This is a genomic window from Commensalibacter intestini A911 (genome assembly GCF_000231445.1).
Lineage (GTDB): Bacteria > Pseudomonadota > Alphaproteobacteria > Acetobacterales > Acetobacteraceae > Commensalibacter > Commensalibacter intestini.
Window position 1 is genome coordinate 230,687 of sequence record NZ_AGFR01000003.1, and the last position, 115,343, is coordinate 346,029.

General features: G+C 38.0%; 98 protein-coding genes and 1 pseudogene (1 of these 99 cut by a window edge). 44 read left to right on the forward strand and 55 right to left on the reverse strand.

Annotated elements, in window-relative coordinates:
* Positions 1-131 precede the first annotated feature (131 nt).
* Positions 132-1,028 (forward strand): DUF2076 domain-containing protein, encoded by an 897-nt coding sequence (locus CIN_RS01415; protein WP_008853268.1) that lies wholly within the window; start codon positions 132-134, stop codon positions 1,026-1,028.
* Between the two features lie 14 nt (positions 1,029-1,042).
* Here CIN_RS01415 and CIN_RS01420 read toward each other — a convergent pair whose 3' ends face one another.
* The 6 genes from CIN_RS01420 to aroB all read right to left on the reverse strand — a co-directional run bounded on the left by CIN_RS01420 (position 1,043) and on the right by aroB (position 9,354).
* Positions 1,043-1,927, reverse strand: a complete 885-nt coding sequence (locus tag CIN_RS01420; protein WP_008853269.1) for an endonuclease/exonuclease/phosphatase family protein — start codon at positions 1,925-1,927, stop codon at positions 1,043-1,045.
* 14 nt (positions 1,928-1,941) lie between these two features.
* Positions 1,942-2,634 (reverse strand): carbonic anhydrase, encoded by a 693-nt coding sequence (locus CIN_RS01425; protein WP_008853270.1) that lies wholly within the window; start codon positions 2,632-2,634, stop codon positions 1,942-1,944.
* A gap of 157 nt (positions 2,635-2,791) precedes the next feature.
* Positions 2,792-5,437 carry an alanine--tRNA ligase gene (gene alaS, locus CIN_RS01430; protein WP_008853271.1) on the reverse strand — a complete coding sequence of 882 codons (2,646 nt, stop codon included), beginning with the start codon at positions 5,435-5,437 and terminating at the stop codon, positions 2,792-2,794.
* A gap of 250 nt (positions 5,438-5,687) precedes the next feature.
* On the reverse strand, positions 5,688-6,140 hold the full coding sequence (locus tag CIN_RS01435) for a GtrA family protein (RefSeq protein WP_050798303.1): 453 nt from the start codon (positions 6,138-6,140) through the stop codon (positions 5,688-5,690).
* Positions 6,141-6,267: 127 nt separating this feature from the next.
* Complete coding sequence (locus CIN_RS01440) at positions 6,268-7,407, reverse strand: OmpA family protein (protein ID WP_008853272.1); 1,140 nt, start codon at positions 7,405-7,407, stop codon at positions 6,268-6,270.
* 297 nt (positions 7,408-7,704) lie between these two features.
* Positions 7,705-9,354: a 3-dehydroquinate synthase gene (gene aroB / locus CIN_RS01445; RefSeq protein WP_008853273.1), complete on the reverse strand. Its 1,650-nt coding sequence runs from the start codon at positions 9,352-9,354 to the stop codon at positions 7,705-7,707.
* A gap of 186 nt (positions 9,355-9,540) precedes the next feature.
* Here aroB and CIN_RS01450 point away from each other — a divergent pair, with 186 nt between their 5' ends.
* The 3 genes from CIN_RS01450 (at position 9,541) to CIN_RS01460 (ending at position 12,056) form a co-directional block, all read left to right on the forward strand.
* Positions 9,541-10,074, forward strand: a complete 534-nt coding sequence (locus CIN_RS01450) for a hypothetical protein (protein ID WP_008853274.1) — start codon at positions 9,541-9,543, stop codon at positions 10,072-10,074.
* A gap of 24 nt (positions 10,075-10,098) precedes the next feature.
* Positions 10,099-11,004, forward strand: a complete 906-nt coding sequence (locus CIN_RS01455) for a site-specific tyrosine recombinase XerD (protein WP_008853275.1) — start codon at positions 10,099-10,101, stop codon at positions 11,002-11,004.
* Positions 11,005-11,099: 95 nt separating this feature from the next.
* The gene (locus tag CIN_RS01460; RefSeq protein WP_008853276.1) at positions 11,100-12,056 is read left to right on the forward strand and encodes an acetyl-CoA carboxylase carboxyltransferase subunit alpha; all 957 of its coding nucleotides are present in this window, start codon (positions 11,100-11,102) and stop codon (positions 12,054-12,056) included.
* 8 nt (positions 12,057-12,064) lie between these two features.
* On the opposite strand, the gene CIN_RS01465 is transcribed toward CIN_RS01460, so the two are convergent.
* Entirely contained in the window at positions 12,065-12,817 is a 753-nt protein-coding gene (locus CIN_RS01465) for a competence/damage-inducible protein A (RefSeq protein ID WP_008853277.1), read from the reverse strand.
* An 85-nt stretch (positions 12,818-12,902) separates the two neighbouring features.
* Here CIN_RS01465 and CIN_RS01470 point away from each other — a divergent pair, with 85 nt between their 5' ends.
* Positions 12,903-13,814, forward strand: coding sequence for an SMP-30/gluconolactonase/LRE family protein (locus tag CIN_RS01470; RefSeq protein WP_040363670.1), 912 nt, complete (start codon positions 12,903-12,905; stop codon positions 13,812-13,814).
* On the opposite strand, the gene CIN_RS01475 is transcribed toward CIN_RS01470, so the two are convergent.
* The 10 genes from CIN_RS01475 to CIN_RS01520 all read right to left on the reverse strand — a co-directional run bounded on the left by CIN_RS01475 (position 13,806) and on the right by CIN_RS01520 (position 24,734).
* Positions 13,806-14,807, reverse strand: a complete 1,002-nt coding sequence (locus CIN_RS01475) for a bifunctional GNAT family N-acetyltransferase/(deoxy)nucleoside triphosphate pyrophosphohydrolase (protein ID WP_008853279.1) — start codon at positions 14,805-14,807, stop codon at positions 13,806-13,808. The two genes, CIN_RS01470 and CIN_RS01475, sit on opposite strands and share 9 nt — an antisense overlap.
* A 24-nt stretch (positions 14,808-14,831) precedes the next feature.
* Positions 14,832-15,572: a TlyA family RNA methyltransferase gene (locus CIN_RS01480; protein ID WP_008853280.1), complete on the reverse strand. Its 741-nt coding sequence runs from the start codon at positions 15,570-15,572 to the stop codon at positions 14,832-14,834.
* Positions 15,573-15,609: 37 nt separating this feature from the next.
* The gene (locus CIN_RS01485; protein ID WP_008853281.1) at positions 15,610-16,521 is read right to left on the reverse strand and encodes a polyprenyl synthetase family protein; all 912 of its coding nucleotides are present in this window, start codon (positions 16,519-16,521) and stop codon (positions 15,610-15,612) included.
* 20 nt (positions 16,522-16,541) lie between these two features.
* The gene (locus CIN_RS01490; protein WP_008853282.1) at positions 16,542-16,772 is read right to left on the reverse strand and encodes an exodeoxyribonuclease VII small subunit; all 231 of its coding nucleotides are present in this window, start codon (positions 16,770-16,772) and stop codon (positions 16,542-16,544) included.
* A gap of 109 nt (positions 16,773-16,881) precedes the next feature.
* Positions 16,882-17,106, reverse strand: a complete 225-nt coding sequence (locus CIN_RS01495) for a sulfurtransferase TusA family protein (RefSeq protein ID WP_008853283.1) — start codon at positions 17,104-17,106, stop codon at positions 16,882-16,884.
* An 85-nt stretch (positions 17,107-17,191) separates the two neighbouring features.
* Positions 17,192-18,622: an amino acid permease gene (locus CIN_RS01500; protein ID WP_008853284.1), complete on the reverse strand. Its 1,431-nt coding sequence runs from the start codon at positions 18,620-18,622 to the stop codon at positions 17,192-17,194.
* Between the two features lie 468 nt (positions 18,623-19,090).
* A complete protein-coding gene (locus CIN_RS01505; RefSeq protein ID WP_211475699.1) occupies positions 19,091-19,261 on the reverse strand; it encodes a hypothetical protein in 171 nt (56 codons plus the stop codon).
* Positions 19,262-19,390: 129 nt separating this feature from the next.
* The gene (gene aspS / locus CIN_RS01510; RefSeq protein ID WP_008853287.1) at positions 19,391-21,211 is read right to left on the reverse strand and encodes an aspartate--tRNA ligase; all 1,821 of its coding nucleotides are present in this window, start codon (positions 21,209-21,211) and stop codon (positions 19,391-19,393) included.
* A gap of 239 nt (positions 21,212-21,450) precedes the next feature.
* Positions 21,451-21,906, reverse strand: a complete 456-nt coding sequence (locus CIN_RS01515) for an RrF2 family transcriptional regulator (RefSeq protein WP_040363671.1) — start codon at positions 21,904-21,906, stop codon at positions 21,451-21,453.
* A gap of 110 nt (positions 21,907-22,016) precedes the next feature.
* A complete protein-coding gene (locus tag CIN_RS01520) occupies positions 22,017-24,734 on the reverse strand; it encodes an Rne/Rng family ribonuclease (RefSeq protein WP_008853289.1) in 2,718 nt (905 codons plus the stop codon).
* A gap of 648 nt (positions 24,735-25,382) precedes the next feature.
* Here CIN_RS01520 and CIN_RS01525 point away from each other — a divergent pair.
* Positions 25,383-26,243: an N-acetylmuramoyl-L-alanine amidase family protein gene (locus CIN_RS01525; RefSeq protein ID WP_008853290.1), complete on the forward strand. Its 861-nt coding sequence runs from the start codon at positions 25,383-25,385 to the stop codon at positions 26,241-26,243.
* A gap of 232 nt (positions 26,244-26,475) precedes the next feature.
* On the opposite strand, the gene CIN_RS01530 is transcribed toward CIN_RS01525, so the two are convergent.
* The gene (locus tag CIN_RS01530; RefSeq protein WP_008853291.1) at positions 26,476-26,751 is read right to left on the reverse strand and encodes a hypothetical protein; all 276 of its coding nucleotides are present in this window, start codon (positions 26,749-26,751) and stop codon (positions 26,476-26,478) included.
* Between the two features lie 572 nt (positions 26,752-27,323).
* Between CIN_RS01530 and CIN_RS01535 the strand changes: the two genes are divergently transcribed.
* From CIN_RS01535 to CIN_RS01560, 6 genes are all read left to right on the forward strand, one after another.
* Positions 27,324-28,367: a rod shape-determining protein gene (locus CIN_RS01535; RefSeq protein ID WP_040363672.1), complete on the forward strand. Its 1,044-nt coding sequence runs from the start codon at positions 27,324-27,326 to the stop codon at positions 28,365-28,367.
* 109 nt (positions 28,368-28,476) lie between these two features.
* On the forward strand, positions 28,477-29,388 hold the full coding sequence (mreC, locus tag CIN_RS01540; RefSeq protein ID WP_008853293.1) for a rod shape-determining protein MreC: 912 nt from the start codon (positions 28,477-28,479) through the stop codon (positions 29,386-29,388).
* A complete protein-coding gene (gene mreD, locus CIN_RS01545; RefSeq protein ID WP_139016913.1) occupies positions 29,388-29,966 on the forward strand; it encodes a rod shape-determining protein MreD in 579 nt (192 codons plus the stop codon). Before mreC ends, mreD begins: the two co-directional genes overlap by 1 nt.
* 14 nt (positions 29,967-29,980) lie before the next feature.
* On the forward strand, positions 29,981-31,951 hold the full coding sequence (gene mrdA, locus CIN_RS01550) for a penicillin-binding protein 2 (RefSeq protein ID WP_008853295.1): 1,971 nt from the start codon (positions 29,981-29,983) through the stop codon (positions 31,949-31,951).
* A gap of 41 nt (positions 31,952-31,992) precedes the next feature.
* A complete protein-coding gene (rodA, locus tag CIN_RS01555; RefSeq protein ID WP_008853296.1) occupies positions 31,993-33,147 on the forward strand; it encodes a rod shape-determining protein RodA in 1,155 nt (384 codons plus the stop codon).
* A gap of 5 nt (positions 33,148-33,152) precedes the next feature.
* Positions 33,153-33,545 (forward strand): DUF3293 domain-containing protein, encoded by a 393-nt coding sequence (locus tag CIN_RS01560; RefSeq protein ID WP_008853297.1) that lies wholly within the window; start codon positions 33,153-33,155, stop codon positions 33,543-33,545.
* 3 nt (positions 33,546-33,548) lie between these two features.
* Here the strand turns inward: CIN_RS01560 and CIN_RS01565 are convergent, their stop codons facing one another.
* The 4 genes from CIN_RS01565 to hrpB form a co-directional block, all read right to left on the reverse strand.
* Positions 33,549-34,589 (reverse strand): transporter, encoded by a 1,041-nt coding sequence (locus tag CIN_RS01565; protein ID WP_008853298.1) that lies wholly within the window; start codon positions 34,587-34,589, stop codon positions 33,549-33,551.
* 169 nt (positions 34,590-34,758) lie between these two features.
* Positions 34,759-35,871 carry a transporter gene (locus CIN_RS01570; RefSeq protein WP_008853299.1) on the reverse strand — a complete coding sequence of 371 codons (1,113 nt, stop codon included), beginning with the start codon at positions 35,869-35,871 and terminating at the stop codon, positions 34,759-34,761.
* Positions 35,872-36,172: 301 nt separating this feature from the next.
* A complete protein-coding gene (locus CIN_RS01575; protein WP_008853300.1) occupies positions 36,173-37,303 on the reverse strand; it encodes a S1C family serine protease in 1,131 nt (376 codons plus the stop codon).
* A 95-nt stretch (positions 37,304-37,398) separates the two neighbouring features.
* Positions 37,399-39,882, reverse strand: a complete 2,484-nt coding sequence (hrpB, locus tag CIN_RS01580; RefSeq protein ID WP_040363673.1) for an ATP-dependent helicase HrpB — start codon at positions 39,880-39,882, stop codon at positions 37,399-37,401.
* Positions 39,883-39,985: 103 nt separating this feature from the next.
* Here hrpB and CIN_RS01585 point away from each other — a divergent pair, with 103 nt between their 5' ends.
* The 4 genes from CIN_RS01585 to CIN_RS01600 all read left to right on the forward strand — a co-directional run bounded on the left by CIN_RS01585 (position 39,986) and on the right by CIN_RS01600 (position 44,920).
* Entirely contained in the window at positions 39,986-42,055 is a 2,070-nt protein-coding gene (locus tag CIN_RS01585; RefSeq protein WP_008853302.1) for a protein-disulfide reductase DsbD family protein, read from the forward strand.
* 108 nt (positions 42,056-42,163) lie between these two features.
* Positions 42,164-42,907, forward strand: coding sequence for a (Fe-S)-binding protein (locus CIN_RS01590; protein WP_040363674.1), 744 nt, complete (start codon positions 42,164-42,166; stop codon positions 42,905-42,907).
* A complete protein-coding gene (locus tag CIN_RS01595) occupies positions 42,904-44,346 on the forward strand; it encodes a lactate utilization protein B (RefSeq protein ID WP_008853304.1) in 1,443 nt (480 codons plus the stop codon). The genes CIN_RS01590 and CIN_RS01595 overlap by 4 nt, the downstream gene beginning before the upstream one ends.
* Positions 44,339-44,920, forward strand: coding sequence for a LutC/YkgG family protein (locus tag CIN_RS01600; RefSeq protein WP_008853305.1), 582 nt, complete (start codon positions 44,339-44,341; stop codon positions 44,918-44,920). Before CIN_RS01595 ends, CIN_RS01600 begins: the two co-directional genes overlap by 8 nt.
* 79 nt (positions 44,921-44,999) lie before the next feature.
* Here the strand turns inward: CIN_RS01600 and CIN_RS01605 are convergent, their stop codons facing one another.
* From CIN_RS01605 to CIN_RS01620, 4 genes are all read right to left on the reverse strand, one after another.
* Positions 45,000-45,866, reverse strand: coding sequence for a hypothetical protein (locus CIN_RS01605; protein ID WP_008853306.1), 867 nt, complete (start codon positions 45,864-45,866; stop codon positions 45,000-45,002).
* Positions 45,867-45,972: 106 nt separating this feature from the next.
* Positions 45,973-46,896, reverse strand: coding sequence for an Hsp33 family molecular chaperone HslO (gene hslO, locus CIN_RS01610; RefSeq protein WP_008853307.1), 924 nt, complete (start codon positions 46,894-46,896; stop codon positions 45,973-45,975).
* A gap of 233 nt (positions 46,897-47,129) precedes the next feature.
* Entirely contained in the window at positions 47,130-48,131 is a 1,002-nt protein-coding gene (gene argF, locus CIN_RS01615) for an ornithine carbamoyltransferase (RefSeq protein ID WP_008853308.1), read from the reverse strand.
* Complete coding sequence (locus tag CIN_RS01620) at positions 48,131-49,318, reverse strand: aspartate aminotransferase family protein (protein WP_040363675.1); 1,188 nt, start codon at positions 49,316-49,318, stop codon at positions 48,131-48,133. The genes argF and CIN_RS01620 overlap by 1 nt, the downstream gene beginning before the upstream one ends.
* Positions 49,319-49,480: 162 nt before the next feature.
* On the opposite strand from CIN_RS01620, the gene CIN_RS01625 reads away from it, so the two are divergent.
* From CIN_RS01625 to CIN_RS01640, 4 genes are all read left to right on the forward strand, one after another.
* Complete coding sequence (locus CIN_RS01625; protein WP_008853310.1) at positions 49,481-50,050, forward strand: regulatory protein RecX; 570 nt, start codon at positions 49,481-49,483, stop codon at positions 50,048-50,050.
* A gap of 21 nt (positions 50,051-50,071) precedes the next feature.
* Positions 50,072-50,527, forward strand: coding sequence for a CHAP domain-containing protein (locus CIN_RS01630; RefSeq protein WP_040363677.1), 456 nt, complete (start codon positions 50,072-50,074; stop codon positions 50,525-50,527).
* Between the two features lie 440 nt (positions 50,528-50,967).
* Entirely contained in the window at positions 50,968-51,792 is an 825-nt protein-coding gene (locus tag CIN_RS01635) for a glycosyltransferase (protein ID WP_008853312.1), read from the forward strand.
* A gap of 20 nt (positions 51,793-51,812) precedes the next feature.
* A complete protein-coding gene (locus CIN_RS01640; RefSeq protein WP_008853313.1) occupies positions 51,813-53,252 on the forward strand; it encodes a lipopolysaccharide biosynthesis protein in 1,440 nt (479 codons plus the stop codon).
* A 12-nt stretch (positions 53,253-53,264) separates the two neighbouring features.
* On the opposite strand, the gene CIN_RS12130 is transcribed toward CIN_RS01640, so the two are convergent.
* Positions 53,265-53,396, reverse strand: a complete 132-nt coding sequence (locus tag CIN_RS12130; protein WP_008853314.1) for a hypothetical protein — start codon at positions 53,394-53,396, stop codon at positions 53,265-53,267.
* Positions 53,397-53,695: 299 nt separating this feature from the next.
* On the opposite strand from CIN_RS12130, the gene CIN_RS01645 reads away from it, so the two are divergent.
* The 8 genes from CIN_RS01645 to fumC all read left to right on the forward strand — a co-directional run bounded on the left by CIN_RS01645 (position 53,696) and on the right by fumC (position 64,207).
* Entirely contained in the window at positions 53,696-53,962 is a 267-nt protein-coding gene (locus tag CIN_RS01645) for a twin-arginine translocase TatA/TatE family subunit (RefSeq protein ID WP_008853315.1), read from the forward strand.
* Positions 53,963-54,017: 55 nt separating this feature from the next.
* The gene (locus CIN_RS01650; protein ID WP_008853316.1) at positions 54,018-54,950 is read left to right on the forward strand and encodes a bifunctional riboflavin kinase/FAD synthetase; all 933 of its coding nucleotides are present in this window, start codon (positions 54,018-54,020) and stop codon (positions 54,948-54,950) included.
* Positions 54,951-55,088: 138 nt separating this feature from the next.
* A complete protein-coding gene (ileS, locus tag CIN_RS01655) occupies positions 55,089-57,974 on the forward strand; it encodes an isoleucine--tRNA ligase (protein ID WP_040363678.1) in 2,886 nt (961 codons plus the stop codon).
* A 32-nt stretch (positions 57,975-58,006) separates the two neighbouring features.
* On the forward strand, positions 58,007-58,498 hold the full coding sequence (lspA, locus tag CIN_RS01660; RefSeq protein WP_086632438.1) for a signal peptidase II: 492 nt from the start codon (positions 58,007-58,009) through the stop codon (positions 58,496-58,498).
* Positions 58,499-58,558: 60 nt separating this feature from the next.
* Positions 58,559-59,077: a DUF3035 domain-containing protein gene (locus CIN_RS01665; protein ID WP_008853320.1), complete on the forward strand. Its 519-nt coding sequence runs from the start codon at positions 58,559-58,561 to the stop codon at positions 59,075-59,077.
* Positions 59,078-59,104: 27 nt separating this feature from the next.
* The gene (mutL, locus tag CIN_RS01670; RefSeq protein ID WP_008853321.1) at positions 59,105-60,982 is read left to right on the forward strand and encodes a DNA mismatch repair endonuclease MutL; all 1,878 of its coding nucleotides are present in this window, start codon (positions 59,105-59,107) and stop codon (positions 60,980-60,982) included.
* 119 nt (positions 60,983-61,101) lie between these two features.
* Positions 61,102-62,643, forward strand: a complete 1,542-nt coding sequence (locus CIN_RS01675) for a complex I subunit 4 family protein (RefSeq protein WP_050798304.1) — start codon at positions 61,102-61,104, stop codon at positions 62,641-62,643.
* A gap of 112 nt (positions 62,644-62,755) precedes the next feature.
* Positions 62,756-64,207, forward strand: coding sequence for a class II fumarate hydratase (gene fumC, locus CIN_RS01680; RefSeq protein ID WP_008853323.1), 1,452 nt, complete (start codon positions 62,756-62,758; stop codon positions 64,205-64,207).
* A gap of 75 nt (positions 64,208-64,282) precedes the next feature.
* Here fumC and CIN_RS01685 read toward each other — a convergent pair whose 3' ends face one another.
* From CIN_RS01685 to CIN_RS01695, 3 genes are all read right to left on the reverse strand, one after another.
* Positions 64,283-64,582 carry a DUF3861 family protein gene (locus CIN_RS01685; RefSeq protein WP_008853324.1) on the reverse strand — a complete coding sequence of 100 codons (300 nt, stop codon included), beginning with the start codon at positions 64,580-64,582 and terminating at the stop codon, positions 64,283-64,285.
* 51 nt (positions 64,583-64,633) lie between these two features.
* Entirely contained in the window at positions 64,634-66,640 is a 2,007-nt protein-coding gene (gene parE, locus CIN_RS01690) for a DNA topoisomerase IV subunit B (RefSeq protein WP_008853325.1), read from the reverse strand.
* Between the two features lie 64 nt (positions 66,641-66,704).
* Complete coding sequence (locus tag CIN_RS01695) at positions 66,705-67,247, reverse strand: hypothetical protein (protein WP_008853326.1); 543 nt, start codon at positions 67,245-67,247, stop codon at positions 66,705-66,707.
* A 400-nt stretch (positions 67,248-67,647) separates the two neighbouring features.
* Here CIN_RS01695 and CIN_RS01700 point away from each other — a divergent pair, with 400 nt between their 5' ends.
* Entirely contained in the window at positions 67,648-68,214 is a 567-nt protein-coding gene (locus CIN_RS01700; RefSeq protein ID WP_008853327.1) for a hypothetical protein, read from the forward strand.
* A gap of 63 nt (positions 68,215-68,277) precedes the next feature.
* On the opposite strand, the gene CIN_RS01705 is transcribed toward CIN_RS01700, so the two are convergent.
* On the reverse strand, positions 68,278-68,727 hold the full coding sequence (locus CIN_RS01705) for an RrF2 family transcriptional regulator (RefSeq protein WP_008853328.1): 450 nt from the start codon (positions 68,725-68,727) through the stop codon (positions 68,278-68,280).
* 182 nt (positions 68,728-68,909) lie between these two features.
* On the opposite strand from CIN_RS01705, the gene cysK reads away from it, so the two are divergent.
* Positions 68,910-69,893, forward strand: a complete 984-nt coding sequence (cysK, locus tag CIN_RS01710; protein ID WP_008853329.1) for a cysteine synthase A — start codon at positions 68,910-68,912, stop codon at positions 69,891-69,893.
* 81 nt (positions 69,894-69,974) lie between these two features.
* On the opposite strand, the gene CIN_RS01715 is transcribed toward cysK, so the two are convergent.
* From CIN_RS01715 to CIN_RS01755, 9 genes are all read right to left on the reverse strand, one after another.
* Positions 69,975-71,126, reverse strand: a complete 1,152-nt coding sequence (locus CIN_RS01715; RefSeq protein WP_040363680.1) for an OmpA family protein — start codon at positions 71,124-71,126, stop codon at positions 69,975-69,977.
* A 192-nt stretch (positions 71,127-71,318) separates the two neighbouring features.
* Positions 71,319-72,863, reverse strand: a complete 1,545-nt coding sequence (locus CIN_RS01720) for a S41 family peptidase (protein ID WP_170314017.1) — start codon at positions 72,861-72,863, stop codon at positions 71,319-71,321.
* A 255-nt stretch (positions 72,864-73,118) separates the two neighbouring features.
* Positions 73,119-75,773: a type I DNA topoisomerase gene (topA, locus tag CIN_RS01725; protein ID WP_040363681.1), complete on the reverse strand. Its 2,655-nt coding sequence runs from the start codon at positions 75,771-75,773 to the stop codon at positions 73,119-73,121.
* A gap of 171 nt (positions 75,774-75,944) precedes the next feature.
* Positions 75,945-77,099: a DNA-processing protein DprA gene (gene dprA / locus CIN_RS01730; RefSeq protein WP_008853333.1), complete on the reverse strand. Its 1,155-nt coding sequence runs from the start codon at positions 77,097-77,099 to the stop codon at positions 75,945-75,947.
* Entirely contained in the window at positions 77,092-77,760 is a 669-nt protein-coding gene (gene plsY / locus CIN_RS01735; protein WP_050798305.1) for a glycerol-3-phosphate 1-O-acyltransferase PlsY, read from the reverse strand. The genes dprA and plsY overlap by 8 nt, the downstream gene beginning before the upstream one ends.
* Positions 77,757-79,049, reverse strand: coding sequence for a dihydroorotase (locus CIN_RS01740; RefSeq protein WP_008853335.1), 1,293 nt, complete (start codon positions 79,047-79,049; stop codon positions 77,757-77,759). Before CIN_RS01740 ends, plsY begins: the two co-directional genes overlap by 4 nt.
* Positions 79,046-79,981 carry an aspartate carbamoyltransferase catalytic subunit gene (locus CIN_RS01745; protein ID WP_040363682.1) on the reverse strand — a complete coding sequence of 312 codons (936 nt, stop codon included), beginning with the start codon at positions 79,979-79,981 and terminating at the stop codon, positions 79,046-79,048. Before CIN_RS01745 ends, CIN_RS01740 begins: the two co-directional genes overlap by 4 nt.
* Complete coding sequence (gltX, locus tag CIN_RS01750; RefSeq protein WP_008853337.1) at positions 79,974-81,377, reverse strand: glutamate--tRNA ligase; 1,404 nt, start codon at positions 81,375-81,377, stop codon at positions 79,974-79,976. The genes CIN_RS01745 and gltX (CIN_RS01750) overlap by 8 nt, the downstream gene beginning before the upstream one ends.
* Before the next feature lie 137 nt (positions 81,378-81,514).
* Complete coding sequence (locus CIN_RS01755; protein ID WP_008853338.1) at positions 81,515-82,114, reverse strand: hypothetical protein; 600 nt, start codon at positions 82,112-82,114, stop codon at positions 81,515-81,517.
* A 387-nt stretch (positions 82,115-82,501) separates the two neighbouring features.
* Between CIN_RS01755 and CIN_RS01765 the strand changes: the two genes are divergently transcribed.
* Positions 82,502-84,619, forward strand: coding sequence for a ComEC/Rec2 family competence protein (locus tag CIN_RS01765; RefSeq protein ID WP_008853339.1), 2,118 nt, complete (start codon positions 82,502-82,504; stop codon positions 84,617-84,619).
* 1 nt (position 84,620) lies between these two features.
* Here CIN_RS01765 and nth read toward each other — a convergent pair whose 3' ends face one another.
* The 8 genes and pseudogenes from nth to hisB form a co-directional block, all read right to left on the reverse strand.
* Positions 84,621-85,301 (reverse strand): endonuclease III, encoded by a 681-nt coding sequence (gene nth / locus CIN_RS01770; protein WP_008853340.1) that lies wholly within the window; start codon positions 85,299-85,301, stop codon positions 84,621-84,623.
* A gap of 15 nt (positions 85,302-85,316) precedes the next feature.
* Entirely contained in the window at positions 85,317-85,685 is a 369-nt protein-coding gene (locus CIN_RS01775; RefSeq protein ID WP_008853341.1) for a histidine triad nucleotide-binding protein, read from the reverse strand.
* 19 nt (positions 85,686-85,704) lie between these two features.
* The gene (locus CIN_RS01780) at positions 85,705-86,049 is read right to left on the reverse strand and encodes a phosphoribosyl-ATP diphosphatase (RefSeq protein WP_008853342.1); all 345 of its coding nucleotides are present in this window, start codon (positions 86,047-86,049) and stop codon (positions 85,705-85,707) included.
* A gap of 24 nt (positions 86,050-86,073) precedes the next feature.
* Entirely contained in the window at positions 86,074-86,835 is a 762-nt protein-coding gene (hisF, locus tag CIN_RS01785) for an imidazole glycerol phosphate synthase subunit HisF (protein ID WP_008853343.1), read from the reverse strand.
* Positions 86,829-88,173 (reverse strand): annotated as a pseudogene (gene hisA / locus CIN_RS12200) (1-(5-phosphoribosyl)-5-[(5-phosphoribosylamino)methylideneamino]imidazole-4-carboxamide isomerase). The gene hisF and the pseudogene hisA overlap by 7 nt, the downstream one beginning before the upstream one ends.
* Before the next feature lie 21 nt (positions 88,174-88,194).
* Positions 88,195-88,860 carry an imidazole glycerol phosphate synthase subunit HisH gene (gene hisH, locus CIN_RS01800; RefSeq protein ID WP_008853346.1) on the reverse strand — a complete coding sequence of 222 codons (666 nt, stop codon included), beginning with the start codon at positions 88,858-88,860 and terminating at the stop codon, positions 88,195-88,197.
* A 5-nt stretch (positions 88,861-88,865) separates the two neighbouring features.
* The gene (locus tag CIN_RS01805) at positions 88,866-89,222 is read right to left on the reverse strand and encodes a hypothetical protein (protein ID WP_040363684.1); all 357 of its coding nucleotides are present in this window, start codon (positions 89,220-89,222) and stop codon (positions 88,866-88,868) included.
* A complete protein-coding gene (gene hisB / locus CIN_RS01810; protein ID WP_040363846.1) occupies positions 89,219-89,815 on the reverse strand; it encodes an imidazoleglycerol-phosphate dehydratase HisB in 597 nt (198 codons plus the stop codon). Before hisB ends, CIN_RS01805 begins: the two co-directional genes overlap by 4 nt.
* A gap of 217 nt (positions 89,816-90,032) precedes the next feature.
* On the opposite strand from hisB, the gene CIN_RS01815 reads away from it, so the two are divergent.
* The 3 genes from CIN_RS01815 to CIN_RS11295 all read left to right on the forward strand — a co-directional run bounded on the left by CIN_RS01815 (position 90,033) and on the right by CIN_RS11295 (position 92,855).
* Positions 90,033-90,626, forward strand: a complete 594-nt coding sequence (locus CIN_RS01815; protein ID WP_008853349.1) for a nitroreductase family protein — start codon at positions 90,033-90,035, stop codon at positions 90,624-90,626.
* Between the two features lie 42 nt (positions 90,627-90,668).
* Positions 90,669-91,886, forward strand: a complete 1,218-nt coding sequence (ubiM, locus tag CIN_RS01820; RefSeq protein WP_008853350.1) for a 5-demethoxyubiquinol-8 5-hydroxylase UbiM — start codon at positions 90,669-90,671, stop codon at positions 91,884-91,886.
* Positions 91,887-92,057: 171 nt separating this feature from the next.
* Positions 92,058-92,855, forward strand: coding sequence for a hypothetical protein (locus CIN_RS11295; protein ID WP_050798306.1), 798 nt, complete (start codon positions 92,058-92,060; stop codon positions 92,853-92,855).
* Between the two features lie 22 nt (positions 92,856-92,877).
* On the opposite strand, the gene CIN_RS01830 is transcribed toward CIN_RS11295, so the two are convergent.
* Complete coding sequence (locus CIN_RS01830) at positions 92,878-95,205, reverse strand: helicase-related protein (RefSeq protein WP_008853352.1); 2,328 nt, start codon at positions 95,203-95,205, stop codon at positions 92,878-92,880.
* A gap of 327 nt (positions 95,206-95,532) precedes the next feature.
* Here CIN_RS01830 and CIN_RS01835 point away from each other — a divergent pair, with 327 nt between their 5' ends.
* Together CIN_RS01835 and gorA are read left to right on the forward strand one after the other, a co-directional pair.
* Entirely contained in the window at positions 95,533-96,363 is an 831-nt protein-coding gene (locus CIN_RS01835) for a ferredoxin--NADP reductase (protein WP_008853353.1), read from the forward strand.
* A gap of 3 nt (positions 96,364-96,366) precedes the next feature.
* Positions 96,367-97,764, forward strand: coding sequence for a glutathione-disulfide reductase (gorA, locus tag CIN_RS01840; protein WP_008853354.1), 1,398 nt, complete (start codon positions 96,367-96,369; stop codon positions 97,762-97,764).
* Between the two features lie 8 nt (positions 97,765-97,772).
* Here gorA and CIN_RS01845 read toward each other — a convergent pair whose 3' ends face one another.
* The 4 genes from CIN_RS01845 to CIN_RS01860 all read right to left on the reverse strand — a co-directional run bounded on the left by CIN_RS01845 (position 97,773) and on the right by CIN_RS01860 (position 101,043).
* Entirely contained in the window at positions 97,773-98,186 is a 414-nt protein-coding gene (locus CIN_RS01845; protein WP_008853355.1) for a hypothetical protein, read from the reverse strand.
* A gap of 244 nt (positions 98,187-98,430) precedes the next feature.
* Complete coding sequence (locus CIN_RS01850; RefSeq protein WP_040363848.1) at positions 98,431-99,084, reverse strand: methionine ABC transporter permease; 654 nt, start codon at positions 99,082-99,084, stop codon at positions 98,431-98,433.
* A 40-nt stretch (positions 99,085-99,124) separates the two neighbouring features.
* Positions 99,125-100,186: a methionine ABC transporter ATP-binding protein gene (locus CIN_RS01855; protein WP_008853357.1), complete on the reverse strand. Its 1,062-nt coding sequence runs from the start codon at positions 100,184-100,186 to the stop codon at positions 99,125-99,127.
* Between the two features lie 35 nt (positions 100,187-100,221).
* Entirely contained in the window at positions 100,222-101,043 is an 822-nt protein-coding gene (locus CIN_RS01860) for a MetQ/NlpA family ABC transporter substrate-binding protein (protein ID WP_050798307.1), read from the reverse strand.
* 304 nt (positions 101,044-101,347) lie between these two features.
* On the opposite strand from CIN_RS01860, the gene CIN_RS01865 reads away from it, so the two are divergent.
* The 4 genes from CIN_RS01865 (at position 101,348) to gltX (CIN_RS01880) (ending at position 105,780) form a co-directional block, all read left to right on the forward strand.
* Positions 101,348-102,748: a class II 3-deoxy-7-phosphoheptulonate synthase gene (locus CIN_RS01865; protein WP_008853359.1), complete on the forward strand. Its 1,401-nt coding sequence runs from the start codon at positions 101,348-101,350 to the stop codon at positions 102,746-102,748.
* Positions 102,749-102,861: 113 nt separating this feature from the next.
* A complete protein-coding gene (locus CIN_RS01870) occupies positions 102,862-103,977 on the forward strand; it encodes a beta/alpha barrel domain-containing protein (protein WP_139016935.1) in 1,116 nt (371 codons plus the stop codon).
* A 35-nt stretch (positions 103,978-104,012) separates the two neighbouring features.
* Positions 104,013-104,405: a hypothetical protein gene (locus CIN_RS01875; RefSeq protein ID WP_008853361.1), complete on the forward strand. Its 393-nt coding sequence runs from the start codon at positions 104,013-104,015 to the stop codon at positions 104,403-104,405.
* A gap of 40 nt (positions 104,406-104,445) precedes the next feature.
* Positions 104,446-105,780: a glutamate--tRNA ligase gene (gene gltX / locus CIN_RS01880; RefSeq protein ID WP_008853362.1), complete on the forward strand. Its 1,335-nt coding sequence runs from the start codon at positions 104,446-104,448 to the stop codon at positions 105,778-105,780.
* Positions 105,781-105,862: 82 nt separating this feature from the next.
* Here gltX (CIN_RS01880) and CIN_RS01885 read toward each other — a convergent pair whose 3' ends face one another.
* Positions 105,863-106,609: a carbonic anhydrase gene (locus CIN_RS01885; protein ID WP_008853363.1), complete on the reverse strand. Its 747-nt coding sequence runs from the start codon at positions 106,607-106,609 to the stop codon at positions 105,863-105,865.
* A 241-nt stretch (positions 106,610-106,850) separates the two neighbouring features.
* Here CIN_RS01885 and trhP point away from each other — a divergent pair, with 241 nt between their 5' ends.
* Together trhP and CIN_RS01895 are read left to right on the forward strand one after the other, a co-directional pair.
* Positions 106,851-108,218 (forward strand): prephenate-dependent tRNA uridine(34) hydroxylase TrhP, encoded by a 1,368-nt coding sequence (gene trhP / locus CIN_RS01890; RefSeq protein WP_008853364.1) that lies wholly within the window; start codon positions 106,851-106,853, stop codon positions 108,216-108,218.
* Between the two features lie 122 nt (positions 108,219-108,340).
* The gene (locus tag CIN_RS01895; protein WP_245527805.1) at positions 108,341-109,111 is read left to right on the forward strand and encodes a DUF4145 domain-containing protein; all 771 of its coding nucleotides are present in this window, start codon (positions 108,341-108,343) and stop codon (positions 109,109-109,111) included.
* A gap of 340 nt (positions 109,112-109,451) precedes the next feature.
* Here the strand turns inward: CIN_RS01895 and recG are convergent, their stop codons facing one another.
* The gene (gene recG, locus CIN_RS01900; protein ID WP_008853366.1) at positions 109,452-111,566 is read right to left on the reverse strand and encodes an ATP-dependent DNA helicase RecG; all 2,115 of its coding nucleotides are present in this window, start codon (positions 111,564-111,566) and stop codon (positions 109,452-109,454) included.
* A 60-nt stretch (positions 111,567-111,626) separates the two neighbouring features.
* On the opposite strand from recG, the gene CIN_RS01905 reads away from it, so the two are divergent.
* Positions 111,627-111,920, forward strand: coding sequence for an FAD assembly factor SdhE (locus tag CIN_RS01905; protein ID WP_008853367.1), 294 nt, complete (start codon positions 111,627-111,629; stop codon positions 111,918-111,920).
* A 10-nt stretch (positions 111,921-111,930) separates the two neighbouring features.
* On the forward strand, positions 111,931-115,343 hold the 5' portion of the coding sequence (mfd, locus tag CIN_RS01910; protein WP_008853368.1) for a transcription-repair coupling factor. Its footprint extends 61 nt past the window's final position; 3,413 of the gene's 3,474 nt are visible here — the first part of the coding sequence; its start codon is at positions 111,931-111,933; its stop codon lies off the right edge, out of view.

Sequence of the window (115,343 nt, forward strand, 5' to 3'; positions counted from 1 at the left end):
TCACTTTATTATGATTATTTATTGGTTTTATTGTTTATAATTTTGTAAAATGAAGAAAAGACTTGTTAATTTATAGATGGAAATTACATAATAATGACTGAATTCCATCTTATTATAGAGGTTATGAAGAAATGAATAACGAAGAACGAGAGCTTATTAATAGATTTTTTGATCGGGTCGGAGGACAATCTTCTGCGCCATCAGGTTCCGTTCCTGCGGCTAATCCGTTACCGCCTTTGGATCAAGAAGCGGACCGATTGATTAAGGATAATTTTCAAAAATATCCAGAATCAAGTTATCGTGTTACTCAAATGGCCGTTGTTCAAGAGGCAGCATTAGTGGAAGCACAGAATCGTATCCGCCAATTAGAGTGGCAGTTACAACAAGCTTCACATCAAATGCAACAATTGCAACAGCAAGCCCAACAACAACCTCAACAAAATAGTGGTGGTTTTTTGGGGGGATTATTTGGTGGAAATCGCCAACCAAATCAAGGAATGCAGCAAAACCAAGCTCCACCTCCAGGATGGGGAGCACCAGGGAATCAACAACAATTTCAACAAGGACGCCCTTATCCTGGGCAGCAAGGTCCTTATGGTGCGCCACCTCCACAAAATTATCCGCCAGGATATCAACAAGGAATGTTTAATCGTGGTGGAAGTGGCTTCTTAGGTAGTGCCTTAACAACAGCTGCTGGGGTTGCTGGCGGGATGTTTGCTTATAATGCGCTAAGTGGATTGTTTGGTGGCGGTCATGGTGCAGGCGCTGCTGGTGGCGCAGCCGTAGATCCTACAGCAGGTGCCGCGGATCCGTTTGCAGGATCAGACCCATTTGCAGGAACAGGGACTGGCGTTGATCCAGGGTTTGATGCAGGTGCTGGCACAGGCTCAGATGCTGGTTGGGGCGCTGCGGACAATACAGGGTATCAAGATAACTCCGGGTGGGGAGATAGTAGTAGCCAAGATGACAGTGGCTGGGGCGATAGTGGCGGTGATGATGGTGGTAGCTGGGGAGATGATAGTTTCTAATACATTTTCATCAGTTATTTATCAGGAATTGATAGTCTAATTGAAACAGGACAATGATCAGATAGTTTATTTTGCTGATCATTGTCCTGTTCTTTATATTTCATGACTCGTAAAGAGTTGGGAATTAACCATTGTGTGGTTATGGGATCCAATAGAAACCCATCAATAAAATAATTGCCATTCCAGCATGGATTTGCTTTGTAAGCAGTAGGGATTGTTAAAGAGGTTTTTGTAGATAATTCTTTGAAAAAAAACTCATTTGGAGAAACAACACGATTAAAATCTCCCAAAATAATAAAAGCTTGTTTTTCCTCTAGACGTTTTTTGATCCATTCCTGTAAAATTGGCTGTTGTTTTTTTAATAAAAGACAAGATTTCTTGAGTTGTTGACGATCCAACGGATAATCTTGACATCCTGATTTGAGATGAACAACTAATATTCTGATGCTATCATGTTGAGTGTATACAGTCACATCCAACCCACTGCGTAAAGGGCGTGAAAACGCTGCATGATTGAGTTCGGTTAAATCAGGGTTTTGTTGGATGTGATCAAAAATATTCTTGCGAATAGCCAGTGCGGGATGTTGAGCAACAGGATCGTTTGAAATAAAGAATAGATATTGGTTTTTCGGAAAGATTGAATTTAAAGTTCCAATAGAGCCAACTTCTTGTAAAGCAACAATATCAGCATCTAGTTTACTGTTATACTGAAGTAACTCTTGAAAATCAGATGGTTGTCTCAAGAGAACATCATGCGGAATGGGGGTGACTTCAATGTCTTTTTGTGAAACTAGCCACTCGACATTCCAAGTGGCTAGTTTAAGGTTTTTTGCGTGTGCAGAGTCGATAATCAACAAGAATAATGTATAAAAAAGACCAAAAAGAATTTTATTATACATTATCTTTTAAGAGATTACTCTTGAGTTTTACGTTCATCGACTTGACCTTGTAAAAGGTCAATGGCTTGGCTGACGGTCATATCGTGACGAGTTTCTTCGTTTAGAACATAAACTTGCCCATTAGGGATATCATAATACCAACCTTGTAAAGCAAGCTCGTTACGTGCTAATGCAGCAGCAATAGAAGGATGCGTGCGTAAATGATTTAATTGTAATAATACATTATGCTCTGTTAATGCTTGAATACTTTCAGGACCAACATCTGTCGCAGCTAAAGCATCAGTAACAGCGTGAGCAGTTGCTGCGAATTTTAACCAGCTTTTGACTGCTGGCATGCTATCTGTTTTTTCTGGGTGGATTAAAGCATCCATCGCTCCACAATCAGAGTGCCCGCAAACAATAATGGTTGAGACCTTTAGTGCACATACAGCATATTCGATTGCAGAGGTTACCCCTCCCATTGCGTTCCCATAAGCAGGGATAATATTTCCAATGTTACGGAGAACAAATAGATTTCCAGGAGATTGATCCGTAATCAGTTCAGGATCAACACGACTATCTGCACAAGTAATAAACAATGTTTTAGGGGATTGCCCCTTTGCCAGCTGACCAAATAGTTCTTTATGTTCTGGGAATTTTTCTGTTTTAAAACGTTTAACACCGTGTAAAAGATCTAATAAAATTTGTTTAGGATTGATATCTGGCATATTTTTTCTTTCTTTTATAAAACCAAGAAGCTGTTATTCAGCAAGAAGATTACGATTATTGTAGGGACTAAAGAAGATATTGCAATTCTATTCTGTGTGAATTTTTTGTGACAATAAAAAAATAGCAGGTCGATAAACCTGCTATGTAGAGAAGTTATTATGCTTTTTCTTTGATTTGTTCTAGGATTGCATCAAATGCTTTTTGGTAGTTTCCAACCTCGGGCCCGCCTGCTTGTGCCATATCAGGTCTGCCACCACCACCTTTGCCATCAACTGCGGCACTAGCGATTTTAACAAGATCAACGGCACTCAGTGTTTTGGAAAGCTCATTGCTGACAGCCACAACAAAAGAGGCTTTTTCTCCAAAGGAAGAAAAGACAACGGCAACGCCATTTTCCATTTTCTTGACAAGACCTTCAGCAAGAGATTTTAACTCTTTAGGGGCAACATCGCCAAGGTTACGCATGATATATTCAATATTGCCAACTTTTTCGGCGTTACTTTGTTCGTCTCCACCGACAGCAATTTGATGCTGAAGTTTAGAAACTTGTTGTTTCAAAGATTTACGTTCATCTAGTAATTGTTGTAAGCGTTCTACAAGTTGAACTTGTGAAGTGTTTAGTAAAGAGGCAGCCTCATGCAAACATGCTTCATTTTCTTTGAAGTAAGCTTCAGAAGCAGCGCCCGCAACAGCTTCAATACGACGAATACCAGCTGCAACACCTGTTTCAGAAATAATATGGAATAAACCGATTTCAGCTGTGTGGGACACATGAGTGCCTCCACAGAGTTCAGTTGACCATGCTTTATTTGTTTCTTTGTTACTACCCATGGCAACAACACGAACTTCATCGCCATATTTCTCACCAAATAAAGCCATAGCACCTATTTTAACTGCTTCGTCAGGGGTCATAATACGTGTGACGACGGCTTCATTTTTACGAATTTCTGCATTTACAGCAGCTTCAACAGCTTTTAATTCTTCTGGTGTTAAGGGTTTTGAATGACTAAAGTCAAAGCGTAAACGATCAATCGTATTTAAACTTCCTTTTTGAGTAACATGATCACCCAATTGATTACGAAGCGCTTGATGTAAAAGATGAGTCGCAGAGTGATGGGCTTGAATGGCTTGACGCTCTGAGTGTGCAAGATCAGCTGAGACTGATTCTCCAACTTTAAGAGAACCTTTAGTAATTTTACCATAGTGAACAATCAAATCACCAAGCTTCTTTTGTGTATTGGTAATATGAACTGTTCCATGTTTGCTCGTAATATAGCCTGTGTCACCAGCTTGACCACCACTTTCACCGTAAAACGGTGTTTGGTTTAGAAGGATTGCAACGTCATCACCTTCTTTAGCTTCTTGCACTGATTGATTATTGACAATAATTGCTTGAATTTCAGCGTCAGCACTTTCGTTTTTATATCCAAGGAACTCTGTGGCGCCTAGTTTGTCTTTGAATTCAAACCAAACAGTTTCAGTCGCATTATCCCCAGAACCAACCCATGCCGCTCTTGCTCTGCTACGTTGTTCATTCATGGCGCTATCAAAGCCTTCCTGATCAACAGTAAAGCCTTTTTCTCGCAAAGCATCAGCGGTTAAATCAAGAGGGAAACCATAAGTATCATAAAGTTTAAAAGCAACGTCTCCAGGAAGTTTTCCTTTGCTAGGAAGTTTATCTGTTTCATCAGCAAGCAATGAAAGCCCTCTATCTAGCATCGTTTTAAAGCGTTCTTCTTCACCTTTTAATGTTTCAGAAATTAAAGCTTCAGCTTGGATAAGTTCAGGATAAGCCTTACCCATTTCAGTAATTAAAGCTGGTAATATTTTATAGAATGTTGGTTCTTGTGTGCCAATCATATGTAGATGACGCATTGCACGACGCATAATACGACGTAATACATATCCACGACCATCTTTAGAAGGTAAAACACCATCAGCAATTAAAAACGCTGCAGAACGTAAATGATCAGAAACAACACGATGACTGACTTTGTGAGCACCAAAAGGATCAGTGTTTGTCACGTCAGCAGAAGCACGGATTAATGCTTGGAAAGTATCAATATCAAAATTATCTCTTTTCCCTTGCATAATCGCGGCAAAACGTTCCAGTCCCATTCCTGTATCAATAGAAGGACGAGGAAGAGGATTACGTGTTCCTGGAGGATCTTCAAAATATTGCATGAAGACCAAGTTCCAGATTTCTACAAAACGATCACCATCCTCGTCAGGAGAACCTGGAGGGCCACCAAAAACATCTTCACCATGATCATAAAAGATTTCAGAACAAGGACCACAAGGGCCCGTATCGCCCATACGCCAGAAATTATCAGATGTATTAATGCGAATAATACGATCATCAGAGAAGCCAGCAATTTTTTTCCATAAATTTGCAGCTTCTTCATCTTCTGCATAAACGGTGGCTAAGAGTTTATCTTTGGATAAACCAAATTCTTTTGTAATCAAATTCCATGCGAATTCAATGGCACCTTCTTTGAAATAATCACCAAATGAGAAATTGCCCATCATTTCAAAGAATGTGTGATGTCGTGCAGTATATCCGACATTATCTAAATCATTATGTTTACCACCAGCTCTGACGACTTTTTGAGCTGTTGTTGCGCGTGAGTAAGTACGATGCTCTTGCCCAGTAAATACGTTTTTAAATTGAACCATTCCTGCATTTGTAAAAAGCAATGTTGGATCATTTTGTGGAACAAGTGAAGAAGAGGGAACATGTTGATGATTGTTTTTTTGAAAATAATCAAGAAATGTAGAGCGTATTTCGTTTGTACTGCGCATGGTAAAATAAGTAATCCTAATCAGAATATAAACTTTATCTATTTAAAACATTTTTTGATAAAAAAATAGAGTAATAAAGCTTTACGAACTATTTCACTACTTTCCGAATATTTTGCAAGTAAAGTAAGTGAAATTTTTATAATAAAATTTAGAGTTTATCGTGGTTGTTATTGACTAGATTTTGTTTGGAGAGACAATTTAATAACAGTTGAACTAATATATTGTAGAATCGAATTTTTATAAATACTTATCAATCTTTTTTTGAAAAGCGATTGGTGTAAACTAATTTGCGTGACAAATTAAAATTAGCAAACATTCCTGCAATTGCACCAGCAAGTAAGGCAATAACTGGATATGTTCTACAATCAATACTGATAAAGAATAGAAAGAAAACAGTTCCTCTATTTAAAAGAAAACCCAAGCTATTGGTAATAAGAAATTTCAACCATTGATATAGAATGCGTTGTTGTTCACCCAGTCCATGAAATGTCCATAGGCGATTAATAAACCAATTTGATGTGGCTGCTACGAAGTATGCAATTAAGGTTGCAACATTCAGTCCAATTATATTTCTCAATAAATAAACAACACATGTATCCATCAATAAGCCTGTAAAACCAACTAGTCCAAATTTAATGAATTGTATTAGTTTTGCATGATATTTTTGAGGAATAATATGATAGAAAGGGGGCAGAAGGGACATATAAACGGATACTTTTGTTGTTAAAAAGGTTTTAACAAATTATGAAGATTTGTATGTATCTTATTTTATAAAAAAAAGGAGATATCAAAAGATACCTCCTTTTTAGAATTACTATTTAAGTAATTTATTACTTAAGAATAATTTCTACGCGACGGTTTTGTGGTTCACGTACATTTGGTCCTGTTGGAACCAATGGGTGAGATTCACCGAAGCCTTGTGTGAAGATTGCACTAGCAGGAACACCATCACGGATCAACTCAGCTTTAACGCTTTTTGCACGGCGTTGTGATAGACCCATGTTGTATTTCGCACCAGCTGCGCCACCACGAGCAGATGAAGTATCTGTATAACCATTAACTTCGATACGTGTTGTTTGAACACGTGTAGATGCTTGAGCTGCTTCACGAACGATTTCACGAGCGCGAGGTGTCAATGCATATTTATCAAAGTCGAAGAATACTAAGTATGTACGAGCAGCTTCAACTGGTGGAACTACTACAGGTGCTACAACTGGAGCAGCTGCTGGAGCTGTGTTGAATGCATAACGTAGACCTAGGATAAATTGGTGGTTGAAACGATGATCAACTTTACCATTACCTTTGTAAACACCACTGCTAACCCAAGATGTTGATTTATATGTAGATTGGTCTAGCTGACCCATCATACGATATTCTGTTGTAACAGCAAGACCAGGAACACCTGGGATGTCGTATGCAGCACCAACGATACCTTGGTATGCAAAACCACCATTTGTTCCGCCAAGACGGTTTACATTACCATTTCTATAATTGGTTTGTAATGGACCCATATCTTGCCATAGGTAACCAGCACCAACACCAACGAATGGAGTAATAGGAACATCGATTCCGAATTGACGTAGGTCAATATCGTAAAGAACGTTTACTAACCCGCCGTAACCTTGGTCATGGCCTTTTGTTTTGTAAGCAGGAGCTGTTGTACCTTTACGGCCATTGATGTTAGAGTAGTTGTAAACACCTTCGACTTCAACACGAAGACCGTTACCAAAGCCCCAACCAGCAGAACCGAAAGTTGTGAAACCTGTACCATGACGGTATTGAGATTTGCTTCCAGCTGCATTATCAACACCACTTGCGCGTGTTGTAGGTGAGAATGAAGCGTGTTGATTTTGAACTAAGTTATAACCACCACCCAAGCTAACATAAGGGCCAGTAATTGTGCTAGCCATCGCTGCAGCTGGTGTTGCCACTGCAAAAGTAGTTGCAAGTAATGCTGTACGAAGACGCATCTTGACTTATCCTTTTAATTACGTTTTGAGCGATAGAACGCCGGTTAAAGCGGAAGCTCGTAAATAATGAAACTCTATAACTAGATATTAATCTAATCTATTTTACTGTAAAACCAAGAGGGTTTTGTGTTTTACATGCGGTTATATAACACATGTAATAAAAATAACACAATATACCTTTGGTTTTTTTAACCGTTAAAGATTAAACACGATAATAATTGTATTTTTATGGAATGACAATCTGTGAAATGTCATTAGTGAAATAGAAATTTAATTCTGTGTTTTATATACAACAAATTAAGCTTCGACGCATCCATCTGCTATTAATAATTTAAATAAATCATCCTCTGTAATATCTTGAGAAGTAAAGGTTTTTCCTATTCCATTGACTAAGATAAATAGAATTTTGCCGTTTTTTACTTTTTTATCATGTTGAAGATGTTTTAATAAATTATGAGCAGATAATGATGTAGGAAGATCTTTGATTGACGTTGGTAAACTTACGCTTTTGAAATGTTGAATAACACGATTGGTATCTTCTTGAGGACATATTCCCATTTGTGTGCAAAGTTTGAAGATAAGACAACAACCTAAAGCAACAGCTTCACCATGGAGGATGCGTCCGTCGTAGTTGAGTTCGGCTTCCAAGGTATGTCCAAGGCTATGCCCGAGATTTAATAGGTTTCTGCCTTTTGCATTTTGTTCATACTCGTCATTTTTGATGATTCGTGCTTTGAAAGAGCATGCGCGTTCTATGGCTTCGTCTAAATATTGATGGTTTTTTTCTAAGATTTTTTGCCCATTTTTTTCGCACCACTCAAAGAGTTTTGGATCATCGATTAATCCAGCTTTGACAATTTCAGCATATCCAGCTCTTAATTCTCTTTGGGGAAGGGTATTTAGTGTATGAGTATCAGCAATAACAATTTGAGGTTGATAAAATGCACCTAGTAAATTTTTACCAGAAGGGGTGTTGATTCCCGTTTTCCCGCCTACAGAAGAATCGACTTGAGATAAAAGGGTAGTTGGAATTTGAATAAAAGGAACGCCTCGAAGGGCTGTTGATGCAGCAAAGCCGCTGAGATCACCTGTAACACCTCCACCTAAAGCAATAATAGGTGTTTTCCTTTCTATATTTTTTTCAAGAAGCTGATTGGTAACTTGTTCAAAATATTTAAATGATTTTGTATTCTCACCAGGTGGAATTAAAATAGTTTCATGCTCTATTTGTGCCAGGTCTAGGCTATCTGTTAGTGTCTTTAAATGAAGAGTTGCGACATTTTCATCAGAAATAATGAAGACTTTTTTCTGTGACAAGATTGGAGAAATCAAAGCACCAGCTTGTTGTAGGAGTTGTGGTCCAATGAAGACGTTATATTGAGTATTAGAAAGTTGAATGGGTAATTTACGCATTTGTTCTGCATGCTCCAAACTTAAAAGCGTCTGTGATAAAGTCGTTTCGACTTTATTGTCATAACAAGGAATAATAAGATCTGCTTCGGCATAGATAGGATAGCGTGTCATCATTAGGTTGGATAAGATTTCACGTTTATCTCCAGAATTTAATAGAGGACGATGGGTATGATGAGAGATTCGTTCTAATAGTGTTTCGACACTGCAATGAAGCCATATGGTTGTTGTGCGTTCTTTTAGTAATGCTCTTGTTTTTGCATGCATGAAGGCACCACCACCTGTTGCCAAGACAATAGGAGCTTGTTTAATCAAACGACGAATAACTTCATGTTCAACACGTCTAAATTCAGCTTCTCCATATTGTTCAAAAATGTCAGCAATTGTGCAGCCTGCTGTTTTTTCTACTTCATGGTCCGAATCAACAAAGGGAATAGAAAGAGAATGCGCTAATTTTCTACCAATTGTTGTTTTTCCGGCCCCCATTAAACCAATTAAAGTAATAGGCTGGTGTTTTATTTTTTCTTTGTTTAACATTAAATATACCGAAGATAGCGTAAGATGTTTTGAATATAGTGGTTTAAAAGAAATATTGAAATTATAAAATTTAGGTTTGTTTTCAAATACAATCTATCGTAAAGGCGACAATGATATGTTATGAAAACAGGTCATTGTAACGGCTAAATTACATAAATCATAGATTTAAAAAAAAATTAAGGAAAGATGATGCGTCGTCCTATTGTTATTATTATTGGCTTTATTGTTTTGGTATTTGCTATTGTTGTGATGCTTTTTGGGTTAAAAGGTCCTGAAATGCCAATTCAGGAAGTTCATAAAGTGCTTTCATTATCTAAATTTCAACAACAGGCAACAATGCCGCCTATTCCAGCGATTCCATCTGCTTCTGCACCGGGTAACACGATGCAACCAGCAGTGAATGCACAGCAACCTATCCCCGTCATGCCTCAACCAAGTGCAGTACCAGCAAACACAACGAATACTGTTGGACAGCCTGTAGGAAATACAATTCCTCAAGGAGCACCAGCAACGCCTCAAGCAGCGACAGTGCCTAATAATGTTGGTAACACAGTGCAGCCGCAGCAACAATCGACAGTTCCTTTGATTATTCCACAACAAAACCCAGCGCAAGGTAATGTAACTGGACAACCAGCAGCTAATCCGCAACAACAAGCTATTCCTGCAATGCCTCAAGCAGCGACAGTGCCAGGGAATGCAACGGGAAATCCTGCTCAATAATTATAGATCATAGTGGTTTAGCTAATGATGGATGGTGCGTATTTAGAGTCTTTTGTAGAAATGCTAGCTGCAGAGCGTGGCGCCAGCAAAAATACGTTACAGGCCTATCAAGCGGATTTAGAAGACTTCTCCTCTTATTTGTTAAACGCGAATCAGAAGGGAAATTTAGAATCCGCTTCTAAAGAAAATATTCAACAATATTTTGAATGGATGGGAAGAGAAGGCAAAGCAGCTAGAACAGCAGCGAGGCGTCTATCTTGTTTACGTCAATTCTATCTTTTCTTAGTTAAAGAAGGGATAAGAGGGGATGATCCAACTTATTTGTTGCAGAATCCATATCTTCCTCAAACATTGCCGAAATATTTGACCGAATTAGAGGTCGGCCTTTTACTGGTTGCTTGTGATTTACTAGAAGATTATCGTCGAGGGTTAGTGGCAAAAGCCGCATTAGAGATTCTTTATAGTTCTGGTTTGCGCATTTCAGAGTTGTTAAAGCTTAGAAAAGATCAAATTCAAATAGATACAAAGATTCTAAGAATTTATGGCAAAGGGGGAAAGGAGCGGTTAATTCCGATTTCCGAATCCGCTGTTGAGGCTGCCATTGATTTGAAGAAGCATGATTACCATTTACAAAGCATCTTTTTATTTCCTGGTCGTGATCCATCTAAAAATCTTACACGTCAAGGTTTTGATAAAATTTTGTACCAAGTGGCACTAATGGCTAATTTAGATCCTGAACGAATTTCTCCTCATGTATTACGTCATTCTTTTGCTAGTCATTTATTGGCACATGGGGCAGATTTACGTTCTTTACAAATGATGTTGGGTCATGCTGATATTTCCACAACGCAAATTTATACGCATGTTCAGACAGAGCATTTGCAAAAAACAGTGCAGAACCATCATCCTTTGGCTAATAAAGAAAAGTAAAAGTGCGATGAGAAAGCCTCAGCTGAGATAAAATGATAGCTTTTCCATTAAAGAAGCTATAGAATTTTATTTATTTGTGATATTTGCGAATTATTATGCGTCAATTTTTAGATTTTGAAAAATCAGTTGCTGAACTTGAAACAAAGATTTTTGAGTTACAGCACGTTGAAGACTCTTCTGAAGATGTGAACATCTCAGAAGAATTGAACCAGCTTGTTGAAAAAGTGGAAAAGCAACTGCTTGCCTTGTATGCTAAGCTTACTCCTTGGCAAAAAGTTCAAGTTGCTCGCCATGCACAACGCCCTCATGCATTAGATTATATTAATACATTTATTGAGGATTTTACACCTCTTGCAGGGGACAGATTATTTGCAGAAGATCACGCTGTTGTTGGTGGAATTGGACGCTTTAATGGTCAAACTGTTGTAGTTATGGGGATTGAACGTGGATCTGATTTAGATACACGTCTGGAACATAATTTTGGAATGGCTAGACCAGAAGGCTATCGTAAAGCACAACGCTTGATGAATTTAGCCAGTCAATTTAATGTGCCTGTTATTACTTTGGTTGATACTCCAGGTGCTTGGCCTGGTATTGATGCAGAAGAAAGAGGACAAGCAGAGGCAATTGCAAAATCTATCCAGACTTGTTTGCGTACGACGGTGCCAATTGTTTCTGTCATTATTGGTGAAGGTGGCTCTGGTGGGGCAATTGCTTTGGCAACAGCAGATAAGATCCTGATGTTGGAACATTCAATTTACTCTGTGATTTCACCAGAAGCTTGCTCTTCTATTTTATGGCGTGATGCTTCTCAGGCTGCACAAGCAGCGGGGGCTTTATGTTTAACAGCTCAAGATCTCTTAAAACTTAAATTAGTTGATCAAGTGGTTGCAGAACCTTTGGGAGGCGCTCAACGTGATCCTCAAGCTGCAATTGCAACGGTTAAAGTCGCTATTCAAGAAGCTCTGGATCAACTAAAAGATATTCCTCAACAAGTGTTACAAGCACAAAGAAGAGAGAAATTCTTGGCGATGGGTCGCCAAGACGCTTAGTAATAGGTTTAATGGGGTTCACCTTCAGTAGGTTGATACCCCATACGAACAAAGAGGTTATAAATCTCTTGTGAGGCAAGTTCGACAGCTTGTTGGTCTTGACCTTTTACAACTAAAGCAATTCCTTTATATTTTTCACTTTGATAAAATGGATAGGATCCCACGTCTGTTTGTGGGAATTTGTTTTGAATTGCGTTGAGATCAGCAGCGATTTTCCCCTCAGATGCATCATACGAATACCAAGTTTTTGAAATAATCGGAGCACCATGACGAAGGCTTGGAATAATGGCATCTAGCATAGATTGCATAATTTTTGGAACGCCAGCCATAACATACACATTGCCAATCACATATCCTGGTGCAACGGAAATTGTATTCTTAATAGGCGTAGCACCTAATGGAATATGTGCCATACGTTGACGAGCTTCGTTGAAGTTCTCTTTTCCTATATATTCTTCTAATAATTGAAACGATTCTTGATGAATTTGGTTGGGAACTCCAAATGCTTCTGCAATACAGTCTGATGTAATATCATCATGTGTTGGGCCGATGCCTCCTGTTGTAAAGACATAATCAACAGCAGCTCTGATTTCATTGACGGTATTAATGATTACTTTAGGGTCATCAGGGATAACTCTCGCTTCTTTTAATTTAATTCCTGCGATTGCCAATTGCTTAGCAATATAGTTAATATTAATATCTTGAGTGCGGCCTGATAAAATTTCATTACCAATAATGATGATTGCGGCGGTTGGATTCATTAGAATAGTTCCTATGATAGATCAATATAAAATCGTTATGATAAATTAAAATGACTGATGCCTTAGTATAAGCGAAGGATTTAGAATGATACATACAAAATTTTTCGATCCTGTTTGCGTATGGAATGCCAAAACGCTATTGGGTGAAGGTGTTGTTTGGGTAGAGCACGAGCAAAGTGTCTATTTTGTAAATATTTTTGAAAATAAAATTTATAGATATCATCCAGAAACTCAGGCAAAAACGACGTGGGATACACCTAAACAGCCGACATTTATTTTTCCAACAACAGGAGATGTTTTATTATGTGGTATGGAAGACGGACTTTATTGGTTTGATCCTGTTCAAGGGAAATTTACTCAATGGTTTATCATGCACGAGGCTCATATCGATAATCGATTAAATGATGGGTATATTGATTCTTTGGGAAGACTCTGGTTTGGAACTATGGATCGAAAAGAGCAAAGTCCGAATGGAGGACTCTATTTATTAGAGTGCGAAGAGGACGGAAAAATAGCAGCAATTCTTCAAGATAAGGATTATGTTGTCACAAATGGGCCTTTAATTATAGAGGATCATCATATTTTATATCATAATCATTCTAATGATCAGAAAATTTATCAATTTGATTGGCAGGATTCTGGCCATATTTCTCATAAGAAACTGTTTACTCAAATAGATAAAGGCTATCCTGATGGAATGGCTGCTGATATCGAGGATAACTTATGGGTTTGTTTATTTGCAGGGCATCAAATTAATCATTATGCAAATAATGCGGTGCTCCTTCGTTCTATTCCATTACCCTGCCCCAATATTACGAAGATTGCTTTTGGTGGAGAAGATTACCAAACAGCTTTTGTGACCACAGCAAGTAAAGGGATGACAGACGAAGAAAAACAACAATCCCCTTTGGCTGGAGGGCTGTTTTCTTTTCGTGTTTCTATTCCAGGAAAGCCTCAGAATTTATTCAAGATCCCAGAAACAGTCATTTTAAAATAATAGATCCTTTAACAAAGGAATAAAGGGCTTATCTGCTTCCATGACTAAGTAATTATCTAACTCATCAGCAGATACCCATGCAAGTTGCTGGTTTTCTTTTGGCTCTGGTAAGTTTTTCCATTTATGGCAAACATATAGAGGCATTAACAAATGAAAATCAGCATATTCATGTGAGGCAAACGTAAAGGGAGCCAAGCAGCTTTGAGAAACATCTACATTAATTTCTTCTTTGAGTTCTCTGGCTAAGGCTGCTTCTGGAGTTTCTCCTGGCTCTATTTTTCCTCCAGGAAACTCCCACATACCAGCCATCGATTTTCCTTCTGGTCGGCGAGCTAATAATAAACGTCCGTCGATATCAATTAATGCTGCAGCAACGACTAATAAAATCTTTTTGGGTGTAGATGCATTTGGAGGAGGGACTAAAGAAGTTTTCTTTCCAGGGCAAATATCTTCTCGTTGTAGTAAAAAGTAAGAAACAGGTTGTTCAGCAGCACGAGCAAGAAATTTTTCTTTTCCTTGTCCAAAAGATTGATAGCCACATTTTTTAAGCACAGCAATTGAAGCAAGATTATCATCAGCTGCAGTGGCATGAATATAGTTAATGTTCAGGTTCGCCAAAGCCCAAGTACTAAGACGTTGCAATGCTTTGCTGGCAATTTGTTGCCCCCAATATTTATGTGCAATCCAATAGCCGATTTTTCCTAATTGGTCTTTGCTATCAACACGTAATCCAATACACCCAACGATTTGTTGTGTCGTGTTATCGAGAATAGAGAAATGATAAGATTGTCCTGTTTCTGTTTCGTTTGAAACGGAATCGATCCATTTCTCCAAAAGAGGTTTTGGATATGGAAAAGGAACTTCGCTCAGCATTCTGACGACATTCCAATCATTAATCAAGGAATGGATAGAGTGGATATCCTCTGCTTGAATAATGCGTAATGTATAATGATCGACTGTTAACGGAGGAACAGAAACATTATTGATCGTCATTTTGCAAAGCCTTATTTATAAATATTATCGTTTTTTAGCAGCAATGAGAAATTCAACATTGCCTTCCGGGCCAGTAATAGGACTGGTTTCAATGCCTAAAATATCCCAATCTTCTAAAGTTTCCCACCATGATCTGATTTCTTGGCAAACATTCTCGTGAATTACAGGGTCGCGGACAACACCTTTGGAACCAACATGCTCTCTTCCTGCTTCAAATTGTGGTTTGATGAGTGCCACAGCCCATCCACCTGACTGACATAAGGCAAGAGCTGCAGGTAAGACTGTTTTTAAGCTAATAAAGCTGGCATCACACACAACAACTTGGACGGGATCAGGAATGATTTCTTTAGTTAAATAGCGTGCATTACATTTTTCATGCACAATAACTCTTTCATCACTACGTATTTTCCAAGCGAGTTGTCCATGGCCGACATCAACGGCATAGACTTTGTTGGCACCATTAGTGAGTAAAACATCTGTAAAGCCACCTGTTGAGGCACCTACATCGATACAATTGAGTCCTTGAGGAGAAAGGTTAAATGAAGATAAAGCATGATCCAGCTTTATCCCGCCTCTAGATACCCAAGGATGAGGTTGCTGTTTGACGCTCAGTTCAGTATCTTCACGAACCATGTCTCCAGCTTTATTGACTCGTTGTTCTTTGTTGAAGACGAGGCCTGCCATAATTAAGGCTTGAGCTTTGGTGCGACTTTCTACTAGTCCTCTATCAACTAAGAGGACATCAACACGTTTTTTAGCAGCCATCGGATCAAAGCTCTTTATAAGTTAGGATGAAAAAATTTTAGTTTTTACGGTAAACAACATATTCTGCTAATGCACGAAGATTATCTGCTGCGTCTCCGAAAGGTGCTAAATGACGAATAGCTTTGGCAACTAGACGATCGGCTTCTTTGCGAGCATCATCAATCCCTAACAATGAAACAAAGGTTGATTTCCCAGCAGCATTATCTTTTCCTGCGGTTTTGCCGAGTTCTTCTGCACTTGCTGTTGCATCCAAAACATCATCAGCAATTTGGAAGGCTGTTCCTAAATCTCGACCATAACTAATAATGTGATTATGTAATTCAGGGGCTGCACCACCTAAAATTGCACCAGCTTCAGCAGAGTAACAAATTAGACGTCCAGTTTTCATAGCATGTAAGTTTAGAACTTCCGGTAAGGTAAGATGACGATTTTCACCTTCCATATCAATCACTTGTCCGCCGACCATGCCTGTTGATCCGCTTGCTTCTGCGAGTGCTTTGACAAGTTTAATACGAACCGTTGCACTTTCATGTGCTTCTTCCATCGCCAATAATTCGAAAGCTTTGGTTTGAAGAGCATCACCAGCTAAAATAGCAATAGCTTCACCATATTTAATATGAGTAGAAGGTTTGCCACGACGTAAATCATCATCATCCATTGCAGGCAAATCATCATGGATTAAAGAATATGCATGAAGCATTTCCACAGAAGCACCAACATATAATGATTTTGTCATTGGAATATCAAACAAAGAAGCAACTTCTGTAACAAGATACCCTCTGAGGCGTTTTCCCCCACCAAGCACAGCATAACGCATAGCTTCGATTAAATTTGCTTCGCCGCCTTTCATGCGAGGAAGTTGCTTATCCAATGTGGTTTCTAATTCTTTTGCACGTGATGTTAATGAATCACGAAGAGATTGAGCATTATATGTTGTAGAAGAAGTCATATCAGGAGGGACCTTCAAAATTATTCAATAGTTTCAGTATCAAGGCTGTTATCATCTTTTTTTACAATGATTTGAACACGAGCCTCTGCTTCATTAAGTTTTTTTTCACAATAACGGCGTAATTGCGCACCACGTTCATAAGAAACAATGGCTTCTTCTAGCTTTTGCTGGCCAGTTTCTAAATTATGAACAATTTTTTCCAGTTCATTTAAGGCATCCTCGAATGAAAGAGAGGATAAATCGTCGGTCATATTATTTTCCAATAGATATTTTGATTTTAAAACAATATTACTTTTAAATCAGAAAATGATGATACTGTTTATAAGGGGACTTTGCGTTAATGTATAGAAAATATTATGCTTATTTTCGTTTTATTAAGAAAGATAAAGAGGTCCCTTGGTCTGAAAATGCAATTAATGCATGACCTGTTTGACGACAAAAATCTTGAAAATCTTTGATGGCGCTACGATCAGTTGCAAGAACACGTAAACATTTGCCTTCTTGTAATGTTCTTAATGCACGATTAGCTTTTAAAACGGGTAAGGGGCAAAGCAATCCTTTGGCATCTAAAACCGTTTCGATCATGAAAATATTCCTAAAAAAGACCTTGTTTCCAAGGTCTTATTAATACACTATTTTTATTTTTTGTATATGGATAGATTATTGTTCTTTACAGGTTGGTTCTGCGTGTTGTGCGTGTGTTGTTATTTAACCACATTATCCAGCGACAAAAACCAATAATCGCGAGGATAACGCATGTAATAATAATTTGAGTACGAGATGTGCTGCTAAATAACATGGCAATAACAACGGCGACTAAAGATAAAACCGTAATCCAAGATAAGTAAGGGAATAACCACATTTGGAAAATAGGGGTTTGATTCTCTTTTTTCATTCTTCGACGAACGTTAATCTGAGAAAGTCCAATGGCGATATACACAAATAAAATAATAGAACCAGCACAGCTTAATAAATAAGAGAATGTATTGCTTGGGGAAATATAAGAAGCGATAGAGATTGCGATCCCAATGATAGAAGCAGTAATAATTGCACGTTTTGGAACGCCATTGCTGGTGGTGTGGATTAACCATCTTGGAGCATCATCATATTCTGCGAGTTCGAATAATGTCCGAGATGTTGCATAAATAGATGAGTTTAAACAGGATAAAATCGCAATGAGGATCGTAAATTCCATAATGTCAGATGCGTATGGAATTTGGATGGTTTGTAACGCCATAAGGAACGGGGAAATACCCGGGACGACTTTATCCCAAGGAACAATCGATAAAATAATACCGATGGATAAGACATAGAACGCAACAATTCTGAAAACAATGGTTCTCGTGGCATAAGCAACATTCTCAGCAGGTTTATCAGATTCAGCAGCAGCAATAGTAGCGACTTCTGAACCGGTTACGGTAAATAAGACCGTGGGAATAATGGTAAAGACTGCAATAATTCCATTGGGGAAAAAACCACCATGAGACCAGATGTTGCTTACACTACCTGCTTTAAAGCCAAAGAAGTGTGAGATTGCTGCGCCACCAATGACAATAAAAGCTGCAATAGCAACAATTTTAATTAAAGCAAACCAGAACTCGAACTCACCATATCCGCGCACAGAAAAAAGATTGGTGAGCATCATTGCGATAACCAAAAGAGGACCTAAGATCATGGTTGCTGCAAAGCTATATTCTGGGGGAATGCGCATATAATGTTGCAACATCTCGCCACCAGCAATAGATTCAGCGGCAATGGCAGAAATCCAAAAGAGCCAATATCCCCATCCTAAAACAAAAGTAACACTATGTCCCATTCCACGACGAATATGATTTAAAAAAGAGCCAACTTCTGGTTTTTCAATAACAAGTTCACCCAACATTCTCATTACAAAGAAAATTACCAATCCTGTGATGACATACGATAATAAAACCGCAGGGCCTGTGGCATGAATAGAGGCTGATGCACCAACGAATAAGCCAGCCCCAATGATCCCTCCCATAGAAATCATCACAACGTGACGACGTTCAAGGGTATGTGCTAACTCTCCGTCTTTTAGAGGGGTGGATATGATTTTTTCTTTAGGAGTTTTTGTTCGCAATGCTTCATCCTTTGAGCTGTTGAATAATGAGGTATGCTTTTGTTAAGCAAAATATTGAAAAGTGCTGTGTTTTTATCCTCTCTTCATAAAATAAAGAACACTATATGTACATACCTTAAATTAGGATCGACATATGTAGCGTACTAATTTTTTTCTGTTGAAAATAATATGGTTACTGATTTTACTTATTTTTGCAAATAGATAATTTGTTATCAAATAGAAATTTATGATAATTTTTTTTTAAATAAATAAAAGAATATTATAAAATACACGTTTTATATTGTGAAAAAGGGATGGTGTGTTATTTTTTGATATATAAATCAATGGTTGAGATCTTTGATTTTTAAATTATTTATATAATGTTACGCAAGATATTGTTTGTTTACTTTGATATTGTAACAATAAAAGCTGTATATCCAGCTGCTTCATCCTCTTTAATATTCTCAATGGCTAACTGGTTATTATCTATTAATTTTCCTTGATAAAAAAGTGCTTTTTTCGATCCCATGACATCCAGCTGTCGGGTCTGAAACCTGGATTGAACCAGTGACCAGCATCAACACCAACACCAAGAATCCACAAGTTCTGTTTAATGGCTTCTTGACAGACTTCAATCGCTGCGTTGGGAGTTAATATCATACAGCAATTTCCTCTTAAACGAAAAAAATCTTCGCCTTTTTCATATAGGATATCATGCTTAAACAGTCTTGTTTTCATGGTTCAAAGGATAGGTTGCTTGGATAAATCACAAGCAACCTCAGAATATTCCTATTTCTTATCTTCTTCAGAAGAAGATTCTGTTTTTTTAACAGCAACTTTTGGCAAGTTTAACGCCAAAGATAGTTCTTTTAAGCGTTCAGGTGTCGTCGGTGCAGGGGCACACATCATTAAATCTTCGCCTTGTTGATTTAATGGGAACAAGATGACTTCACGAATATTTGGTTCATCCGTTAATAGCATCACAATACGATCAACTCCAGGAGCCGCACCACCATGAGGAGGAGCCCCATAACGGAATGCATTCAACATGCCGCCAAAGCGTTTTTCAACTTCTTCTTCTGGATAGCCAGCGATTTCAAATGCACGGATCATGATGTCTGGACGGTGGTTACGGATCGCACCAGAAGAAAGCTCAATGCCATTACAAACAATATCATATTGATATGCATTAATTTCCAAAGGATCTTGGCTGTTTAATGCTTCTAAGCCACCTTGAGGCATAGAGAATGGGTTATGAGAGAAATCAACCAATCCTGTTTCTTCGTTGAGTTCATACATTGGGAAATCAACAATCCAACAGAAACGGAATGCATTTTCTTCGATTAAGTTAAGTTCTGTCGCAATTTTTGTGCGGACAGTTCCAGAGAACTTAACCATTTCCAGGCCTTTGCCAGCAACAAAGAAAACAGCATCGCCATTTTGTAAGTTACAAGCTTTTTTAATCGCTTCACAACGGGTTTCATCAAGGTTTTTAGCAATTGGACCTTTGGCTGCGCCAGTTTCATCAAAAGTGATGTATCCAAGACCACCCATTTTTTCTTCTCTAGCCCAACCATTAAGTTTGTCAAAGAAAGAACGAGGTTTACCACCAGCACCAGGTGCTGGAATAGCACGGACTTCACCGCCTTCAGCAGTAATCTTTGCAAACAATCCAAAGTCAGAACCATTAAAGGCGCTCGTCACATCTGTAATTTTTAATGGATTACGTAAATCGGGCTTATCACTACCATATTCTTTCATAGCAGTTTTATAAGGGATGCGTTCAAAAGGTGCTGGGCTGATTTTATGGTTTGGTGCAAATTCTTTGAAAATGCCTTCCATAACTGGTTCCAAGGTTTCAAAAACATCTTCTTGAGTAACAAAAGACATTTCGAAATCTAATTGATAGAATTCACCAGGAGAACGATCCGCACGGGCAGCTTCATCACGGAAACAAGGTGCAATTTGGAAATAACGATCAAACCCAGCCACCATTGCTAATTGTTTAAATTGTTGTGGTGCTTGAGGGAGTGCATAGAATTTGCCAGGATGTAAACGTGCAGGAACCAAGAAATCTCTTGCACCTTCAGGAGAAGAGGCGGTCAGGATTGGTGTTTGGAATTCAGTAAAGCCTTGCTCAATCATACGGTTACGTAGGCTTGAAATAACATTAGATCTTAAAATGATGTTGCGGTGAATACGTTCACGGCGCAAATCAATGTAACGATAGGTTAAACGAAGATCTTCTGGATAGTTTTCTGTTCCGTTGACTTGGAAAGGAAGTACAGCAGCTGAAGATAAAATTTCGATATTTTCAGCTTGGATTTCAATTTCACCCGTAGGAAGTTTTGGATTGATGGTATCGCCTTCGCGTGAAACGACTTTACCTGTAACGCATAGAACGCTTTCAACGCGGACTTTCTCAATGGTTTCTAGCAATGCAGAGTCTGCTGGAATAACAATTTGAGTTATTCCAAAATGGTCACGAAGATCGATGAATAATAATCCGCCATGGTCTCTTTTACTATGTACCCAGCCAGAAAGTTTTACAGTTGATCCAACGTCACTTGCTCTCAGAGCAGTACAATTATGGGTACGATAGCGATGCATTTACTTAATCCTATGTCTTGTTATTTAAAATTAATTCTATGGTTTTATGATATGAAACAAATGATTACAACAAAAATGCTACAGCATTTTGTCTAAAACACTCATTATAAATGAGATTACCCGTTCTTTCAAATTCATTCATCATGATTTGTTGAGTAGCAAACATAAAAGCATATAGCCAATGACATAGGTTTATGTTGTTATTTATATGATTGATTTTTGTTTTGATTAAATAAAAATTAAGAGGAGGTAAGTTCACAATTAGGCGATTGAGGTCGTGTAACTTTTAATAAATGCTCAAGTTTATCAAAGTCTTGTAAGACGCAATCTAACGTATATTTATCCAAAACACAAAAAAAGGCCTCGAAGGCATCATGGATAATAACTTTGATTGCACAGTCTTTCCCAATAATACATTTTCCACATTTGATAGGTTCTTCTTGCCCTTCTGTATGCCTAATGATGCTTCCTAAGGTAATCTGAGAAGGGGATCTATTTAGTTGTAATCCGCCACGTCTTCCGCGAATAGTCGTAATAAAGTCAGCTTTGCCAAGCTGATGTACAACTTTCATTAAATGGTTTTGTGAAATATCATAGCAAGTTGCTATTTCATTAATGGAGCTAAGACGATCTTGGTGAATGCAAAGATAAACCAAAACTCTTAATGCGTAATCGGTATATAAAGAAATTTGCATTGCATGCCCTTATGCTGGGAAACGTAATAGGTTAAGTTATATAGTTAAAATAAGGCTTAGTTTTCATAATGCAACTAAGCCTTATAAGTTATTTATATATCCCCTACGAATTAGCGTTTCCACCATCCAGCGCGAGGGGCTGGAGTAGGGGCAGTATCATCAATAACAATCGGTTGAACTGCTGGTGCTTGCTTTTCTTTTTTTGCAGGCTTTTCAGCATCAGTTTTTACAGCTTTTGGTGTTTTATTTGCTGTTTTCCGAGTTGTGGTTTTTGGTTTCTTTTCATCCATATCTTTAGAAGTGGTTTTTTTAGTCCCCGCTGTTTTTCTTGTGCGTGTTACTTTTTTAGCTGGTTTTTCTTCCACTTCAACAGAAACAGATTGTTGAGGAGCTTCAGACACTTGTAACTCAACTATATCTTTTGATGCTTCTGTATTTTCTTTTGTAGAAGAAGCCGTTTTTCGACCTCTTGTTGTACGAGCTGCTTTTGTTGTTGTGCGAGGTTTTCTTGTAGTCTTTGGAGCTTTTTCCTCTATGGCTACATTTTGTTCAGAAGTAGTGGATTCAACAACAGTTGTAAGTGCTTTAGACGCAGGAATTGTTATTGGTTCCAAATGATCCTCTTTTTTATCACTAATATCAATAGCAACAAAAGCTGGAGATTGTGTATGAGCTTTATTTGTTTTTGTAGTATTTACAGGTACAAACGGTTCTGATTCTGAAATCGGAATAATATCAATGGTAACTGCTTTATTTGTATTTTCAGCAATCTCTTGGGTATTCTCTTCAGAAGACTGTTGATATTTATTGCGTTTCCAACGAGGTTGGCGAGGATAACGATTAGAACGTTTTGTGCGTTGATCATCTTTTTTTGATGCAAAATATTCATCCTGATTCACAACAGGATGGAAACTAATGTCTGGTTGATCATCTTGGTGTGTAATTGCAAGCACAGGTGATGTAGCAGAAGATAATTCTGCCGTTGTTTCTATAGGCTCTATAATCTCAGATTGTTCATCTTTATGATGACGATAATTGTTATTCCGAGGACGTCTGTTATTATTGCGCCTTCTATTATTACGTTGATAAGGTTCTTTATCTTCGTTAGCATCTGTATTCTCAGATTGAATAGGAATTTCTCTGATAAAAGGACTTTCTTGTAATGAAAGGTCGGCTTTATCTTGATCGTTCTCTTGTTCCCGTTCTTGCTCAAGATTTTCATTTACTTCATGTAAGAAGGAAATTTCTGTGCTTGGTAAAGTAGTATCAATTGCAAGAATAATTTGAATTTTATATTTTGCTTCAATATCTAATAACCAGCTACGTTTTTGGTTTAAAATATAAAAAGCAATATCACTTGAACTGGTATTAACAGTTAAAATACCGGGTTTTGATTTGCGTGCTTCTTCGTCAATTTGACGTAAAATATGTAAGCAAGCGCTTGGAATGCTTCTGATAATTCCTGTTCCATTACAATGTGTACAAGGAATGAAAGAGAATTCAGAAATAGAAGGGCGTAAACGCTGCCGTGTCATTTCTAACAAGCCAAAAGAGGAAATTGAACCAATTTGAATACGTGCGCGGTCTTTGTGTAATGCATTTTTAAGACGTTTCTCGACCATGTAGTTGTGTTTTCTGTTTTCCATGTCGATGAAGTCGATAACGATAAGACCTGCTAAGTCACGCAGGCGTAATTGCCTAACAACTTCGTCAGCAGCTTCTTGGTTAGTACGAAGAGCTGTATCTTCTAAGTCTCTTTCTTTGATAGAGCGTCCAGAGTTTACATCGATAGCCACTAATGCTTCGGTTTGGTTAATTACCAAATATCCACCAGATTTTAATTGAACGGTTGGTGACAACATTTGATCAATAAGCTTTTCAACTTTGTAGTGCGAAAAGAGTGTTTGTTTTTGATCTCTCCAAAGATGAAGTTTACGCATGTTTTGAGGCATCAAAGCTCGCATATAATCTCTGGCGATATTCCACCCATCTTCACCATCAATTAAGATCTCACCAATATCTGGTGTATAGGTATCTCGAATTGCACGTTTTAGTAAGCTTGAATCTTCGTAAATTAAAGAGGGAGCAACGGCTTTCATCGTTCGTTCACGGATTTCATCCCATAGATGCAAAAGATACTCGCCGTCTTTTAATGCATCCGGTTTCGGACATTGTGCGCCAGCTGTACGAATAATCATCCCCATATGAGAAGGAATATTTAGTTCACTGATAATATCTTTTAAACGGCGACGTTCTGAAATAGACGTAATCTTACGTGAAATCCCACCACCTCTGAGTGAGTTGGGCATTAATACACAATAACGGCCTGCTAAAGACAAATAGGTGGTAAGGGCTGCGCCTTTATTTCCTCGTTCTTCTTTAACGACTTGAACTAATAGAATTTGCCTTCTATGGATGACTTCCTGAATTTTATAGTTTTTTAGAATATTTTCAACAGGTTGACTGATCTCGTCATCATCATTAAGTGTTGTTGTATTGTGATCATCGATTTCGTCATCATCATTAAGATTGTCGTCTACAAGATTTTTGTTTAATTCAAGTAGTTTATTACGGTCAGCAATAGGAATTTGGTAATAATCAGGGTGGATTTCGCTGAAAGCAAGAAAACCATGTCTGTTTCCACCATATTCCACGAAGGCGGCCTGTAAACTTGGTTCAATACGGATAACTTTGGCAAGATATATATTGCCTTTAAGTTGTTTTTTTGTTGAGTTTTCAACATCATAGTTTTCTATGGTATTGCCATCTAAGATAACGATACGTGTTTCTTCTTTATAGCTGGCATCGATCAGCATTTTTTTATTCATAATTTTATTGCTCCGATGATCGCCTTAAGCAATCAATGATAGCTTCTAAGTTATTCGCGCTGGGAGCATGCATTTTATATTATTCTTTACGACGCAACCATGAAATAGATTAGAAACTGGTAAAAATTGGTAATCTTGTTTAACAGATAAAAAAAATAATTACATTATTAAAATTATACTGAAGTTTTAATCTTTCTAAATTACATTCGCATGTAGTTATGCTTTTATTTATAATATAGCAAGAGTAAAAAGGAATTGTAGATATTTTAAATGAAGCCTCGTCTCAGTCTTAAAAAACAAACATAATTTAAAGATATTTTTAAAGTATTTAATCATTATTTAAAAAATAAAAATATGTAGTTAAGTAAATTAATGAATTAATCATACTAATGAAGTAGATTATTCTTCTATGAAGTATTATCTCAGACTTATGGCTTTCGGAAAAGTTTTTTTTTATCATTTTTAGGAGATTATGACATTTTTAAAGAAAAAGATTTTTGAATTTTATATAAAATTCATGCAATATATGGATGTCGAGTCATAAGTTGGTTTTATTAGGGTAAAAGTGTCGGTGAAATGAGCGATAACAAAACAAAATTGTGCCATCAAGTTATCAATGTAGAAATTTCAAAATTCTCTAGAAGAATAATGTTATCTGCATCTGTGTCTACAGTTTTGTTCATGCCTTCGATTGCATTTGCTGTTGAAAGAATTAATAAAAAACAAACAACAGTGAAAAGTAGTAAAGGAAAATATAAACCTGTTCATCAAGGAAAAGCCCCTGCAATTATTGGTAAAGCTAAACCTGCATTACCTGTTGTGATATTAGACCCAGGGCATGGAGGGAAAGATCCTGGTGCAGTTGGATATTCTGGGACGTATGAAAAACATGTTGCTTATGCAACAGCGGTTGAACTTTCTAAGCAATTAATGCGTACAGGGAAGTATCGTGTAAAGTTAACGCGTAATTCGGATAAATTTATTCCATTGGATGGTAGAGTTGATTTTGCACAAGTAAATAAAGCAGACTTATTTGTTTCTATGCATGCAGATGCGTTAAATAATCATTCGATTAGAGGTGCGAGTGTTTACACATTATCTAATCATGCTTCTGATGCGCAGTCTGCGGCCTTAGCATCTGTTGAAAATAGTGCGGATAAATACGGAGGGCCAAATGTACATGTTGCCTCTCCAGCAGTGCAGAAAATATTGGCAAGTTTAGTGAAATTGGAGACAAAGAGAGAGTCTGTGGCGATGGCTCAAAATATTGTACGCTCTTTTCAGCCCAGAGTAGGGTTGTTATCAAATCCTAGACGCTATGCAGCTTTTGTTGTGTTGAAGTCCGTGAGTATTCCATCAATATTAGTAGAGATGGGTTTTATGTCAAATCGTAATGATGAAGCTGCTCTAAGAACGGCCTCTTATCGTTCTTTAGTGGCATCTTCAATGCGTCAAGCGATTGATCGACATTTTGCTGTAGGCGGAAGTGTGACACATTTGACAGGATGAAATAAAATTTGATTTTAAATTGAAGAGATGATAAATTTCGATCATGCAATTTATGATATTTAGTCTTTTTCTTTTAGAATAAATATTTATGTTTTGTTGGATCTTTTAACTTATATCTCCACATAACTTATTGATAAGTCATGTGGAGTTTTTTTTATACATATTTTTAATATAAACGATATATCAGGTTATATTGCATAATAAGTTGTATTAATTTTAATTAAAGTAGAATTTAGTAGCCTTGGTTATAATTACCTTGTTTAGGTTTGTTTGGCGTTGTTGCGGCACCAACACCAGCGCCTAAAGCGCCACCAGCAAGAGCGCCAATCGCAGCACCAGTACCACCACCAGCAAGAACGCCAATCGCAGCCCCTGTGCCGCCACCAATCAGTGCACCTGTACCTGCACGGCCACCCATGCTATATCCATTATCACATGCAGTTAAAAAAGATGTTGATAGGACAACAAGAGCTAAGCCAGCATAAGTAGATCTTAATATCTTTTGCATTTGTATTCTTTCTTAAAGTTTGGTGTTTAAAGGACAACCTATTTTATAAAACTAATATAACAAAATGGTTTATTTTTGGCAGTCTATTTCTTGATTAATTTATTGATTAGATAAAGTGTGAGACTTTAATCTATGTTAAAAAACAATATAAAATTATTTAAAATCATATATATGTTAAAAAAATAATGAAGAATAAAATAGTAATATTATTATTTCTAATTAAGCTAGCATATTTAGTAACGATTCGTACGTTTAAAATTTAATTAATAAAATTTTGATATAGTCAAAAATATTTTTAAAATTTTATATATAAAAGAAATTATACCTTTTTTGTATTGTTTTTTTGCAACAGTGTTGATGTTGTGTTATGTTTGTTCTCCAAATATAAAAAAAATAAAAAATTTCTTTAGTTTTTATGAGATAAGGCTTGCCCCAAGCGCTGCAAATGGGTAATTCCAAAAGAGAGCTTTGTAATTTAAGGGCTGTGTGTTTCTATTTCAGAAATGATTGTTATAGAAATTAATTAAAGTTTGATTAAAAGCATATTAAAGTTTTGCTGTCGGGAGTGGTGGATGTTTTCTCGTCTGTTCGGTTTTATGTCTGCAGACATGGCAATTGATCTTGGGACTGCCAATACATTGGTGTATGTCAAAGGTCGAGGAATAGTTTTAAATGAGCCATCAGTGGTTGCAATTGCTGAGGTTCGTGGAAAAAAGCAAGTGTTGGCGGTTGGTGAAGAAGCCAAAAATATGGTGGGACGTACTCCTGGCAATATTACGGCTATTCGCCCCATGCGTGATGGGGTGATTGCTGACTTTGAAGTTGCAGAGGAAATGATTAAGCATTTTATTCATAAAGTGCATAATCGTCGTATGTTTGCCAGCCCACAAATCGTCATCTGTGTTCCTTCAGGGGCTACAGCAGTGGAACGTCGTGCTATTCAAGAAAGCGCAGAAGGTGCGGGTGCACGTAGAGTTCAATTGATTGAAGAACCAATGGCAGCAGCAATTGGTGCAGGATTGCCCGTAACGGAACCTTCAGGCAGTATGATTGTTGATATTGGTGGTGGAACAACCGAGGTTGCGGTAATTTCATTGGGTGGTATTGTGTACTCTCGTTCAGTTCGCGTTGGTGGTGATAGAATGGACGAAGCAATTATTGCTTATATTCGTCGTCATCATAATCTGCTTATTGGTGAAAGTTCTGCTGAAAAAATCAAAATGGAACTTGGTGCTGCGATTGCGTCACCTTCTGCTGATGGTGGTCCTTGGCGTGAAGTTAAAGGGCGTGATTTGATGAATGGGGTGCCCAGAGAAGTGCTTGTATCTCAAGAGCAAATCGCTGATAGCTTGGCAGAGCCGATTGCACAAATTGTTGAAGGTGTTTCTATTGCATTGGAAAACACACCTCCAGAATTAGCAGCGGATATTGTTGATAAGGGGATTATGTTAACAGGCGGTGGTAGTTTGTTAGCACGTCTTGATGATGTTTTACGTCAAGCAACAGGATTGCCAGTGATTGTTGCTGAAAATCCTTTGGACTGTGTAGCCCTTGGTACAGGGCGAGCATTAGAAGAGATGAAGCGTCTTAGAAATATTTTAACATCAATGTACTAGAGTTATGATGTTCATTTAAAATATTTGTATTTGTTGAATAGTGTGTGTTGGTTAAACACACACTATTAATGTATGAGCTATAAACAATTGTCATTTTTTGTTACCGATCATGATTCCTTTATCTATTCATATTAAACAAGGATTAGCAAAATTGGTGTTACCATTTTTGTTTGTTGTCGCTTGTTTAATCATGTTGCTTGGCCAAGCGCAGCCAAAGTTTATTGAAACATTACGTCTTAAAGTGACAGATTTTTTAGCTCCAGGCTATGCGCTGATAGAAGAACCCTTTAATATCGTTTATGGTTTTGTCAATACGATTAAAGATATTCAAAATATTTCTGCTGAAAATAAAGCATTAAAAGAACAAAACTTACAGCTTCGCCGTTGGTATCACGTTGCGATGGGGCTTGTTGATGAGAATACCTTATTAAAAAATCAACTTCACTGGATACCAGACAGAGCTTTATCTTTTGTTACTGCACGTGTTGTCGCAGATGTGAGTGGTGTATATCATAAAGCGATTTTAGTTGTTTTGGGAGAGGATCATTCTGTTAAACCAGGTCAAGTTGCTTTAGATGGGTTTGGTTTAGTCGGTAGAGTGACTGAGGTTGGAGAACGTTCTGCAAGAATACTTTTAATTAATGATGATTCTAGTCGTATTCCAGTAAGATTATCTAATTCTAAAGCTCAGGCTATTATGGCAGGAGATAATAGCTTATATCCAAGATTAATTTTTTATCCAGAGGATAAGCATCCTATTGAGGGTGAAAAAGTAGTAACGGATGGGCAAGGGGATGTTTTGCCAGCAGGGATTCCAATTGGTTATGTTCATTATTTAAAACCAGGACAGCCAGTAGTTGTGCCATATTTGCCTTTAGATCACCTTAGAATTGTCAGAATCTTTAATTATGGAAAAAATGAAGTGATTGCCCCCGGTGCTCCAGGTAGAGTCATTCCTTCAACTAAAAAAAATAGACAAGGACCCGTGGCAAGCCCAACATTGCTGGGGCGTGATGAGTAATGATAAAAAAAGATAATACGAATCATTTTAATGATCGTAAAACGCCAGGAATAAGGCCAGCTTTTAGCAAATTTCAACATATAGATATGGTTGTGCGCTCTTTGGTGCCCATGGCTTTTACGATTTTTGTGGTATTATTTTTATCAACGCCTTTTGATATTCCAGGTAGAAACGAGTTATTGCCAGCGATTGTTGTCGCCTCTGTTTATTTCTGGTCCATTTATAGACCTAAATCTATGCCTGCGGTGGGTGTATTTTTTCTAGGTTTTTTAACTGATTTATTAAATTTTTCGACGCCAGGCGTAGTAATTTTTATCTTACTGATTACTTATGGAATAGGTGTTACGCAACGCTTTCGATTGGCTAAGTATAACTTTATATTAGTTTGGTTAATTTTTGCTGTGATCGCTGTGGGAGTATTTATGTTGCAATGGATTTTAAGCTCTGTATTCAGTTTGAAAATAATGCCTTATACTTCATTTTTATTTGAAATTATTTTTGCAGTTGGGATTTATCCTTTATTATCCATTGTTTTTGCTTGGGCGCATCGAACCATTGCTAATCCTGGAAAAGTGTAAGTTTTGCAGTTGAAATGAAAAAAAAGAAAAGATCCTTTTCTGCGAATAAGCAAGTACAGCAAGATGCTAGTTCTTCACGGCGTGTTTTTTCACGTCGAGCATTATTGTTGATTGCGACGCAAACGGGAATTTTATCTTTATTAGCCAGCCGTCTGTATAAATTGCAGATTACAGAAGGTGATAAATATATCAAAATGGCTAAAAACAATTTGATAAGTAAACGATTGCTGGCTCCTCCAAGAGGAAGTATTCATGATCGTTATGGTGATGTTGTTGCTAATAACAAGATTAATTGGCGAGCTTTATTAATTCCAGAAGAAACAAGTGATTTATCTGATGTGATTGAGCGTTTTAGTCAATTAATTGCATTAGATGAGCATGATTATGCACGTATTCAATGGTCTGTTGATCATCAAAGACGTTTTATTCCAATTATGTTAAAGGATTTTTTGTCTTGGGATGAAATGGCAATGATTGAGGTAAACTCCCCTACATTGCCAGGTGTGATTATTGATACAGGGACAAAGCGTGTTTATCCAACAGGCCCTTTATTGGCGCATGTCGTGGGATATGTTGCACCACCAAATGAAAAAGATGTGGCTGCAAATCCGATCCTTGCTTTGCCAGGAATAAGAGTTGGACGTGCTGGGATAGAAAAAACCCAAGATGATGTTTTACGAGGAACGGCGGGTGATGTTGAAGTAGAAGTTGATTCTGTTGGGCGTATTATTACGACCTTAGGACGCAAGGAAAGTGTCCAAGGGCAAGATATTCAGTTAACGATAGATTCTCAACTACAAGATGAGATTAGAAGTTTAATTGGTGAAGAATCTGCCAGTGCGGTTGTATTAAACTGTCAAAATGGTGAAGTCATGGCGATGGTGAGTAATCCATCGTTTGACCCATCTTTATTTGATAGTGGGGTTAGTCACGCGCAGTGGAAAGCATGGATGAATGATGAGCGCAATCCTTTGATGGATAAAGCAGTTGCTGGACTATACCCACCAGGTTCCACATTTAAACCTGCTGTTGCTTTGGCTGCACTAGAGGTAAAAACGATTACACCAAATGATCGCATTAATTGTCCAGGATATTATGATTATGGTGGGACGCGTTTTCATTGTTGGAATAAATATGGACATGGTTCGTTAAATCTTCATGAGGCGATAAAGTTTTCTTGTGATGTGTACTTTTACGAGGTTGCACGTCGTACAGGTATGGATGCAATTCATAAAACTTGTCAAAAACTTGGGTTAGGAGTTGCTCTGCCGATTGAGTTGACTCATGTGAAAGCAGGGCTAATTCCAACACCTGAATGGCGACAGAAGCATGGGCATCATTGGAATATCGGGGATACGATTGTTAGTGGAATTGGACAAGGCTTTGTGCATGTTTCTCCGTTACAGCTTGCGACATATACAGCGCGGATGGCGACTGGAAAAATCGTTGATCCTCATTTGGTAAGGGCAAGAGATAGTCAAATTACTCCTCAAGCTAATCCTAATTTTTGGCAGCCTATTGATATTAATCCTGATTTTTTAAAAATGGTTCGCTCTGGGATGTATGCGGTTGTGAATGAACCTAGAGGCTCTGGGGCTAAAGCTAAGATCAATTATAATGGAATGCTATTGGCTGGAAAAACAGGGACAGCACAAGTTAAAAGGGTTTCAAGAGCTCTGCGTGAAAGTGGTCATTTTAACTCTGCGAATTTACCGTGGAAATATCGTCCTCATGCGTTATTTATTTGTTTTGCACCTTATGACAATCCACAATATGCCATTTCAGTGATTGTAGAGCATGGGAATGCCGCGGCATCAGTAGCTGCACCGTTGGCTAGAGATATTATGCTTAAGACGTTACGCAGAGATCCTGCGAATAAAGAAAAGCGGGTTGGCGAACAAGGCAAATCTGATAATCAAGATCAATCTGATAAATCAGAGCCCCAAGAGCCTAAAGAGCCTCAGAGTTCTCCAGATACGCAGTAAGTGAGTATGCCTTATATATTCTTAACTAAAGAGTAAAATAAATGGTTTTTGAGAAACGTTTGCTAAGAGCAGAGCCTAATTTAAAAATCTTAGGAAAATTATGGCGTATTAATTGGTTATATGTTGCCTTAATTTGCTTACTCGCAGGCGTTGGATATCTTGCTTTATATTCAGCGGCTGGTGGTGCTGATTACCCTTATGCTCGTCCACAAATGATGCGGTTTGCAATGGGATTTGTAATTATGATCTCAGTCGCAGTAACGCCATTAAGATTTCTTGCAAAGCTTGCGTGGCCTTTATATGGTCTTGGTATTGCTCTATTACTGGCAGTTTTACATATGGGACATGTAGGGAAAGGTGCAGAACGTTGGATTATTATTGGAGGAATTGCCTTACAACCTTCGGAGCTTATGAAAATAGGCTTAGTTCTATTACTGGCAACGTGGTTTCATAAAATTAGTTGGAAGCAAATGGGAAATCCTTTGAGATTACTTATTCCAGCTTTTTTGGTTTTACTGCCTGTTGTTTTAGTACTGAAAGAGCCAAATTTAGGTACTGCAGTGATTATTGCTTGTATTGGGGCTTCGATTTTTTTCGCAGCAGGAATGAGAATATGGCTAATCGCTTTATTGGTGTCTCCATTACCGTTTGCATTTGAATTTATTTATAGTCATTTACATGATTATCAAAAGGCGAGAATTACTACGTTTTTACATCCAGAAAGTGATCCTTTAGGGGCTGGTTATAACATTATTCAGTCTAAAATTGCCTTAGGTTCTGGTGGAATGTGGGGGCAGGGTTTCTTACATGGAACTCAAGGCCAGCTAAATTTTCTTCCTGAAAAACAAACAGATTTTATTTTTACAATGTTATCGGAAGAATGGGGCTTTGTTGGTGGAGCGTGTATTATTGGTTTATTATTCCTTTTGATTTTAGGTGGAATGATTTTTGCTATTCGTTCTAAAAATCAGTTCGGTCGCTTATTAGCTTTAGGGCTAACGATGAATTTTTTCTTTTATTGTGCGGTTAATTTGTCAATGGTAATGGGGGCTATTCCTGTGGGGGGGGTACCTTTACCGATGGTTTCTTATGGTGGTTCTGCAATGCTAACCGTGATGTTTGGATTTGGATTGTTGTTGTCGGTGCAAGTTCATAAAGATTCTACTTTTGGAATGGAAAAAGCCAAAGAGGAGTAGATAATATGACTGGTATTTTGTCTCCAACGGCAAAAATAAATGCTGCTTATAAAGAAAGTGTGTATCAGGCAGGGAGTGTTTCTACAAAAATTAATCAATATCCTAAAGGGATTTCTGAGAAGTTACATCAAACAACTTTTGTATTATTAAGTGCTTATAATCCAGGAGGGCGTTTGAGGCCGTTAGGCTGGAATATAAAGATGATGGAGCGCCTTGAGCAATGTTTGTCTAAGTATGAATATGTCTATGGTCAAGGATCATTAAAAGAGGTTTCAGAACCTCTTTTAATGGTGAATATTGATCCAAGAAAAGCAATTTATTTAGCAAGAAAATTTCGTCAAAATGCTATTGTGTTGATACGGCATCAAAGAAAGTCTAAACTTGTGTTTTTAGCGTAATTTTTAGAATAACAGCATCACTGCAAATTGAGGTTGAACAAAATCATTGCTATTGTGACCATTAACGGTTAGTGCCGTTCCAACGATAATACCAATTTTTGGACTCCAGTTATATTCAACAGCAGGAGCAAGTTGAATATCATGAGAAGCTCCTGTAACACGTCGGTTGTAAACAGCGTTTTTATCCGTGCCTTTCATGCGCGTGCCTTTTGCCCAATCGTACACAAAATCAAAAGATAAAAGCCATTCTTTGGTAAAACCATATTCTAAAGAAAAACCTGTATTTCCAAACAATCCAGGCCTTGCATTCCCTTTATATCCTAAGCTTGTGCCATAATTACTGATATTTTTAATATTAACAGAATTTAAAGGTTGTCTACCAACGCCCCAAACGCGCACACGTAAAGCATGGTTAAAAACATTATAAGCGGCTTGAGATTGTAATCCAAAACGTAGTGCATAGGTTCCATTGCCAGCACCATCAAGAGCGCGACCTAGATTAGAGTAATTTCCAGTTGGAAAAGTCATTCCTAAGATGGTGGTGAGGCTGGGTCTATAAGATGCATTGTCTTGATCAATCCATCGGTATTGTAACTCCACAGGAAGATCAGCAAAATGTAGACTGCTAGAGGTCGTATGCCCATTCCAAGCATAGCGAATTTGAGGAGTGCTTTGAACGGAAAAATGGTCAGTAACCGCATATTTTATTAAGGTAAAATTAATAAAGTTATCTGTTCTATGTTTATTATTTTTTACATTTCCATCTGATTGATAAGCGCCACGACTGATGGTCATTTGTGCATAAGGTTCAATCGCGAGTAAACCTGCCAGACTCATTGCTCCTGATGGAGAGAGTAATGATCCTGTATAGCGTTGGTCATCTAAAACATTAGTTTTTTGTTGAGATGGAGCAATAACATCAGATGTTTGTTGAGATGAAGTCGCGGTTTGTGCATTTGCATAAGTGACTGTTGAATATAACAGTAATGTTAAGAAGCTAGCCGATAAAAATTGACAGGATTTTTGAAAAAGGTAGTTTTTCATCTCTGATTCCTTATCCAGAAAGTTTAGGGGGAGCTTAACGAGGTAATGGATAGATAAAAAATACGGTATGAAAAAGAACGTATATTATGTTTTGATAATTTAATTTTTATAGATCTTATCGTTCAGAAGGCCGTTTAATAGAAGCTCTCTGAACGATAATGATTAAATATTAGAATACCATGTTGATAGCAAATTGAGGTTGAACAAAGTCATTGGTATTATGACCGTCCACAGTGACAGCAGCCCCAACGATCACCCCAAAGAGAGGGCTCCAGTTATATTCAATAGCAGGTGCGATTTGAATATCATGGTATGCACCAGTTACATATCTTTCGAATTGACCGCCACCATATGCACCTCTCATACGAGTGCCTTTTCCCCAGTCATATTGGTAGTCAAAAGCAAGAACCCATTCATCGGTAATTCCATATTCAAGAGAGAATCCCCAGTTTCCGAATAATCCAGATTTTGCATTTCCTCTATAGTCACCATCTGTGCCATAGCTGCTAATCCCTTTAATGTTTGCAGATGTTAAAGGTTTTCTAGCAACACCCCATAAACGAACACGTAAAGCATGATTATCAATGTCATAAGCTGCTTGAGATTGTAATCCAAAGCGTAAAGCATAGGAACCAGTACCAGCAGAATCTAGAGCTCTGCCTAGGTTTGTATAATCACCTGTAGGGAAGTTCATCCCTAAATAGGTTGTTAAGCTAGGGATATATTTTTTGTTATTTTGGTCGATCCAGCGATATTGTAATTCAACAGGCAAATCAGAAAAATGAACAGTACTAGAGGTGGTTCGACCATTCCAATAATAGTAAACTTGCGGCGTTATTTGAACGCTTAGATTGTTGGTAATACCGTATTTAAACAATATAAAGGTGTTTGCAGAATCGGTTCTGTGTTTATTGTTTTTAACACTACCATTTGCTTGGTAAGCACCACGGCTAATGGTTGATTGAAAGTAAGGCTCAATCATTAACGCGCCAGCTTCTGTTACGGCTCCAGAAGGGGAGAGTAATGATCCTGTATAACGTTGGATATCTAGAATACTAACTGCTGTATCTGCTGGTGGTGCCGTTGTAGATGAGGTGCTTTGTGTTACGTTAGCACTGCTGTTATCTGTTGCAGAGTTTGTTGCAGGTGGGATCGGTTGTGTTGCTTTTGAATAGCTATTTGGGGCTAATGCGCATAAAAAACCCATTGATAAAAAAGAAATTGTAAATTTTTGAGTGTAACTGGATAGCTTAAATGAAGGATCTTTAAATAAAAAACGCATCAGCCTGTCTCCAAAAATGGGGAAAAAATAAAGGTTGAAACGATAGAAAATCGTTAATGTAGTATACTACTCAGTAATGAAAATTATAAAAAAATACTATATGGAAAAAACACTTTAGATTCATTTACTTTTATAGATGTGCATAGACGACACAATATATACTTTATGATTTGTGCAAATATAGCACATTTTCTATGTATTTTTAATGTGTAAATAATAATAATCATTAATAATAAACTAAAATTTTACGTTAAATAAATTTAAGATAATTTTGTATGGAAAATGATCTGATTAATTCATATTAATTATCTGCATCTTTTGGGCGATGCCCAACCGTAGCTATGATTTTAAGTTCATGTTTATTACGTTTAACCTGTAATTCGACAGTTGATCCAGGATGAGCTATTGCAATTGTTTTCATAAAAGTACGAATTGTGTCCACATGTTGGGAGTTGATCATTTCAATTCGATCTCCGACTTTTATTTTAGCGTTATAAGCTGGACCTTTTTTATCAATATCAATAATACGAACGCCGTTACTTCGATCATCATTGCCTAAGGTCACTCCAAGCCATCCACGGTCGATAAAGCCTGTTTTACAAAGTTGAGTAACAATAGGTGCAACAATTTCTGATGGTATTCCAAATCCGATTCCTACAGAACTTCCTGTTGGGGAAACAATGGCTGTATTAAGAGCGACGACTTGTCCAGCAAGATTAAAAGAAGGGCCACCAGAATTCCCAGGGTTCATTGGTGCATCGAGTTGTAAGAAATCATCAAAAGGGCCAGAGCCAATGTCTCTGCCTCGAGCGGAAACGATCCCAGCAGTCACAGAAGATCCCAAGCCAAATGGATTACCTGTTGCTAAAATCCAATCTCCAACTTCAACTCTTTTGCTGTCTCCCCATTTCACATAGGGTAAAGGATGTTTGGCATTAATCTTAATAACAGCGATATCTGTTAGAGAATCGCTACCAATAACTGTCGCGGGAAACTGTGTTCCGTCTTGTAAAGAGACGGTAATGTCATCAGAATCTCCGATAACATGTGTATTGGTTACAATAATTCCACTAGGGTCAACAATAAATCCAGAGCCAGCTTCGGTAATTTTTTGTTGTTGCTGATGTTGTCTTTGACGGAATTCTTTTTCTAGAGGTGTTCCTTTGACTGAAGGAGGAATAATAATTTTCTTATTACGTTTAACAGGTACATTCTGTGAAACAGCAATATTCACCACTGCAGGAACAACTTTTTTTACTAAAGGAGAAAAAGTTAACGGGCCATATTCAACTAACAAAGGTGAAGTCTTTGCGAGTTCGTCAGAAGGAACAATCTTTTCAGGAGCAGGAGCAGGAGCAGGAGCAGGAGCAGCATCCTGTTTTACAATATTTTCCGAATTGGACTTTTTTTCTTGTGAGGCTGCAGACTGCATATGTAAGGAAATTAGAATGGTTGATACGCCTACAAAAAGGGCTGCTTTATACACCATATGAGAATGAGGAAATGAAGGAATTTTAAACATTTTCATTAGGATTTACGCTCTGTAGTAGAAGAAAGAATTCCAGGGTTTTCTGGCCAATGGTGTTTTGGATAACGTCCTTTCATATCTTTCCTCATATCTTTCCATCCTTCGCTCCAGAAGCGTTGTAGATCACTTGTAATCGCCTGAGGACGATTGGCAGGCGATAACAAACAACATTGCAGTGTAATTTTTTCTTTTGCAATGCTTGGAGTATTATTTATACCATAAAAAAACTTTGCTGGTGCAGAGATTACAGGTACAGATTGCGTGTAATCAATATAAATTTTATGATTATTTAATAATATTGATTTCGGTAAAAGCTTATTAAGTGTCTGACAAGTTTGATATCCCAAATATGCTTCTAGCATTTCTGTTACATTTAGTTGTTTGACTTCTTCCAAGTTGGTGAGCCCATTCATCCAAGGCAAGAGCCATTCGTCACAGGTTTTAATCAAAGATTCTTTTGATAAGTCTGGTAATGGATCAAACGCAAAGTCCGATTGTGCGAGATGATATCTGGCTTGTAATTGTTTAGTTTGTTCATTCCAATCGAGTGTTTGGGATAAATTATTGCAAACGTAATTCAGCAATACAGGAACTGCTTCTGTGCTAGAGGCAGGAACATTACGATCTTGTAGAGTTAATCTGCCAAATTTTAGGCGTTCACGAAGAACAACTTTGCCACTGATGGGATCTAATGTTGTTTCTTGCTCTATTTCTGATCTTTGTTCGATAAAATTGGATAATGCCTGTAATTTAACAGGGAAAGCCAAGCAAATATTTGTTCGTTTATGTACATGCACGCTGGCAACTGCAAGGAGGCTTTCTTTGGCAAAAGAATCTTGAGGGGATAAGTGTGCTGCTCCACCTCCAGCCAGTCGAAAAGATCCAATTTCACTACGTCTTTGGGCAATCCGATCTGGAAACGCTGCGCAAATAAGTAATGAGGGATTAAGTGCTGGCGGTTGAGTAGCAGAAATACGTAATCGGTTGCGATAATCTTGGCTAATTTTACGAATTCGATGCCACAATCCTTGATCATTCTTTGATGTTGGTTGCAGTCGCATCCATCCTAAACGAGACTGAATATCAACAGAGGCTGGCTCTTCGTGACGCAAAGGATCACGTTCTTCTAATAACGCTGCAATATCCGCAGCAAGTGCTTTTTCCTCGTTTGATTGTGCACTTAACATCATGCTGGCCAATCGAGGATGAGAACCAAATTGTGCTACTTTTTGACCAAAAGGAGTAATATGCCCTTGATAGTCTAAGCACCCTAAGAGAATTAAGAGTTCTTTAGCAGCCTCGATGATGCCAAGGGAGGGCTTGTCAGGAAATGGAATATCAGAAATTTTTGTACCCATAATGTCTGACCATGTTTGACAAATTAATAAAAAACCACTCAGTTCAGCTTCTAAGATTTCTGGACGATCATGCATTGGCAAGCTTCGTTCTGTGGCTTGTGTCCATAATTTATAGACGACACCTTCGCTTTCGCGTCCTGCTCGTCCCGCCCGTTGTGTTGCTGCCGCTCTTGAAATACGCTGGGTCTGTAGTCGTGTTAGTCCTGTATCTGCATTTAATTGTGGCATTCTGCGATAACCACCATCAATGACGATACGAACTCCAGGAACAGTAAGAGAAGTTTCGGCAATAGAGGTTGCTAATACAATACGTCTAGGCGTTTGTGTGGTAACGGGTCGTAAGGCTTTATCTTGCTCTGTTGCGGGGAGGTCGCCATAAAGAGGGAGGATCTCTGCATTAGGTAAAGAGAGTAACCCAATCGTTCTCTGGATTTCTGCTGCGCCAGGTAAAAAGGCAAGAATATTCCCTTTTTCTTCTTTGTAAGCCTCTGTAATTTGTGCAGCCATTACAGATGGAAGATCTCTAATATGTGTTAAATCTCTTTTACGGTGATGGGTAGTAACAGGATAATAATTTGTTTTACTTTCGATAGTATCGCATTGCAGAATATCTTGTAAATTTTTCAGAGACGGTGTTGCAGACATTGCAATAAGACGTAAGTCGGGACGTAAATTTTGTTGTAAGTTACGACATAGACCTAAACATAAATCAGCATCTAAAGAACGTTCATGAATTTCATCAAAAATAATGCCAGCAATATCGTCTAAGAACGGATTATTCAGTAATTGTCTTAAAAATAATCCTTGGGTAACGACTTCTATTTCAGTATTCGAGCTGATGGCTTTATCCATACGGGTTCGATAACCGATCTTTTGTCCAATTTCTTCGTTAAGTAAATGTGCCATTTGTCGTGCTGCTGCACGCGTCGCAATACGGCGAGGCTCTAACATAATCAATTTCTTTTCCTGTTTCCAAGGAGCATCCAGTAAAGCCAAAGGAACAAGGCTTGTTTTCCCAGTTCCTGGAGGTGCAACCAAGATTACATTTGGTTGGTGATTTAAATATTCATACAGTTCAGGAAGTGTGGGTTGGATAGGTAGAGAAATATTTGGTATACTATACATAAGAATTCATGCAGATAAAGGGAATGAATAGAAAGTCTATAGCTGATTGATCTTTATCTTCTTATATAAAAGACAAAATATTATTTATCAAAGGATAGTTTCATTGCGCGCTTGGTTGTTGTTTTTTCTTGGGGTTATTGGATTGATAACGCTGAGCCCTTATTCTGTTCTTGCCAAAGAAACAGATGCAGTAATCAGTAAACATGATCAAACGACTATTTTGTCTGAGAGTGATACTTATGATGGGGGCAAAGAGCTCACGTTGGGTCTTAGGATAAAGTTAGATCCGAAATGGCATACCTATTGGATTAATCCAGGAGATGCGGGCGAACCAGCGTCTGTGTCTGTGAAAGTGAACGGAGATAGTAAAGCTCAAGAAGGAAAGATCGAATGGCCGTCTCCAGAGAGATTAACTGAAAATGGGTTGATGTCTTATATCTATAAAGGGGATGTGGTTTTACCGTTCAAAGTTACTATGCCTGAAGGTAATCATGATAAAGATTTAACTTTAAAAGTAAAAGCTAGATGGTTAGTTTGTGCGGATGTTTGTATTCCAGAAGAAGGGGAGTTTGCTTTAGAACTTCCAAAAGGTCAGGCTACATCTTCTAAAGAAGCCCCTTTAATCCAACAAGCTTTATCACAAAAACCTCAAAAAAGTCTGTGGGATACGCATATGACGCCTAAAGGAATATTATGGGCAAAGAATGATGCAATTGATCCGACAAAAATTGCAGATGCATGGTTTATGCCAGAAAAAAGTGGGGTTATTGATCAGGTTGCTCCCCAAACCCTTTCTGTAAAACATGGATTATTGACATTAACACTTCCTTTGGCAGACAAAAAAGACTTAGAGAAACCGATTAGCGGTATTTTAGTGTTACAAGATGCTCAAAAGCATATTCAGCATCTCTATGTCCAACCTTCGATTGCACCATTATCAACGCCAGCCCAAACAGGATTATTACTTTTGATAGGCAGTGCTTTTTTAGGAGGGATCTTATTAAATTTAATGCCTTGTGTATTTCCTGTCATTGCAATGAAACTCTTGTCTCTTAGCCGTATAGGGCAAGAACATATTCATGTGCGGTATAAAAGCAGTATCGCTTATACAGTAGGAATTTTATGTTGCTTTATTTTAATGGCACTTGCCTTTGTAGGATTGCGTTGGATGGGATCTCAATTAGGATGGGGTTTCCAATTCCAATCGGTGGGATTTGTAGTGCTGTTATGTTGGTTATTATTTGTCATTGCTTTGAATTTCTTAGGTGTGTTTAACGTTCAATTTTCTTTAAGTAGCACAGCCTCTACACGTTCATCTTCTGGTTATTCTTCGGACTTTTTTACAGGATTATTAGCGGTTTTAGTGGCAACACCTTGCACAGCACCATTTATGGGGATTGCAATTGCAGGAGCGTTAAATGCACCACTATGGATGAGTATCTTGATCTTCGTTGGAATGGGATTAGGGTTGGCACTTCCTTATGTCTTGTTTGCCTGTGTGCCTTCTTTTGCAAGAATTTTGCCACGTCCAGGATTATGGATGGATATTTTAAAACAGTTTTTGGCATTTCCATTATTGTTAAGCTGTTTATGGTTAGCTTGGGTTGTTTATCAACATCAACAATCTATGAGTTTTCTGGTATTGTTGACTGGGTTTATAGGACTAGGGTTCATTGCTTGGGCTGTAGGGCTTATCCAGCAGCTTTATATGCAAGGAACTTATCGTTTCTTCCGCGTTATAATGAGTGGGTTTATCTTAGCAACGATTATTTTGCTAGGGAGTAGTTTTTATCTATTTGTTCATGACCAATCTTCTCAGGCTATTGCACAAGTAAAGGAAGATGCTGTTCCTTTTTCTGCACAAAAATTGGAACAATTACGAAAAGAACATAAACCTGTTTTTGTGAATATGACGGCATCTTGGTGCTTGACCTGCATGGTGAATGACAAGGTCGCTTTGTCTTCTGCAAAAGTGCAAAAAGCATTTAAAGAGCATCATATTACCTATATGGTTGGGGATTGGACACAATATGATCAATCGATTGGTAATTTTTTAAAAGCTCATGGACGAGAAGGAGTGCCTTTATATATTTATTATGCTGCTGATGGAAAAGAGAAAGTTTTACCTCAAATTTTGACGCCACAAATTGTTATCGATTATTTATCTAAATAACAGACAATGTGACTGGTGTTTTTTAAGAAAAAGGTATTACATGTAGGGAGCTTAACTATAAAAAACATGAAACAAAATATATAAAATATATCGCAAGAGGACTAGGAAATGGAAGTCGGATTGTTTATCCCGTGCTATATGGATGCGTTAGAACCAGAAGTAGGAATAGCAACGTTAAAGTTATTAGAGCGTTTAGATGTAAACGTAACCTATCCATTTGATCAGACATGTTGTGGGCAGCCGATGACGAATACAGGCTGTCACAAAGAGGCAGCCGATACAGAAAGGCTTTTTGTAAAGAATTTTTCTAAATTTGATTATATCGTGATGCCTTCAGGTAGTTGTACAAACCAAGTCCGCCATCATTTTGATGCGATCGATCAAACGGATGAAGTTCAACATGTGCGTAAGAATACCTATGATCTTGTTGAATTTCTTCATGATATTTTAAAAGTTGAAGCGTTTCCGTGGGCACGTTTCCCACATAAAGTAGCCATCCATTATAACTGTAATGCTTTGCGTGGATTACGACATGCCAGTATGTCCGAGCGTAGAGAGGCGTTCTTTTCCAAACCAAAATCTTTATTAGAAAAAGTCTCTGGAATAGAGTTTGTAGAGCTCGAGCGTCCAGATGAATGTTGCGGTTTTGGTGGAACTTTTTCTGTTTTTGAAGAAGGTGTTTCAGCGAAGATGGGACAAGATAAAGTGATGGATCAACAAAGAAGCGGTGCGGAATATATTATCTCTGCGGATAGCTCTTGTTTAATGCATCAAAAAGGGTGTGCTTCTCGCATGGGGGTAAACTTACATTATGCGCATATTGCACAAATCTTGAATGGAGATCTATCATGAGTGATCTTCAAAACGAGCCACAACCCAGAGGTGCCAAAGTCAAAGGGCGTCATCCTGTTGATCAGTTAGAGGCTGCTAATCGTTTTATTGCCGCTGAAGCACATCAGAAAATGCATGATCAACGTCTATGGGATTTGCGTAAGAAACGAGATGCACAAATGCATTTAATCCCAGAGTGGGAAGAATTGCGTGAACTTGCTTCGGAAATTAAAGAACATACGCTGGATCATTTAGCCGATTATTTAGAAGAATTTGAACGTAATGCCACAGCAAATGGTGTGCATGTTCATTGGGCGCAAGATGCTGAAGAAAGTAATCAGATTATTAATGATATTCTTAAACAGCATCAAGCCAAGACGTTGGTGAAAAGTAAATCGATGTTGAGCGAAGAATGTCATCTTCGTCAATCCTTGGAGAAGTCTGGGGTTACCGTTATTGAAACGGACTTAGGGGAACGTATTCAACAATTAGATAATGAAGATCCTAGTCATGTTGTTGTACCTGCCGTTCATAAAACCAGAACAGATGTATCCAAAGTTTTTGTAAAGACCTTGCATGCGGAGCAAGGAAATAATGATGTTCATTATCTTGCGGAAACGCAAAGAGAAACTACACGTCCTTATATTTTAAATGCTGATGCAGGCATGACGGGGGGCAATTATTTAGTCGCAGAAACAGGTGCTGTTGTTGTTTGTACGAATGAAGGGAATGCAGATCTTTCTGCGAATACACCGCCATTACATATTGTGACGGTGGGGATAGAGAAAATCATTCCTAAGATGGAGCATCTGGCCGTTTTTATCCGTCTTTTGTCTCGCAGTGCGTTGGGGTCTCCAATTACACAATATACTTCTTATTTTCGTGGGCCTCGTAAAGGCGGGGAAATGCACGTGGTATTGGTGGATAATAGTCGCTCTACACGTCTTGCAAGTGAGAAATTTAGAGCAGGTTTGAAATGTATTCGTTGTGGTGCTTGTATGAATACATGTCCTGTTTTTCGTCGAAGCGGTGGATTAAGCTATGGGAGTACTTATGCTGGGCCAATTGGGCTAATTCTAAGTCCTGGATATAATGCCCATAAATATCGTAATTTGCCTTTTGCTTCTTCTTTGAATGGCAGCTGCACGAATGTATGTCCTGTGAAAATTAATTTGCATGAGCAAATTTTTGCGTGGCGTGAGACGCTGGCAGATGAAAAAGAGTTATCTTTATCAAAACGGATATTAATGACTTCATTAGGGAAATTATTTGCACATCCCAAAGCTTATCGAACAGCAGTGCAGACTGGAGATAAGGTTTTATCTTATTTGCCTCATTTTATTGTTTATAATCAATTCAATGCATGGGGGCGTCAGCGTGATTTACCAAAGACTCCCAAAGAAACATTTCATAGTTGGTATGCAAAAAATTATATAAACAAAGGAAAAGGCGATGAGTAGTCGTGATCTCGTATTAAATAAAATTCGTCAATCCTGTAAAAAAGAGTGTTCCGCACTACCAACAGTTCCTTTTTTTCATCAAGATTCAAAAGATTTAATCGAGGAATTTAAAAAATCTTTGCTATTAATGGGCGGACAAATTTTAGAAAGAGGACAAGATGATCCTTATGAATTTGTAAAGTTAAAACTGGCAGAAAGCAAAATTACTTGCTCTGTTGTTCCAGAGATTAAAGGGAATAGAGAACTTAACGCTGAAACGGTTCCGAATAGTCTGCATGATGTGGATTATGGAGTGTTACGTGCGAGTTTTGGTGTGGCTGAAACAGGATCGATTTGCCTAAGCGAGCGTGATTTTTTGGTGAATACACTAGGATATTTACCTCAACATTTAATTGTTTTGCTTGACCCGAAGCAGATTGTTGAGAATTTGCATGATGCTTATGCTCGTTCTGAATGGAAACAAGTTCATTATGCAGCATTGCATAGTGGCCCTTCAGCGACAGCAGATATTGAAGGCGTGCTTATTCGTGGGGCGCAAGGCGTGCGTTCTTTATCAATTTTATTAATTGAATAAAAATTGTTCTAGCGTTGTGGTATTAAAAAAGTGCGTGGATATATAAACCATGCACTTTTTTATTGTAAGCGTAAAAATATTAATATCCGCTAGGAGTTGCGCCTTCAGGAAGCGTTCCGAAGCTACCAACAGGATATTTGCTACTGCTTGTATTAGACGATGCAGCAGCAGGCTTTATACCTTCTCTTGCTTTTACACTGTCAGGCTTCCCACCAGGGAAAACAGCGCTTAAATCGTCATCATCAGAAGAAGAGTTTGATGTTTTTATCGCAGTACTGGTTGTTGTGTTTGTGGTAGATGCAGCAGGTGTTGTACCAGGAGCTCCAAGGTTTTGAGTTTGCACACCTCCAGAAATTGGCGTGCCAGTAGCATCTACAATCCAGTTGTTTAGATGTTTACGAATTTGGAATTCTAACTCGACATTCATATCTTGCATCAGCTTTTGTGTTGCATCATATAAATTGGCTTTGCTGCTTGCATCTCCTTTAGAGGAATCAATATTATAGGTATGATTGACACTAGCGGTAACAGAGGCAACTTTCTTATTACTACTATCAAAAATATCAAGCGTAGCATCCATTTGACCATAAATGCCGTTATGACCTTGCTCTTGCAAAGATGCACGATTGATAGTGAATGTTGCATTGCCAGAAGAGCCACGAGCTTGGAAGCGTGTATTTGCCATATTTGACAAAGCGGTTGCTGGTAAAACGGGGCTTAAATTCGTAACATCACGAGGATATTTTTGATCTCCAGCCAAATTTTGAACGGTAATATGATTAACGTTAAAGAAAATAGGGGTTAGATAATCATAAGTTAAAGGTGCAAATGTTTTTGGTCCATCGCTTGAACAAGCGGTTAATCCAATCATTGGGGTAATAAGTAATAATGCAGAAGCACATAGCTTTAACTTTAGTGAAAATGTATTTTGTTGTCTTAATGACATTTGATATCCCTTTGTTCAGAATAAAAGACAATAACGCATCATGTATAATTGGATGAAATTATAAAGATAATTTTGTTGAAATACAGGTTTTATTTTTATCCGTGAATTAAATTTCATCTTGCTTGAAAATAAAGTCATAGCGACAGAACTCGCAAGTCATTTTGATATTTCCATTTTCATTCATAGTATCCAGATCATCTTGGTTAAATGTTTTTAAGATATTTTCTAAACGAGAACGAGAACAACGACAGCCATAAGAAACAGGTTTCGGTGTGCCAATGGTAATAGAAGTGCTGTTAAATAAACGATACAGTAACTCATTACTTTCGAGAGCAGGATCTAATATTTCTTTGGCAGTAATTGTCTCTGCTAGAATGGTTAAAGTGTTCCATTCTTCTTCTTCGTTGATGATTTCTTCTTCATTTTTCAGAATAATCGAAGGATCACTAGCGATTTTTTCTAAGATTAACCCTGCGGCTTGCCATCCATCTGGCGTATGTTCACAATATAAACGGATCCAACTGGAGAGTTGCTCACTACTTTCAAAATAATGACTGGCCATTTCAGAGAGGTTGTTGCCTGTAATTTCTACCATTCCTTGGTAAGTATCTTTGTCATTCTGTTGATCAACGGTTAATGCAAATAATCCTTTTCCGAAGAGTTCTGCTGCACTTGATTCTTTTGGGAGTTGTGCAACTTTTTCTTTATCAAAGCGAGCATAAAAACGGAGCTCACCATTATGAGTGCAATCAACAACGAGTAAAGAAACAGCACCTTCACCTTTGACTTGTAAAGAAAAAGAACCTTCAAATTTTAACGCGGCTGCTAATCCTGAAACCAAAGCTAGAGCTTCGCCACCTAGTTTAGAAACTGCATAAGGATATTGATGGCGTTCGAGTAATGTATTCGCAAGCTTATCAAGGTGAATTAAACGTCCTCTGGCAGAAGGGAAGAAAAAAGGTGTGATTCCTGTTGGAATAGTCAACTCAGGAACATCTGGGCGATCGGAAGTATGTGTATGTTCAGTCATTATCTTGTTTCTTTTTTTGATAAGGTTATCAAAGGTAGGTATATCGTTATTTTTACTTTTTAAACAGTCTTATTATTTAAATAACTCGATGATTTTATAAGAGAAGAAATCGAATAAAACGGTATTTTAATAAGGTGATATGGATCTGTTTGGTAAAGGATTAGTAACAAAAATGGATCTGCAAAGATTACAGATCCATTTTATGAATAGAGATATAAGATTGTCAAAAAATCTTATTGATCAGAACCATATTGACGCCAATCATCACCCATCATGGACCAAATTAAAATGGCTTTATGTGCATGAAGACGGTTTTCAGCTTCATCAAAAACAACAGATTGGCTGCTTTCAAACACTTCTTCTGTGACTTCTTCACCAATATGTGCAGGTAAACAATGTAAGAAAATGGCATCAGAGGCTGCAAGATTCATTAAGTCACGATTGACTTGGTAAGGCCCCAAAGCTTGTAAACGCGCTTGTTTTTCATCATCACTATCAGACATGCTGACCCATGTATCTGTTACAACGGCATCGGCATTTCTAACGGCTTCTTTGGGATCAGTGGTCACATTAATAATGCCACCATGTGCTTTTGCCCAGTCTAATACTTCTTGAGAAGGAGAGAAGGATGCTGGTGTTGCAAGATTTAACGTGAATTCAAATTGTGTTGCAGCTTCGATTAAAGAACTCGCAACGTTATTCCCATCTCCAAGCCATGCAAGGGTACGACCTTTGATAGGGCCTTTATGCTCTTCAAACGTCATAATGTCAGCAATGATTTGTGAAGGATGAGAAGTAGGCGTAAGTCCATTAATTACAGGAACAGAGCTTAGTTCAGCAAGACCTAAAAGATCATCGGTACAACCTGTTCTAAGGACCATCGCATCAACGAAACGAGATAATACGCGTGCTGTATCAGCAATGGTTTCACCACGCCCAATTTGCATACTATCTGTTGATAATACAACAGAATGGCCACCTAATTGATGGATGCCAACCTCAAAAGAAACACGTGTTCTGGTTGAAGGTTTAGAGAAAATCAGTGCAATATTCTTGCCTTTTAAAGGTGCAGCAGGATGCAAAGGATATTTTCTATTCTCTTGCATTGCTTTCATTTGTTTACCTAAAGCAATCATATCATTCAAATCTTGCTTAGATAAATCACGGATATCAAGAAAATGTTTGCACTTTTTATCGTGAAGGTTGTTTTGAAGAGGTTTTGATAAAGTGCTCATTAGTTTTGTTCCATCACTTTTTGGAGTTGTTTTGCAGCTTCAGCCAAACGGTTGGCACCATCTTTACATTCTTCTTCACTGATGATGAGCGGAGGAATGATACGAACAACATTATTGCCTGCTGCAACCGTTAATAAATTTTGATGTAAAGCTGCATTTTGGATCTCAGTAGGAGGTAATTTTCCTTTAAGACCCAGCATTAATCCTTTGCCTTTAACAGCTTCAAAAATAGCAGGATATTGAGTAACCAATGATTGTAATTCGTTTTGTAAATAGTTACCCGTTTTGATGACATGATCTAAAAAACCAGGTGCTAATAAAATATCTAACACAGCATTTGCAGCAGCACATGCCAATGGATTTCCACCAAAAGTAGATCCATGAGTGCCTGGTGTTAAATGTTTGGCGATTGATTCTTTTGCTAAGAATGCACCCATTGGTACACCACCAGCAATCCCTTTTGCCAAGGACATAATATCAGGTTCAATATCTGTCCATTGATAGGCAAACATTTTACCTGTACGTCCCATACCACACTGTACTTCATCAAAGCCTAGAAATAAGCCTTTTTCATCACAGATTTTTCTGAGTTCACGTAGGAATTCGACTGGTACGGTATTAACACCACTCTCCCCTTGAATCGGTTCAATTAAGAAACCAGCTGTATGCTCATCAACTGCTTTGTGTAAGGCTTCTAAATCATTAAGGGGAATATGTTTAATTCCAGGAAGTCTAGGTTCAAAGCCTTCCAGATATTTTGGGTTGCCTGTAGCGGTTAGTGTTGCCAAAGTACGACCATGAAAAGCATGCTCAAAACAAATAATATCTGTACGTTCTGGATGACCATTTTTAAACTGAGCACGACGAATACCTTTGATGAGTCCTTCGTTTGCTTCAGCACCAGAGTTGCAGAAAAATACACTATCAGCAAAACTGATTTCTACCAGTCTTTCTGCCAGTTTTTCTGCTTGTGGAATGCGATATAAATTGGAAACATGCAATACTAATTTTGCTTGTTCTGCAATGGCGTTGGCTAGGTGAGGGTGATTATGCCCAATAGAGGAGGTCGCAATGCCTGCACCAAAATCTAAAAATCGTCGTTTATCTTCCGTAAAAAGCCAAGAACCTTGACCTTGCGCAAAAGCAAGATCTGCACGATTATAGGTAGGCATAAGAACGGGAATCATAATAACTCTTCTTTATATATTTTGTTGAAAGAAAAGAATCATAATCTGTTATTGTCTTGGTAAAGTCAATTTTTTCTTGATGGTTTTATTTATTTATTATGATGTGTTAAAAATATATAATTCTTAGTGCTTTTTTTAGATGATTGGTAGAGTAATAGTCCTGTGAAATTTCCAGACCTTCAAGAGTATGCGATGATGTATTTAGCTCGTTATAACAATACTGAGCAGGGATTGGTACGCGTTTTAAAAGCAAAGCTCCGTCGTTGGGCAATCAAAGCTGAACAAGAATGTGTAGAGCCATCAGAGGTCAATGAGGGGATGCAAAAGGGGCAGCAACAAATTCCAGAAATCATTGCCAAAGTAAAGCGATTGGGAATTATTAATGATCAATCTTTTGCAGAATATAAAGTGACTTCATTGATACGTTCTGGGCGTTCTCAAAAGGTGATACAGAATAAGCTTTTGCAAAAAGGGGTTGATTCAAATGTGATTCAATCTGTATTAGATCAGTATCAAGATAAAGATGTAGAACTATTGGCAGCATTGGTTTATGCGAGAAAGCGGCGTATAGGTCCTTTTCGTCGTACTGATCGTGAAGAGAATGCAGAGTTAAAGCAAAAAGAGCAGCTTTCTTTTGCGAGAGGTGGGTTCTCGTTTGGAATGAGTAGTAAAATTCTATCGATGTGTCAGTCCGAAGCCGAAGAAACAATAGAAATGTTGAGATCTTTATAAAATATAACAGGTTATTATATAATGACGATATTGAGATCATGTATATTGCTGATGGTGTTCTTGCCTTTGCTAGCAGCTTGTGGTGGGCGTAGTTATAATGGATCATTGCAATGTGCTCCTTATGCCAGAAAGCTCACAGGTGTTCAGTTGAAGGGGCAGGCATATACATGGTGGTATCAATCGCAAGGCAAGTATCCACATACGAATCAGCCTCAAAAAGGTGCGATTTTGGTTTTTCGTAAGACTTCGAAACTTCCTTATGGACACGTATCTGTTGTTAAAAAGGTTAAAGATTCACGGACTATTATTGTAGATCATGCGAATTGGGATGCTCAAAGAATTAATCATCACGCGTCTATTGTTGATGTGTCTACGCGTAATGATTGGTCTTTAGTGCGTGTATGGTGGCCACCTACTAATAAATTGGGATCGAGACGATATCCAACTTATGGGTTTATTATTCCAGGAAAAAGCTAGATCTTTTAATTACTCGAAATATTTATAGAGAGCATTAGTTTTTAGAAACATTTAAGTGTTTTTTGTTGTTTGTGGGTGAGTGTATTGACGTCCTATTAATTTTGTTTTGATATAATTATGGCTTATGTGAATGTCGATCCATATATATGCTATTATAATACTTAATTAATTTGCTTTTACATTGGGCTTTGATCTTTTTTAATTGGTGTTATTTGATAAATAATTATGCATAAGTAATGGTCAAGAAATGACCCAAACATAGTAAAATTAAGTAAAATTATCTGTAGAAGGAGTAATTTTCTAGATCAAACCTGACCGTTAGAAGCGAGAAGCTACGTTTTGTAAATAGTAAAATAATGATTATCATTTCAACCGCAATTATGATAATTCTCTTAGTTTCCAATTGAATAGATTTGTAAAAAATATAAGAGAAATTATCTATGATTTCAGTAAATTTAACAACCACTTCGTCAAGATTAGGACTTTGTAGTGCAACAATATGGTCGTTAATACATCAAACTAAAAAACCAGATAAAATTTTCTTATGGATTTCACAAGAGGGTTACTTATCAGATGAAGGTATAAAAACTATACCTAGTTGGATTGATGAGCTAAATAGCATATTAAATATAATAGAAGTTAAATTTGTAGAAAATACTGGGCCATATAGAAAAATAATAAATGCCATAAGGCTTTCAAACCAATCTGATATACTTGTTTATGTTGATGATGATGTTATTTATGGCGATAAGTGGCTAGAAACATTGCTACATGCTTTTTATGAAAATAAATCTAAATTAGCGATCGCATCAAGAATTAGAGCGGTTAAAAGAAACATTTTTGGAACTGTGCAATCATATAGTCGATATAGAGTTTGTAAAAAACCTATTCAATTTAATTGTGATTATATCATAACAGGTGTTGGGGGGTGTGTTTTAACGAAAAATATGATTAGTGAAGCATTAATAAATAATGATGATTATATTTTACTCGCACCAAAAACAGATGATTTATGGATAAGCAAAATATTAGAGTTGTCTGGTACGGTCGTAGAGGCATGTCCTAAAGCGTTGACTTATGTTGATGAAATAGATCATAAAAACAATGCCCTTAATTTATCGAATATGCACCAAATGAAAGGGTCAAACGCAGTTTTGAAATTAATAAATAAGATAGTGCAAAGAGTTTTAGCTTACTTTGGTTTGCAGAGAACAAATAATGATATATCAATTAAAAAAATATCATCTTATTTTAAAAATAAATAGCTTTTGATCATTGGAGTTAGATGAGTTTATTTCATAATATAAAGTGGCTTTCATTCTCTCAAGTTGTTAAAGTGGCTTGTCAGTTATTGGGGTTGGTTATTTTTGCAAGATTTCTAACACCAAAAGACATTGGTGTGATGTCACTCACGATGATTGTTGTAAGTTTTGTAAATATCTTAAGAGATATGGGATCTTCAGCCGCAATCATTCAAAAAGAAGAAATCGATGATAAATTAATAAGCTCAGTTTTTATATTAAATACAATGATGGGTTTTACTTTAGCAATAATCTTCTATTGCTTGTCTTATTATATTTCTCATTTTTATAAACTTGAAGCATTAGAGTATACAATAAAATTAATAACCATCACTTTTGTATTAAATAGCATAACATCCGTTCATTTAGCTATTTTGGAACGGAAATCACAATTTAAAACCGTTGCTCTTACAGAAATAATCTCCTCAATATGTGCACTAACAATAGGCGTGTATTTTGCAGTTAATGGTTATGGTGTATATAGCCTTGTTTTTCAAACATTGGCTTTTTCATTCCTGACTTCTATTTCTTTCTGTTTTTTTTCGGGTTGGAAGATAACTTTAACATTTGATCTGGATAAGATTAAATCTATTTTTAAATTTAGTTCGAATTTAGTTTTATTCAATTTCGTAAATTATTTTTCAAGAAATAGTGACGAGATGATTATAGGTAGGTTTTTCACAGCAGCAATATTGGGTGAATATTCTCTAGCATATAGAGTGATGCTGTTTCCTGTTCAAAATATGAGGTCAGTATTAACGAGATCTTTGTATCCAATTTTAAGTCGATTGCAAACATCATCTAATGAAGCTGTTGAAGTTTACCTTAAATCTATTAAAGTTATTGCAATGATCGTTCCACCAATTATGTTAGGCTTATCAGCGGTAAGTAATGAGTTTGTAATTTTAATTTTTGGTTCTCAATGGTTACTTTTATCAAAGTTATTAGTTTGGTTATCGATTGTAGGTGCTTTACAAGCAATTGTTAGTACAACTGGTGCTGTTTTTATGTCTAGAGGAAAAACAGATTTATTATTGTATATTTCAATTTTCAATTCAGTTCTTCAAGTTGGTTCATTTATTGTTGGAGGATTCTATAATATTGAAGTGCTCGTTAAATTATATCTGCTGGCAAATATAATGATGTTCTTTCCAAATATGATGCTGGCTATGAGATTATTGGGAGGACGTTTCATTGATTTGATGTTGTGTATATATAAACCTATACTATGTGCCGTTTTAATGTTTGGTCTTGTTAAATTTACAGGGATTTATCTTAAAAGTTTGAATATATCGTTGTTGGCAGTTTTTATTATTAAAATTTTACTAATTATTGTTATATATATATCGTTATTGCTGCTAACGAATCCTAAATTATATCATGTAGTAAAAAGAAAATTATTAATATTATCTATTTTAAAATGAGGTAGTAAGGGCTTATTGTTGCTCTTTATTAAAAGCAATTAACGACACTTTTACAGTAATATTCCATGCGGAGAACTGTTCTTTATGGTTTGTTTCTTTGCTTATACCATAATGATTGTTTAATAGTGTAACGGTTTTACTCATTTATCTGTGGCAGAAGTCTCATTAGTTTGAGTGTAATTCATATGTTTAAATGTTATGGGTAGTGATTTTTGATTATGTATTATTTCATAACAAAGCCAGATAAATTTATGTTTATAGTAATTTTATTTTATATTTTTCTGTATAATCATACTCCTTTAATTTTGCATAGCATATAAAATATAGTATTACCCAACAAATCAGATTATGGTATGTTTCTGTTTTGTTTTACATAAGTTTTAATTTTTGATGTTAAAATGATGAGAATACCATTTTAACCCGAATATAAAGATGAGGATACGATGGGTAGTTTAAGCATTTGGCATTGGCTGATTGTATTGATTGTTGTGATGTTATTATTTGGCGGTAAAAAAGTATCCACATTAATGGGTGATGTCGCCAAAGGCATTAAAGACTTTAAAAAGAATATGGCAGAAGAAGATACATCATCTAAAGGGTCTTCAACGCAAGTTAGTAAAACATTATCAGCTGCAGATCAAAAAGATGAATCTGTGTCTTTTAATGAGAGTGAAAAAACGACAGTAACTTCTGATATTGATAAAAAATAGTTTCTTTAAAAGAAAAACTTTTTGAGAGACCATGATAAGGGATGTATAGTCGTTTATGACGATGATTTTTGAGAATGACCAGCCAGTTTCCAAAGAGGCAAGAGGAAGCGTTGCGGTGTTAGGAAACTTTGACGGCGTACATCGTGGGCACGTTTATTTGTTGCAACAATTGCGTGCACAATGTCCCAACCTTCCTTTGTCAGTGATTACATTTGAACCTCATCCTCGCCAGTTGTTTTTTAAAGAAGATGCGCCTTTTCGTTTGACGAATGCAAAGGAGCGTAATGCAGCGTTAACAGAGCAAGGCGTAGATTTTATTTTTCAGATTAATTTTACGCCCGAATTCTCATCTTTAAGTGCGCATGATTTTGTCCATCAAATTTTGCATGAACATCTTGGTGTTGCTCATATTGCTTGTGGTGAGTGCTTTGCTTTTGGTAAAGGGCGTAGTGGAAATATCGATTATTTATCTTCTGAGACCCAATCTTTGGGAATAGGTTTGACGGTTGTTAAACCTTTGCAAGATGAAAATGGGAATATTTCTTCTACACGTATCCGACACTTATTAAAAGAAGGACAGCCAGTTCAAGCTGCGGAGTTATTAGGACGTGTTTGGAGTATCCAAGCAATTGTTCAACATGGTGATAAGCGTGGCAGAACTATTGGTTTTCCAACTGCGAATTTATCTTTGGGGGAACATGTAGAGCCTAAATGTGGGGTTTATGCGGTTAAAATAGCGTTGCCTGATGGTCAAATTCGTATAGGCGTTGCAAATGTTGGCTATCGTCCAACCTTTACTCAGGAAAGTGAATGTCGTTTAGAAGTTCATTTATTCGATTTCGATCAAGATATTTACGGACAAGAGTTAAAAGTATGGTTGCATGCTTTTATTCGTGCTGAAAAACGTTTTTCTGGCCTTGAGGAGCTTAAGGAACAGATTGTTAAAGATGCGTTGGATGCAAAAGAATTTTTTAATACTCTAAAATAATTTGATGATTTGCTGATTATGAATTGAAAATAATTAGTAAAATAGGGTATTTGTGTATTTAAGTGGGTTATTGATCTTTGTGTTACATAAAAGATTAATAGGTATTTTTTTTATTATTGTTACAGTTAGAATGACGTTATGACTGAATTCAAATCGACTGACCTGTATCGCGATACAGTATTTTTGCCTTCTACTTCCTTTCCTATGCGTGGTGGCTTACCTAAAAAAGAGCCTGAAATTTTGGCTCATTGGAAGAAGATAGGGTTGGATGCAGCCATACAGAAAAAATCTGATGAGCGTTTAGCCGCAGGACATAAGGTATTCACCCTTCATGATGGCCCTCCATATGCAAATGGTCATTTACATATTGGCCATGCGTTAAATAAAATCATCAAAGACGTTATTAATCGTGCTCATCGAATGAGTGGCGAAGTTGTGCGTTATATTCCTGGTTGGGATTGTCATGGTTTGCCGATTGAATGGCGTATCGAAGAAGAATATCGTAAAGCAGGAAAGAATAAAGATGACGTTCCAGTGCTGCAATTTCGTGCTGAATGTCGTAATTATGCACAAGAATGGTTATCTACTCAATCTGCAGAATTTCAAAGATTAGGTGTTCAAGCAGAGTGGGATCATCGCTATGCAACGATGGATTTCTCTTCTGAAGCAACGATTGTTGAAGAAATTGGTCGTTTCTTATTGAACGGTAGTTTGTATCGTGGCTTGCGTCCTGTGATGTGGAGCCCTGTTGAAAAAACAGCACTAGCAGAAGCAGAAATTGAATATCACGATCATACTTCTGTAACAATTTTTGTCGCATTTCCAATTGTCAAAGACTCAACCACGGATCATTTTTTAACAGGTGTTTCCGCGGTTATTTGGACAACGACGCCTTGGACAATTCCTGCAAATAGAGCCATTGCATATAATACAGAGATTACCTATCAAGTTTTGATGGCAAACGAAGTAAGCGAAAAATCACAAGTGACTGTTGGTGCTAAATTTTTAGTAGCTCAAGAGCTTGCAGATTCTTTTTGTCGTCAAGTTGGTATTACTGATCATAAGACATTGCATATTCTTCCTGGTAAAGAGCTTGCTGGAACTGTTGCAGCACATCCTTTGCGTGGTAAAGGGTTTGATTATGATGTGCCTTTCTTGGCTGGTGATTTTGTTACAACAGAAGCTGGAACAGGTTTAGTTCATTGTGCGCCTGCTCATGGTGAAGATGACTTTTATCTTTGTCGTGATAATAATATTGGTGTGGATGAATTGGTTGAAGATGATGGTCGTTATGCTGAACATGTTCCATTATTTGCGGGTATTCATGTGTTTAAAGCTGCAGATCCTGTCTGTGAAGCTTTAACAACAGCCAAAGAGGAAGCTCAACAAGAAAGTAATGCGTTTACTGGATTGGTTGCTCGTTCTTCATTGGTGCACTCTTACCCACATTCATGGCGCTCTCGTGCTCCGGTTATTTATCGTGCAACACCACAATGGTTTATTGCGATGGATGATAATCGAAAAATTCGTGAAAATGCATTATCTGCACTGGAAGATGTGACATTTGTTCCAGCACAAATTCGTAATCGTTTGACCAGTATGGTGGCTTCACGTCCTGATTGGTGTATCAGTCGTCAACGTGCTTGGGGCGTGCCGATTGCTGTCTTTGTTAATAAGCAAACACGCGAAGTATTACGTGATGCAGAGGTCATGCAACGGATTGTTGAAGCATTCAAAGCTGAAGGTGCCGATGCATGGTATACTTCACCAGCATCTCGCTTTCTTGGTGATGGTTATAATGCAGATGATTTCGAACAAATTTTTGATATTGTCGATGTTTGGTTTGAAAGTGGTTCAACCCATGCGTTTGTGCTTGGAAAAGACAAGTTAAATTTCCCAGCTGATTTATATCTTGAAGGTTCAGATCAGCATCGTGGTTGGTTCCAATCTTCTTTGTTAGAATGTATCGGAACAAGAGGGATTGCACCTTTCAAAGCGATTGTGACAAACGGTTTCGTGATGGATGAACAAGGCCGTAAGATGTCTAAATCTTTAGGAAATGTTGTTGCTCCTCAAGATGTGAATGATTCAATGGGCGCTGATATTTTACGCCTATGGGTAATGAATTCAGATACCAATGATGATTTACGTATTGGTAAAGAAATCTTAAAACAACAAGGTGATCTATATCGTCGCTTACGTAATACATTACGTTGGTTATTGGGTGGTTTAGATGGTTTTTCTGATGCTGAAAAAGTGCCTTATGCAGAATTACCAGAGCTGGAAAAATGGGTATTACATCGTTTAACTGAATTAAATAAAGTCATTCAACAAGCTGTTAAATCTCATGAATGGGTTGGGATTTATCCAACATTACACCATTTCTGTACTGTTGATTTATCTGCGTTCTATTTTGATATTCGTAAAGATACGCTTTATTGTGATGGTAAAGATAGCTTGCGTCGTAGAGCTGCGCGCACCGTATTAGATATCTTGCATCGTTGTTTATGTGCATGGTTAGCACCAGCTTTATGCTTTACGGCAGAAGAAGCGTGGACAGCCCGTTTTGGCGAAGAACAAAGTATTCATTTAGAAGATTTCCCAATATTACCAGCTGAGTGGCATGATGAAGCATTGGCTGAACGTTGGGTGCAAGTGAGAGCTATTCGTCGTATTATCACGACAGAAATTGAAAACGCGAGAAGAGAAGGATTGATCAAATCTTCTTTACAAGCAGCTGTTGAGCTCAATTTCTCTGAAAAAGAAGAAGCATTATTCGGGCAGTATGATTGGGCAGATCTTGTGATTGTCTCTCAAGTTGATATTAATGTGGTGCCTGGTTCGGCTTCTCTTTATACGGATGAAGAAGAGCAACTCGGTGAGCCACATGCTCCTCCAGCGATTGAAGTTGCTTCAGGTCAAAAATGTGCACGTTGTTGGAAGGTATTGGATGAAGTTGGTGAAAACACCAAACATCCAGAGCTTTGCTTACGTTGTGTTGATGTTGTTGACCAAGCGTCTTAAGGGATAGAGTTCCATTTATGAATGAATTCACGATGAAGCCCAAAAGATCGATAGGCTGGATATTTGGCGTAATCATGATGATCTGTGTTTTTTGCATCGATCAGTTGAGTAAATATTGGATTTTGAATATTGTCCATTTGCCTGAGAAAGGCTCTATCGAAGTTTTGCCATTTTTCAACTTAACCATGGTATGGAATAAGGCAATTACTTTTGGGATGCTGGGTCAATTAGGGGCTTTGGGGCCAATTATTTTTACAATAATGGCTTCTTTGATTGCGCTTGGGCTATTTATTTGGATGTTACGTTCGTATAAATGGTGGGTAACATTAAGTTTAGGGGCAATTGTTGGCGGTGCTATTGGAAATATTGTTGATCGTGTACGTTTTGGGGCTGTTGTGGATTTTATACATCTTCATGTTGCGGGCTGGTCGTGGTATGTATTCAATATTGCCGATAGTGCGATTGTTTGTGGAGTAGCTATATTGTTGGCTGATGCCTTTTTCCAATGGGGCAAAAAGTCTTAATATGGCTGGTTTGTTGATCTGTTTGTTTGATTTTAAAATGAGTAAGGAGTGAGGGCGGATATGGTGCGTAAGTTGAATCTTAATGCTTTGTTGCCTATGGGTTGCCTTATGGGGGCTTTGGTTGTCCTCTCTGCATGTTCTGGGGAAGATGTTTCTCGTGCTTTTGGGATAAAACGCGATATGCCTGATGAATATACGGTGACGACTCGTTCTCCGTTATCAATGCCACCATCAGATAGCTTGTTATTACCTGATAGCAATGCTGGTCGTCCTGCTGGACAGTCTATTCGTCAACAAACGTTGGAAATTTTATCTCCTGATGTTGCGTTGGAAAGAAATCAAGATGTTCCAAGTGCTGGACAATCAGAGTTGGTTACCCAAGCAACGCAATCGGCAAATGAAAATCGTCAGCATGAGTTAGTGACAGACCAAGGCTTTGTAGATCAAATTATGTTTTGGAAAAGCGGTAAACCTGTTGATTTAGCCGTTGATGGTGCTGCTGAAAATAAACGTTTACATAATAATCTAAGCTTAGGGGTAAGCCCAGATCAAGGGGCAACACCAGCAACAACAAAATAAGTGTTGTGTTATTGAAGGTGATTGATCATGAGAGAAGAGAAACATAAAGAGAATTTTTCTTCTCTAAATCAAAATAAAATCCGTCAATTATCAGAACATACGATAAACCTCATCGCTGCAGGTGAGGTTATTGAACGTCCCGCAGCAGTTGTTAAAGAGCTCGTTGAAAATGCGCTAGATTCTGGTGCAGATCGTATTGTTATTCATTTGATTAATGGTGGTATTGACCGTATTCAAGTGATTGATAATGGATGTGGTATGTCTCCCGAAGATTTATCCCTTGCGGTAGAGCGCCATTGCACTTCTAAAATTATTGAAGAAGATCTAGTCCACATTAAAACACTTGGCTTTCGTGGTGAAGCTCTTCCTTCTATTGGTGCTGCTGCAAGATTAAAAATTATTTCACGCATACAAAATGCATCTCAGGCATGGCAAATTAGTGTCGAAGGTGGAAAAACAAAAGGTGTTTCGCCAGCTGCTGGACAACAAGGAACACAGGTCATTGTTGAGGACCTGTTCTTTGCCACACCAGCACGGCGTAAGTTTTTAAAAACACCCAGAGTAGAATTCTCTCGTTGTGAAGCAATGTTGCAACGTTTAGCTGTTGCGCGGCCTGAAGTGTCTATTTGTTTGATGCGAGATGATAAAACTATTTTTGATTTGCCTATTCAAACGCGAAAAGAAAGAGTTTTATCAATTTTAACTGATATTCGCGAGGAAGAGCTGATTCCTATTGATTTTCAACGGGAAGATTTGCATTTAGTAGGCTTTATTGGTGCTTCTTCTGTCAATCGTTCTACAACAAACGGGCAAATTATGGTGGTTAACGACCGTCCTGTTGTTGATCCTGTCATGCAAACAGCTATTCGCGTGGGATATAGAGATGTTTTGGAAAAAGGCCGACATCCTGTTGTTGCTTTGTTTTTAGAGGTGCCAATGGATCAGTTGGATGTGAATGTACATCCAGCAAAAACTGAGTTAAGGTTTTCTGACGAAGCTGGCGTGCGTGCTATTTTGATTGGCAGTATTCAAAAGAGTTTGGCAATGGGCGCGGGGGAGATCGGTGTTCATCCAGAATCTTTACAAGTTATTCCCAGACAATACCAACCTAAAGCAGCGAGTATACAATATCCACCTTCGGTAGGTCGGTTAGCATCTTTTCAAAATGAGCCTGCTATAACTAGATCCTCCTCAAACCAACAAGTAGAGTCATTGTTAAGTGGTGGTGCTTTATCGGTTCGAGATGTGGATAGTGCACTGGTTACTTTCTCTAATAAAGATGTGGAGCAAGAGTCACATATAACCTCTTTCCCATTAGGCACTGCAATTGGACAAATTTTCAAAACCTATATTTTGGCAGTGACTGCACAAGATGAAATGGTGATGGTTGATCAACATGCAGCTCATGAGCGTTTGACTCATGAAGCGTTAAAAAAACAATATTTAGAACAAGGAATTCGTTCCCAGCCTTTATTACTCCCTGAGGTTATCGATTTATCAGATTCTCAATTGCAATGTTTGTTGGATTTTAAAGATAGTTTAGAAGGTCTTGGGATTGAAATTGAATCTTTTGGTGGAAAATCGATTTTAGTAAGAGCATTGCCTCAGCTTTTAGGAACTATTTCAGCAAAATCTTTGTTAATTGATTTGGTAGAGGAGTTGGAAGCGGATGAGCAGGCCAATCCAAATGAAACAGAGTCCTTACATCTTCGATTAGATGCTATTTTATCAAGAATGGCTTGCCATCATAGTGTTCGAGCAGGGCGTTCATTAAATATGGATGAAATGAATGCGTTGTTAAGGCAAATGGAGGAAACACCAAGGGCTGGAACGTGCTCTCATGGTCGTCCAACTTGGTTGAAATGGTCAAAAAAAGACATTGAAAAGCTGTTTCATCGTTCTTAAGTGAAGGTAGAAATCAGGACGAATTTAACAAAAATTAAAATCATTTCTGGGCAATTTCTATAGAAAGATGTATAAACTTCCTATTATCGTATTTGAATCAATTAATTAATGAGAATACCGTGCACACAGTATTACTTACGCTCGTAACGTATTTGCCCTTACTTGGGGCGTTAATCATCTTCCTTATGCGTGGCTCTTCTGAAGAAGTGTCACGTACTGCTAGGTGGATTGCCTTATGGATAAGTGTTGTCGTTTTTGGCTTATCCATTGTAATGTGGAGCGAATTTGATCCCACACTACCTGGCTATCAATTTTCTTATCAAAGCTCTTGGTTGGCAGGTTATGGCGTGTCTTATCACGTCGGGGTTGATGGAATTAGCTTATTCTTTATCATTTTATCCACTCTGTTAACGCTAGTTGCTATTTTAGCAGCATGGCAAATGATCATTGATCGTATTCGTGATTACATGGTCGCGATTTTATTGCTAGAAACAACATTAGTTGGGTTATTCTCTTCATTAGATATGGTGGTTTTCTACTGTTTTTATGAAGCAACCTTAATTCCAAGCAGCATGTTGATCGGCATTTGGGGGGGACCAAAACGTATTTTTGCGTCTATGAAATTCTTCCTCTTCACATTTACTGGATCTCTTTTCATGATGATCGGTATTTTGTGGATGTGGGTACACACAGGAACAACTGATATTCCTGTGCTAATGCATCAATCATTTTCTGGAACTGTTCAAAGTTGGTTATTGCTTGGTTTTGTTTTGGCATTTGGTGTTAAATTGCCTCTTTTCCCATTCCATGCATGGTTGCCAGATGCGTATTCAGAAGGTCCAGCTTCTACAACCTTATTAGTTTCTGGTGTGATGTCAAAAGCCGGTGCTTATGGGTTGTTACGTTTTTGTGTGCTTATGTTGCCAGAAGCTAGTCATCGTTATTCTGTATTAATTATGATACTGGGTGTATGTGCAGTTATTTATGGTGCGATTGTTGCCTTAGCACAAACAGACGTTAAACGTATGGTTGCTTATTCATCATTCTCACATATGGGCATCATTGCGATTGGCTTATTCTCTTTGACCGCAGAAGGCATTAATGGTGCATTGATGCAAGTGATCTCTCATGGCATTACCATTGCAGCTTTATTCTTATGTATTGCTGCGGTTACTTATCGTGCAGAGACACGCTCTATCAATGAATTTGGTGGTGTTGCCAGTCAAATGCCCAAATTAGCATTGCTTGGAATGATTTTCATTATGGCAAATGTTGGTTTACCAGGAACAGGATCGTTTGTTGGTGAATTATTGGTAATGGTTGGGGCTTTACAGGTTTCTTTTTGGATAGCCTTATTCGGTGGATCCACGATGATTTTGGGTGCCATTTATACATTAGTTTTATATCGCAGAGTCATATTTGGTGCCGTTGTAAAACCTGCGGTTAGTCATATGCGTGATTTAAGTGCTAGAGAATTAACGATTTTAGTTCCTTTGGCATTGATTACATTATGGATGGGAATTTATCCAAATAGCTTCTTATCTGTTTTTGATCCAGCAGTTGTTTCTTTCACAACCTCAGGAAAAGTTGCAGCATTAACTTCTAATGTTCATACGGTTGCTGCAAATGGAACGGATATTCATCAGGTTGTTGTTCGCTAAAATGTGAAGAGATTTACTCTTTTTAACTAGTGAAAAACCCATTGCAGGCCTTGGCTTTGCAGTGGGTTTTTTTTATGATGGATTGTAATTTTAAATCAAAGGGATTTTCTCAATGGCTCAGGATAAAGCATCTTATAAATATGTAGAAATTGGTATTCAGGCAACGGGAATACGAAAAGAGAGCGATTCTATGGGCGCTGTGGAAGTACCAGCAGATCGTTATTGGGGCGCACAAACACAACGTTCGTTACACCATTTTAATATTGGTGGTGATGTGATGCCACGTGAAGTGTATCATGCATATGGTGTTGTGAAGGGGGCTGCTGCAGAGGTTAATGCTGCTGCAGGTCGTATGGATAATACAATTGCAGAAGCGATTGTACAAGCCTCTAAAGAGGCTGCTAATGGAGAGTTAGATGAGCATTTTCCATTATGTGTATGGCAAACGGGATCTGGCACGCAAACTAATATGAATGCGAATGAAGTAATTGCTAATCGTGCTATTCAATTATTGGGCGGAGAAATTGGTTCAAAGAAGCCTGTACATCCAAACGATCATGTGAATATGGGGCAATCTTCAAACGATAGCTTTCCAACCGCAATGCATGTTGCAATTGCTTTAGAATTAGAGAAAAGTTTTTTCCCTGAATTAACAAAATTAGTGAAAGCCATCGAAGCCAAAGCTGAAGAGTGGTTTGAAGTTGTTAAAATTGGACGTACACATTTACAAGATGCTGTTCCATTAACAGTTGGACAAGAATGGTCTGGTTGGGCATATCAATTAAAAGATGCGGTTCATCGAGTTAAAGAAGCTGAACGTGGTGTATTTGAATTAGCAGCAGGGGGAACTGCTGTTGGTACTGGGCTCAATGCACCGAAAGGTTTTTCTAAGGCTATTGCAGAAAAGATCTCTGAAATTACAAGGCAGCCTTTTATAACTGCACCGAATAAATTCGCGGCCCTTGGTGGTTTAGACGGTATGGTCGCTGTGATGGCTGCTTTACGTGGTGTGGCAACCGTATTAATGAAAATTGCCAATGATACTCGTTGGTTGGCTTCAGGTCCTCGTTGTGGATTAGGTGAGTTACATTTGCCAGAAAATGAGCCTGGTTCTTCGATCATGCCTGGTAAAGTAAATCCTACTCAATGTGAAGCGATGATTATGGTTTGTATTCAGGTAATGGGGCTTGATGCTGCGGTTGCAATTGCTGGGTCTCAGGGGAATTTACAACTGAATGTTACGCGTCCTTTAGTTATTATGAATGCTTTACATGCAACGCATTTACTAACCGATGCAGCAAAAGCATTCCGTGAGTTCTCTGTTGAAGGAACAACTTTGAATGAAAAGCGTATTCAACATTATATTGATAATTCATTGATGTTAGTAACCGCACTAGCACCTGTAGTGGGATATGATGGCGCTGCAAAAATTGCACATTTAGGAGATGTTGAAGGCTTAAGCCTTAAAGAGGCAGCATTAAAAACGGGCTTATTAGACGAAAAGCAATTCGATGAGCATATTAAACCACGTTTGATGGCAGGGGATGGTGTTGAAGGCGCTTAAATAGAGTTTTTTGATATGATTATAAAAATAGCAAACCGATAAAAAGGTTTGCTATTTTTCTGGGATAAATATTGTTTATTCTTTGTTTTGTTTTAATTTTTTCATAAATTCCATAATCGCTGGCTTTAGCTCGCTAAATAAAGGATTTTCTTTATCTTTTAAAATAATTGCAGTCATTAATTTTAAGCCAAGAACAAATTGAGTCATATCTTGTTCTGATTGAAAGTGGTTTTTACTTCTGACTTTGTCAAATATTTCAAATAAATCATCGTGATAATTGAATTGTAAGTCTAGATGGCGATGGGCATCTTGTTCGTTTTTAAGGACAAGTTCTTTAAGTTGGACTTGATAAAGATTTGTTTTCTTTTCAGACATTAATATTTCCTATAATAATGAGAATTATTCTCTATATTATAGGAAAATTATTTAAATATCCAACATCTCTACAGAACCAGCATGTTCTTGGATAAATTGAAAACGCATTTCAGATTTTTTCCCCATTAAATTAGAGACACGTTCTTCAGTGAATTCGATGTCTTCTTGAGGAATAGTTACCTTTAGTAATGTTCGGTGTTTAGGATCCATTGTTGTTTCTTTAAGATCTTTGGGAGGCATTTCCCCGAGACCTTTAAAGCGTGAAACTTCAACTTTACCTCTGTTTTGGCTTAACTTATTTTGCTTTTTCTCTTTATCTTTGTCGTCCATTGCATAGATGCTTTTTTCGCCTTGGGTTAGACGATAAAGAGGAGGTTGAGCAAGATAAATTTTCCCTTGATGGACGAGCTCTGGTAATTCTTGATAAAAGAATGTCATGAGTAGGGACGCAATATGTGCACCATCAACATCCGCATCTGTCATTATAATGACACGACCATAGCGGAGTTTTTGTATATCAAAGTGAGATCCGATTCCACATCCAAGTGCTTCGATAAGGTCTTTTAGCTCTTGGTTATTATTCAATTTTTGATTAGAAGCACTGGCAACATTAAGGATTTTCCCACGTAAAGGAAGGATCGCTTGAGTTTCGCGGTTACGTGCTTGTTTTGCAGAACCACCAGCAGAATCACCTTCAACAATAAAGATTTCAGTAATTGCAGCGTTTTCTTTGGTACAGTCGGTTAATTTTCCTGGAAGGCGTAAACGCTTTGTTGCACTTTTTCTTGGGGTATCTTTATTTTCTTTACGACGTAGGCGATCTTCAGCTTTTTCTAAAATAGATAAAAATAAGGTATCCGCTTGACTTGGATCAGCTGCCAGCCAATGATCTAAACGGTCTCGTAAAGCAGTTTCAACGAGTTTAACAGTTTCTTTAGAGCTCAGTTTTTCTTTCGTTTGGCCTTGGAATTCTGGATCACGAATAAATACAGATAATTTAGCGGCAAGAGAGCCTAAAACATCGTCAGCAGTAATAATAGAGGCGCGTTTATTAGCACGTTGATCGCCCCAAGCCCTGATTCCCTTAAGCAAAGCATTTCTAAAACCTTGCTCATGTGTTCCGCCGAGTGGCGTAGGGATGGTGTTACAAAAAGAACTTAGAGAAGAGTCACCTTTAGTCAACCAAGCAATAGACCATTCAATACGGCCTGTATCTTGCCCATCTGTATCCGTTGGAAGAGCGACGTCTCCTGACCAAATAGGACATACGAGATTATTTGGATCAATTTCTTCTTTAAGGCTATCTTCTAAACCATTTGGGAAGTGCAGTGTTGTTTGTGTTGGAATATCATTATTTTTGATAAGAGATTCGTCACATGACCAACGAATAGTAACCCCTTTAAATAAAAAGGCTTTTGCACGACAAAGTTTAAAAAGCTGTTTTGGTGAGAAATGAATGTCACCAAAAATCTCTGTATCAGGAATAAAGCTGATTTGTGTACCACGGCGGTTTTGTATGGGCCCAACTTGTATTAAAGGTGTGACAGGGTTTCCCCGCTCATATGTTTGCTTCCAAAGAATTTTATCTCTGGCGATTTCTACTTCCATCCAAGAAGAAAGAGCATTCACTACTGAGGAACCAACGCCGTGCAACCCACCTGCAGTATTATAAACTTTGTTAGAGAATTTTCCGCCTGCATGCAAAGTTGTTAAAATAACTTCTAATGCGGATTTATCTTTAAATTTGGGATGTGGATCGACTGGAATACCACGACCATTATCTCGAATAGTCAGTTTATTTCCAATATCTAAGCTTACTTGAATAAGGTTAGCAAAACCACCAACTGCTTCATCCATGGAGTTGTCAAGGATTTCAGAAGCCATATGATGATAGGCGCCTTCATCTGTACCCCCAATATACATGCCTGGTCGTCTTCGAACTGGTTCTAGTCCTTCTAAGACTTCAATATCATTAGCATTATAACTGTTTGAATCTGACGAGGCAGAGGGGGGCAGTTGTGTATTTTTAGAGTCATTAGAAGAAAATAAATCGCTCATATTGTGACTGTTCCTGTAAACGGTACAATTTTACTCATTACTTTCTTCATCTTTCTCAATTTTATTATTTTTTAGTCGTTTTTTTTGTATGTCTTACTGTGCGTTTTTTTGTTGCTCTTGCTTTAGATGAAGCAGGAGCATCGCAGACTTCGATTGAGGTTGGTTGCATAATGTCTTTAGCATCTGCGTATTGAGATAAATCTTTAGCTGATTGTAAAGGTTTAACTTCATCAAACATGCTCATTCTTTGTAAGCAGAAAATAGTTCCTGCTTTTAAGCCTTGAGAAGACTGAACATTTGCTAATTGCGTGATATAATCATCTTGTGCTTTTTGGGCGCTACGTCCATAGGTTGTGCGGAAATGCTGTTTTAATTTTACTTCTTGTTCATTAACAATAGGACCGAATTGTTTAATAAAACCATTATATTGATCTTGTGCTTGACAAGAAAGGGCTGTAACCATCAGCTCACTTTTTAAGCCTTCGACATTAAAAGCATCACGAGCAGCAGAATTACGACAAGCTGCATTTGCAGCACTGACTTGACCCAAGGTAAGACCCCCAAGGATTAACCCAGAAAGAGCGAGACGTTTCATTGAAAAAGACATTCAATTCTCCAAATTAGGAAAAGGAAAATGATTATAAACACACCAAATGAATATAAAATAACCGATTCGATATTTTTTTTCAGCTATTTTTATTTCTTAGCAATTTAAACCTGCATGAGTTCATATTGATTTGTCTTTTGCATATAAACGGGTATTTTATATAATGCAATAGTTTATTGTTATTCTTATTAACTTATTGTGAACGATAAAAAATTATTGTTTTATCTTTTATAAATGATAAAGAATGTTTTTATTCTTTAGAAATTATGTGGATATATTCTATTCTAAGAGTTTGATAGACTATGAATTATCTCAGTATAATTTTGTTATTAGTAAATGGTTTGATCAATAATCATAAAACGAAAAATGGTTTTTCGTTGAATGCAATGGGGGCTAGTACGTGCGTCTTCAATTATCTTTAGTTTTGGTTGGTTTAGGGTTTGCCTTGACCGCATGTCAACAACAGCAAGGGCTTTCTCCCGATAGTGAGGCAGCTAATCCGTTTAAATATACGAAGCGTTCAGCTGTGTGTAAAGTAACACCAATTACCACCGAAAAAGATGGTAGCTGGAAAGCAACAATGTCTGTTCGTAGTGATGATGGGCAATGCGAATTTGTTGTTCGCGATCCTGATACCAAAGATTCTTTTGTATCTTTTGGTATGACTGAAAATCCTGAACATGGTAAGGCGTTTTTGTATAATTATAACCATCATACTTATGTGCGTTACATACCGACCATGGCATACGCTGGTGCAGATAAGTTCACTGTAAATCTTATTCATAAAGATGGTACTAAGAAAACACCATTATTAGTAGATGTTACTGTTGATAATACAGGCGTTCAGGTTCCTAAACCTGCTGTAACAGCTCCAGTTACTCACTCTACGAGTAAAACTAAAAAAACAACGACAACACGTAAAAAAGCAGTTCGTCGTAAGGCAACTAAGAAAACAACATCTAATTAATGTAGTTTAGTCAAATATGAAGTATATTTTACTTCATATTTGATATGTTATATTTTTGACGTGTTATATTGTAAAATAGATAGGGGTGGGGCGAGGACGTTTCATCCCTTTTTCTTCGGCTGTTTTGATAAGATCTTGTAATGTAATTTTAGCAGCATCTTTGAGTATTTTTTGATCTGTTTTTTCCCAAAAAGGTTTGACAACCTGTAAGTATAATGGGGACAGAATTTCGGTATATTTTTCTTTTTCTTGCACAGAAATCGCTTGAATGATACTTGCAATCGTAATTAAACGTTTAGGTTTTGCGAGATGATATCCTCCATGAGGACCTCTTGTGCTTTCTAAAATGGATGCTTTTGATAGAAGTTGCAATAAGGGTTCGATACTTCTTTTGGGTAAATTTGTACGAGTAGAAATATCAGCAGCACTGACGGTATTATTACGGCTTGCATAAAAAGCAATATCCGTTACGATTAAAATAGCAATAATGGCGCGATCTTGTCTTAAAAGCATAAGATTCTTTCAATATCAAACTATCGATATAAATAATAAAAAAATACTTGTTATTCTAAATAGCATATATAATCTATAATAAGATAAAAAATAGGGTTATTCTATAGAAAATAATTTATTCACAACAAATTATAGTGATATAATTTTTACGGATAAAGTAAGATAGAGGAGATTGTTGAAAAGTGACTGATATTAAAGGTAAAAATTTTGGATTTGAAAAACCAAGAGGTAGAATATATAATTCATTAATAGAAACTGTAGGGGGAACACCGCTTGTTCGTCCTTCCAACTTTCTCAAAAAAGAGCAAGTTGCAGCAGATATTTTATTAAAACTAGAATGTTTTAATCCACTTGCATCTGTTAAAGATCGCTTGGCAACGGCTATGGTGTTACAGGCTGAGGCAGATGGTTTAATTAGCCCTCATAAAAGTATATTGGTAGAGCCAACATCAGGAAATACAGGTATTGGATTGGCTTTTGTTGCTGCGGCAAGAGGTTATCGCTTAATTGTTACAATGCCTGAGAAAGCATCTATTGAACGTAGAAAAATGATGCGTTTTTTAGATGCACAGCTTGAGCTTACTCCTGGTCATTTAGGAATGGCTGGTGCGATTGCTCGTGCAGAAGAAATCGTAGAAACAACCCCTAATGCTTGGATGCCAAAACAATTTGAAAATCCAGTGAATGCCGTGGTTCATGAATACACAACAGCTCAAGAAATATGGCAAGATACGGCAGGTAAAGTTGATATCGTTGTTGCTGGTATAGGTACTGGAGGAACGATTACTGGTATTGCCAAAGGGTTACAAAAACATAATCCAAATATTGAGATTTATGGTGTAGAACCTGCGGAAAGCGCTATTTTAAATGGTGAAGAGCCTGGGCCTCATGGGATACAAGGAATTGGAGCAGGGTTTAAACCAAAAGTTTTAGAAATGGATTTGTTAAAGCAAGTACTTATGGTTTCAGAGAATGATGCTTTAGCTACTTCACGGAAGCTTGCTGGTTTAGATGGTATTCCTGTTGGGATTTCATCTGGTGCAGCATTATATGCAAGTTTGCAATTAGCTGCTCGTCCTGAAAATAAGGGTAAAATGATTGTTGCAATTGCACCGTCTTTTGCAGAACGTTATTTATCAACACCGTTATTTAATGGTCTAGGATAGTAACTTTAAGTATTAGATAAATAAAAAGCGGGATTATTTCCCGCTTTTTATTATTAGGCAAATTACTAAGTATATTAATGATTAATGTAAAATAATTTCTACGCGACGATTCTGTGGTTCACGAACATTAGGACCCGTAGGAACTAAAGGATGCTCTGATCCATACCCATGGATATCGATACTACTTGCAGGAACGCCGTTTTTAATTAATTCAGCTTTGATAGAACGTGCTCTTTTAAGAGATAAGGCAACATTATAGCGTTTTCCTTGTTCATTTGGAGCTGCAGAACTATCTGTATACCCATCGGCTTCAATACGAGTGCTACGAACACTATTATACGCTTGTGCAGCTTCTTTAACGATAGATGTTGCACGACTATCAAGTGCATAACTATCCCACGCAAAAAATACTAAATAAGTACGAGCTTTTGTTGATTGAGGAACAATCGGGGCTTCTTGAATTGGTGCTGTCGGTGGTGGTGCAGGATTAAATTCATATCTTAACCCTAATAGAATGGAGTGGTTAAAATATGTTGTTGTATCTCTGTTCCCACGTGCTTGGCTATAAGCATGAGTTGTGTTATAACCACCTTGTGTTCCCCATACATCAGCTGTGTGGCTTTGTGGCCCTAGCATTGTCCAGAAACGATATTCTGTTGTAAAGGATAATCCAACAACCCATGGGGTAGGGAAGGATAAACCACCAATAGCTTGATAGGAGAAATTGCCAAAAGTTCCGCCAAGATGTTCGGTCAAACGGTTATCTGAGGTGCGTAGTTTAACACCGTTCATGGAAGACCAGCCGTAACCGATACCTGCTCCAAAATAAGGGAAAATATAAGGGCTACCAACATCCATATCAAAAAGAGCATTTGCCATAAACCCATAGGTTTGTTGACGGCCTTCACCATGGGCTTTATAAGAGCCTAAATTTTGCTGTTTTAGTTGATTATTACGATAGTTTCCTTCGATTTCAACACGGAAACCGTTTCCTAAACCATAACCAAGGCTGGTGACTGCTGTTGCGCCAGGGCTGTATTTATCACGTCCACCTGGCATAAATTTATTTAAGCGAACAACTTGATCTTGGTTGAAGCTAACACCACCAGCTCCACCAACATACACTCCTTGAACAGGTTGTGCTTGAGCTGTTGAAGCCAAGAATGATGTTACACAAAAAGATGCTGAAAGGCTGAATAGGGATGTCATTAATAGACGAAAGCGTAAATTCATCTTAACCTTTAAACTCCTGTAAGTGTAACGGTCGTTGCGTTATAACCAATATGTTCAATGGAAATAGCGTGTTTTGATAGAAGAAAGAAGTAAAAAATCGTTTTTTTAATAAAAAGTTTTATTGTTGTCATACAAACATCACATATTTAGTTATTTTATCAAATAAGATATATTAAATTCGAAAGGGAAACATTACTCATTTGGGATTAAATCGAGTGCTTGTTTATAAAGCGCGGGTTTTAAAATAAGCATGTTAGCGACAGTTAGATCAGCGTCTGTTCCTAGAGCTGCAGGACAAGCGCTTCGAATAGTTTGAATTGTTTTTGCGTCAAGAGGGGGGCGTGCTTTGCGAGAGGCTACGACGTTTTCTTTATAAAAAGAAGGAGGATTCTTTAAAGCATTAATTTGCTTGGTTACGAACTGTTCTCCACGGCTTGTGCATATTTGAGGCATTACTCCAAGCCCTTGGAGAGGCCACCCTAAAGGTGCTAAAACACGACTCCATGTAACGAATAATTCACCGTTATCGGGTAATTGAGCAATGGTTTGAACTAATCCTTTACCGAGCGTTGTGCTTCCAATAACAACAGCACGTTTATGGTCTGACAAGGCTGCTGTTAAGATTTCTGCTGCACTTGCAGTATGACCATCGACTAAAATAACAATAGGAATCCCTTTGGTAAGGTCACCACCTTGCACGGCCCAAATATGATTTGCATCATCGTAACGACCTTGGGTCGTTGCTGCAATGCCATTGTCTAATAGTAAAGCAGCACTGGTGATGGCTTGTTGTAAAACACCACCACGATTTCCTCTTAAATCAATAATAAGACCTTTGATTTTCATATCTTGTGTTGCTTGATCAAGATATTGACTGATTTCTTCGGCAGTATCTGTAGAGAACGCTGTGACTTTAAGCATCACAATATTATCGCTGGTAAATGCAAAAACAGTTGCAGGTGGGACAGCTTCTCTTTTTATACGAATTACTTTTGTTCTTTTCCTAGTAGAAGAACCAACGGTTAAAGTAAGAGGAGACCCTTCTTTACCTCGCAGCCATTTTGAAACAGTATCTATAGATTGTTTAGCAGTTCTCTTACCATCAACGGCATATAAACGTTGACCTGTGGCAATACCGGTCTCCCATGAAGGGCCATTGGGATTAATTGATGAGATAATAAAGAAATTGCCTTGTTTAATAACAGAGATACCAGCACTTGCCTCTCCACCATCACGGGTATCACGATCTGTTGTTGCAGAGCTTGGTGCTACGTAACGAGAATAAGGGTCTAGATGATCGAAAAGCTCATCGAAAAATGCTTGAACAATTCCTTGAGCACCTACGGATTGAATTGTTGTAGAGTTCTTCCAAGCATTAGACCAAATAGTTACAACACTTTGTGACCATAGTTTAATATTGTCAGGTGTCGTTGGAAGAGGTGTACTATAAATGATGTTCTGTACTTTGTATAAGTTAAGTAATCCTTTTTCCTCTTTGACGGACAACGAAGGATCAATAGCATTTAAGCCATTTAGTCCCCATAAGCATAGTTGTTTAATAGAATGTTCGTCCAAAGTCCTTGGTTGTAAAAATGTTAATGCAGTAGCAATAACATTTACATAACTGCTTTGGTCAAAGTCTTTTTCAGGAGGAGGCTGTATTGTATTTGATTGAGATTCTTGAGCAAGGGCAACAGAAAAGCTCATCGTAAGGAGGAATACGATGATGACCAACATTTTTAAGAACCATTTGTAAAAAATAGCCATAGAAATTATCGATTGAATGGCTGTTTCAACGTATAGGTGTGTGGTTTGCCTTAACAAGACAGGAATTGTCTTTCTCCAATTACAATAACAGGAATAATCAAAAACTTAGAAACTATTAGGACAGAATTTTTATGAAATTAATAGGGGCTAAAAGCAATAAATATCAAGAATATGATAAAAATACACAGATTGTTACATAAAATATACATAACAATCTGGTAAGTTTTAGTCTTCTTTTTCTTTTTTGGCTTTTGTTTTTTTAGGCGCAGCCGTTTTCTTGACCGTAGTTTTCGTCGCAGCTTTTTTGGTAGCAGTAGTCTTGGTAGCGGCAGTTGTTGTCGTTTTTTTCTTTTTTGCTTTTTCTTTAGCAGTTTTACCTTTTTCTTCCAAAATCGATAATGCTGTTTCTAAAGTTAAACTTTCACCGTTATCACCCTTTGGTAATGGCGCAACAGTTTTCTTATGTTGCAAATAAAATCCAAAACGTCCTTTGCGCAATAAAACAGGTTCTTTATCTTTTGGATGAGGACCCAAATTGTGAATAGAAGCCATTTTTTTCTCAACAACTTCTAATGCTCGGGGCAGGTCTACGGTTAAGACATTATCGGTTTTATCTAAGGAAGCAAAAATGTTTCCGACTTTGATATAAGGTCCAAAAGGACCTAAACCAGCTTGAATAGCCTCTCCTGTGGTGGGGTATTCTCCCAATGTACGAGGCAAAGATAATAGCCCAACTGCGTCTTGTAGTGTAATTGCATTTCCATCCATTCCTTTTGGAATGGTTGCGCGTTTAGGTTTTTTCTTTTTATTCTCAGGGTCAGCTTCTCCACATTGAATGTAAAGCCCATAAGGTCCTCGTTTAAGGACAATAGCTTCATCGGTTTCTGGATGATTTCCTAAAGTGCGAGAGCCTTCTTTTAATGTGTCATCTTCTTCTGGGTTAGCACCATCAACCCCTAAGCGACGCGTATATTGGCATTCAGGATAGTTTGTACAACCCACAAAAGCGCCGTAGCGTCCTAATTTAAGATGAAGTTTTCCAGTATCACAAGACGGGCATTTTCTAGGATCACTACCATCTGTTGATTCTGCAAAGAAGTGATTGCCAAGATCGTGGTCTAAAGCATCAATAACATCAGAGATTTTGAGATCTTTAGTTTGTTCGATTGCCTTTGAAAAATCATCCCAGAAGTCACGTAAAACTGTTTTCCAATTGGTCTTGCTATCAGAGATATCATCTAGTTTTTCTTCAAGATTTGCAGTAAAATCAACATCTACGTAACGTTTAAAGAAAGAAGTTAAAAAAGCGGTAACCAATCGTCCTCGGTCTTGAGGGATAAAATAACGATTTTCAAGGGTTACATATTCTCTATCACGCAATACGCCTAAAATAGACGCATAGGTAGAAGGACGACCAATACCGAGTTCTTCCATTTTTTTAACAAGAGAGGCTTCACTGTAACGTGGAGGAGGTTGAGTGAAATGTTGTTCAGGTAGAATTGCTTTGGTCTGTGTTTCTTCACCTTCTTTCATAGAAGGTAACATTGTCGAGATGTCTTGTTTAGATGGATCTTTTTCTTGATCGTCAACAATATCTTTGTAAAGTTTTAAGAAACCATCAAAAGCAATCATGGAGCCTGTTGCTCTGAATAGATGCTCTTTACTAGGGTTAGCAAGTGTGACAGCTACTTGATCGAGTTCTGCAGATTGCATTTGGCTGGCGACAGCACGTTTCCAGATGAGTTCATAAAGCTTTTTTTGGTCTGGTGTTAAATAAGCAGCGACTTGATCTGGAGTATAGCTAATATTGGTTGGTCGAATGGCTTCGTGAGCTTCTTGGGCATTTTTAGCTTTACTGGTGTAATGACGAGGCTTGGAAGGTAAGTAATTATCTCCAAATTTGTCACCGATATGTTGACGAATAGCAGTAATGGCTTCATTCGCCATTTGCACACCATCTGTTCTCATATAGGTAATTAACCCGACGGTTTCTCCGCCCACATCGACACCTTCATACAGTTGTTGAGCTGTGCGCATCGTATTTTGTGCGCTCATATGAAGTTTGCGAGAGGCATCTTGTTGCAAAGTAGATGTCGTAAAAGGAGGGGCTGGATTTCGTTTTGTTTTTTTACGTTCAACAGCTTGGACTGCAAAATGTTCTTTTTGAAGAAGGTTAACAGCTTGTTGGGCTAGCTCTTCATTATTAAGATCAAACTGCTCTAGTTTTTTGCCTTGGAACTGTGTCAGTTTCGCCGTAAAAGCAGCATTTTCAGACGTTAAAAAAGTGCCACTAATTGTCCAATATTCTTTGGATTTGAAGACTTCAATTTCTGCTTCACGTTCACAAATGAGGCGTAAAGCCACAGATTGCACCCGTCCCGCGCTGCGAGAGCCTGGTAATTTGCGCCATAAAATAGGGGACAGTGTAAAGCCGACTAAGTAGTCTAACGCACGACGCGCAAGGTAAGCTTCGATAAGTGGTTGATCTAATTCCCGAGGATTTTGCATCGCATGTTGGACTGCTTGTTTGGTAATCTCGTTAAAAGTTACCCGTTCAACATTGATGTTTTTGAGAAGTTTTTTATCCTCTAACATTGCCCGAACATGCCATGAGATGGCTTCACCTTCGCGGTCAGGGTCAGTGGCGAGATAAAGATTTTTAGCCCCTTTAAGGGCTTGCGAAATGGCTTTGATTTGTTTGGTACCACGTTCGTCAGAGGACCAGTCCATTGCAAAATCTTCATCAGGACGCACGCTACCATCCTTTGGTGGCAGGTCGCGCACATGACCAAAAGAGGCAAGAACAGTATATTGATTGCCAAGATATTTGTTAATCGTTTTAGCCTTGGCAGGTGATTCTACTATAATGACGTCTGTCATTGTTTCTCCAGACGAGAATTAGATGTAAAATAAAAAGTCAGAAATATAAAAATGAAGATACTATCGCTTCTTGAGTAAGAAGCAAATGTTATTTTTATTCCATGTTAATAATGTTTGATAATTTATTTGTAAAGATAAAGAAAAGAAATTTTTTTAAATCAATATCTTATCTTAAGGGGTTAGGATATAGCCATTATGTTGAAAAATTATTTGATTACTAATTTCAAGTAGCGTAAGGGCACCAAGCGTTTCTGTTGCGGAATAAGAAAGGTGACGAATAATTAAATCAATAGGTGTTGGCGTTGTTGATAATAACGCTAGAATTTCGGACTCTATCATTGTTGGATTGGTTTGTGTCTCTGCCTCTGTTTGAGTATTCGTAGTCTTTACTGCATAGTCTAATTCTGCGAATAAATCTGGCTTAAAAGCAGTTTTTTTCTTGGCTGTTAACACAGAGAGCTCTGGTAAAATATCTAATGCATTTTCTGTGAGGGTTGCTCCCATCCGCAATAAATTATTACTGCCTTTGCAACGAGGGTCTAAAGGAGACCCAGGAACAGCAAAAATAGGTTTATTGTATGACAAAGCAAGTTTGCTAGTGATTAAACTGCCAGAATTTAAAGCAGCTTCAATTACAACACATCCATGACAAAGGCCTGCAATAAGTCGATTTCGGCGAGGAAAATGGGTGGCTTGAGGGGAAGCACCTAAAGGATATTCAGAAACAATAACGCCTTTTTCAGCAATTTCTTTTTGTAATTTTTGATGTTCACTTGGGTAGACAATATCAATTCCACAGGCAATTGCTGCAATCGTAAAACCTGTATATAAAGCTCCTTTATGTGCTGCTTGATCAATTCCTCTGGCTAATCCTGACGTCACGCCAATAGAATGTGCAGCAAGGTCAGCGGCAAGACTTTCTGAGATTTTGAGCCCATGCATCGAGGCATTTCTGGCTCCAACAATAGCAACATTTTGTCGATGTAAGAGTTTAGCACTTCCTAAAATCGTTAAAATAGGAGGAGCGTCATCTAATTGAGCTAAGAGCTCTGGATAATCATCAAAACCATGTAAGATAAATTGTCCACCATATGCATATGTTTTTTCGATTTCTTCTATAATTAAAGAGAGAGGAGGCGGAGAAAAATTGGTGGCGGTCTTTTTATTTCTTTGTATAGAAGGCAAAGCCTCTAGAGCAGCTTCAGGTGTATGGTAGCGTTTTAAAAGCTGATGAAAGCGAACTGCCCCAATACCATCTGTTCTTGCTAGCCTTAAATAAGAAGCTAGCTTTGGAATAGGTATCGTATTGGAACTATTATTATTCATTGCCGATATTGGATAAAGAAGATAGGTCTTTTTTATCGCCAATACGGGGTTCTGTGCCGTTGACTAAACGATTAATATTCGCTTGGTGTCGCCATAAAATCAATATGCTGATGACAAGGGTAGGGAATAAAATAGGTGCTTTGAGATCAAAGGAGTTTTCAATCATGATTAATATTGGCCATGCAACGAAAGCTGATAATGCTCCGACAGAAGATACCTTTGAAATTTTTGCGCCTAACAACCAGATTGTACAACATAAAATGCCAGCAATAGGTGTTAAAGCAAGTGCTGCACCTAATCCTGTTGCAACACCTTTACCGCCTTTAAATCCTAACCATATCGGGAAACAATGTCCGACAACCACGAAAATGGCAGCAATAGAAGTGGCAGCCATAGGGTAAACCATACCGAAAATAAAAGCACAAGCAACAGCCAAAGCACCTTTACCCATGTCACATAGTAAGGTCATTGCTGCGAGCTTTTTATTGCCCGTTCTTAGAACATTAGTCGCCCCAATATTTCCTGATCCGACTTTACGAATATCACCTATCCCCCCTAACTGGCTGATTAACATTCCAAAAGGAATACTGCCAATCATATAAGAAACCAAAGCGATTCCTGCCATTAATGGCATCGCAGAAGAGGGAAGATGCCACATCATGATGTTTGCCTTTGAAATACGCGACGACCTGATTTCCAGGTGCCTAAGACAAGGCCTGGTAATTTGCGATTGTCAAAGGGAGTATTTTGTGCACGACCAGGTAATTTACCAGCTTCGACTAACCATGTTTGATCAGGATCAAAAAGACAAAGATCCGCGTCTGCTCCGATACTTAATGTTCCAGAAGAATGTCCTAATAATTGGGCAGGACGATAGGTGAGGAGAGATAAAGCATCTAATAGAGATAAGTTGCTTTCTTTGGCACGTAATAAAGTGACACTTAACAAGGTTACTAATCCAGTTCCACCAGCAGCAGCTTCGGCAAAAGGTAGACGCTTATCATCCACATCTCGAGGTAAGTGGTCAGATGCAATGGCATCAATGGTTCCATCTGCAAGTGCTTGGCAGACAGCTTGACGATCTTCTTCTGATCTTAGTGGTGGAGATAATTTCGCATAAGTGCGGAAGTCACCAATCGCTTCTTCATTTAAGTCAAAATAAACAGGTGCTGTATCACAGCTGATGGGTAGTCCTTTTTGCTTTGCTTGACGAATAAGGTCTAAACCTTCAGCAGTAGAGACATGGCCAAAATGCAAACGACATCCTGTTAACTCAGCAAGGCGTAAGTCTCTGGCAATCATAATTGATTCAGCAGCGGCAGGAATAGAAGGTAATCCTAATTTTGTTGCAAGCTCACCTCTGGTTGCACTGCCATTTCTGGCAAGAGAAGGATCTTCTGGATGTTGTACAATTAAACAATTATAACCACGTGCATAAGACATGATTAACATCATCAGACGTGTGTTTTCTAAAGCTCTATTACCATCTGTGAAGGCAATAGCTCCAGCCTCTTGTAACAATCCAATTTCAGCCATTTCTTTACCTTCGCACCCAACACTTAGGGCACCATAAGGTAAAATATTAACAGAGTGTGTTGCTTCTCCCTTGGCTTTTAATAAGGTGACAAGAGCTGGATTATCAATAGCGGGCTTACTATTGGGTAAGATCGCCATGGTGGTAATACCACCTGCTGTACCCGCTTCGGCCGCAGTTGCAATGGTTTCGCGATATTCATAGCCAGGCTCACCAACTGTTACCCGCATATCCACTAAACCAGGGCAAAGGACTGCACCATTACCATCAATAACTTCACAGCCTTCAGGGAGTTTCTCTGTTTCAGGGAGGTCAATAGCAGCAATCTTGCCATCTTTTACGAATAAACGTCCAAGTTTGTCTAATCCTGATTTAGGATCAATTAAGCGCACATTGGTAAACAATAATGGTTTCATGGTTGTGCCTTTATTTGAGAGAATTTTTCAAGAACAGCCATTCGAACCGCAACACCCATTTCAACTTGTTCTTGGATGACGCTTTGTACAGGATCATCTGCCACGTTACTGTCAATTTCTACACCACGGTTTAATGGGCCAGGATGCATGACCAAAGCACCAGGTTTGGCAAGGTTAAGGCGACGTCGATCTAGGCCAAAGAAGCGGAAATATTCTCTGCTACTTGGAACTAGGCCTGCCTGCATCCGTTCGCGTTGCATCCGTAACATCATAATAACGTCAACGTCTTTGATGCCTTCATCCATAGAATAATAAGGGGTTGCACCCATTTTTGTAATGGTCATCGGCAGCAAAGTCGGTGGGCCAATAACCCGAACTTTACATCCCATTGTATTGAGAAGGAGAATATTAGAACGTGCAACACGGCTATGTAAAATATCACCACAAATCGCAACTGTTAGACCTGATAAAGTGCCGTAATGACGACGAATTGTCAGTGCATCTAATAACGCTTGTGTAGGATGTTCGTGCATGCCATCCCCCGCGTTAATGACGCTGGCATCTACTTTTTGAGCTAATAGAGCTGGTGCGCCAGAATGTGCATGTCGAATAACCAACAAGTCAGCGCGCATTGCGTTTAATGTATAAGCCGTATCGAGAAGTGTTTCCCCTTTGCTGACAGAAGAGGTTGAAACAGACATATTAATAACGTCTGCACCTAATCGTTTCCCAGCTAATTCAAAGGAGGTTCGGGTTCTCGTACTATTTTCAAAAAATAGAGTAATTAAAGTACGTTCTCTTAATAATGTTCTTGGGGTTTTGCGAGAACGGTTAAGTAACGCGTAATTTTCAGCGCGATCAAGTAAAGATTCAATATGATGAGGGGATAGACCTTCTATTCCCAGGAAATGTTGTCCAAAGGGATTATCCATTGGTAACGGCTCCTAATCTAGCCAACACTTCTTCTTTGCCCAAAGCCAGTAATGTATCATCAATTCCAGGGGACATGGTGCTGCCTGTTACAGCTGCGCGTAGGGGTTGGGCGACTTTGCCTAACTTTAACCCTTCAGTTTCTGCAAATTGATGAAGAAGATGATTAATAGCCTCTTTGGTAAAAGAAGTTAACGTGGCAAGTTGCGATGCAAGTTTGCTCAGCATAGCACAATTTTCTTCGTTGAGTAGCTTTTGTGCTTTGTCATTAAAAAGTAATGGAGGTTCCATACAGAGGAACGCAGCATTTTGTGTCAGTTCAACAATACTTTTAGCGCGTTCTTTTAATCCTGGCATGAGGGCTAAAATACGCTGCTGATGGATAGGATCTAACACAAATCCTTCTTGCTCAGAAAGACGACTGATAATGTCCTGAGTCAAACGAGCATCATTTGCTTGACGTAGCCAATAGCCATTTACATGTAATAATTTTGCATAATCCATACGAGAAGGAGAGCGTCCGACTCCATCAAGATCAAATAATTTAATTTGCTCTTCACGACTAAGGATTTCGTCATCCCCATGACCCCAACCTAAGCGTAATAAATAATTACAGAGGGCTTCTGGTAAATAACCTTCATCACGGAATTCAACAACAGAGCTTGCTCCATGACGCTTGGATAATTTTGCACCATCAGGCCCATGAATGAGAGGGAGATGAGCAAAATGAGGAATATTCCAGCCCATTGCACGATAAATCATAAGTTGACGGAACGTATTGGTTAAATGATCATCCCCACGAATAACATGGGTAATATCCATATCATGATCATCACAAACAACAGCGTGCTGATAGGTCGGGGTACCATCTGCGCGTAAGATGATCATGTCATCAAGCTCAATATTTGCGACGGTCACTTCACCTTGAACTAAATCATTAAGGACGGTCTTGCCTTCATGTGGTGCTTTAATTCGAACGGTATAAGGGGCACCTTCTGGTGCTTCTGAAGGGTCACGATCACGCCAATAACCATTATAGCGAGGTGCTTTCCCTTCTGCTTGTGCTTTGGCGCGCATATCGGCGAGCTCTTCTTGGGTGCAGAAGCATTTATAAGCTTTGCCTGTTTCTAGTAAATGTAAAGCGACTTCTTGGTGTCGTTTGATACGGGTAGATTGATAGACAGGTTCTTCGTCTGGGGTTAATCCCATCCATGCCAAACCATCCAAAATCACATCTACAGCTTTTTGTGTAGAGCGTTCTCGGTCTGTATCTTCGATACGTAATAAAAACTGGCCATGATGATGTTTGGCATAAAGATAGTTGAAAAGGGCAGCTCTGGCATTTCCAATATGGAGTAAACCTGTAGGGCTGGGAGCAAAACGTGTACGAACTGTCATAACCGTCTTTCTTGGTACGCAAAATTGAAATTTTAATTAAAATATACTCTATCCTATTTATTAAAAATAAGGGAGATAAGTCCAGTTTAAAATTTGTTTTATTTTCAAATTTATAGGAGATAGGCTGTAAATGTCATTTAATGGTTTTGATCTTGCTGGTTCTCAGCCCATAAACAAAGCATTTCATGTGCATACTCGTTGACTGTGATTGTTTTGGATTGCTTTTTATTTTTAGAGTAGTCTAGATCTTCTGAATCTTCGGTTTGCTTTCCATGTATAATATAATCAACGTAAGTTAGAATAAAACTTATCCCTAAGCCTATACAATAAAATATCATTAAAATTGCAAAAATAAGAAAATAGAAAATTCCGCAAAGAAGCCAAGCAGGAGAGGATAGAATAATTATGATCAAAGCAATTTTAGACATTGGTAAATGAAAATATTGTTTGGCATAGAAATAATTATAAACTTTGTTCGTAGGAAGGTTAAAACAAAGGGCGCTTTGATGAATAAAACGCTCTGCTTTTTTCCCTGACAATTTGTAGATCCCTTCATTAATGATAATGTCAGGAGAGAATGCTTCCTCTTTTATGGAGAGGGTTTGCATGAATAAAAGAAAAAGCTTTTTTTGTAACTGATCTGCTGTTTCTTTTGGAATCGCTTGGATTATCGTATCTATTCGCTTTTGCTCTTGTAATTGTGTCTCTTGATATTCTTTATAAAGTATAAGAATCATATCTGTATATTGTTTGGCGGTAAGAGGTGGTCTGGTATCTTTTGTTCATTTGAATAAATTAATAATAAAGGTGATTGGCCCTCTTGAGTCGCGAAAACAGAAGATTGTGCTATACTGAGCGTCTGAGGAATATATTGATAGGTTAAATTATCAGCATATTCACCACGTATTGCATATTGGCCATAATTTAGTAGGATATCGGGTAAAGAATCTTTTTTATCAATCTCACATTCGTAGCGAATGACATCGTAGATTTGTTCTCGTAATATCTCTTCTTGTTCATTATACATTTTGTATTTTATAAATTTAGTTTATAAATAATTCATTATTAAATTCATATTATAAATGCATGTCGTTTAATATAAAATCCTTTAGTAAACATGATAGGTGATTGATAAGATTTTTCAAACTGTTGTAAAAAATATTGTTAAAGAAACAGAAACATTAGTGTTGTGGATTCCAATTGCTTTTGCTCTGGGATGTTTGATCTATTTTTTACTGCTTGTTGAGCCTTCTCCTTATTGGGGAATTGCTGCTTTTCTTTTCGGAAGTGTTGGATGTGTCATCATTCGACGATATTACACAGCTTATCTTGGTTGCCATCAAATTTGTTGTTGTATTTTACTCATTTCCTCTGGTTTTTGTTTATCTTGGTGGCAAACGCATCGTCAGGAGCCTTTTTACGCTGTTCCCTTCCATGCGGCGATTATCCAAGGAAAAATTAAATCTGTTGAGTATTTGAGCACGGGTAAAAGACGTTTGACCTTACAAAAAGTGGGTTTTATAACGCCACCCGAATCAGATCAGCAAGAATGGAAGCGCTTTGTTCTTTTTACATTATCTAAAAAAGATCAGCAAAAATTAGAAAATGGATATGTTATTCAAGCCAGAGTTATGTTGCATCGTCCATCTTCTCCGCAATTTGTTGGTGGGTATGATTTACAATTTCGGTCTTGGTTTAAAAATATAGGGGCTTATGGCTATGCTCTGGAACCTGTAATTATTCTGGATGAACAGCCAGTATATTCGATACAAACTCTACGTGAAAAAATTGCAGCTCATATTCGAACGGTAGCTCCAGACTCTTCGGGTGTGATTGCACAAGTTTTATTAACAGGTATTGGGGGAGAACTCTCTCCGAATATACGTCATGCCTTCGCAGCTTCTGGCTTGGCGCATTTATTGGCTATTGCAGGTTTGCATCTGGGGATTGTGATGGCCATTGTGACCATCAGTATGCGTTGGTTATTGTTACGAAGTCAGGTATTAGCTTTATATTGGCCAGTTAAAACCATTGCTATTGTCACAGGTTGGAGTGTGGGTTGCTTTTATTTGGTATTAACTGGGCTTCATTTGCCGGCCATGCGTAGTTTATTGATGGCAAGTATTGTCATGTTGGCTCTGCTTTATAATCGCCCTGTTTTTTCTAAATATAATTTAATGTTGGCAGCATTGTTTCTCTTGTTGTTATCGCCTGCATCTGTAATGGATGTGTCGTTTCAAATGTCGATGGCTGCGGTGCTGGCGTTGGTTTCTGGCTATCAGTTGATTTATAAATGGTTAGAGAAATACCAAGGGCGAGATTCTTACTTATATCGTTTTTTTAGGATCTATATTTTAGAAGCATCATGGGTAAGTATTTTAGCAGGAACGGCTGTGGTACCTGTAGTAATGTTCTATTTTCATGAGCTTAATTTATATTTTATATTTGCAAATTTAATCGCCGTTCCTTTGATGGCATTATGGATTATGCCGTTGGGGTTATTGACTTTATGTGCAATGCCTTTTGGAGGAGATTATATCTTTTTAAAATTAATGACGATAGGCATTCATATTGTCATTGCTTTGGCAGAGTGGGTTTCGTATTTGCCTTATGCCAGTATTGCTGTTCCTATTTTCCCAGCTTGGGGATATGCACTGTATTTTTTTGGATTATGTATTTTATGTTTATGTATCACATCAATTCGTTGGGTAGGTGTGGTGATAATGGTTATAGGGCTTTGCTCTTTATTTTGTGTAGTTGTTCCTAATGTTGTCACAGCATCGAATGGTCGAATGATTGGTATTAAAGATCAGCACCAGTTATTGTTAGTATGCCAAGGAGGATGTGATAAGCCAACCACTGAAGAGTGGCAGAAAGTGTTAAAGACCTCACAAGTTAAATTTGTTTCTGCTAATGACTATGGTGAAAATTTTACGTGTAATCAAGAATATTGTTTCTTTACAAAACAGAAGATTCTTGTGTTGTTTAGTTCAGAAAAAAAACAGCAACAATTTGATATATGCCGACAAAGTATTTTAGAATTTTCTTTTTTATGGAATGGGGCAATATGCAGGAATATTCCTGTGATTAATAAGAAATCTAATTGGATTAATGGAGCGCACAGTATCTGGTTGCCCCCTTTAACCATTAGCACAGATTTAGAGGATAGGGGACAGCGTCCGTGGGTGATAGAACCTATTCAGAGAGGCATACCTAAGATGCCGATGGCGCAAGAGGAATAGGCTACACCACTAAATTTTTATCTGGATAATGGCAAACCTCAGTTGCAGGGCAACGCCAACATTCAGGTTTTCGCGCTTTGCAAATATAACGTCCATGTAAAATCAACCAATGATGAGAATCTCGCAAAAGTTCTTTTGGAATACGTCTAACAAGTGCTTTTTCAACGGCTAAAACATCTTTGCCAATGGCAAGGCCTGTCCGGTTTCCTAATCTAAAAATATGCGTATCAACAGCCATTGTATTTTGGTTAAAGGCAATATTTAAGATAACATTTGCTGTTTTTCTTCCTACACCAGGAAGTGCTTCCAGTGCTTTTCTTTCGCCAGGAACTTCGCTGTTGTAATGCTCAATCAATTGCTGAGATAAAGCAACGACGTTACGAGATTTAGCACGCCATAATCCGATAGAGTTAATATATTGTGCAACGCCATCCTCACCTAAAGCAACAATGTCAGCGGGGGTAGAGGCAATTTTAAAAAGTTTCTCGGTTGCTTTATTAACAGACGCATCAGTGGCTTGGGCAGATAATACAACAGCGACTAGTAATGTATAAGGCGATGTATAATTTAATTCACTTTTGGCATCAGGGTTTTCTTTAGCTAGAATTTCGATGAAATCCCGAACCTCTGCTAAAGACATAGCAGTTACTTTTTTACCTGATGTTGTGTTTTTCTCTGCCATAATAAAGAGATTAACTTATCCCATAAAGCCCATTTGACGACCACCCATAATATGGAAATGGAAGTGAGGAATTTCTTGACCAGAATCTCTGCCTGTATTGCTGACAAGGCGATAACCGTTATCTTCTAGTCCTAATTCTTTTGCGACATGAGCAATAGCTTTGGTAAATGCAACCAACTCTTCTGGCGCTGCACGTTGTGCAAAGTCAGAGTAGCAAGTATATGGATTTTTTGGAATGACCAAAGCATGGACTGGGGCTTGTGGAGCAATATCATGAAACGCAAGTACGAAGTCATTTTCATAAATGGCTTTACAAGGGATTTCTTTTCTTAAGATTTTTGCAAAAATATTTTGAGGATCGTATTTTGAGATGTTAATAGACACGGTTTTCTCCTTGTATTATTTATTTTAAAGGATCACTAGGACGAGCAGCTTTTTCTGCAATACCGCTGGTTCCTTCTCTGCGATGTAACTCTTGCCAAACATCATCAGGGGAAACGCCTGCACTGACCCACATGACTAATAAATGATATAATACATCAGCACTTTCAGTGATCAATTCTTTTTTATTGCCAGTTGCACATTCAATTAAACATTCAACGGCTTCTTCTCCAAATTTCTCAGCGGTTTTTTGGGGGCCTTTCGCAAGTAATTTGGCAGAATAACTGACATTTGGATCAGCATCCTTTCTAGAAAGGATCGTGTCATATAGATGATTAATAATATCTGCGTTGATCTCTGTGCTCATGAATGTATTCTTTTTCTTTAATGCTTATTTTGATAAACGAACAGGAACATTATTGCTGGCAAGTTCTTGTTTGACTTGAGAAATTGTAAATTGTCCAAAGTGAAAAACGCTTGCAGCAAGTAGCCCGGTGGCCCCTGTTTGTGCACCTTCAGTAAAATGATGTAACTCACCGACACCACCACTGGCAATGACAGGGATCTTAACGGTATTACAAACGGTTTTTAAAAGTTCTAAATCAAAACCTTTTCCAGTGCCGTCACGATCCATGCTGGTTAATAATAATTCACCAGCACCACGTTCTGCCATTTGCAGGCACCATTCAATCGCATTGATGCCTGTTGGGTTACGACCACCATGTGTAAAAATTTCCCAAGAACCTTTACCATTAGAGCGCGCATCAACAGCAACAACAACGCATTGGCTACCAAATTTGTTTGCAGCCTCGTTAATGAGCTCTGGTGTTTTGATTGCAGCAGAGTTAATGGCACATTTATCTGCACCTGCTAATAATAAAGCACGCATATCTTCCACGCGACGCACACCACCACCAACGGTTAATGGTAAGAAGATTTTTTCAGCAGTGCGATTTACCACGTCTAGGATCGTATTTCTATTTTCATGACTGGCAGTAATATCTAAAAAGGTAAGTTCATCTGCGCCGGCCTTATCATAAACCAAAGCTTGCTCAACAGGGTCACCAGCATCACGCAAAGAAACGAAATTAACCCCTTTAACAACACGGCCGTCTTTAACATCAAGACAAGGGATAACGCGGGTTTTTAACATGTTTCCAAGACCTTTAGTGCTTCTTGAATATTGATGCGACCGTCATATAGAGCACGGCCAACAATAACGCCTTCGATACCTGGTTCTTTATTGGCAACTTCACGTAATGCACGGAGGTGATCTAGATTTCCTACACCACCACTAGCGATAACAGGAATAGATAAGTGATGGGCGAGTTCTACGGTTTGTTCTAAATCTAATCCAGATAACATACCATCTCTTTGAATCTCAGTGAAAATGATGGCTCCAGCACCGCTATCTTGAAGGCGTAATGCCAAATCAAGGGCTTTCATTTCTGAAGTTTCTGCCCAACCTTCTGTAGAAACAAAGCCAGATTTTGCATCAATTCCAATGACGATTTGATTGGGAAACGCTTTACAAGCATCGTAGACAAGTTGAGGGTTTTTGACAGCAACGCTGCCTAAAATAACACGAGTAACCCCTTGAGATAACCAAAACTCAACAGATTGTAAGTCTCTGATGCCTCCACCAAGCTCTACAGGAACCTTTGAGTTGGCAAGAATGGCTTGAACGGCTTCAATATTAACGGGTTTTTTTGCAAAAGCCCCATCTAAATCAACAACATGTAACCATTTGCATCCTTGTTTATGCCATTCTTTTGCTTGGCTGCCTGGATCGTCAGAGTAAATCGTTGCTTGATCCATTTCCCCTTGGCGTAAACGAACGCATTGTCCGCCTTTTAAATCAATTGCAGGGTATAAGGTTAATGGACGAGGAGAAGGAAGAGTGGTCATAAAAGCGTTTTCCTGATTATGATGAGGAAGAGGAGGTATTTAAAAAGGATTTATAGAGCATCAAACCTTTGAGGATTTGCCCATCTATTTTTTGGTAATAAGGGTGTGTTGCCCAATGCACATATTCATTTTGTAGAAAAAATTGAAGAGACCTCTTTTGAGTCTCATCAAATGTGACATTGATAATTGGGAAACCCAGTTGAGAAACAGTATGTTCCATTTTTGATATGAGGCGATTTTCAATGCCGATTTTCAATGCATAAGGTGCAATGGCAAAAATATCGACGGTTACAGCAATCAGAGCAGAATCTTTTTGTTTTGGCGGGGTTGTGATTTCACAAATACCAACAATATTTCCGTCTAAACGTGCAATAAATAAAAGTTTGTCAGGAACTAATATCACGCCTTTGAAGTAGGTTTCGATTAAATGTCGTGGCGGTGGTTTTGTCCACTTACAATGATAGCCAGCAATAATTGCAGCCTCTAACGTTTCACATAGGGTATTGAGATCGTCCTCATTTTCCCAAAATGTGATTTGTTCGACTTGTATTTTCGGTAAAAGGCTAGATGTAAGGTGATCCATTCTAAAACTTAATGCTGATGATTAGGAAAGGGATGTATTTACATTCCATGTTAAAAAATTAGCCAGAATTCTTAATCCAACTTCTTGGCTTTTTTCAACGTGAAACTGTGTTCCAACTTTGTTGCCTTTGGCAATAATTGCAGGGACTGCACCGTCATAATCGGTTGTGGCAATGATATCTTGTGGATCGGCTTTGGTTAAAGCATAGGAATGCACAAAATAAGCATGATCTCCAGGATTAATTCCTTCAAGAATAGGATGTTGACCTGAGGTGAATTGTAACTCATTCCATCCCATTTGCGGTAAAGGAAGATTTTGAGGTGTCATCTGAGCAATTTCACCATTTACCCATCCTAACCCTTCGGTAATATGATGTTCTAGGCCTCTTTGTGCCATTAATTGCATACCTACACAAATTCCCAAAAAAGGAGTGCCTTTATTAGTGCTTTGTTCTAATGCATCTAGTAGATGAGGAATATGTGTTAATCCATTCATGCAATCTGTAAACGCGCCTTGACCAGGTAGAATAATACGGTCTGCATTCAGGATTGTTTCTGGATGGCTAGTGATTTCTACATCAACGGGCAAGTTGATTTGTTGAGCTGCGTATAAAGTGGCACGTTGTGCAGAGGCAAGGTTGCCTCCATTATAATCAATGACAACGATTTTTAAAGGAGAGTGGGTCATTACCGTTATATCTTTTGAGCAAGGTCTGGATATTGATCAAGTAGTCTTAATAAAGCTGCTTGTTTATTTCGTCCTGCAATAATTGTTTTAATTTTCCATCCAGACAACGTTAGTTCAGTTCTTTGGAAGTGATAAGCAAAGCACGCTAACAGAAAATGAATTAAAACTAAAATAACAATTGGGGGATGTAACCAAAATTTTAATGAAATACATAGGCTAAAAATGATTAACCCATGTATCCAGCTTTTTTGGATAAATAAACCAATAGCCCCTAAAATAAAGACCATCCAAGAAAAACCATTTGGAACAAGCTTTATGCTTTTAGGGTGTTGTGGATTGGTATAGACGGTAAAAAATTTCACAAAACACCTTTGGTCGATGGAATATTATTTAAGGCACGCATATCAAATTCACACGCGCTGCGTAATGCTCTGGCGGTGGCTTTAAAGGTTGCTTCTGCAATATGATGAGAATTTCTTCCTGCACGTCTGATCGCATGAAGGTTGATATGAGCACTCATGACAAAGCCACGAAAGAATTCTTCGAAAAGCTCTGTATCCATTTGCCCAATTTTTTGTGTGGGAAAAGGAACGTCCCACGCAAGATAAGGGCGTCCAGAAATATCAATAATCACTTCGCTTAGTGCTTCATCTAATGGAACGGTGGCCTGTCCAAAACGACAGATTCCTTTTTTATCACCGATAACTTGGCGAAACGCTTGTCCTAAAGCAATGCCTGTATCTTCGACGCTGTGATGATCATCAATATGGAGGTCACCTTTAACAATCAAGTCAAGGTCAAATAAGCTATGTTTAGACAAAGCGGTTAGCATATGGTCAAAGAAGCCAATTCCTGTATTGATATTTGATTTCCCTGAACCATCGATATTTAATGTTAATTGAATATCTGTTTCTGAGGTCTTTCTGTGGATGCTGGTTTGTCTTTGTTGGGTCATAAAAGATTCTTTATCCATTGGTAATGATCATTTGCGATACAAGTTGGAAATATAAGGCCAAGAAAAAGAAAAGACAATCTCATAGAAATATAATAATGTAATAAAAGTTGTTTTTCATTAACTTTATGTCAGTTTTAAGTTTTTTATTCGAGATACTGAGTGTTTGAATGAGAAAAATACTATATATGTATTTTACATTCATATAGTGGATTAGCAAATGTCAAATATTGATTTTTTACTTTCGCGTTTTTCAAGCGGTGCTTTAAAAGAACCAGCTCCGAATGATCAGCAGTTACATCAAATTTTATCTGTGGCGATGCGGGCACCCGATCATGGTCGGTTACGTCCTTGGCGTTTTGTTGTTATTCCTAAACAAAATCGCGCAGAGTGGTTGCAATCTGTCGAGCTTTCTATGAAAAAGCCAGAATATGATTATCCAGCCTCTTACCTTCAGAAAGTGCAACATAATTTCTCATGTGCTCCGATGGTGATTGCGCTGGGAATGCGTCAAATCACTGAAAATACCAGCGTGTCCGTTGATGAGCAATTAATGGCAGCATCATCGGCAGTGATGAATATGTTAAATGCTGTGCATGCTTTGGGTTTTGCAGCCAAATGGATTACAGGACCTATTGCAAATAAAGATATTGTTGAAGGGTTAGGATTCCAAGAGCCTTATCGGATGCTTGGTTTTTTATTTATTGGCACCTTGTGTGAGGCAGAGGAAGCTCCACCTCGTGTGGCTGTTGATGATTATGTTGCCGTTTGGAACGGAAAACCTGTTCAATTTAAAGTAGATATTAAAAAATAAACTTATTTGAAATAAAATTATAATAATTGGGGAGAGTATAGAATGCCATTACCAATAGATATAAAAGATGTTGTTGTGATTGGCGGTGGCCCTGCTGGTTTAGGGGCAGCATTATCTTTAGAGGCGTTGGGATTGCAGGTGACTGTGATTGATCCTGCACCTCTGCATGCTTTACAAAACCCATCTTTTGATGGTCGTGAAATCGCGTTGACGCATCACACTGTTTCTTTGATGAAATCAATGGGAGCTTGGGATCGTATTAGCCCTGATGATATTTCTTTGATACAAGAGGCTCGCGTTGAAAATGGAGAGGAAAATCATCCTTTAACCTTTGATACCAAAGGGAAAGGGGAAGAATCATTAGGATATTTGGTTCCTAATTTTGCTATTCGTAAATCTTTATTTGAGGAAGCTCAAAATCGTGAAGGAATTACGATTTTATCAGAGCAGTCTTGCGAAGCGTTAAATTGTTTTGTTGATTATGTAACTGTTCAACTTAGAGACCAGAAATTTACAGCGAAATTAGCCGTGCTTGCAGATGGACGTTTTTCTAAAACAAGAGAAAGTTTGGGAATCGGCTATCATTTACATGACTTCCATCGTCATATGATGGTGACTCGTTTTGAACATGAGCTACCACATAACGGTGTTGCATTACAATGGTTTGATAAAGGTCAAACCATTGCGCTACTTCCTTTGAATGGTAACGTGTCTTCAGTCGTTTTATCGTTGCCTCTTGATGAAATGAATAAGGTTAGAGTCTTAGATGAAGAGGCATTTACTGCAGATATCAGTAAGAGATTGCAAAACCGTCTAGGTACAATTAAATCTGTTTCTACCCGTCATGTTTATCCTTTAAAAACGGTCTTTGCGAACCGCTTTGAAACACGGCATACAGCTTTGGTAGGTGATACAGCGATTGGTATGCATCCAATTACAGCACATGGTTTTAACTTTGCAATGACGGCACAAGAACTGTTATCTCAAGAAGTTTATGCTGGAATAGAGCGAGGGGAAGAAATCGGGTCAGCAAAGCAACTGCGTCGTTATGAACGTCGTTTAAGACAAAAAACGTTGCCAATGTTTACGGTGACGAACACCATTGCAACTTTGTATACACGTGAAGAAAAAGGGCTATGGATGCTACGACAAGCAGGAATGCGTGCAGCCAATTTACTTAAACCGTTAAAAAATAGAGTTGTTGATCAGTTGATTGATAAAAAAAGGTCCTTATCATCCTCATTATTTAATTCAAAATAATGATTAAATTTTAAGAAGTTGGTTTTTGTTGTGAAATATATTTTTAAATATGGATTTTTTATTGCTTGATTATCTTTAAACTTACCAGCCTCAGCAAAAGTTGTTCATTCTCTTGATCAAATTCCAGCTCAGATTCATAATGAGGATGGTAAGTCTGTTTTTGCGCAAGAAATGAATGGAGATGCGTTACCAGATGGGTTTGGAAGTGGTTTTTGGTCAACAGGAACGACTTTGAAACCAAGTGATATTATCAAGATAATAGCCCCACAAGATATAAATGATAGGTGGAGTCTTGTGGGGATGAAAGCATGGCCAGGACAAAAAGATCGATATATTGTTGTTGCTTGTTCAACGAAAGCTACGCCCGATAGTAATAATGACCAAGCAAATAGTTGTTCATATACTGAAAACCCTAGAAACAAAATTATTGTAGCTGTTTTGGATTATGATGGTTCTGGATTACCAACTTTAGCAGCTAAACCTGATATAGAAAAAATGATGACTAGTGATATAATGGGTCGTGTAGAGAATATAAAGGGGGATACATTTGCAAAAAGTGCCTTTTATTTAAAAAATGATCAAGATCAGGTGGTTGTAGGAGATTTACAGCGTTTAGATTTTGCTCATTATCAATTAAATTCACAAATATTAGCCTTTGGTATTCGATTGGGAGTAAATACTGGGTATTCTGGAGGTTACGTGTCTGATCAAGTAATGACTTTATTTGCTATTATAGAAGGAAAAGTGTGTCCTGTTTTGAAGGTGAATACTTATCATTTTGAAAATATTGCTGGTGAATGGCATGAAGACGGAACACGTGATCATGATATTAGTGAAAAAGAATATGTTTTATCTATTTTGCCCCATCAAACCAATGGGTTTTCTGATATAAAGCGGACACAAAAAGGGGCTCGTAATAAAAAAGGTAAAATTTATCGTTGGGATAGCCAGAAGCTATCTTATCAATAAATTTCCCTTTCTTGGTATTGTTTTATAGTTCTGCTTTGCGGCGTTGTTGGCGTAGAACAGACTCAATCCAATCATTGAGTTCTCGAGTAGTTTTTTCTGCGCTTTCAAGGTCGGGATAGATATCAGGAAAACGCAGAGATAACCAACGCCATGCAACCAAGCGTTTGTGGCGTTTTTCTGCACGTTCTAACTCTTGGCGTGAGGCTTGGCTAGGGTTGGGGAGTTTTCCAGAGCTTGGGGCAGCAACAGTTTTTCCTGCAGCATGATCTGCAGCCCAGCGGATGAGCCGTTGAATGCCGTTATCTCGATCATCAACAGGACATACAGAATATGTCCAACGATTTTTAAGTTCTAGGTCTTGAACACCTTCTAGTGCAGAAGCAATGGCAAAGGTTTCTTCCATAGGAGCCAAGCGATAATTCGGATCATCAGGGCGTAATACAGCACGTTTAAGTCGTGTTAAAACACCAAATAAACTATCTGAATTAATTTCATTAGCAATCAGTTGAACAATATCACTGTCAGGTTGAACTAAAGGCCTTAAATCTTTTTGCTTTTCAGGTGCGGCTTCTAATTGGCGACGAATAAAGTCAGGATCGCCTGCACCTGCTAATAAACCAACAGTACCAGTTTCATGTTTGCCGTATCGTCCTGCACGTCCGCCAATTTGTTTAACCTCTTGGGAGGTAAGGAGGCGTCTGCTTGTGCCATCAAATTTATAAATTGTGCTGAAGATCACGCGTTTAATGGAGAGGTTTAACCCCATACCAATCGCATCTGTGGCAATCAAAATCTCTGCTTCACCATCGTTAAAGCGTTTTGCTTCAGCACGTCTGACTTCTGGACTTAAAGCACCATAAATAACGGCTACGCGATGTCCTTTTTGCATTAAGATTGCACGTAAATCTAAGACTTCTCGTCTAGAAAATGCAATTAAAGCATCCCCAGAATGAAGCTGATTTAATCGAATAGGAGATGATGCTGTTTGTAAAACACTTTTACGTTGTAAAGAGATTTCTTCCCAAGGATCATCACAGAGTCGAGCAATGTTTTTAACAAGAGGAATACATTCTGGTGATCCTAATACAAAAACATGTCGTGCAGGGACGCCCATAATGGCAGCTGTCCAAGCAGCACCTCGATCTGGATCCGTTAGCATTTGGGCTTCATCGATCAGTGCCACATCAACAGGATTATCCATTGGACACATTTCAACTGTGGCAGCTAAAAACTTACTATTAGGAATAAGCTGACGCTCTTCCCCAGTTTTAAGGGAGGTTGCAATATCTCTCTCGTTTAAGGCTTCTCTAAACTCATGGGCTAATAAGCGTAAAGGAGCTAATGCAATACCACTCTCGCTTTCGGCCATCGTTTTTAAAGCAGTATACGATTTACCACTATTGGTAGGGCCTGTAACAATCGTAATGCGACGTTTTAAGCTGCGCGCAGTAACAAAATGTCCAGCAAAACGATCCATAGCAGCAACACTGGCGAGGACTTTGTTTTTAATATTTAAGTCACCCAGATTAATAAATGCATTCTTTTTTTCTTTTACGGGGCTGCCATTGCGCCAGTTCGAAATTTGTGGGCGTAAGGCTTTAATTTCTTTTGGATCAAAGCGCCAAATATCTTTGCCGTGCTTTTTTATTTTTTGAGCAACAGGGATTTTGTTTTCAGCAATCCATCGTAAGACTTCTTTATGAGAACAATGAAGTAAAGTCGGAATTTCTTTAAAAGAAACGAGACTATCTTCCCATTCTCTTTGTTTTTTAATTTCGTCTTTTTTACGGTCACGAGCTTTTTGATGGATTTCGTGATCTTTTTGTTGTTGTTTTTGCTCTTGATAAATAATGTCCTCGATGAAATGTTCAGCATCATCAGGTTCTAGATTAAAGGCTAAAGCAACATCTTGCGCCATTAAACGCAATGATTTGCTACCGATAATGGGTTTTCCGCTATCTAGTAAATCCGTATAAAGGGTTTGAAATGCATCATTCGCACTTTTGCCACTTTGGCGTAAGCGTGTGTGAAGAGCTTGGTCTAATGCGCTTTGTAAAGATTCTTCGTTCGGCGAAGGATCATGAATAAAAGAGACAGCCCAAGCAATATCTTCAGATTGAATCCAATGCTTATTTTCTTTTTGGATTTGTTTATTTAAATGTTTTGCCCAATCTTTTCTGCGAACAATACAGAGAAGCTTGTTGAAAGTTGCAGGTGGAATCTCGGTCTGTTCAGGTTGTAAGTTACGGGCGATTAGTTTTAATAACCGAGGCTCTTCTTGAGCAGTTAGCGTAATAGAAGTTTCTTGTAATGCTTTTTGTAAGGCAAGTTCAGCAGGTGATAAATTCATGGATTTCCAAATATGAAAGATCAGTGCAAAGGTGCAAAGAGAATAAAATCAAAGAAAGAATTGAAAGTGTAAACAGACTTTGAATATAACAAAAGATGTTTATCATATACTGATTTTTACTTTGTCACTTTAAATATCTTTAAAGCATGATATTAACTATTATTTAATTAAAAGAGTAGTGATAATTTTTGTAAAAATTAAAAAAATTACAATGAGTATTGAAAAACTGTTCAATTTTGAATGGGAATAGGTTAAAATTACATTTTAAATGTGAATAATTTTTATTTACGCAATAATTTAGGGTAATTTTGTAGGAGCTTTTTTATAATGTCTGAGCCGATAATTGTTGATGATTCTTTTCGCCTGACAGATCCAACCAAAGAATACAGTCATTTAAATGCAGAAAAAGTATTGACGGTTCATCATTGGACGGATCGTTTATTCTCATTTACATGTACTCGTACATCTAGCTTACGTTTTGAAAATGGTCAATTCTGTATGATCGGGATTGAAGTCGATGGCAAACCTTTATTGCGTGCTTATAGTATTGCTAGTGCCAATTATGAAGAAGAATTAGAGTTTTTATCTATTAAGGTTCCTGATGGCCCATTAACTTCTCGCTTATGTCATATGCAAGTGGGGGATACGGTATTAATTGGTCGTAAGCCTACTGGGACATTGCTTTTATCTAACTTAAAGCCAGGACGTAATTTATATTTCTTCTCTACAGGCACAGGGCTTGCTCCATTTATGAGCTTGATTCGCGATCCTGAAGTTTATGAAAACTTTGATAACGTGATTTTAACACATGGTGTGCGTACTGTAGGCGAGTTGGCTTATCGTGATTATATTACTAAGGAATTGCCTAACCATGAATTCCTTGGGGAAGATATTGCAAAGAAATTAATTTATTATCCAACTGTTACTCGCGAAGATTTCCCTGTGCGTGATCGTATTACGACATTAGTGAATAATGAAAAATTATTCTCAGATATTAATTTGCCAGTGATGGATCCCGAACTCGATCGTGCAATGATTTGTGGTTCTCCAGAGATGTTGGTGGAAATTAAAGCTATTCTTGAAAAAAGAGGCTTTGTTGAAGGCAATGGGAATTCTCCTGGGTCTTTCGTAATCGAAAAAGCATTTGCGGAGCAATAATTCATGACATATGACTTTGACCTAATTGTTATTGGTGCAGGCTCTGGTGGCGTTCGTTGTGCACGAATTGCCGCTGGACATGGTGCAAAAGTTGCCATTATTGAAAAACAACATTGGGGTGGAACCTGCGTCAATATTGGATGCGTTCCGAAAAAACTCATGATGTTTGCCAGCACTTTTGGCGATTTGGTCGAAGATAGTCATGGATATGGTTGGGATACGCAAAAAGGACATCATCATTGGCAACAACTCATTCAGGCGAAAGATAAAGAAATTAATCGTCTGAATGATATCTATGTTTCTATGTTGCAAAAAGCGGGTGTTACGATTTTTAGAGGAGCAGCTTCCTTTAAAGATACGCATACCATTAATATTGCTCAGAGTGTGTTATCTGAAGATAATGCGCAAGGCCTGCTAAATATTACCGCAAAGCATATTGTAATTGCGACAGGATCTTCTCCAAGTATTTTAGATATTGAGGGAAAAGAGTATGCGATTACCTCTGATCAGGCTTTTTATCTCAAAGAGCGCCCTCAGAGAGTTTCTATTGTAGGCTCTGGATATATTGGGATTGAATTTGCTGGTATTTTTGCTGGATTAGGATCTCAGGTTGATTTGGTGTATCGTCAACCTCTTCCTTTGCGTGGGTTTGATCAGGATATGCGTCAAGCGCTTCATGATGCGATTGCTGCACGTTCTGGTATTATACAACATACAGGAAAATCTCCTGTAAAAGTCACCAAAAGTAGTGATGCTTATCAGCTTCATTTAGATAATGGTGAAGTGATAGAAACTGATTGTGTATTTTTTGCAACGGGTCGTCATCCTAATATTGAGGGCTTAGGCTTAGAAAATGCTCAGATTGAGATTACTAAGAAAAAACAGATTATTGTAAATGATGATTTTGTAACTTCTGCGTCAAATGTTTATGCGATTGGTGATGTGATTGATAAGATCAATTTAACGCCAGTTGCGATTGCCCAAGGGCATGCGTTGGCAGACCGTCTCTTTGCAGGGAAAGTGCGTAAAAGTGCTTATGATGCGACACCGAAAGCGGTATTCTTTTATCCGCCTTTGGCTAGTGTTGGATTGTCAGAAGAAGAAGCTGAGCAAAAAGGTGAGGTAGAGATTTATATTTCTCAGTTTACATCGATGAAATATGTATTTACTGAGCGTAAAATTAAAACTTACATCAAGATGATTGTTGATAAAGCTTCACAAAATGTAGTTGGCTTACATATGTTGGGTGATGATGCGCCTGAAATTATGCAAGGCTTTGCCGTGGCGATTGCAGCTGGCTTGACCAAGAGTGATTTTGATCAAACCATCGGTATTCATCCGTCTTCAGCTGAAGAACTTGTTACGTTGAGACAAGTAACAAGAACTAGCCAAAAATCATAATTTATTAATTATCTTGGGGTTAACCAAGCTCCACCTGTTGAGTCTCCAACTTGTGCATTACCTATTGGGCCGCTTTCTCTATAAGCGGTTCCATAGCGGGAAAGGTTTGCACCACTAACAGAATCTTTTGATTCGGCTAAAGCGCGTTGATGCTCTGGGTCTGGACCTTTGGTCATGTCCATTGATGGTGCATAACTATATCCTGGAGGAGGGGCTCTGTGACCGCGAACAGTAATATGTTCACCTCCAGCTGAACCAGCATTTCCAGGAGTTTGTGTATGTATATTTGCAGATTGCCCAGAAAGACCTGGTAATGTAGCAGCACCGCCAGAGTTACCACTCGTCTCTTGTGCATAACTGTTTGTTATACATAAAGGGGTGATTAGGAATAGCCCATATAAGCTACGTTTTAGCCAGTGCATTTGTATTTCCTTTTATTTTTATCAGCGGTATCAATTATATTCTATTACAATTATTGTTTATTTTATATAGTGTTTACAAGAAAATATAACTTACAAATGATTTATTCAACCAGTTAGACACAGGCTCTAATATTTATACCTGTGTAAAGCACCAATAATAGTTTAGTATAATTTATTATTCTTATTATTTAGAGGTATTTTAAAAGCCTGCAATAAACAATATATTGAAGACTTTATTTTACCATTAGCGATGATTGACTTTGTTGGCTAAGTAATCTCCCAACCATTGAATGGCAGAAATCATAATAACAAGTAAAACAATCACGATACCCATGATATCAGATCTAAATTGTTGGTAACCATATTGAATGGCATAACGTCCTAATCCGCCAGCACCAATGGTTCCAGCCATAGCAGAAATTCCAATAATAAGAATGATTGTAACGGTGAAACCAGAGATTAACCCTGGTAGGGCTTCTGGTAAAAGAACATCCCAAATAATACGTTTTCTACTTCCGCCCATAGCTTGAACAGCTTCTATTAGTCCTTTATCTACTTCTTTTAAGGAAACTTCAGCAATTCGTGTAAAATAAGGGATCGTTGCAATTGAAAGGGGAATAATAGCAGCTTCTGTTCCAATGGCTGTTCCGACTAAAAATCGAGTAACAGGAATTAAAGCGACTAGTAGAATAATAAAAGGGATAGATCGGAAAATATTAATGATTACACTGACGATACGATTTAAAATTGGCGCAGGGCGCAGTCCATCCGGTGCAGTAATAATTAAAAATAAAGCGATAGGAAGTCCACCAATAAAAGTTAAGACCCCACAAGCAATGGTCATTTCAAAGGTTTCTACAATTGCTTTGTAAAGTTGGTCTAGTTGATATGGGGATATATTGCTAATATGGCTAATATATTGGTTAATTTGATCGATGTTAAAGAGAGACATAGCCAAGACTTTCAACGCTTTCAACGCCCATATCGTTTAGTGCGTCAATAGTTTTATTACAATCATCGGCGGGAACCGCTAGAAAAGAAGTGCCAATCGGTGTTTCTCGAATATGAGAAATGCTTCCCTCAAGTAGAGATGCTGAGATATTATAATCTTTTTGCAAGTCTGCAATTAAAGGTTTTCTTACCACGGTACCCAACATAATTACGTGCAATATAGCGTAATCATTGGGTAAAGGGTCGCTATGGAGTAAACGTGTAATGCTATCAGGTAGAGTTGGACGTTCTTCGGTTAAGAGCTGCTTTGTTATGTCTGTTTTTGGATGAGAGAAAATCTGTGTAACATGACCTTCTTCAGCAATTTGACCTTTGTTTAGTACAATTACACGATCTGCTAGTAAACGAACCACACTCATTTCATGTGTGATTAAAACAATCGTTAGTTTTAGCTGTTTATTAATTTGTAATAAAAGGTCGATAATAGAACGAGTAGTTTCGGGGTCAAGCGCAGAGGTTGCTTCATCGCATAAGAGGAGAGCTGGATTTGCTGCTAAGGCGCGAGCAATCCCAACCCGTTGTTTTTGCCCACCAGAGAGCTGTGCAGGATAGTCGTTTGCTTTATCAGGTAAACCAACGAGTTCTAATAGCTCTTTTGCTCTTTCATGGTGTTTCCCTGCGTAAAGACCAGAAATTTTAAGCGGTAAAATAATATTATCAATAACGGTCTTTGCACTTAATAGGTTAAAATGTTGAAAGACCAATCCAATCCGTTGCTGTAAAGGCAAGAGTTCTTTTCGAGGTAAATTAGCAATATTTTTACCTTCAATTCGAACTTCACCAGTATCGGGTTTTTCCAAGCCTGCCAAGCAACGTAATAATGTCGTTTTCCCAGCACCAGAACGGCCAATAATACCCATAATTTCTCCTTTTTTTACTTGAAAGGACAAATTGGATAATGCGACATGGCCACTAAAGGCACGGCAAACTTCTTTAAACTCAACAACAGGCGTGGTTGAGTTCGGGATATCAGAAGGAGATAAGGTCATTATTACTTTTACTTGGTCAGATCATTGGTCAGAAATTATTGCCATGCTGGCAAAATGGCTCCGTGATATTTGTCTTCCATTGCTTTTTTTACAGCATCAGATTGAAAACTTTCGACTAAAGTTTTGATTTCAGGACGATTTTCATCGCCTTGTCTGACAACGATAATATTTGCATATGGATTATGTAGACGGTCTTCTTGTAAAAGCACTGATTTTGGATCTATTTTAGCAGAAATAACATAGTTTGTATTAATAGATGCCATTGTTACATCGTCTAAAGAACGAGCAAGTTGAGCTGCGTCAAGTTCAACAAAATCATAATGGTGAGGATTTTCAGAGATATCACCCAAGCTTGGTAATTTAGGGGCATCTTTTCTAAGTTTAATTAACCCTTGTTTTGCAAGAAGATTTAATGCACGACCTTGATTGGAAGGATCATTTTGAATGCCAATTTTTGCGCCATCAGGAAGATCTTTGATGTTTTTGATTTTATGAGAGTAAAATCCTAAAGGTTCAACCCATGTTTTTCCAACAACAGCTAATTTATATCCGCGTGCTTTGACTTGAGCATCCATAAAAGGAATATGTTGGAACGCATTTGCGTCAATATCTTTACCCACTAATGCTTCATTAGGAAGGTTGTAATCATCAAAATCAATAAGTTGAACGTTCAACCCTTTGGTTTTTGCGACATCTTTAGCAACAACGGCTAAATCTTCTTCTGGGCCAGAGACGACGCCAACTTTGATGGTTTCTTGTTTAGAATCTGCTGCTTTTGATTGAACAGTTACAAGCGCAGAAAAAGCAAAAGCAACAGAACCCATGATGATAGCTCTGCGAGATAATGACGAAAACATAAGCAGTGACCCTTGTTAATGCAAGTGAAAATGATCCGTTTGATTTAAAAATTATTTTTAACTATCTATAGGAAAATTTGAAAAAAACAATCCTTAAACTACAGTGAATGAAGATTATATCTTTTAAAAGAGGGGATAAAAAACGATTATTTTGCGCAGAAATCATTTTTTTTGATAGGAAAAATTTAAAAATACGATACAATATTTAAGGCTTTATCAAGACACAAAAGTTTTTATTGTATTCGTTAAATAAAGCGTTATTTTAAATTCTGTAACTTTATAATTATTAATTAGGATATATCCGATGAGTGATACTTCTTTGAAGTCTGGAGCGAAACATATTTCTTGGAAACCAGAAAGCTGGCGTGCTTTTCCAATTAAACATGTTCCAGAATATCCTGATAAATATGTCTTGGCCGAAACAGAAGAGAAATTACGTCGTTATCCACCTTTAGTGTTTGCAGGGGAAACACGTCGATTGAAAGAACAATTGGCGTTGGCATCCAAAGGGCAAGCTTTTGTATTGCAAGGTGGTCCATGTGCAGAAATTTTTGAAGAATTTACGGCTGATATTATTCGTGACGTTTTCCGCGTTATTTTGCAAATGGCAATTGTTTTAACCTATGGAGCAAAAGTGCCTGTAGTTAAAATTGGGCGTATTGCAGGGCAATTTGCAAAGCCACGTTCATCTGATAATGAAACCAAAGGTGATGTCAGCCATATGTCTTATCGTGGTGATATTATTAATGGGATTGAATTTTCTGAAGCATCTAGAGTTCCAGATCCTAAACGAATGGAGCTTGCTTATTTCCAATCAGCAGGCACATTAAACTTGGTTCGTGCTTTTGCCACTGGGGGGTATGCAAATTTACACGAAGTGCATCGTTGGAATCTAGATTTTGTTCAACGTTCTCCTTTAGCACAGAAATATAGTGTTTTATCTGAAAAGATTGATGAAACATTGGCATTTATGCGTGCTTGTGGTTTGACTGGTGAGAATACACCACAAATTAAAGAAACAGATTTTTATACATCTCATGAAGCCTTGTTGCTTCCTTATGAGCAATCCTTAACCAGAATTGATTCAACTTCTGGCGAATGGTATGATTGTTCCGCACATTTCTTGTGGATTGGAGATAGAACACGTCAACCAGATGGTGCTCATGTTGAGTTTTTACGTGGGATTAAAAATCCAATTGGCATTAAAGTTGGACCAAGTGCAAATATCGAAGATTTATTAAAATTATTAGATATTTTAAATCCAGAAAATGAAGCTGGACGTATTTCTTTGATTGTAAGAATGGGGGCTGGCAAAGTTAAAGAATTGTTACCTCCTTTTGTAAAAGCAGTGACGGAATCTGGTAAGGTTGTAACATGGTTATCAGACCCAATGCATGGTAATACGATTTCTACAAGTGATGGTACTAAAACGCGTCCATTTGATTCAATCTTATCAGAGCTTATGGGCTTTTTTGATGTGATGGCATCAGAGGGGGCTATTCCTGGTGGAGTTCATGTTGAAATGACAGGAGCGAATGTAACAGAATGTATTGGTGGTGCTCATCATTTAACAGAAGCAGACCTTGGTCAACGTTATCAAACATTCTGTGATCCACGTTTAAATGCAGAGCAATCTTTAGAAATGGCGTTTTTAGTTGCAGAAGAGTTGGCTCAACGTGATTTTGCAGCAAATAAAAAGAAATAATATAGGCTTTGAAAGAGCATTTTATGACTGTTAATGATAATAAGCACGCTGTGGATTCTGTATTAAGTAATTTGGTTTCAGTAAAACAACCCGCGAATGCAGAGGCGGTTGCGATGCGAACAGATGCTTATTTTAATAGAACACAGCATATTGTTCAGCATTATGGCGATAAAGAAGTCGTTTATGCAGTATTCTTGCGTCGTCCTGTTTTATCAGCTCCACGTTTGGTATTACAATGGTTGGATCAGATTTTTGCAGAAGAAAAGATTGATGCTACCTATTATGTTGCCTTTCAAGAAGGGGAATGGGTAGGTGCAGGACAGCCTATTTTATACATAAAAGGATCTTTTGCTCAGCTTGTTGTTTTAGAAACAATTTTGTTGCAAAAGCTTGGTGCGTGTTGTGTTGCAGCGTGTAATGCTTTTCAAATGGCACAGACCTTGCCAGAAGTTGATTTTATTGCAATGGGTGCGCGTCATTGTGCTGGTTATGAAATGCAAGAATTGGTTGAATATGCAGCATGGGTTGGCACGCAAGCAGCTCAAAAAAAGAGTGGTGCAAAAGGGTTCATTGGTACAGCGAGTGCAAGTACAGCCAAGATGTTTGGACTTGATGCTGGGATGGGAACCATGCCACATGCGTTGATTGGCTATGCAGGTTCTACCGTACGTGCAGCTGAGATGTTTCATGAACAGTTTCCACAATATCAACTTGGTGTGTTGGTTGATTATTTTGGCAGAGAAGTCACAGATGGCGTAAAAGTTTGCCAACGTTTCCCAGAGTTGGCTGCGCAAGGCAAAATTTCACTACGTTTAGATACGCATGGTGGTCGATATTTAGAAGGATTAGATCGTCAGTCATCTTACGCTTTGATTATGCGTCATGCTCCAGAAACGTTACAACGTTATTGCTCTGAAAAAGAGTTGACGGATTTAACAGGGATGGGTGTTTCAGCAGCAGCTATTTGGTGGATGCGTGAAAAGCTGGATGAAGCTGGATTTAACAAAGTTAAATTAATTGCTTCTTCTGGGTTTGATGTTGCTAAATGTCGTATGATTGCCGAGGCTAAAGCACCTGTTGATTGTATTGGAACAGGGTCATTTATTCCTACACGTTGGAGTGAGACCTATGCAACAGCAGATATTATTGCTTATAATGGCCAACCTTTAGTCAAACAAGGGCGTGAGTTTCTTATTAACTTTGCACGTCAATATGTTCCGGGCTTATAATTTAGAGATGAAGATGCGTTGTAGGAGATTAGTCTTTGGATAGTCAAAAAAATGAAGCAGGTGAAGTAAAAAGTGAATATACAGTTCATGTTTTTGACCTTTCCAGTGATGCTGAAGATAAAGTCGTAGAAATTATAAATGATTTTTATAATGAAGAACATGCGACTGTTTTTGCGCATGCATATGTTCGGGCTAGTGTAGAACGTTGTCGTATTCCAGGGGCAACTAATCAAGAGATTTTTGATGCATGGTCTGCATTTGGTGAAGATGTTAAAGTCATGAAGAAAGATGAGTTTGTCTGGAATTCTTCTGATGAAATTATGGGCTTTGTTGAGAATGTAGCAACGCCTATGGAATGTGATTGGCGTTCGTTGGATCCTCGTCGTTTGGTTGACGAAGACGAGTTTCCAGAAGATGACGAAGAATAATACTTTTTTTGATATAATTAATTAGCGATAAGTTTTGAAGATGAAATTACGTTTTGCCCCAAGTCCTACTGGTTTAATGCATGTAGGAAATGCTCGTTTAGCTGTTGCCAATGCTTTGTATGCACGCCGTCATGGCGGTAAGTTTATGTTGCGTATCGATGATACCGACGTTGAACGCTCTAAAGAAGAATATGTTCGTGAAATTCACAAAGCATTAGAATGGTTTGGCTTTTCTTGGGACGAATATATGAAACAATCTGATCGTATGGATCGTTATAATTTAGCGATTGAACGATTGAAAGAATCTGGCCGTTTATATCCATGTTTTGAAACCAAAGAAGAATTGGATTTCAAACGTGAATTACGTCGTCGTCAAAATAAGCCACCTATTTATGATCGTGCAATGTTACGATTAACACCAGAGCAACGTGCATCAGCGGAAGCAAACGGTAAGACACCGCATTGGCGCTTTAAACTTTCTGATCGTGAAGTCAGATGGGATGATTTGGTTATGGGACAATGCCGCGTTAAATTAACGTCGATTTCTGATCCTATTATGATCAAAGCAGATGGCACGGTTCTGTATACATTAGCATCTGTGGTTGATGATTTGGAAACGGATATTACTCACATTATTCGTGGTGAAGATCATGTAACCAATACAGGCGTTCAAATTGATTTAATTGAAGCGTTGACAGGTAAACCCAATAATATCAAATTTGCGCATTTACCTTTATTGATGGATGCAGATGGTGGTAAACTTTCTAAACGTTTAGGCAGTGTTTCTTTGAAAGAGTTGCGTGAAGATGGTTTAGAATCAAAAGCAATTGTTTCTTATCTTGCACGTTTGGGGACTTCACGTGATCCTCAATTGCTGAATGTTGATGAATTAGCTAAAGATTATGATTTATCAACTTATTCTCGCTCACCAGCACGTTTTGATATTCAACAAATGCTTATTTTGAATAAAAAATGTTTGCATACAATGAGTTTTGATGAAGTTAAAGATCGTCTTCCATCTTTTATCACAGAAGAGTTCTGGCATGTTGTTCGTCCAAACATTGATTTGTTAACGGAAGCTAGATATTGGTGGGATTTGGTTCATGAGGACATTATCCCAGAAGTTGAAGAAGAAGATAAAGAATATTTGCAACAAGCAATTGATTGTTTGCCAGAAAATCCTTGGGATGAAGAAACTTGGGGACAATGGACTGCTAAATTAAAAGAAATTAGCGGTAGAAAAGGAAAATCTTTGTTCCATCCATTGCGCATGGCATTAACACGTGAAGAAAAAGGCCCTGAAATGAAAGGGATGTTGCCATTAATGGGACGTGATCGCGTTTTACGTCGTTTGCAAGAGGCGGTTTCTCGTTAAGAGAAAAATAAATAATTTAATAGTAAGAGGGGAGTTTAGATTGATTTCTAAACTCCTTTTTTATTTGAAACTTATATTCCCTTTAGTCTTCGTCAACTTTACGACCATTTAAAGGTTGAACATGTCTATTGTTATCGTGCTGCATTAATGTTTCAAAACGATCGACTTGATCTTCAGAGACTTGAACGGGTTGTTTGAGAACAATCCAAGTTACATCTTCTAGGCATGGGGGCGTTGTTAGAGATCCTGTATAATGAAAGTAACTGGTATCTTTAGGAAGGAAGTTATTAATATTGAAAGGTTTAGTCATAACTTCTTCTTTGTTTGGTTGAGGGGAAACTACATTCCAAGCTTTTTCAAGTTCTGGGTTTTTCTTCATTCCTTCTTCGGCCATTACTGCCAACACTAATAAATGTCCATCTTTATCGGCATGAACGAAGTGAATTTCTAAAGGGTAAGCAATCCCATGAATATGGTGCTCACTAGGGGTGTGAAAGTGAAACTGTTTCAGATAATATTTTTTATCATGAAAAATGAGATAGTCTTTATCAGAGCTAACAATGACTTGAACGGTATGGGTATTATTAACAATATGTTCTGTTGTTAATTGATAATGGAAGGTTAAATGTTGTGTATGTAATTTTGTGGTTTGAATGATATTGACAGGGGACTGAGACTTTCCTTGTTTACATTCTGTAAATTTAGGAGAAATATTTCCCCAATATTCAGGAGAGATATTGCCACTATATCCCCATTGTTCTTCTGCAAATGCAGTTGGAGTAGAGATTAAAAATGAAGTAGCCAATAATAAAATATAAGGGAATTTCATAATATATAACCTGTTAAAATCACGGAATAAGTTTATTTTAAATTTTTATAATGCTATTGATTTTGTTACAATATAGCCGAATGGTTAGGGGTATAATTTATATTCATAAAATGTTATTGGTTTCTATAAATATATTCTAAATACATTAATTTTTAACAAAGTTATTTATAAAATCATTTAAAACTCTTATATAGTTTGTTAAAAGATCTTTCCTTTAAATTCAAAAACTAGTTGTTGGTAAATGTCACATCCTTTGAAAGTTGAACTATTAAGCCCTGCGGGGACTTTAAAATCCATGCGTTATGCATTTGCTTATGGTGCGGATGCAGTATATGCGGGACAACCGCGATATAGCTTAAGAGTTCGGAATAATGAGTTTAATCATGAAAACCTGAAAATTGGTATTGATGAAGCTCATGCTCAAGGAAAATGTTTTTATGTGGTGGTGAATATTGCGCCACATAATGCGAAATTAAAAACATTTATTAAAGATTTAGAACCAGTGGTGGCAATGGGGCCAGACGCATTGATTATGTCCGATCCTGGATTAATTATGATGGTTCGTGAAGCTTTCCCAGATATGGCTGTGCATTTATCAGTGCAGGCCAATGCGGTGAATTGGGCAACGGTTAAATTCTGGAACCAATTGGGCTTAACACGTGTGATTTTATCACGTGAATTGTCTTTAAAGGAAATTGAAGAAATTCATCAGAATGTGCCAGAGATTGAATTGGAAGTTTTTGTTCATGGCGCATTATGTATGGCCTATTCTGGACGTTGTTTATTGTCTGGATATATTAACCATAGAGATGCGAACCAAGGAACTTGCACCAATGCTTGTCGTTGGCAGTATGGTGTAGAAGAAGGCACTGAAAACGAAGTTGGTGAGATTGTTAGCAAGAAATCAGCAAAGAATGAAGGTTGTTGTCAAAGTGAAGAAGAAGAGGTTCAACCAACATTAGGTGAGGGGCCATCGACTGATAAAGTATTTGTGTTACGCGAAGGCACTCGACCTGAAGAGGAAATGACTGCTTTTGAAGATGAGCATGGTACTTATATCATGAATTCTAAAGATTTACGTGCTATTCAACATGTAGAGCGTTTAGTCAATATTGGGGTTTACTCTTTGAAAATTGAAGGGCGTACGAAGTCGCATTATTATGTTGCGCGTACGGCTCAAGTTTATCGTAAAGCAATGGATGATGCGGTTGCCGGTCGTCCTTTTGATCCGAGTTTGTTAAATACATTAGAATCTTTGGCGCATCGTGGGTATACAGAAGGTTTCTTGCAACGTCATAAACATAATGATTATCAAAATTACGAAACAGGTTCTTCGGTTTCCATTAAACAACAATTTGTTGGTGAATTTACAGGCGAACATCAAAATGGTTTGGCAGAAGTCACTGTGAAAAATCGTTTTGAAGTGGGGGATCGTTTAGAAATGATGACCCCTAAAGGCAATATCAGCTTTACGCTTGAAAAAATGGAAAATACCAAAGGCGAGGCAGCTACAATTGCTCCCGGCAATAGTCATACGGTTTATATTCCTATTGCTGATGATGTGCAGTTGGAATATGCGCTATTGATGCGGTACTTAGATGAGAAATAAGAGTTTTTTGTAATTTGTTTTGAAAGGCTGGTCTTATAAAAAAGATCAGCCTTTTTTTGTTTTTAATTGTTACACTTTTGAAGTAAAACTATAATAACTCAAATTATTATAAAGAAATTAATATGACAAAATATTGGCGCCAAAATGAAGTTTGGAAATGTTCTTATTGCAATACGGAAATGAAAAAATCTGGAGAAAACTATCAAGAGCATACAATATGTTTAGATAATTATGCTGAATTTGATGGAAATGGTCAAATAATCAGAGGAAGTTTGTATCATTATGGTAAGTATGATCGGTCATTCGATATAATTGTAGTGTGTGCTATATGCACAAATGCTAATTGTAAAAATTATTCTGTTAGTATGAAATTAAAACAATTTGGAGAGGGTATAATAAGAGAAGATAAAGAGTTTTTTTTACTTCCTGATAGCTCTGCTAGATTATTTCCAGATTATATACCTAAGGCAATTTTGTCTGATTATAATGAAGCTTGTTTAATCAAAAATAAAAGTCCTAAAGCATCAGCAACGTTAGCTAGAAGATATTTGCAAGGGATGATTAGAGATTTTTGGAAGGTAGAAGAACGTAATCTTTATCTAGAGATTAATAAAATTAAAGATAAAATTCCTCCTGATTTGTATGAGGCGATTGATGCTATTCGTGAGATTGGCAATATTGGTGCTCATATGGAAAAGGACGTTAACGTCATTATTGATGTTGATCCTAATGAGGTTCAGATGTTGATTGAGTTAATAGAAAATTTATTTGAAGAATGGTATATTAAAAGTTTTGAAGAACAACAAAAACGTGATGAGGATCAACGAAGATTAGCAAAAATCAAAACTATCGGTATAGATAAAGCTGGACAAAAATCACCACGCAAGAGCTAGTATACTTCTAGCTTTGCTAAGAATTTTATGCATTGTTTTGCACGTGATAGCGCAGTCACATGATTCCGTGGTCTAGTTTATTGAGTAGATATCAGTTTTCATTCTTGTTCAAGCCTTGGGATGATCCACTTTTGATCTGGAGATTCAAAGAAGGTGTGAAGATCCATGTTGAAGTAAATTATCATACTAATTTTATCCATAATGTTTGTCTTTTAAAAGCACCATTACTTATGTTTATTGAAATTTCCTAACTTTATGAGAATTTTAATCAATTCTAGTTTTATATTGGGCGCAACGAATGAGCTAGAAAAACAAGACGATAAAAGTAAGAATTTATAATCTAGCCTGATCTTAATAATCGTCCAGAATTGTTTTTGTTAAATAACAAAAGTAAACACTCAATAGCTTCTTTTTGTTGAAGAGAAGCCATCTTTCCTTGGTTAAACCAATATTCAGCACTTTGCCAAGCAGGGTTAATCCATTGTTCTAAACGGATTTCGTCGACCAGTTTAAAGTCTGGTAGTCCAGATTGTCGACGGCCTGTTACTTCGCCACCACCTCTGATTTTAAAATCCTCATCAGCGATTAAAAAGCCATCTTCTGTATCCCGTAAAAGGGCAAGGCGTTTTTTTGCTGTAAAATTGATTTTATCATCATGAAGCAAGAGACAGTAAGATTGTTTTTCTCCGCGACCTACACGTCCTCTAAGTTGGTGTAGTTGAGCCAAACCAAATCGCTCTGCATGTTCGATGACCATAATATTGGCATTAGGAATATTAACGCCCACTTCAATAACGGTGGTGGCAACAAGGATTTTGGTTTTATTTTGAGCAAAAAGGTCTAGAGCCCCTTGCCGTTCATTACTTTCTTGCTGTCCATGTGCCAGCCCGACATTGTTTTCACCAAAATGATGTTTTAAGGAAAGGTAACGATCTTTTGCCGCAGCCAGATCCATGACTTCGCTTTCTTCTACCAAAGGGCAAACCCAAAAGAGTTGGCAGCCTTGGGAGATCATTCGCTCAATTCCTTGTAATACTTTATCCATACTCCCCAAAGCGTGGAGGGTGGTTTGAATAGGCTTGCGTCCTGCTGGCTTTTGAGTAATTCGACTGACTTGCAGTTCTCCCCAACGGGTGAGGAGTAACGTTCTCGGAATAGGGGTGGCGGTCATGACGAGAATATCTGTATTCTCTCCTTTATCCCCTAATTTAATGCGTTGTTCGACACCAAAACGATGTTGTTCATCAATAATGACCAAGGCAAGATTGTGGAATTCAACGCCCTCTTGAAATAAAGCATGGGTGCCTATTGCGATTTTCGCAGTTCCGTTTTGGATTTTTTCTAATGTTTCTTTGCGGGCATTGCCTTTGATAGATCCACTTAAAAAGACGGTTTCTACAGAACATAAATCTGAGAATACTGCATAATGTTGCCTTGCCAAGATTTCTGTAGGCGCCATAATGACGGCTTGATATCCAGCTTCAACAGCGTGTAGCGCGGTGAGTAAAGCAACAATCGTTTTCCCTGATCCAACATCCCCTTGTAATAGTCTGAGCATTCGAAAAGGTTGCTTAAGATCATGTTTGATTTCGCGTAATGCTTTTTCTTGAGATTGTGTTAAAGCAAACCCAAATTTTTGTAATGCTTGATTGGTAAGGCTATTGTCACCGATTAACACTCTGCCAGGGCTTTGTTGTGAAGTTCGTTTAGCTTGTCCAATGGCAAGCTGTTCTGCGAATAGTTCATCAAAAGCTAAGCGAGAACGCGCTCTACTTTCCATTGCTTCATAAGTTTGATTATCAAAAAGCTCAGGAAAATCACTTGGGAAATGTAGAAGGTGGAGTGCCTTTCTGAAAGTTGGCCATTGATGTTGTTGAATAAGAGTTGGATCAATCCATTCTGGGGGCTCAGGGCATTTTGATAATGCTGAACGTAGGGCTTTATATAGATTTTTTGGAAATAATCCTGCGGTTAATGGCCAGACTGGTTCAATGGCTGGGATCATAAACTCATTTTCAATAGGCTCTAGATAATGAGGATTTGTAATTTGTAGCCGATTATTATAGGTTTCTACAGTTCCAGAAACGATAATCTTTGCATTGGGTTGGACTTTTTTTGCCTGCCATTGAGAGAAAAAGACAAGCTCTGCATTACCAGTTCCATCCGTCACATGAACACGCCAAGGCTGTTTGCTTCGTTGAGGTTTTTCGATATGTGTGACTTGCAATTTTAATGTGGCGATCCGTCCAGGGATTGCATTTTTCAATTCTGGGCGATAGCGTCTATCAATAATCGAATTGGGTAGATGAAATAATAAATCAATGACTCTATGTCCGCCAACAGCCCGCACAAGTAATTGACTTGTTTTAGGGCCAACTCCATCTAGATTAGATAAAGGAGCAAGCAAAGGGGATAATGCAAGTTGTGTTGTTGATGAAAGAGGAGTTTCACCCATATGTTGGCTCGGTCATATTTTAAACAATAATAAGGTTGATATACTAAAGTATATTGTATTATGGATCAAAAAGAAGCAATGGAAGATTTAGAAATTCGCAAACGTCGTTTGCTTTATCAAGCAAATCATCGTGGAAGCTATGAGGCTGATTTATTAATTGGTCGTTTTGTAAAACATCATATTTCTGATATGTCAGTAGAGGAATTGACGATATTAGAACATATTATGAGTTTTGAAGATGCAGATTTGACTTTGTGGCTTACAGGATTTAAGGCAATACCAACAGAGTTAAATATTCCAATGATGCATCATATGTGTCAATTCGCCAAAGATATACATTTAAAGACAGAGTAGGAGATTCAAAATGGGGGACGCCTCATCAACGCAGCATAGTCGTTTTTTGCCAATATGGGGAGTTCCAGAGGGGTATGATGCTTTTTTATTAAAAAATCATGCGGCTGAATGTTTTAAAAAAGATAAGAAAACATTAGTTCATGTTGCTCGTAATGATGCGGATATGATCCGTATTGCTGAGCTGTTGAATTTTATTGATCCGTCATTAGAGGTGCTTAATTTTCCAGGTTGGGATTGTTTGCCTTACGATCGGGTATCACCGAATAAAACAGTTGTTTCTGAACGTGTGGCAACGTTGACCAGACTATTGGAGCCTGTAACGGCACCACGTGTAGTTTTAACAACGATTTCTTCTTTATTACAAAAGGTGGCTCCTCGCTCTGTTTTTTCTGGTCGTGCTTTGAACTTGAAGCAAGGGGATAGTTTAGATCAGGAATTCTTAATCGATCTATTAGTTTCTCAAGGTTATAATCGCACAGATACAGTGATGGAAGCTGGAGAATTCGCAGTCCGTGGAAATCTGTTTGATATTTATTTGGCAGGTGAAGAAAATCCTGTACGTTTAGATTTATTTGGCGACGAAGTTGATTCTATTCGTTGTTTTGATCCCATTACACAACGGTCAACAGGGACTATTCAAGCATTAGTCATGCGTCCTACGGCTGATTTCTCGTTGGATGAAGAAAGTATCAGTCGCTTCAGAAGTCAATGGCGCGATTTATTTGGAGCCACAGCAACCAACGATCCTATTTATGATGCGGTTTCTAATGGACGGCGTTATCAAGGGATAGAGCATTGGCTTTCTTTATTTCATGACAAAATGGAAACATTTTTTGATTACGTGCCGAAGATGTCTTTATCTTTTGCCTATCAGGCCGAGGAGGCGCTGCAGCCAAGATTAGAAATGATTGCCGATCATTATGCAGCAAGAAAACTACCAGTTAGACCCACTGAGGTTCCTTATCGTCCATTACCTGCCGAGTATCAGTATTTAAATTTAGAAGAGTGGAATAACTTACTCTCGGCTTATAGAATTATATCCTTTCAACCATTTGCAATGCCCGAAGGGGCAGAAGGTATGGATGCTGGCGGACGGCCTGGCATTATGTTTGCTAAGAGCCTTGCTGCATCAGAGCGTGAAAATGTTTTTTCTTTATTTGCCAAGCGAGCATCGGAATGGAGCTCTGCCAATCGTAAGACATTGATTGCCGCGTGGAGTAAAGGGTCAAGGGAACGAATTGCGACGTTATTAAAAGAACATAAAATTCCAACGCAAACGTTGAGTAGTTGGGCGGAGGTCGAGCAATCAAAAGCAGGGCCAGTTTGTTTGTTAACGCTTGGTTTGGATCATGGATTTATTGCTGACAATTTTGCTTTGGTCTCAGAGCAAGACTTACTTGGAGAAAGAATTGCTCGCCCACATCGTCAACGTAAAAAAGCAGAACAGTTTATTTCTGAAGCTTCAGAAATTAGTGAAGGCGATTTGGTCGTCCACCAAGAATATGGGATTGGTCAATATCAAGGGCTAGTTAATCTTGAGATTGGAAATGCGCCACATGATTGTTTGTCGTTGATGTATTTTGGTGAAGAAAAGCTTTTCTTACCGATTGAAAATATAGAGCTTTTAAGTCGTTTTGGCTCGGATCAATCAGGTGTTGCTTTGGATAGACTGGGCAGTCCTGCTTGGCAAAAACGTAAAGCAACGATGAAGGCTCGAATTCGCGACATGGCAGATGCTTTATTGCGAACAGCTGCAACACGGTTAATGCGTGAGGCTTCTATTGAAGAACCACCAGAAGGACTATGGGAAGAATTCTGTGCAGGGTTTCCATTCGTAGAAACAGAAGATCAATCAAGAGCGGTGGCAGATATTATTCAAGACTTGTCTTCTGGTCGTCCTATGGATCGACTAATTTGTGGGGACGTAGGTTTTGGTAAAACCGAGGTTGCTTTACGTGCGGCCTTTATTTCGGCGATGGGTGGTTCACAGGTTGCGGTTGTTGTGCCAACAACGTTATTGGCACGTCAACATTATCGTACTTTTGCAAAACGATTTGAAGGTTTCCCTATTAAGGTTGCGCAATTATCTCGTATGGTTACTGCTAAAGAAGCAACACAAGTTAAAAAAGAAGTTGCAGATGGAACCGTTAATATTGTGATTGGCACACATGCTTTGTTGGCAAAAAATATTAAATTTGCCAATTTAGGGATGCTTATTATTGATGAAGAACAGCATTTTGGGGTGGCGCATAAGGAAAAATTAAAAGCATTACGTGAAGAGCTTCATGTTTTAACACTTTCTGCAACACCATTGCCTAGAACGTTGCAATTATCTTTGACAGGGATGCGTGAAATAAGCTTGATTGCAACACCTCCTGTGGATCGATTGGCTGTCAGAACCTTTATTATGCCGTTTGATCGTGTTGTCATTCGTGAAGCTTTGCAAAGAGAACGTTTCCGTGGTGGGCAGGCTTTTTGTGTTGTGCCAAGAGTGCAAGATTTACAACCATTACAAGAACAATTGCTTGATATTATTCCAGATTTACGGTTGGTGCAGGCTCACGGTCGTTTAACCCCGACAGAGTTAGAGCAAGTGATGACTGAATTTGGAGATGGTAAATATGATGTGTTGCTTTCAACAAATATTGTTGAAAGTGGCTTGGATATGCCATCCGTGAATACATTAATTATTTATAAAGCAGATCGTTTTGGATTGGGGCAGCTTTATCAGTTACGTGGACGTGTTGGGCGAGGAAAACAGCGCGGTTATGCTTATTTAACTTGGCCACAAAATCATTTCTTATCTAAGAACTCTGAAAAACGTCTCGAAATTATGCAGTCTTTGGATAATTTAGGGGCAGGATTTACGCTTGCGTCCCATGATCTGGATTTGCGTGGAGCAGGGAACTTATTGGGGGATGAGCAGTCCGGACATATTCGTGAGGTTGGGGTAGAGCTTTATCAAAAAATGCTCGAAGAGACCGTTGCTGCATTGCGGGCAGAGCGTGAAAATCAACCTGTTGAAAATCAAGATTGGAGTCCTAATATCGTATTAGGGCTGCCAGTATTAATTCCAGAAGATTATGTAACGGATTTACCTGTTCGTTTAGGGTTGTATCGCAGAATTGGTAATCTCGTGCAAGAAGATGAAATTGAGGCGATGCGTGCTGAATTAATTGATCGTTTTGGTGAAATTCCTGATGAGCTTTCAAATTTATTAGCAGTTATGACCTTGAAACGTTTATGTAAAGAGGTCGGTGTTCAACGTGTCGATGCTGGTCCAAAGGGAGTTGTTGTTCAGTTTTTAAATAATCAATTTAAAAATCCAGATGGATTGATCAAATGGGTTGCTGGGATTGGTGAAGGATATATGAAATTACGTCCAGATGGAAAACTAGTCTATTTACGAGAAACACCTTTTGC

Bases quoted from the DNA above. Each gene is read 5' to 3' on its own strand.
- CIN_RS01415 (WP_008853268.1), top strand. From the start codon at position 132: ATGAATAACGAAGAACGAGAGCTTATTAATAGATTTTTTGATCGGGTC.
- CIN_RS01420 (WP_008853269.1), bottom strand. From the start codon at position 1,927: ATGTATAATAAAATTCTTTTTGGTCTTTTTTATACATTATTCTTGTTG.
- CIN_RS01425 (WP_008853270.1), bottom strand. From the start codon at position 2,634: ATGCCAGATATCAATCCTAAACAAATTTTATTAGATCTTTTACACGGT.
- alaS (WP_008853271.1), bottom strand. From the start codon at position 5,437: ATGCGCAGTACAAACGAAATACGCTCTACATTTCTTGATTATTTTCAA.
- CIN_RS01435 (WP_050798303.1), bottom strand. From the start codon at position 6,140: ATGTCCCTTCTGCCCCCTTTCTATCATATTATTCCTCAAAAATATCAT.
- CIN_RS01440 (WP_008853272.1), bottom strand. From the start codon at position 7,407: ATGCGTCTTCGTACAGCATTACTTGCAACTACTTTTGCAGTGGCAACA.
- aroB (WP_008853273.1), bottom strand. From the start codon at position 9,354: ATGTTAAACAAAGAAAAAATAAAACACCAGCCTATTACTTTAATTGGT.
- CIN_RS01450 (WP_008853274.1), top strand. From the start codon at position 9,541: ATGATGCGTCGTCCTATTGTTATTATTATTGGCTTTATTGTTTTGGTA.
- CIN_RS01455 (WP_008853275.1), top strand. From the start codon at position 10,099: ATGATGGATGGTGCGTATTTAGAGTCTTTTGTAGAAATGCTAGCTGCA.
- CIN_RS01460 (WP_008853276.1), top strand. From the start codon at position 11,100: ATGCGTCAATTTTTAGATTTTGAAAAATCAGTTGCTGAACTTGAAACA.
- CIN_RS01465 (WP_008853277.1), bottom strand. From the start codon at position 12,817: ATGAATCCAACCGCCGCAATCATCATTATTGGTAATGAAATTTTATCA.
- CIN_RS01470 (WP_040363670.1), top strand. From the start codon at position 12,903: ATGATACATACAAAATTTTTCGATCCTGTTTGCGTATGGAATGCCAAA.
- CIN_RS01475 (WP_008853279.1), bottom strand. From the start codon at position 14,807: ATGACGATCAATAATGTTTCTGTTCCTCCGTTAACAGTCGATCATTAT.
- CIN_RS01480 (WP_008853280.1), bottom strand. From the start codon at position 15,572: ATGGCTGCTAAAAAACGTGTTGATGTCCTCTTAGTTGATAGAGGACTA.
- CIN_RS01485 (WP_008853281.1), bottom strand. From the start codon at position 16,521: ATGACTTCTTCTACAACATATAATGCTCAATCTCTTCGTGATTCATTA.
- CIN_RS01490 (WP_008853282.1), bottom strand. From the start codon at position 16,772: ATGACCGACGATTTATCCTCTCTTTCATTCGAGGATGCCTTAAATGAA.
- CIN_RS01495 (WP_008853283.1), bottom strand. From the start codon at position 17,106: ATGATCGAAACGGTTTTAGATGCCAAAGGATTGCTTTGCCCCTTACCC.
- CIN_RS01505 (WP_211475699.1), bottom strand. From the start codon at position 19,261: ATGATATTAACTCCCAACGCAGCGATTGAAGTCTGTCAAGAAGCCATT.
- aspS (WP_008853287.1), bottom strand. From the start codon at position 21,211: ATGCATCGCTATCGTACCCATAATTGTACTGCTCTGAGAGCAAGTGAC.
- CIN_RS01515 (WP_040363671.1), bottom strand. From the start codon at position 21,906: ATGCAAATTTCTTTATATACCGATTACGCATTAAGAGTTTTGGTTTAT.
- CIN_RS01520 (WP_008853289.1), bottom strand. From the start codon at position 24,734: ATGAATAAAAAAATGCTGATCGATGCCAGCTATAAAGAAGAAACACGT.
- CIN_RS01525 (WP_008853290.1), top strand. From the start codon at position 25,383: ATGTTATCTGCATCTGTGTCTACAGTTTTGTTCATGCCTTCGATTGCA.
- CIN_RS01530 (WP_008853291.1), bottom strand. From the start codon at position 26,751: ATGCAAAAGATATTAAGATCTACTTATGCTGGCTTAGCTCTTGTTGTC.
- CIN_RS01535 (WP_040363672.1), top strand. From the start codon at position 27,324: ATGTTTTCTCGTCTGTTCGGTTTTATGTCTGCAGACATGGCAATTGAT.
- mreC (WP_008853293.1), top strand. From the start codon at position 28,477: ATGATTCCTTTATCTATTCATATTAAACAAGGATTAGCAAAATTGGTG.
- mreD (WP_139016913.1), top strand. From the start codon at position 29,388: ATGATAAAAAAAGATAATACGAATCATTTTAATGATCGTAAAACGCCA.
- mrdA (WP_008853295.1), top strand. From the start codon at position 29,981: ATGAAAAAAAAGAAAAGATCCTTTTCTGCGAATAAGCAAGTACAGCAA.
- rodA (WP_008853296.1), top strand. From the start codon at position 31,993: ATGGTTTTTGAGAAACGTTTGCTAAGAGCAGAGCCTAATTTAAAAATC.
- CIN_RS01560 (WP_008853297.1), top strand. From the start codon at position 33,153: ATGACTGGTATTTTGTCTCCAACGGCAAAAATAAATGCTGCTTATAAA.
- CIN_RS01565 (WP_008853298.1), bottom strand. From the start codon at position 34,589: ATGAAAAACTACCTTTTTCAAAAATCCTGTCAATTTTTATCGGCTAGC.
- CIN_RS01570 (WP_008853299.1), bottom strand. From the start codon at position 35,871: ATGCGTTTTTTATTTAAAGATCCTTCATTTAAGCTATCCAGTTACACT.
- CIN_RS01575 (WP_008853300.1), bottom strand. From the start codon at position 37,303: ATGCAGTCTGCAGCCTCACAAGAAAAAAAGTCCAATTCGGAAAATATT.
- hrpB (WP_040363673.1), bottom strand. From the start codon at position 39,882: ATGTATAGTATACCAAATATTTCTCTACCTATCCAACCCACACTTCCT.
- CIN_RS01590 (WP_040363674.1), top strand. From the start codon at position 42,164: ATGGAAGTCGGATTGTTTATCCCGTGCTATATGGATGCGTTAGAACCA.
- CIN_RS01595 (WP_008853304.1), top strand. From the start codon at position 42,904: ATGAGTGATCTTCAAAACGAGCCACAACCCAGAGGTGCCAAAGTCAAA.
- CIN_RS01600 (WP_008853305.1), top strand. From the start codon at position 44,339: ATGAGTAGTCGTGATCTCGTATTAAATAAAATTCGTCAATCCTGTAAA.
- CIN_RS01605 (WP_008853306.1), bottom strand. From the start codon at position 45,866: ATGTCATTAAGACAACAAAATACATTTTCACTAAAGTTAAAGCTATGT.
- hslO (WP_008853307.1), bottom strand. From the start codon at position 46,896: ATGACTGAACATACACATACTTCCGATCGCCCAGATGTTCCTGAGTTG.
- argF (WP_008853308.1), bottom strand. From the start codon at position 48,131: ATGAGCACTTTATCAAAACCTCTTCAAAACAACCTTCACGATAAAAAG.
- CIN_RS01620 (WP_040363675.1), bottom strand. From the start codon at position 49,318: ATGATTCCCGTTCTTATGCCTACCTATAATCGTGCAGATCTTGCTTTT.
- CIN_RS01630 (WP_040363677.1), top strand. From the start codon at position 50,072: ATGACGATATTGAGATCATGTATATTGCTGATGGTGTTCTTGCCTTTG.
- CIN_RS01635 (WP_008853312.1), top strand. From the start codon at position 50,968: ATGATTTCAGTAAATTTAACAACCACTTCGTCAAGATTAGGACTTTGT.
- CIN_RS01640 (WP_008853313.1), top strand. From the start codon at position 51,813: ATGAGTTTATTTCATAATATAAAGTGGCTTTCATTCTCTCAAGTTGTT.
- CIN_RS12130 (WP_008853314.1), bottom strand. From the start codon at position 53,396: ATGAGTAAAACCGTTACACTATTAAACAATCATTATGGTATAAGCAAA.
- CIN_RS01645 (WP_008853315.1), top strand. From the start codon at position 53,696: ATGGGTAGTTTAAGCATTTGGCATTGGCTGATTGTATTGATTGTTGTG.
- CIN_RS01650 (WP_008853316.1), top strand. From the start codon at position 54,018: ATGACGATGATTTTTGAGAATGACCAGCCAGTTTCCAAAGAGGCAAGA.
- ileS (WP_040363678.1), top strand. From the start codon at position 55,089: ATGACTGAATTCAAATCGACTGACCTGTATCGCGATACAGTATTTTTG.
- lspA (WP_086632438.1), top strand. From the start codon at position 58,007: ATGAAGCCCAAAAGATCGATAGGCTGGATATTTGGCGTAATCATGATG.
- CIN_RS01665 (WP_008853320.1), top strand. From the start codon at position 58,559: ATGGTGCGTAAGTTGAATCTTAATGCTTTGTTGCCTATGGGTTGCCTT.
- mutL (WP_008853321.1), top strand. From the start codon at position 59,105: ATGAGAGAAGAGAAACATAAAGAGAATTTTTCTTCTCTAAATCAAAAT.
- fumC (WP_008853323.1), top strand. From the start codon at position 62,756: ATGGCTCAGGATAAAGCATCTTATAAATATGTAGAAATTGGTATTCAG.
- CIN_RS01685 (WP_008853324.1), bottom strand. From the start codon at position 64,582: ATGTCTGAAAAGAAAACAAATCTTTATCAAGTCCAACTTAAAGAACTT.
- parE (WP_008853325.1), bottom strand. From the start codon at position 66,640: ATGAGCGATTTATTTTCTTCTAATGACTCTAAAAATACACAACTGCCC.
- CIN_RS01695 (WP_008853326.1), bottom strand. From the start codon at position 67,247: ATGTCTTTTTCAATGAAACGTCTCGCTCTTTCTGGGTTAATCCTTGGG.
- CIN_RS01705 (WP_008853328.1), bottom strand. From the start codon at position 68,727: ATGCTTTTAAGACAAGATCGCGCCATTATTGCTATTTTAATCGTAACG.
- CIN_RS01715 (WP_040363680.1), bottom strand. From the start codon at position 71,126: ATGAATTTACGCTTTCGTCTATTAATGACATCCCTATTCAGCCTTTCA.
- CIN_RS01720 (WP_170314017.1), bottom strand. From the start codon at position 72,863: ATGTTGGTCATCATCGTATTCCTCCTTACGATGAGCTTTTCTGTTGCC.
- topA (WP_040363681.1), bottom strand. From the start codon at position 75,773: ATGACAGACGTCATTATAGTAGAATCACCTGCCAAGGCTAAAACGATT.
- dprA (WP_008853333.1), bottom strand. From the start codon at position 77,099: ATGAATAATAATAGTTCCAATACGATACCTATTCCAAAGCTAGCTTCT.
- plsY (WP_050798305.1), bottom strand. From the start codon at position 77,760: ATGATGTGGCATCTTCCCTCTTCTGCGATGCCATTAATGGCAGGAATC.
- CIN_RS01740 (WP_008853335.1), bottom strand. From the start codon at position 79,049: ATGAAACCATTATTGTTTACCAATGTGCGCTTAATTGATCCTAAATCA.
- CIN_RS01745 (WP_040363682.1), bottom strand. From the start codon at position 79,981: ATGGATAATCCCTTTGGACAACATTTCCTGGGAATAGAAGGTCTATCC.
- gltX (WP_008853337.1), bottom strand. From the start codon at position 81,377: ATGACAGTTCGTACACGTTTTGCTCCCAGCCCTACAGGTTTACTCCAT.
- CIN_RS01755 (WP_008853338.1), bottom strand. From the start codon at position 82,114: ATGATTCTTATACTTTATAAAGAATATCAAGAGACACAATTACAAGAG.
- nth (WP_008853340.1), bottom strand. From the start codon at position 85,301: ATGGCAGAGAAAAACACAACATCAGGTAAAAAAGTAACTGCTATGTCT.
- CIN_RS01780 (WP_008853342.1), bottom strand. From the start codon at position 86,049: ATGAGCACAGAGATCAACGCAGATATTATTAATCATCTATATGACACG.
- hisF (WP_008853343.1), bottom strand. From the start codon at position 86,835: ATGTTAAAAACCCGCGTTATCCCTTGTCTTGATGTTAAAGACGGCCGT.
- hisH (WP_008853346.1), bottom strand. From the start codon at position 88,860: ATGACCCACTCTCCTTTAAAAATCGTTGTCATTGATTATAATGGAGGC.
- hisB (WP_040363846.1), bottom strand. From the start codon at position 89,815: ATGACCCAACAAAGACAAACCAGCATCCACAGAAAGACCTCAGAAACA.
- CIN_RS01815 (WP_008853349.1), top strand. From the start codon at position 90,033: ATGTCAAATATTGATTTTTTACTTTCGCGTTTTTCAAGCGGTGCTTTA.
- ubiM (WP_008853350.1), top strand. From the start codon at position 90,669: ATGCCATTACCAATAGATATAAAAGATGTTGTTGTGATTGGCGGTGGC.
- CIN_RS11295 (WP_050798306.1), top strand. From the start codon at position 92,058: ATGAATGGAGATGCGTTACCAGATGGGTTTGGAAGTGGTTTTTGGTCA.
- CIN_RS01830 (WP_008853352.1), bottom strand. From the start codon at position 95,205: ATGAATTTATCACCTGCTGAACTTGCCTTACAAAAAGCATTACAAGAA.
- CIN_RS01835 (WP_008853353.1), top strand. From the start codon at position 95,533: ATGTCTGAGCCGATAATTGTTGATGATTCTTTTCGCCTGACAGATCCA.
- gorA (WP_008853354.1), top strand. From the start codon at position 96,367: ATGACATATGACTTTGACCTAATTGTTATTGGTGCAGGCTCTGGTGGC.
- CIN_RS01845 (WP_008853355.1), bottom strand. From the start codon at position 98,186: ATGCACTGGCTAAAACGTAGCTTATATGGGCTATTCCTAATCACCCCT.
- CIN_RS01855 (WP_008853357.1), bottom strand. From the start codon at position 100,186: ATGACCTTATCTCCTTCTGATATCCCGAACTCAACCACGCCTGTTGTT.
- CIN_RS01860 (WP_050798307.1), bottom strand. From the start codon at position 101,043: ATGTTTTCGTCATTATCTCGCAGAGCTATCATCATGGGTTCTGTTGCT.
- CIN_RS01865 (WP_008853359.1), top strand. From the start codon at position 101,348: ATGAGTGATACTTCTTTGAAGTCTGGAGCGAAACATATTTCTTGGAAA.
- CIN_RS01870 (WP_139016935.1), top strand. From the start codon at position 102,862: ATGCGAACAGATGCTTATTTTAATAGAACACAGCATATTGTTCAGCAT.
- gltX (WP_008853362.1), top strand. From the start codon at position 104,446: ATGAAATTACGTTTTGCCCCAAGTCCTACTGGTTTAATGCATGTAGGA.
- CIN_RS01885 (WP_008853363.1), bottom strand. From the start codon at position 106,609: ATGAAATTCCCTTATATTTTATTATTGGCTACTTCATTTTTAATCTCT.
- trhP (WP_008853364.1), top strand. From the start codon at position 106,851: ATGTCACATCCTTTGAAAGTTGAACTATTAAGCCCTGCGGGGACTTTA.
- CIN_RS01895 (WP_245527805.1), top strand. From the start codon at position 108,341: ATGACAAAATATTGGCGCCAAAATGAAGTTTGGAAATGTTCTTATTGC.
- recG (WP_008853366.1), bottom strand. From the start codon at position 111,566: ATGGGTGAAACTCCTCTTTCATCAACAACACAACTTGCATTATCCCCT.
- CIN_RS01905 (WP_008853367.1), top strand. From the start codon at position 111,627: ATGGATCAAAAAGAAGCAATGGAAGATTTAGAAATTCGCAAACGTCGT.